At 42.9% G+C, this 115,343-nt stretch carries 106 protein-coding genes, 1 tRNA gene and 1 pseudogene (1 of these 108 running past the window's edge); 49 read left to right on the top strand and 59 right to left on the bottom strand.

The window, feature by feature from the left end; genetic code table 11:
• From ACW6NC_RS06740 to ACW6NC_RS06790, 11 genes and pseudogenes are all read right to left on the bottom strand, one after another.
• Nucleotides 1–89 (bottom strand): annotated as a pseudogene (locus ACW6NC_RS06740) (transketolase); the annotation flags it as partial.
• 3 nt (nt 90–92) lie between these two features.
• Nucleotides 93–749: a fructose-6-phosphate aldolase gene (fsa, locus tag ACW6NC_RS06745; RefSeq protein WP_457864622.1), complete on the bottom strand. Its 657-nt coding sequence runs from the start codon at nt 747–749 to the stop codon at nt 93–95.
• A 61-nt stretch (nt 750–810) separates the two neighbouring features.
• Nucleotides 811–2,187: a sulfatase family protein gene (locus ACW6NC_RS06750; RefSeq protein WP_457864623.1), complete on the bottom strand. Its 1,377-nt coding sequence runs from the start codon at nt 2,185–2,187 to the stop codon at nt 811–813.
• An 83-nt stretch (nt 2,188–2,270) separates the two neighbouring features.
• Nucleotides 2,271–3,368 carry a hypothetical protein gene (locus ACW6NC_RS06755; RefSeq protein ID WP_457864625.1) on the bottom strand — a complete coding sequence of 366 codons (1,098 nt, stop codon included), beginning with the start codon at nt 3,366–3,368 and terminating at the stop codon, nt 2,271–2,273.
• Nucleotides 3,369–3,373: 5 nt separating this feature from the next.
• A complete protein-coding gene (locus tag ACW6NC_RS06760; RefSeq protein WP_457864627.1) occupies nt 3,374–4,522 on the bottom strand; it encodes a glycoside hydrolase family 172 protein in 1,149 nt (382 codons plus the stop codon).
• 29 nt (nt 4,523–4,551) lie between these two features.
• Nucleotides 4,552–6,222, bottom strand: a complete 1,671-nt coding sequence (locus ACW6NC_RS06765) for a ribulokinase (RefSeq protein ID WP_457864629.1) — start codon at nt 6,220–6,222, stop codon at nt 4,552–4,554.
• Nucleotides 6,223–6,246: 24 nt separating this feature from the next.
• Entirely contained in the window at nt 6,247–7,548 is a 1,302-nt protein-coding gene (gene fucP, locus ACW6NC_RS06770) for an L-fucose:H+ symporter permease (protein WP_457864630.1), read from the bottom strand.
• A 13-nt stretch (nt 7,549–7,561) separates the two neighbouring features.
• Nucleotides 7,562–9,331: an L-fucose isomerase gene (locus tag ACW6NC_RS06775; protein WP_457864632.1), complete on the bottom strand. Its 1,770-nt coding sequence runs from the start codon at nt 9,329–9,331 to the stop codon at nt 7,562–7,564.
• A 17-nt stretch (nt 9,332–9,348) separates the two neighbouring features.
• Nucleotides 9,349–10,578: a DUF6786 family protein gene (locus ACW6NC_RS06780; protein WP_457864634.1), complete on the bottom strand. Its 1,230-nt coding sequence runs from the start codon at nt 10,576–10,578 to the stop codon at nt 9,349–9,351.
• Nucleotides 10,579–10,594: 16 nt separating this feature from the next.
• Nucleotides 10,595–11,737 carry a glycoside hydrolase family 172 protein gene (locus tag ACW6NC_RS06785; protein ID WP_457864636.1) on the bottom strand — a complete coding sequence of 381 codons (1,143 nt, stop codon included), beginning with the start codon at nt 11,735–11,737 and terminating at the stop codon, nt 10,595–10,597.
• A gap of 142 nt (nt 11,738–11,879) precedes the next feature.
• Nucleotides 11,880–12,902, bottom strand: a complete 1,023-nt coding sequence (locus tag ACW6NC_RS06790) for a LacI family DNA-binding transcriptional regulator (RefSeq protein ID WP_457864637.1) — start codon at nt 12,900–12,902, stop codon at nt 11,880–11,882.
• 322 nt (nt 12,903–13,224) lie between these two features.
• Here ACW6NC_RS06790 and ACW6NC_RS06795 point away from each other — a divergent pair, with 322 nt between their 5' ends.
• Nucleotides 13,225–13,671 (top strand): universal stress protein, encoded by a 447-nt coding sequence (locus ACW6NC_RS06795; protein ID WP_457864639.1) that lies wholly within the window; start codon nt 13,225–13,227, stop codon nt 13,669–13,671.
• 466 nt (nt 13,672–14,137) lie between these two features.
• The gene (locus ACW6NC_RS06800) at nt 14,138–14,632 is read left to right on the top strand and encodes a hypothetical protein (protein ID WP_457864641.1); all 495 of its coding nucleotides are present in this window, start codon (nt 14,138–14,140) and stop codon (nt 14,630–14,632) included.
• A gap of 219 nt (nt 14,633–14,851) precedes the next feature.
• Here ACW6NC_RS06800 and ACW6NC_RS06805 read toward each other — a convergent pair whose 3' ends face one another.
• Both ACW6NC_RS06805 and ACW6NC_RS06810 read right to left on the bottom strand, forming a co-directional pair.
• Nucleotides 14,852–15,415 carry a DUF4494 domain-containing protein gene (locus tag ACW6NC_RS06805; protein ID WP_457864643.1) on the bottom strand — a complete coding sequence of 188 codons (564 nt, stop codon included), beginning with the start codon at nt 15,413–15,415 and terminating at the stop codon, nt 14,852–14,854.
• Between the two features lie 233 nt (nt 15,416–15,648).
• Nucleotides 15,649–16,209, bottom strand: a complete 561-nt coding sequence (locus ACW6NC_RS06810; protein ID WP_457864645.1) for a hypothetical protein — start codon at nt 16,207–16,209, stop codon at nt 15,649–15,651.
• 370 nt (nt 16,210–16,579) lie between these two features.
• Between ACW6NC_RS06810 and ACW6NC_RS06815 the strand changes: the two genes are divergently transcribed.
• Together ACW6NC_RS06815 and ACW6NC_RS06820 are read left to right on the top strand one after the other, a co-directional pair.
• Nucleotides 16,580–17,428 carry an aldo/keto reductase gene (locus ACW6NC_RS06815; protein ID WP_457864646.1) on the top strand — a complete coding sequence of 283 codons (849 nt, stop codon included), beginning with the start codon at nt 16,580–16,582 and terminating at the stop codon, nt 17,426–17,428.
• A 219-nt stretch (nt 17,429–17,647) separates the two neighbouring features.
• Entirely contained in the window at nt 17,648–19,393 is a 1,746-nt protein-coding gene (locus tag ACW6NC_RS06820) for a trypsin-like peptidase domain-containing protein (RefSeq protein ID WP_457864648.1), read from the top strand.
• 94 nt (nt 19,394–19,487) lie between these two features.
• Here ACW6NC_RS06820 and ACW6NC_RS06825 read toward each other — a convergent pair whose 3' ends face one another.
• Complete coding sequence (locus tag ACW6NC_RS06825; protein WP_457864650.1) at nt 19,488–20,069, bottom strand: YdeI/OmpD-associated family protein; 582 nt, start codon at nt 20,067–20,069, stop codon at nt 19,488–19,490.
• A 187-nt stretch (nt 20,070–20,256) separates the two neighbouring features.
• Between ACW6NC_RS06825 and ACW6NC_RS06830 the strand changes: the two genes are divergently transcribed.
• The 3 genes from ACW6NC_RS06830 (at nt 20,257) to ACW6NC_RS06840 (ending at nt 23,892) form a co-directional block, all read left to right on the top strand.
• On the top strand, nt 20,257–21,258 hold the full coding sequence (locus ACW6NC_RS06830; protein ID WP_457864652.1) for a lipoate--protein ligase: 1,002 nt from the start codon (nt 20,257–20,259) through the stop codon (nt 21,256–21,258).
• 180 nt (nt 21,259–21,438) lie between these two features.
• The gene (locus ACW6NC_RS06835; RefSeq protein ID WP_457864653.1) at nt 21,439–21,978 is read left to right on the top strand and encodes a hemerythrin domain-containing protein; all 540 of its coding nucleotides are present in this window, start codon (nt 21,439–21,441) and stop codon (nt 21,976–21,978) included.
• A gap of 417 nt (nt 21,979–22,395) precedes the next feature.
• Complete coding sequence (locus ACW6NC_RS06840; protein WP_457864655.1) at nt 22,396–23,892, top strand: S41 family peptidase; 1,497 nt, start codon at nt 22,396–22,398, stop codon at nt 23,890–23,892.
• A 105-nt stretch (nt 23,893–23,997) separates the two neighbouring features.
• Here the strand turns inward: ACW6NC_RS06840 and ACW6NC_RS06845 are convergent, their stop codons facing one another.
• The 10 genes from ACW6NC_RS06845 to ACW6NC_RS06890 form a co-directional block, all read right to left on the bottom strand.
• Complete coding sequence (locus ACW6NC_RS06845; protein WP_457865231.1) at nt 23,998–24,507, bottom strand: gamma carbonic anhydrase family protein; 510 nt, start codon at nt 24,505–24,507, stop codon at nt 23,998–24,000.
• A 69-nt stretch (nt 24,508–24,576) separates the two neighbouring features.
• Nucleotides 24,577–26,076: a flavin monoamine oxidase family protein gene (locus ACW6NC_RS06850; RefSeq protein WP_457864657.1), complete on the bottom strand. Its 1,500-nt coding sequence runs from the start codon at nt 26,074–26,076 to the stop codon at nt 24,577–24,579.
• Between the two features lie 271 nt (nt 26,077–26,347).
• Nucleotides 26,348–26,824 (bottom strand): DinB family protein, encoded by a 477-nt coding sequence (locus ACW6NC_RS06855; protein ID WP_457864659.1) that lies wholly within the window; start codon nt 26,822–26,824, stop codon nt 26,348–26,350.
• Nucleotides 26,825–26,992: 168 nt separating this feature from the next.
• A complete protein-coding gene (gene phoU / locus ACW6NC_RS06860; protein WP_457864661.1) occupies nt 26,993–27,676 on the bottom strand; it encodes a phosphate signaling complex protein PhoU in 684 nt (227 codons plus the stop codon).
• A 13-nt stretch (nt 27,677–27,689) separates the two neighbouring features.
• Nucleotides 27,690–28,490, bottom strand: coding sequence for a phosphate ABC transporter ATP-binding protein PstB (gene pstB / locus ACW6NC_RS06865; RefSeq protein WP_457864663.1), 801 nt, complete (start codon nt 28,488–28,490; stop codon nt 27,690–27,692).
• A complete protein-coding gene (gene pstA / locus ACW6NC_RS06870; protein ID WP_457864665.1) occupies nt 28,491–29,345 on the bottom strand; it encodes a phosphate ABC transporter permease PstA in 855 nt (284 codons plus the stop codon).
• Nucleotides 29,338–30,216, bottom strand: a complete 879-nt coding sequence (gene pstC / locus ACW6NC_RS06875; protein WP_457864667.1) for a phosphate ABC transporter permease subunit PstC — start codon at nt 30,214–30,216, stop codon at nt 29,338–29,340. The genes pstA and pstC overlap by 8 nt, the downstream gene beginning before the upstream one ends.
• A 63-nt stretch (nt 30,217–30,279) precedes the next feature.
• Entirely contained in the window at nt 30,280–31,215 is a 936-nt protein-coding gene (locus ACW6NC_RS06880; RefSeq protein WP_457864669.1) for a PstS family phosphate ABC transporter substrate-binding protein, read from the bottom strand.
• A 13-nt stretch (nt 31,216–31,228) separates the two neighbouring features.
• Complete coding sequence (locus ACW6NC_RS06885; RefSeq protein WP_457864671.1) at nt 31,229–32,434, bottom strand: porin; 1,206 nt, start codon at nt 32,432–32,434, stop codon at nt 31,229–31,231.
• A gap of 294 nt (nt 32,435–32,728) precedes the next feature.
• Nucleotides 32,729–33,793 carry a transporter substrate-binding domain-containing protein gene (locus tag ACW6NC_RS06890; RefSeq protein WP_457864673.1) on the bottom strand — a complete coding sequence of 355 codons (1,065 nt, stop codon included), beginning with the start codon at nt 33,791–33,793 and terminating at the stop codon, nt 32,729–32,731.
• Between the two features lie 123 nt (nt 33,794–33,916).
• Between ACW6NC_RS06890 and ACW6NC_RS06895 the strand changes: the two genes are divergently transcribed.
• Entirely contained in the window at nt 33,917–34,534 is a 618-nt protein-coding gene (locus ACW6NC_RS06895; RefSeq protein ID WP_457864675.1) for an SOS response-associated peptidase, read from the top strand.
• Between the two features lie 5 nt (nt 34,535–34,539).
• On the opposite strand, the gene ACW6NC_RS06900 is transcribed toward ACW6NC_RS06895, so the two are convergent.
• Nucleotides 34,540–35,229, bottom strand: coding sequence for an arylesterase (locus ACW6NC_RS06900; RefSeq protein WP_457864677.1), 690 nt, complete (start codon nt 35,227–35,229; stop codon nt 34,540–34,542).
• Nucleotides 35,230–35,296: 67 nt separating this feature from the next.
• Here ACW6NC_RS06900 and ACW6NC_RS06905 point away from each other — a divergent pair, with 67 nt between their 5' ends.
• From ACW6NC_RS06905 to ACW6NC_RS06920, 4 genes are all read left to right on the top strand, one after another.
• Nucleotides 35,297–35,983, top strand: coding sequence for an ABC transporter ATP-binding protein (locus ACW6NC_RS06905; RefSeq protein ID WP_457864678.1), 687 nt, complete (start codon nt 35,297–35,299; stop codon nt 35,981–35,983).
• Nucleotides 35,980–38,538: an ABC transporter permease gene (locus ACW6NC_RS06910; RefSeq protein ID WP_457864680.1), complete on the top strand. Its 2,559-nt coding sequence runs from the start codon at nt 35,980–35,982 to the stop codon at nt 38,536–38,538. The genes ACW6NC_RS06905 and ACW6NC_RS06910 overlap by 4 nt, the downstream gene beginning before the upstream one ends.
• Before the next feature lie 250 nt (nt 38,539–38,788).
• A complete protein-coding gene (locus ACW6NC_RS06915) occupies nt 38,789–39,247 on the top strand; it encodes a hypothetical protein (RefSeq protein ID WP_457864682.1) in 459 nt (152 codons plus the stop codon).
• A gap of 460 nt (nt 39,248–39,707) precedes the next feature.
• Nucleotides 39,708–40,949: an APC family permease gene (locus ACW6NC_RS06920; RefSeq protein WP_457864684.1), complete on the top strand. Its 1,242-nt coding sequence runs from the start codon at nt 39,708–39,710 to the stop codon at nt 40,947–40,949.
• Between the two features lie 76 nt (nt 40,950–41,025).
• Here the strand turns inward: ACW6NC_RS06920 and ACW6NC_RS06925 are convergent, their stop codons facing one another.
• On the bottom strand, nt 41,026–42,348 hold the full coding sequence (locus tag ACW6NC_RS06925) for an OmpP1/FadL family transporter (protein WP_457864686.1): 1,323 nt from the start codon (nt 42,346–42,348) through the stop codon (nt 41,026–41,028).
• A gap of 413 nt (nt 42,349–42,761) precedes the next feature.
• Between ACW6NC_RS06925 and ACW6NC_RS06930 the strand changes: the two genes are divergently transcribed.
• On the top strand, nt 42,762–45,416 hold the full coding sequence (locus ACW6NC_RS06930; protein WP_457864687.1) for a cation-translocating P-type ATPase: 2,655 nt from the start codon (nt 42,762–42,764) through the stop codon (nt 45,414–45,416).
• 369 nt (nt 45,417–45,785) lie between these two features.
• Nucleotides 45,786–46,346 (top strand): hypothetical protein, encoded by a 561-nt coding sequence (locus ACW6NC_RS06935; protein ID WP_457864688.1) that lies wholly within the window; start codon nt 45,786–45,788, stop codon nt 46,344–46,346.
• A 75-nt stretch (nt 46,347–46,421) separates the two neighbouring features.
• On the opposite strand, the gene ACW6NC_RS06940 is transcribed toward ACW6NC_RS06935, so the two are convergent.
• Nucleotides 46,422–47,060: a LuxR C-terminal-related transcriptional regulator gene (locus ACW6NC_RS06940; RefSeq protein ID WP_457864689.1), complete on the bottom strand. Its 639-nt coding sequence runs from the start codon at nt 47,058–47,060 to the stop codon at nt 46,422–46,424.
• Between the two features lie 15 nt (nt 47,061–47,075).
• Nucleotides 47,076–47,327, bottom strand: coding sequence for a hypothetical protein (locus ACW6NC_RS06945; RefSeq protein WP_457864691.1), 252 nt, complete (start codon nt 47,325–47,327; stop codon nt 47,076–47,078).
• A gap of 241 nt (nt 47,328–47,568) precedes the next feature.
• Between ACW6NC_RS06945 and ACW6NC_RS06950 the strand changes: the two genes are divergently transcribed.
• Complete coding sequence (locus tag ACW6NC_RS06950; protein ID WP_457864693.1) at nt 47,569–47,841, top strand: DUF4242 domain-containing protein; 273 nt, start codon at nt 47,569–47,571, stop codon at nt 47,839–47,841.
• Nucleotides 47,842–47,859: 18 nt separating this feature from the next.
• On the opposite strand, the gene ACW6NC_RS06955 is transcribed toward ACW6NC_RS06950, so the two are convergent.
• Nucleotides 47,860–48,090: a ferredoxin gene (locus ACW6NC_RS06955; protein WP_457864695.1), complete on the bottom strand. Its 231-nt coding sequence runs from the start codon at nt 48,088–48,090 to the stop codon at nt 47,860–47,862.
• Nucleotides 48,090–49,325 carry a peptidase U32 family protein gene (locus ACW6NC_RS06960; RefSeq protein WP_457864697.1) on the bottom strand — a complete coding sequence of 412 codons (1,236 nt, stop codon included), beginning with the start codon at nt 49,323–49,325 and terminating at the stop codon, nt 48,090–48,092. Before ACW6NC_RS06960 ends, ACW6NC_RS06955 begins: the two co-directional genes overlap by 1 nt.
• 171 nt (nt 49,326–49,496) lie before the next feature.
• Between ACW6NC_RS06960 and ACW6NC_RS06965 the strand changes: the two genes are divergently transcribed.
• Complete coding sequence (locus ACW6NC_RS06965) at nt 49,497–50,465, top strand: DUF438 domain-containing protein (RefSeq protein ID WP_457864698.1); 969 nt, start codon at nt 49,497–49,499, stop codon at nt 50,463–50,465.
• Between the two features lie 70 nt (nt 50,466–50,535).
• On the opposite strand, the gene ACW6NC_RS06970 is transcribed toward ACW6NC_RS06965, so the two are convergent.
• On the bottom strand, nt 50,536–51,366 hold the full coding sequence (locus ACW6NC_RS06970; RefSeq protein WP_457864699.1) for a DUF4382 domain-containing protein: 831 nt from the start codon (nt 51,364–51,366) through the stop codon (nt 50,536–50,538).
• 292 nt (nt 51,367–51,658) lie between these two features.
• Here ACW6NC_RS06970 and ACW6NC_RS06975 point away from each other — a divergent pair, with 292 nt between their 5' ends.
• The gene (locus tag ACW6NC_RS06975) at nt 51,659–52,255 is read left to right on the top strand and encodes a hypothetical protein (RefSeq protein WP_457864701.1); all 597 of its coding nucleotides are present in this window, start codon (nt 51,659–51,661) and stop codon (nt 52,253–52,255) included.
• 68 nt (nt 52,256–52,323) lie between these two features.
• Here ACW6NC_RS06975 and ACW6NC_RS06980 read toward each other — a convergent pair whose 3' ends face one another.
• Both ACW6NC_RS06980 and ACW6NC_RS06985 read right to left on the bottom strand, forming a co-directional pair.
• Nucleotides 52,324–53,700 (bottom strand): MATE family efflux transporter, encoded by a 1,377-nt coding sequence (locus ACW6NC_RS06980; RefSeq protein WP_457864703.1) that lies wholly within the window; start codon nt 53,698–53,700, stop codon nt 52,324–52,326.
• Between the two features lie 254 nt (nt 53,701–53,954).
• A complete protein-coding gene (locus ACW6NC_RS06985; protein ID WP_457864704.1) occupies nt 53,955–54,203 on the bottom strand; it encodes a DUF7218 family protein in 249 nt (82 codons plus the stop codon).
• Nucleotides 54,204–54,421: 218 nt separating this feature from the next.
• Between ACW6NC_RS06985 and ACW6NC_RS06990 the strand changes: the two genes are divergently transcribed.
• Nucleotides 54,422–54,853 (top strand): hypothetical protein, encoded by a 432-nt coding sequence (locus ACW6NC_RS06990; RefSeq protein ID WP_457864706.1) that lies wholly within the window; start codon nt 54,422–54,424, stop codon nt 54,851–54,853.
• Nucleotides 54,854–54,869: 16 nt separating this feature from the next.
• On the opposite strand, the gene ACW6NC_RS06995 is transcribed toward ACW6NC_RS06990, so the two are convergent.
• From ACW6NC_RS06995 to ACW6NC_RS07010, 4 genes are all read right to left on the bottom strand, one after another.
• Entirely contained in the window at nt 54,870–55,301 is a 432-nt protein-coding gene (locus tag ACW6NC_RS06995) for a hypothetical protein (RefSeq protein WP_457864707.1), read from the bottom strand.
• A gap of 356 nt (nt 55,302–55,657) precedes the next feature.
• A tRNA-His gene (locus tag ACW6NC_RS07000) sits at nt 55,658–55,733 on the bottom strand.
• Between the two features lie 76 nt (nt 55,734–55,809).
• Nucleotides 55,810–56,526 carry a bacillithiol biosynthesis deacetylase BshB1 gene (gene bshB1, locus ACW6NC_RS07005; protein WP_457864709.1) on the bottom strand — a complete coding sequence of 239 codons (717 nt, stop codon included), beginning with the start codon at nt 56,524–56,526 and terminating at the stop codon, nt 55,810–55,812.
• A 57-nt stretch (nt 56,527–56,583) separates the two neighbouring features.
• Nucleotides 56,584–57,738, bottom strand: coding sequence for a trans-sulfuration enzyme family protein (locus ACW6NC_RS07010; protein ID WP_457864711.1), 1,155 nt, complete (start codon nt 57,736–57,738; stop codon nt 56,584–56,586).
• 124 nt (nt 57,739–57,862) lie between these two features.
• Here ACW6NC_RS07010 and hutI point away from each other — a divergent pair, with 124 nt between their 5' ends.
• From hutI to ACW6NC_RS07025, 3 genes are read left to right on the top strand one after another with little or no spacing between them, the layout of a single operon-like run.
• Nucleotides 57,863–59,098, top strand: a complete 1,236-nt coding sequence (gene hutI / locus ACW6NC_RS07015) for an imidazolonepropionase (protein WP_457864713.1) — start codon at nt 57,863–57,865, stop codon at nt 59,096–59,098.
• Nucleotides 59,099–59,100: 2 nt separating this feature from the next.
• Nucleotides 59,101–60,111, top strand: a complete 1,011-nt coding sequence (locus ACW6NC_RS07020) for an arginase family protein (RefSeq protein WP_457864714.1) — start codon at nt 59,101–59,103, stop codon at nt 60,109–60,111.
• Nucleotides 60,101–60,466, top strand: coding sequence for a DUF1622 domain-containing protein (locus tag ACW6NC_RS07025; RefSeq protein ID WP_457864716.1), 366 nt, complete (start codon nt 60,101–60,103; stop codon nt 60,464–60,466). The genes ACW6NC_RS07020 and ACW6NC_RS07025 overlap by 11 nt, the downstream gene beginning before the upstream one ends.
• A 26-nt stretch (nt 60,467–60,492) precedes the next feature.
• Here the strand turns inward: ACW6NC_RS07025 and treF are convergent, their stop codons facing one another.
• Complete coding sequence (gene treF / locus ACW6NC_RS07030; RefSeq protein ID WP_457864717.1) at nt 60,493–62,127, bottom strand: alpha,alpha-trehalase TreF; 1,635 nt, start codon at nt 62,125–62,127, stop codon at nt 60,493–60,495.
• Between the two features lie 132 nt (nt 62,128–62,259).
• Between treF and ACW6NC_RS07035 the strand changes: the two genes are divergently transcribed.
• Together ACW6NC_RS07035 and ACW6NC_RS07040 are read left to right on the top strand one after the other, a co-directional pair.
• Nucleotides 62,260–62,718, top strand: coding sequence for a GNAT family N-acetyltransferase (locus tag ACW6NC_RS07035; RefSeq protein WP_457864719.1), 459 nt, complete (start codon nt 62,260–62,262; stop codon nt 62,716–62,718).
• Between the two features lie 93 nt (nt 62,719–62,811).
• Complete coding sequence (locus ACW6NC_RS07040) at nt 62,812–63,618, top strand: MBL fold metallo-hydrolase (RefSeq protein WP_457864721.1); 807 nt, start codon at nt 62,812–62,814, stop codon at nt 63,616–63,618.
• Nucleotides 63,619–63,702: 84 nt separating this feature from the next.
• Here the strand turns inward: ACW6NC_RS07040 and ACW6NC_RS07045 are convergent, their stop codons facing one another.
• A complete protein-coding gene (locus ACW6NC_RS07045) occupies nt 63,703–64,035 on the bottom strand; it encodes a hypothetical protein (protein WP_457864723.1) in 333 nt (110 codons plus the stop codon).
• A gap of 269 nt (nt 64,036–64,304) precedes the next feature.
• Nucleotides 64,305–65,498, bottom strand: coding sequence for an ADP-forming succinate--CoA ligase subunit beta (gene sucC / locus ACW6NC_RS07050; protein ID WP_457864725.1), 1,194 nt, complete (start codon nt 65,496–65,498; stop codon nt 64,305–64,307).
• A 274-nt stretch (nt 65,499–65,772) separates the two neighbouring features.
• On the opposite strand from sucC, the gene lysA reads away from it, so the two are divergent.
• From lysA to ACW6NC_RS07070, 4 genes are all read left to right on the top strand, one after another.
• Nucleotides 65,773–66,996, top strand: coding sequence for a diaminopimelate decarboxylase (gene lysA / locus ACW6NC_RS07055; RefSeq protein ID WP_457864727.1), 1,224 nt, complete (start codon nt 65,773–65,775; stop codon nt 66,994–66,996).
• Nucleotides 66,997–67,074: 78 nt separating this feature from the next.
• Nucleotides 67,075–67,620 (top strand): 2'-5' RNA ligase family protein, encoded by a 546-nt coding sequence (locus ACW6NC_RS07060; protein WP_457864729.1) that lies wholly within the window; start codon nt 67,075–67,077, stop codon nt 67,618–67,620.
• Nucleotides 67,621–67,823: 203 nt separating this feature from the next.
• Nucleotides 67,824–68,477 carry a fasciclin domain-containing protein gene (locus tag ACW6NC_RS07065; protein ID WP_457864731.1) on the top strand — a complete coding sequence of 218 codons (654 nt, stop codon included), beginning with the start codon at nt 67,824–67,826 and terminating at the stop codon, nt 68,475–68,477.
• 143 nt (nt 68,478–68,620) lie between these two features.
• The gene (locus ACW6NC_RS07070; RefSeq protein ID WP_457864733.1) at nt 68,621–69,913 is read left to right on the top strand and encodes a hypothetical protein; all 1,293 of its coding nucleotides are present in this window, start codon (nt 68,621–68,623) and stop codon (nt 69,911–69,913) included.
• A gap of 147 nt (nt 69,914–70,060) precedes the next feature.
• Here the strand turns inward: ACW6NC_RS07070 and ACW6NC_RS07075 are convergent, their stop codons facing one another.
• Both ACW6NC_RS07075 and ACW6NC_RS07080 read right to left on the bottom strand, forming a co-directional pair.
• Nucleotides 70,061–70,822: a PepSY-like domain-containing protein gene (locus tag ACW6NC_RS07075; RefSeq protein WP_457864735.1), complete on the bottom strand. Its 762-nt coding sequence runs from the start codon at nt 70,820–70,822 to the stop codon at nt 70,061–70,063.
• Nucleotides 70,823–71,009: 187 nt separating this feature from the next.
• Entirely contained in the window at nt 71,010–71,450 is a 441-nt protein-coding gene (locus tag ACW6NC_RS07080) for a VOC family protein (RefSeq protein WP_457864737.1), read from the bottom strand.
• 134 nt (nt 71,451–71,584) lie between these two features.
• Between ACW6NC_RS07080 and ACW6NC_RS07085 the strand changes: the two genes are divergently transcribed.
• From ACW6NC_RS07085 to ACW6NC_RS07105, 5 genes are all read left to right on the top strand, one after another.
• Nucleotides 71,585–73,450 (top strand): DUF389 domain-containing protein, encoded by a 1,866-nt coding sequence (locus tag ACW6NC_RS07085; protein ID WP_457864739.1) that lies wholly within the window; start codon nt 71,585–71,587, stop codon nt 73,448–73,450.
• 131 nt (nt 73,451–73,581) lie between these two features.
• Entirely contained in the window at nt 73,582–74,067 is a 486-nt protein-coding gene (locus ACW6NC_RS07090) for a DUF4168 domain-containing protein (protein ID WP_457864741.1), read from the top strand.
• A 193-nt stretch (nt 74,068–74,260) separates the two neighbouring features.
• Complete coding sequence (locus ACW6NC_RS07095) at nt 74,261–74,452, top strand: cold-shock protein (RefSeq protein WP_081212097.1); 192 nt, start codon at nt 74,261–74,263, stop codon at nt 74,450–74,452.
• 222 nt (nt 74,453–74,674) lie between these two features.
• Nucleotides 74,675–75,241 carry a hypothetical protein gene (locus tag ACW6NC_RS07100; RefSeq protein WP_457864743.1) on the top strand — a complete coding sequence of 189 codons (567 nt, stop codon included), beginning with the start codon at nt 74,675–74,677 and terminating at the stop codon, nt 75,239–75,241.
• 9 nt (nt 75,242–75,250) lie between these two features.
• On the top strand, nt 75,251–75,937 hold the full coding sequence (locus ACW6NC_RS07105; protein WP_457864745.1) for an MBL fold metallo-hydrolase: 687 nt from the start codon (nt 75,251–75,253) through the stop codon (nt 75,935–75,937).
• Here ACW6NC_RS07105 and ACW6NC_RS07110 read toward each other — a convergent pair.
• The 4 genes from ACW6NC_RS07110 to ACW6NC_RS07125 all read right to left on the bottom strand — a co-directional run bounded on the left by ACW6NC_RS07110 (nt 75,934) and on the right by ACW6NC_RS07125 (nt 80,686).
• A complete protein-coding gene (locus tag ACW6NC_RS07110; RefSeq protein ID WP_457864747.1) occupies nt 75,934–76,659 on the bottom strand; it encodes a DUF72 domain-containing protein in 726 nt (241 codons plus the stop codon). The two genes, ACW6NC_RS07105 and ACW6NC_RS07110, sit on opposite strands and share 4 nt — an antisense overlap.
• A complete protein-coding gene (locus ACW6NC_RS07115; RefSeq protein ID WP_457864749.1) occupies nt 76,656–77,441 on the bottom strand; it encodes an Fpg/Nei family DNA glycosylase in 786 nt (261 codons plus the stop codon). Before ACW6NC_RS07115 ends, ACW6NC_RS07110 begins: the two co-directional genes overlap by 4 nt.
• Nucleotides 77,442–77,472: 31 nt before the next feature.
• The gene (locus ACW6NC_RS07120; RefSeq protein ID WP_457864751.1) at nt 77,473–79,008 is read right to left on the bottom strand and encodes a GH3 family domain-containing protein; all 1,536 of its coding nucleotides are present in this window, start codon (nt 79,006–79,008) and stop codon (nt 77,473–77,475) included.
• A 121-nt stretch (nt 79,009–79,129) separates the two neighbouring features.
• Nucleotides 79,130–80,686 (bottom strand): NAD(P)/FAD-dependent oxidoreductase, encoded by a 1,557-nt coding sequence (locus tag ACW6NC_RS07125; protein ID WP_457864753.1) that lies wholly within the window; start codon nt 80,684–80,686, stop codon nt 79,130–79,132.
• A gap of 181 nt (nt 80,687–80,867) precedes the next feature.
• Here ACW6NC_RS07125 and ACW6NC_RS07130 point away from each other — a divergent pair, with 181 nt between their 5' ends.
• The 3 genes from ACW6NC_RS07130 to yidC all read left to right on the top strand — a co-directional run bounded on the left by ACW6NC_RS07130 (nt 80,868) and on the right by yidC (nt 84,743).
• The gene (locus ACW6NC_RS07130) at nt 80,868–81,080 is read left to right on the top strand and encodes a DUF3820 family protein (RefSeq protein ID WP_457864755.1); all 213 of its coding nucleotides are present in this window, start codon (nt 80,868–80,870) and stop codon (nt 81,078–81,080) included.
• 108 nt (nt 81,081–81,188) lie between these two features.
• Nucleotides 81,189–82,832 (top strand): CTP synthase, encoded by a 1,644-nt coding sequence (locus tag ACW6NC_RS07135; protein WP_457864757.1) that lies wholly within the window; start codon nt 81,189–81,191, stop codon nt 82,830–82,832.
• Between the two features lie 45 nt (nt 82,833–82,877).
• On the top strand, nt 82,878–84,743 hold the full coding sequence (yidC, locus tag ACW6NC_RS07140) for a membrane protein insertase YidC (protein WP_457864759.1): 1,866 nt from the start codon (nt 82,878–82,880) through the stop codon (nt 84,741–84,743).
• A gap of 80 nt (nt 84,744–84,823) precedes the next feature.
• On the opposite strand, the gene ACW6NC_RS07145 is transcribed toward yidC, so the two are convergent.
• Nucleotides 84,824–85,789, bottom strand: a complete 966-nt coding sequence (locus tag ACW6NC_RS07145; protein WP_457864761.1) for a fasciclin domain-containing protein — start codon at nt 85,787–85,789, stop codon at nt 84,824–84,826.
• A gap of 77 nt (nt 85,790–85,866) precedes the next feature.
• Here ACW6NC_RS07145 and ACW6NC_RS07150 point away from each other — a divergent pair, with 77 nt between their 5' ends.
• From ACW6NC_RS07150 to ACW6NC_RS07165, 4 genes are all read left to right on the top strand, one after another.
• Nucleotides 85,867–86,532: a toxin-antitoxin system YwqK family antitoxin gene (locus ACW6NC_RS07150; RefSeq protein WP_457864763.1), complete on the top strand. Its 666-nt coding sequence runs from the start codon at nt 85,867–85,869 to the stop codon at nt 86,530–86,532.
• A gap of 42 nt (nt 86,533–86,574) precedes the next feature.
• Complete coding sequence (locus tag ACW6NC_RS07155; RefSeq protein ID WP_457864765.1) at nt 86,575–86,973, top strand: lipocalin family protein; 399 nt, start codon at nt 86,575–86,577, stop codon at nt 86,971–86,973.
• A gap of 108 nt (nt 86,974–87,081) precedes the next feature.
• On the top strand, nt 87,082–88,323 hold the full coding sequence (gene mnmA, locus ACW6NC_RS07160; protein WP_457864767.1) for a tRNA 2-thiouridine(34) synthase MnmA: 1,242 nt from the start codon (nt 87,082–87,084) through the stop codon (nt 88,321–88,323).
• Between the two features lie 19 nt (nt 88,324–88,342).
• Nucleotides 88,343–89,287 (top strand): NAD(P)H-dependent flavin oxidoreductase, encoded by a 945-nt coding sequence (locus ACW6NC_RS07165; protein ID WP_457864769.1) that lies wholly within the window; start codon nt 88,343–88,345, stop codon nt 89,285–89,287.
• Here ACW6NC_RS07165 and ACW6NC_RS07170 read toward each other — a convergent pair.
• The 7 genes from ACW6NC_RS07170 to bshC form a co-directional block, all read right to left on the bottom strand.
• Entirely contained in the window at nt 89,284–89,763 is a 480-nt protein-coding gene (locus ACW6NC_RS07170; RefSeq protein WP_457864771.1) for a DUF922 domain-containing protein, read from the bottom strand. The two genes, ACW6NC_RS07165 and ACW6NC_RS07170, sit on opposite strands and share 4 nt — an antisense overlap.
• Before the next feature lie 62 nt (nt 89,764–89,825).
• Nucleotides 89,826–90,227 (bottom strand): OsmC family protein, encoded by a 402-nt coding sequence (locus ACW6NC_RS07175; RefSeq protein ID WP_457864773.1) that lies wholly within the window; start codon nt 90,225–90,227, stop codon nt 89,826–89,828.
• The gene (locus ACW6NC_RS07180; RefSeq protein ID WP_457864775.1) at nt 90,227–92,200 is read right to left on the bottom strand and encodes a LysM peptidoglycan-binding domain-containing protein; all 1,974 of its coding nucleotides are present in this window, start codon (nt 92,198–92,200) and stop codon (nt 90,227–90,229) included. Before ACW6NC_RS07180 ends, ACW6NC_RS07175 begins: the two co-directional genes overlap by 1 nt.
• Nucleotides 92,201–92,227: 27 nt before the next feature.
• Nucleotides 92,228–93,760, bottom strand: coding sequence for a glutamine-hydrolyzing GMP synthase (gene guaA / locus ACW6NC_RS07185; RefSeq protein WP_457864777.1), 1,533 nt, complete (start codon nt 93,758–93,760; stop codon nt 92,228–92,230).
• A 339-nt stretch (nt 93,761–94,099) separates the two neighbouring features.
• Nucleotides 94,100–94,552: a YybH family protein gene (locus ACW6NC_RS07190; RefSeq protein ID WP_457864779.1), complete on the bottom strand. Its 453-nt coding sequence runs from the start codon at nt 94,550–94,552 to the stop codon at nt 94,100–94,102.
• A gap of 153 nt (nt 94,553–94,705) precedes the next feature.
• Nucleotides 94,706–96,070, bottom strand: coding sequence for a pyridoxal phosphate-dependent decarboxylase family protein (locus ACW6NC_RS07195; RefSeq protein ID WP_457865232.1), 1,365 nt, complete (start codon nt 96,068–96,070; stop codon nt 94,706–94,708).
• Between the two features lie 4 nt (nt 96,071–96,074).
• The gene (gene bshC / locus ACW6NC_RS07200) at nt 96,075–97,685 is read right to left on the bottom strand and encodes a bacillithiol biosynthesis cysteine-adding enzyme BshC (protein ID WP_457864781.1); all 1,611 of its coding nucleotides are present in this window, start codon (nt 97,683–97,685) and stop codon (nt 96,075–96,077) included.
• Between the two features lie 116 nt (nt 97,686–97,801).
• On the opposite strand from bshC, the gene ACW6NC_RS07205 reads away from it, so the two are divergent.
• The 9 genes from ACW6NC_RS07205 (at nt 97,802) to ACW6NC_RS07245 (ending at nt 109,404) form a co-directional block, all read left to right on the top strand.
• Nucleotides 97,802–100,258: a M14 metallopeptidase family protein gene (locus tag ACW6NC_RS07205; protein WP_457864783.1), complete on the top strand. Its 2,457-nt coding sequence runs from the start codon at nt 97,802–97,804 to the stop codon at nt 100,256–100,258.
• A 140-nt stretch (nt 100,259–100,398) separates the two neighbouring features.
• Nucleotides 100,399–103,224: a M16 family metallopeptidase gene (locus ACW6NC_RS07210; RefSeq protein ID WP_457864785.1), complete on the top strand. Its 2,826-nt coding sequence runs from the start codon at nt 100,399–100,401 to the stop codon at nt 103,222–103,224.
• A complete protein-coding gene (locus tag ACW6NC_RS07215) occupies nt 103,221–104,183 on the top strand; it encodes a calcium/sodium antiporter (protein ID WP_457864788.1) in 963 nt (320 codons plus the stop codon). The genes ACW6NC_RS07210 and ACW6NC_RS07215 overlap by 4 nt, the downstream gene beginning before the upstream one ends.
• A gap of 44 nt (nt 104,184–104,227) precedes the next feature.
• Nucleotides 104,228–104,662 (top strand): hypothetical protein, encoded by a 435-nt coding sequence (locus ACW6NC_RS07220; RefSeq protein ID WP_457864790.1) that lies wholly within the window; start codon nt 104,228–104,230, stop codon nt 104,660–104,662.
• A gap of 11 nt (nt 104,663–104,673) precedes the next feature.
• Nucleotides 104,674–105,351 (top strand): TVP38/TMEM64 family protein, encoded by a 678-nt coding sequence (locus ACW6NC_RS07225; protein WP_457864792.1) that lies wholly within the window; start codon nt 104,674–104,676, stop codon nt 105,349–105,351.
• 108 nt (nt 105,352–105,459) lie between these two features.
• Nucleotides 105,460–106,128, top strand: coding sequence for a TIGR02117 family protein (locus tag ACW6NC_RS07230; RefSeq protein ID WP_457864794.1), 669 nt, complete (start codon nt 105,460–105,462; stop codon nt 106,126–106,128).
• A 64-nt stretch (nt 106,129–106,192) separates the two neighbouring features.
• Nucleotides 106,193–106,891 (top strand): TVP38/TMEM64 family protein, encoded by a 699-nt coding sequence (locus ACW6NC_RS07235; RefSeq protein ID WP_457864796.1) that lies wholly within the window; start codon nt 106,193–106,195, stop codon nt 106,889–106,891.
• Between the two features lie 123 nt (nt 106,892–107,014).
• Nucleotides 107,015–108,316 (top strand): erythromycin esterase family protein, encoded by a 1,302-nt coding sequence (locus ACW6NC_RS07240; protein ID WP_457864797.1) that lies wholly within the window; start codon nt 107,015–107,017, stop codon nt 108,314–108,316.
• A gap of 29 nt (nt 108,317–108,345) precedes the next feature.
• A complete protein-coding gene (locus tag ACW6NC_RS07245) occupies nt 108,346–109,404 on the top strand; it encodes a class I fructose-bisphosphate aldolase (RefSeq protein WP_457864799.1) in 1,059 nt (352 codons plus the stop codon).
• Between the two features lie 115 nt (nt 109,405–109,519).
• Here ACW6NC_RS07245 and rimO read toward each other — a convergent pair whose 3' ends face one another.
• The gene (gene rimO / locus ACW6NC_RS07250) at nt 109,520–110,872 is read right to left on the bottom strand and encodes a 30S ribosomal protein S12 methylthiotransferase RimO (protein WP_457864801.1); all 1,353 of its coding nucleotides are present in this window, start codon (nt 110,870–110,872) and stop codon (nt 109,520–109,522) included.
• 141 nt (nt 110,873–111,013) lie between these two features.
• On the opposite strand from rimO, the gene ACW6NC_RS07255 reads away from it, so the two are divergent.
• Nucleotides 111,014–112,144 (top strand): DmpA family aminopeptidase, encoded by a 1,131-nt coding sequence (locus tag ACW6NC_RS07255; protein WP_457864803.1) that lies wholly within the window; start codon nt 111,014–111,016, stop codon nt 112,142–112,144.
• A gap of 8 nt (nt 112,145–112,152) precedes the next feature.
• Here the strand turns inward: ACW6NC_RS07255 and ACW6NC_RS07260 are convergent, their stop codons facing one another.
• From ACW6NC_RS07260 to ftsY, 4 genes are all read right to left on the bottom strand, one after another.
• On the bottom strand, nt 112,153–113,013 hold the full coding sequence (locus ACW6NC_RS07260) for an aminotransferase class IV (RefSeq protein ID WP_457864805.1): 861 nt from the start codon (nt 113,011–113,013) through the stop codon (nt 112,153–112,155).
• A gap of 158 nt (nt 113,014–113,171) precedes the next feature.
• Entirely contained in the window at nt 113,172–113,450 is a 279-nt protein-coding gene (locus tag ACW6NC_RS07265) for a hypothetical protein (protein WP_457864807.1), read from the bottom strand.
• Entirely contained in the window at nt 113,450–115,081 is a 1,632-nt protein-coding gene (locus ACW6NC_RS07270; RefSeq protein ID WP_457864809.1) for an amidase family protein, read from the bottom strand. Before ACW6NC_RS07270 ends, ACW6NC_RS07265 begins: the two co-directional genes overlap by 1 nt.
• 11 nt (nt 115,082–115,092) lie before the next feature.
• On the bottom strand, nt 115,093–115,343 hold the 3' end of the coding sequence (gene ftsY, locus ACW6NC_RS07275; RefSeq protein WP_457864811.1) for a signal recognition particle-docking protein FtsY. 703 nt of this gene lie beyond the right edge of the window; 251 of the gene's 954 nt are visible here — the last part of the coding sequence; its start codon lies beyond the right edge, outside the window — the gene reads right to left on this strand; its stop codon occupies nt 115,093–115,095.

Here is a 115,343-nt window from a genome sequence, read left to right on the forward strand (position 1 = left end):
CCGGGGTGTCCCGAATTAACCTTGTGTACCTGTCTTAAAATATCCCTGCGCACCTGCGTGGCAAAGTCTTTTAATTCTTTGAGTTCCATATATCAGTCATTAAAGGATTTGGCATCCGCTAAAAATTTAGCAAGACCACTGTCTGTAAGGGGATGTCTCAATAAACCATCTATAGAAGAAAGCGGGCCAGTCATTACATCAGCGCCTAATTTCGCGCAATTCACAACGTGCATGGTATGCCGTATGGAAGCGGCAAGAATTTCAGTCTCAAAACCATAGTTATCAAAAATTAGTCGGGTCTCTGCTATGAGATTTAACCCATCTGTAGAAATATCATCCAGCCTACCTAAAAATGGTGAAACGTAATTAGCCCCGGCTTTTGCGGCCAAAAGCGCCTGTCCGGCTGAGAATACCAAGGTGCAATTGGTCTTTATTCCTTTATCTGAAAAATATTTTATGGCCTTTACACCTTCCTTAATCATAGGAACTTTTACAATAATTTGGTCATCCAGTTTTGCGAGTTCTTCTCCTTCGCGTACAATACCATCAAAATCTGTGGCTACAACTTCTGCAGAGACATCGCCGTCTACTATTTTGCAAATATCCAGGTAATGCTGAAGAATTTTATCCTTCCCGGTAATTCCTTCCTTTGCCATTAAGGATGGATTAGTGGTGACGCCATCTAAAACGCCCAGATCCTGAGCTTCCTTTATCTGATCTAAATTTGCTGTATCAATAAAAAACTTCATTATATTATTTTTAATTAGAACCTATTTTTTTAAAAGGAAAAAAAGTTGGGCTGTCCCTTCTTTAATCCTTGAACCTCTTTCTAACTCCTTCAATTTTAAAGTCGAGCATTTTTTGTTTCAATTCTGCCACGATTTCAGGAAACTCTGATGCACGGTTATAATGTTCCGAAGGATCTAAACTGAGGTTATATAATTCATATGAAGGCTCATTTCTTACCTTTTTTCCCTGAGCCTGAATTTTAAATGGTGCAATCCGTAATTTCCAGTCACCAGACCTTATAGCTTCCATAAACTCTCCTTCGAAATAATAGAAATCCTTCTTCTTTTTAAAAGCAGTATCTCCAAGAAAGATCGGTAGAATATTTTCTCCGTCAATTTGCCGGTCTTGTGGCACCTCACCTCCTGCTAGTTGTATCAACGTACTAAAAAGATCCAGACTTGTAGCCAATTGTAATGATACTTTGTTTGCAGGTATTTTTTCAGGCCACCTGATTACAAATGGAACCCTGAGCCCACCTTCATATGTATTTGTTTTTCCTCCTTTAAGTAATCCAGAAGAGCCACCATCCCAAGGCTTAACAATATCATCTACAAAGATTCTATCTGGAAGATCCCAAGGTCCATTATCACTTGTAAAAATCACGATAGTATTCTCATCCAAATCATTGTCCTCCAGAGCCTTTAATATTTCTCCTACACTCCAATCCAGTTCCTCTATCACATCTCCATACAACCCTCCTGCTGATTTATCCTTAAAATTTTCAGAGGCAAAAAGTGGAACATGAGGCATGTTATGTGGTAAATACAAGAAAAATGGTTCATCTTTAGATTCCTCAATAAATTTTACAGCTTCAGCGGTATAGCGCTTGGTTAGTGTGGTTTGATCCACAGGATATTCCTCAACTGGCTCTTTTCCCCGGTATAAATGCAATGGAACATCAGTATCTACCCATGGGGGTCTCATATCGTTACTGGTAATTAAGCCGTAATATTTATCAAAACCCTGTTCCGTTGGCCAAAACTCCTCTTTGGATTGTCCCAAATGCCATTTTCCCACAGCCATTGTACGGTACCCCGTATTTTTCAGAGCCTCAGCCATTGTGATTTCTGAGGCGGGTAAACCTTTTTCAGATTCTGGGAATATTACATGAGGTAAACCGGTGCGTAAGGGATATCTTCCAGTAAGTAATGCTGCCCTAGAAGGTGTACAGGTTGAAGCAGCAACATAAAAAGAGGTTAATCGCATCCCTTCATCAGCCATCTTATCAATTTTCGGAGTTTGGATAACTGGATGACCATAGGAACTTAAATCTCCATAGCCCAAATCATCGGCGAATATTACTACAATATTAGGCTTCTCTTTTTCTTGAGCCTTGGCAATATTCAGGGCACTAAACAGATACAGCGAACCTAAGAGTAAAAGTAGTTTATAATTCATTTTTTCAAAATTTATTATGGCCTGCTACCTTCAAAGAATAGCATATTAGCCTATTTTAATTTATTAACCTTATCAAGTATTTTTCACTTCAACAAAGATTCACCTGTTTTCCGACTTATCCCGAAATAAAACTTCTGTCCTGATTGATAATTTTCCCTCATTTCAAAATTTTCAAATGCCGGACCTCCTGGAATTGCTATATAGTCTTTTTTATTGTTACTACCTCCAGCCCAGTAAGTAGCTCTCCCATTTACTCGTACCGATAGAGATTCATCAGCATGTTCTGCCTCTTTTCTCCAATATTGAACAAGCTTAAAATAAGGACGATAACGCCAGTTTTTTTGCTCAAAATACTCCGCAGTTTGTGGCCAGGATGCCAGCTGTGTGAAGGATTCATCCGTTTCTGCCACTGCTATAAAATCGCCATTGCTATTGCGTGCAAGCTTTGTTATCGGATACTCCTCTTTTTCTATAAAATGGATATCATTATACCCTTTATATAATTCATTGGAATCTTTGGTTCCATCTTTCAGATGAAGTTTTCGAAGCCGAGCATAGTTACCCATGGTGGCAGTGAGTACACAACGATCCATTTCGGCACTTCCCTTTTGATGGAATATTTCAAAACCAATTTCTTCAGGACGATCACTTCTTATACTTATTTTTAAATATGGATGTGCACCATTTTTAAACTTTTCCATATACACAAACAGGGACAGCTCTTCTACTTCCGGACGCGAAGGGTCTGGATTAGTGATTTTCCCCCTGGTGATAGCTGAAGGAAAGAAAGATCCGGGCCTTTCATCTTCCCCGGCCCACATAAGCTTTCCCCAGGCTCCATCTATCGTTGAGGGCGAGATTTCACTGAATTCCATTTCCCCATCAACAACGGGCTCCACTGCTATATAATTAATATGATATACCTTGCCCTGGATTGAATATCCTATTCGAAATAATCCCCTTGGCCCTCCTGTGCTATTTTTTCCTATTTCAATAGGCGAAGGCCATAAACCTATCACAATGCCCTCTTCTATTCCCCATACCGCTTCATCATACCTGTCATCCGGTCTTATCCATTGATTACCTGTGGTATTCTGGGCATAGGTATTCCCCAAAAAAAAGACTATGCCCAGCCTTAAGACAAGGCATATTCTCTTTTGGTAATTCACAAAGGCTAACATGATTTTTAATTTTTTCCTCTTGTTGGTCCTTCGGTATTCTGAAGCTTTGGTATACGATCTTGTACGGCCGGTAAAGGAGGGAATTCTGCATGAGGTTCTACCTGATACCAGTAACCCACCGTGTAATAGTTGTCAGACCTGTGATTGGCATGACCATGCTCTATGGTCATCTTAATCGATTCATTGAATACTACAGGAGACTCTGAATGGAATCGATACACCATCCATTCTGCTCCGCGGTCATCGCCGCCATTGAGAGGGTTTCCGTATTCTGAATAAGCGAAAGTTGGCTTTTGGTGACCAAATGGATTGATTCCACATCCTCCATAACACCAGGCACCCAGGTAGTAATCTTCGGCTCCTGTACCGTTAATTGTCGGTTCAGCCTCGCCATCGATATAGATCATCTCATCACCTTCTCCCCACCAGTCTCCCTGGTTCTGAATAAGGCTATGGGTAACTCCTATAAAATGGCCTTTGCCTGTTGCTTCCATAATCACATAGTTACCTTCTCCATCGGGATTCGTTTTGGTATTAATTTTTTCTTCCCCGTTGCGATTCCAGTCAGTTGTCCAACCATCTGTGGGCTCGGCCTGGCGATACTGCGCATGAAAATATGCGATATTTTCCGGAAGGGATTCATGCTTTTCCCAATCGATATTATAATAAAAAGCACCAATGGCCTGATTTCCCTCATTGGTTATGGTTACCTTGGCAGATTCTTTAAAAGGCATTGGGAAATTGGCATTTAAAGCCTTTTGGGATCCAACGGATAAATATTTGGATTCATACAAAAAATACTTTCCTAAACCTAAACCGAAAAAATCACCGATAGGAGCTTCTACACTAGGGGAGTCCTCCCCGTCCCAATACATACGAAGCACAATCTTCTTTAAATGGTTGGGTTCACCAGTGGCAATAGTCATCCAGATATGCTTGAAGATACCTGGGCCTTCCACATCACCTATAGTACGCGTTTCTCCAGGTTTAATCTTATTAGCCCAGTTACCATCATCATTGGCACCGGTACGGTCATAACTGGATATTCTCTCAGAAGAATAATTTCTTACTTCATAAATTTCTTTCTCCCCAGGAGTTTGGGCAAGAACACTTGCCGTAAATAAGAGCAAGAAATTCAAAATGACTTTTTTCATAATTGTTAGTTTTAATTTAATTCAGTTTATTAATTGTTATTTTCAATAAAGCCACATAAAGCTTTGTATTTTTCATACCTGTGATTATAAATCTCACTTTTGCTTTTATCAGGGAAATATGCTCTTTCAAATCCCTGTCCCATCTGTTGCATGGCATCATCCACCTTGGGATAGATTCCGGCTACTGTGGCGGCGAACATCGAAGCTCCTAGCGCACAAGTTTGTTCCGATTTATGAACTTTAATCGGCATGCCCAGTATATCAGCCATCATTTGCATCACAAATGGTGACTTTTTGGCCACTCCGCCTACTCCGATGATTCCTTCCACCCTGACCCCTTCTTCTTTAAAACGTTCGATGATTCTTCGTGAGCCAAAACAGGTTGATTCCACAAGGCTTCGGAAAATTCGTGGGGCATCACTACCAAGGCTAAGTCCATGAATAGCTCCTTTTAAAAACTGATTGGCATCCGGCGTTCTTCTGCCATTTAACCAGTCTACAGCCAATTCTGAATCCTTTTCCAGGGGAAGCTTATCGGCCTGTTTGCTTAGCTCAGGGATAATTTTTGATCTTAGTTCCTGCAAAAGCTTCTCGGAGGCAGTCCCATCAATTACTGTTGAATCAGCTAATATATTTTTAAGGGGCCAGGATAAGATATCCCTGAACCAGGCATAAATATCGCCGAAGGCAGACTGCCCGGCTTCCATTCCCAACATTCCGGGTATAATTGAGCCTTCCACCTGGCCGGAAATACCTTTTACCAAATGTCCTTTCATCTCATCGGACGGAGCCACTAACATATCACAGGTTGATGTTCCCATGACTTTACTCATGTAATATGGTACTATTTGGCCTCCCACGGCGCCTATATGAGCATCAAGGGCACCAATGCCCACCATAACCTCGGTAGATAGTCCCAGCTTTTTAGCCCACTGCGTACTTATAGTACCTGCTGCCTTATCGGATGTAAAAGTCCTGTCAGGTAATTGGGTTCTGAAGCCTTCTAGCACCGGATCCAGCCCTGAGAAAAATTCTTCCGGTGGATATCCTCCAAATTCTTCTGCCCAGAGTGCTTTATGTCCGGCCGCACAAACATTTCTTTTCATCTTGGAAATATCTTCTTCCCCAGTGAGTAAGAAGGGAATCCAGTCACAATGCTCTACCCAGGAATGACAGGCATTTCGTATGGCATCATCGGTTCGTAGAACATACAGCAATTTGGCCCAATACCATTCAGAAGAATAGATGCCTCCTGAATATTTTAAGTAATTAGTTTCAAAATCAAGTGCATGGGTATTGATTTCCTCAGCTTCCTTAACAGCAGAGTGATCTTTCCATAGAAAGAACATCGCATTGGGATTTTCCTCAAATCCAGGTTTTAATGAAAGAGGAATTCCCTTTTCATCTACGGGAATCGGAGTAGAACCCGTGGTATCGACCGAGAGCGCTCGAATATTATTCCTTACTTCCTGATCGACTTGTGTCAGCATATCCTTCACTACGTATTCCAGGCCTTCGATATGATCCAGGGGGTGCTGGCGAAATTGGTTTTCAGAAGGTTCACAGAACCTTCCCTCCCTCCATCTAGGATAGAGAAATTCTGAGGCGGCCAACTCTTGCCCTGAATGTGCATCCATAATCAAGGAACGAACCGACCCGGTACCAAAATCCACCCCAATTACAAAATCTTTATTTTTCATATAATGCTATCTTATTTAAACTAACTAACCTGCCACCGCAGAATTTTTTAGACTGGTAGGTTGAATCTTTTTTTGGATAAGTGCATAGAAAGCAACTACGGCAAAACAGAAAAGGGGAACATAGAAAGACAAATGCACACTCCCCGTTAAATCGGAAACCTGCCCCTGCACAGCAGTTAAAACTGCTCCTCCCAGGATGGCCATTATCAATCCGGACCCCCCTATTTTAGTATCTTTACCCAATCTGCGCATTCCTAGCCCATAAATGGTTGGAAACATCAGCGACATAAACCCGGAGATCACTACCAAGGCAATGACGCCAGCATACCCATTTCCATAAATAACCAGAAGAGTACTTATTCCTCCACCAATGGCACTAATTAAAAGTAAATGCCTGGCACTAAAAAATTTCATTAATCCGGTGAAGATAAACCTGGATACTGAAAACAGGACGAGCGATCCCAGGTAATAGCTGGAAGCATTATCTTCATTCAGACCCAGCTCGAGCATGACATATCGTATACTATAGGACCAAACTCCTATCTGGGCTCCCATGTAAAAGAATTGCGCTATTACCGCCCATCGGTAATTCGTATTCTTCACTAGTCTTCTAATACTGGGCAGCAACTCCATTTTACTATAGGGTTCAGAGGCTTTGGGCATTTTGCTGAATTTCACCAGAAGCCAGATTATCAGCAAAACTCCTGCTATCCCTACATATGTTCCCATCACTGAAGAAAGTTCTTCCGATTGAATGGACTGTAATGCCTCTGGGGACATTCCTGCACGTTCTTCGGCACTGGAAAGATTTAAATTAGAAAGAATAAAGATCTTGCTTAATAAAACCCCCGTTATAGAACCTATCGGGTTAAAGGATTGTGCTAAATTCAATCTACGTGTGCCCGATTCATCGGGCCCCATCGCAATGATATAAGGATTTGCTGCGGTTTCTAAAATAGATAGGCCACCGGCCAGAATAAAAAGGGCTGCTAAAAAGTGCCCATAGACCATGGTAACACTTGCCGGATAAAAAAGCAAAGCACCAATAATAAACAACCCTAATCCGACCAACACTCCAGATTTATAAGTGTATCGCTTTATAAGCATAGCTGCTGGTAGTGCCAGCAGGAAATACGATCCATAAAAGGCTAACTGAATCCAGGAGGTTTGAAAGTCCGACATACTCATAATACGCTTAAATGCGGCTAACAGAGTATCAGTCATATTATTGGCTAATCCCCACAAAAAGAATAGACTGGTAACCAAAATAAATGGCCATTTATTTCCCGGTCGTATCAGTGAAACTTTTGATGCTTTACTATTCATTGGTTATTGGTTTCTATTTGTATAATGCTCCATAATTCTCGCATGCCCTGTAATCAGAGCCTTCTTTATTCATTCCAAAGGAATTCCATGCTGCAGGCCGGAAGATACTACCAGGTTCAACATTATGCATACATACAGGAATTCGGAGCATGGAAGCTAATGTGATAAGGTCTTTGCCGATATGGCCATAACTAATCGCTGCATGATTGGAACCCCAATTATTCATCACCGAGTAAACATCAGAAAAAGCTACATCATCGGTAAACCTAGGGACAAACCATGTCGTAGGCCAGGTCTGATCTGTTCTTTCATTGAGGGTCTGATGAACCTTTCCAGGTAAATCTATTGTCCATCCCTCGGCGATTTGAAGGGTTGGGCCTATTCCTTTCACCAAATTAATTCTACACATAGTTACCGGCATACCGCCTCTTGTTAAAAAGCCCGAGGAATATCCTCCGCCACGAAAATATCCAAGACTTGCAGGATACCAGGTCGTGGCATCCAGAGAATCCTGTACCTCTTTTCCAGTAATTTCCCAATGAGGTTTCATCACTGGCTTCCCTTCTTGCATTTGATTTCCTGTGCCATCAAGGGTGGCAGAACCTGAATTAAGTAAATGAATAAAGCCATTCTCAGCCTGACCCTCCGGTTTCCAGCCAGTGACTCTTTCAACGGCCTCAGGACTCCAGTAAGTCCTAACATCAGCGAATATTTGTGCCGTATTGGTAAGTAAATGATTGAATAACATGGATACCCCATTCAAGGCATCGTTTTCTGTAGCCACCATATATGGAGAACGTATTCCATTCCAATCGAATGAAGAGTTTAAGATAGCTTCGGAAAAATCACCATTTGGCAAGAAATCAGTCCACTGTCTTTGTCCCTGAAAACCTGATACTATGGCTTCATGCCCCTGGGCTTCCTCTCCATACCCCATATCTTCGAGTTTGGGATTTCCCTGCATCAGATCACGTATAATAAGGGTCATCTTCACAACGAATTCCCAATCTTTATCTTTTTGTGCTCTGGAGCGCTGCTTTTCCTTTTCATTAAAATCGGTGCCCTCCTTGCAGTTTTCCTTGGTCCAGGCTAAAGCTTTTTCAAATTCATCTTTATCATAAATACCTTGTTCTATTCTTCTGAGCACTTCGGTAGAATCCACATATTCATTACGCATACCTAGAAATTCCTGGAAAAAATCAGGATCAACTGCTGAACCCGCAATCCCCATAGATACACTCCCGATAGCCAAATAAGACTGACCACGCATTAAAGCTACGGCCATTCCAGCTTTAGCAAATCCCAGTAGTTTATCCTTCACATCCCCGGTGATACTATCATCATCGAGGTCTTGCACATCATGGCCATAAATGCTAAATACAGGAAGTCCTTTCTGGTTATGAGCCGCCAGGGTTGCCATTAGATAAACTCCACCAGGTCTCTCTGTACCATTAAATCCCCAAATGGCTTTAGGAATATGCGGATCGAAATCCATGGTTTCGGTACCATAAGCCCAGCAAGGAGTTACAGAAAGGGATACCCCAACATTCTCTGATTTAAATTTCTCATCGCAATCCAAAGCTTCCTTCACGCCACCAATACAGGAGTCGGCTATAACACATTCATAAGAATGTCCATCGGGATACTTAAGTTCCTTTTGAAATAACTCAGCCACCGTTTTGGCCATTTTCATTGTTTTTTCTTCCAAAGACTCGCGTACCCCGCCAAGTCTACCGTCTATAATGGGCCGAATCCCAATTTTCGGATATTTTTTAATTACCATACTTTGTTTATTTTCTATTAATTATTAAAGGCAGTTTTAATGGTATTCAGGCTTACTCCTAAAACCTTTTCTGATATCTTTTCCAGCTCCTTTTCCTCTCCTGTAAAATGAAACACATTATGCTTATGGGTTAGTTCTTCTCCCGGTTCAAGGAATGCCGCAGGGGAAACACTTTCGATTTCATAGAAAGGCCCCATTTGTGAGCCATCCTCAAGCGGCCCATCATTATAAGCGTTTACCGCATCTCCTTTAAGTGGATCTTTATCGGTGGACCATTCCTGATTAAGGTAAATAGCCTTGTTATCCACCGAAAAGGTAGTAATAGTAAGAATCTTATTAAGTGGATCGTAGCTCCCGGCCACGGTTTCTGCTCGTTGAGGAGGGATTCCGAGTTTACCCCTGGAATTTCCATCGGCCTTAAAGAATAATTGACCATCGGAATAATTTATTCGGTCTTCAGGAATTTCCCCAAAATAATCAGTGGTCACCACCTTTCCTTGAGCATTTTCCTTATAAGGTATATAAATTACCGTTTCCTCTGATGGTGTGAACATATCCAGTATCCAAATGCAGGGTGCACCGGTCTCTTTTGTCCAGGCAAAATCTCCAGTATTTGAAATAGTATTATGGGTCTTAAAACCTACCGTTTTCACCGTTGCTGAATTCACTCCTAAAAGGGAGTCAATTTGCTGTTTATCCAAAATTTCAATTTCCCGGAATGCTTTCATATTTAACTGGGTACCAGCGTAGTTAAGCAAGGACATGTCTTTATGCATGCTAACTTTCTTATCAGTTGTATCGCCTACTTCCCAGGCCTCGGTATCGATAGGAGCTGGAGTTTTCCAATTCTCAAAGACCATTTCTGTTTCGGGCTTAAAAAAGAGTGAAAACTCATTTCCTTCCGGCCCCAGCCAGAACCTGTTCTCCCCTCCATAAGCATTCATATGCGGATCTTCTTCGCCATCAAAGGCCTGATAATTAATCCACCCAAAACTCCTTCCTTTTTCACCAGCGGCAGAAGAAGTAAAAACCTTTGCCTGATATTTTGGTGAGACAATAACACGACTTTCCCCCTGTTCCAGGACGATAAGCTTTTCATCTTTCTCTTTTAAAAATTCGGCATCAAAACCAAAACTTCCCTTCTCGAAGGTTTCTTTTTCCATTGTTTTATTTTCCCTTTTGTTTTGCTGGCCGCATGCGATAATCGAAATCGTTATAGCCAAAAAAATTATTGATTGAAATTTCATAATCACTTTAGTTTTCTTAATTGACTTCTAAATCATTTTTAGAAGGGAGAGCCGGAAAAGGAGCATGAGGTTCAAGCTGATACCAATATACTACAGAACTAATATCCGATTTTTGTTGTAAATACCGATGACCGCTTCTCCAACCCAAATCCTGAATAGTCACTTTTAAGTCCTCTTCAAATCTAATAGGGTCCTGAATGTGCCAACGGTATAATCCAAAGCGTTGCTGAGAATTATACAAGCCATCCGGTTTGATAATTTGATGTAAACCAGCAAATGGTGTAGAATATCTTTCGTACTCCCGCTTTTTTTTGTTTTCAAAATTATAAGAACCCAGGAAGTAGTCTTCAGTCCCTGTTCCTGCTATAGTAGGGAATTGGTCATCACCATCCATATAAAATTTTATTTCTCCTTCACCCCACCAGCCCCGGTTGTTTACCTGCCAAGCCATATAAGTTCCCACATAATGTCCTTTTCCTTTAATTCCATCAACTAAGGTGTGGATCGCCCCTTCCGTAGGGTTACTTCTACGAAACTGCGCATGGAAATAAGCCGCATCAGAAGGGACCTCGGTTAGCGCATAATCAATTTGATAATATAAAGTCATTTCTCGTGCGCTTATGTTCTCCATGGTAATTTTGAACTTTTTTCTAAATGGCATTGGCCAAAAAGAATTGAAAGCACTTCCCGGATTAACCGTTATCGGTTGTGAATTTAAAGGAGCATACTCTCCCCAGCCCATCCCGAAAAAATCTCCGACAGGCACTTCCACTGAGGGCTCCTCTTCACCATCCCAATATATACGTAAAATAGTATGTCGCCAGTTTCCTGTAGGTGTCATCCACATATGTTGGATTACTCCCTGATCCGAAACCTCTGCCATTGTATAGGTCTCCCCTGGCTGGATTTTTACCGATGGGCTTACTTTCCAACCTTGGCCAAGTTCCCTGGCTGCATGACTTCCGGTACCCTCCTTGGCCATCGCTGCTTTTCCAGGTTCCCCAGTGAAGTTCTCAGGACTAATCGAACGTGTTTCTGCATCAGAAACGCGAAAGATATTACCTAAATTAAGATTTACACCATTGAACTTTTCCTCCTGACTATAACCCGACAAGGAAAGAATAGAAAATAAAAAAGAATATAATAAGGATTTACTCATGATTAATTTTTAATCGATTAAACTACAAAATTATGTTAATTCAAATATATGTTTAATCGATTAAATAAAAAAGAAAATCATAGAAATTTTGTTTTTTATTAGGTAAACCTAACTTACTATCATAAAAAAATCCCAGTTTAAACTACTCCCTATTACAAGATTTCCGGATTACTAGTTCCTCGTCCAGACAAATCTCCTCATGAGGCATATCAGGTTCATCTATATTTTTAATAAGCAGTTTTACAGCTTTTTCCCCCATCTCTTTTAAAGGTTGCTTAATATGAGAAAGCGGACAATAATAAAAATCAAAGGCTTCACCTTCGTCAAAACTTATAATGGCAACATCTTTAGGTACTTTATAATTTAGTTCATCAATATATTTCAAACCTTGTACAGCCAGGGTATTGGTGGCAAAGAAAATAGCCTTAACCCTTTCCCGTCCCATTAGCATTTCATTAATTGCAGAAGTCACCTGGTCTTTTGCTTGAGAAAAATCTATCTCCTTAATCCATTTCTCATTGATAGGGATACCCTGGTCCTCTAAAGCACCTCTATATCCAGCAACCCGCTGTTTCATGTGATTTAATGAAGTTGAATAGGCGAGAATTCCTATTTTTTCGTTACCCGAATTTATCAATTGGGTAACTGCCCTATGAGCTGCTTTATAATTGTTTATCCCAACAAAATTAGAAGGGATTGAAGGAAAGTTTCTATCAATTAAAACAAATGGAATATTGTGTTCTTTCAAATAATTAATCTGTTCCTCAGAACCCTCTGTAGGAGCAATTATAAAACCATCCACTTGTCGGTTGGATAAAAAACGCATCAATTGCAATGATTTTTCAGCTCTTTCATCAGAACTCCCAAAAATGACCGTATAATCAAGCTTAGCAGCCTCGTCCTCGATAATTCTGGCTATATGGGCAAAAAACGGGTTGGAAATATCAGCCACTATAAGGCCAATAGTAAATGTTTTCCCCATTTTAAGGCTTTTTGCTATCTGATTAGGTTGATAATTAAGTTCTTTTGCTGCTTTTTTTACTTTTTCAGAAACCGCCTCACTGATTTTACTGCTTTTATCCTTGGATAGTACATAAGATACCGTGGCAGTCGAAACCCCTACTTTTTTAGCAATATCTTTAAGAGAAACGTTGCTTTTCTTCATAATTAATCGTTTAAACAAGTGAAATAACCCTGCAATTTCGAAAAAAAATCTTTATCAACCATCCTAAAAATGATTTAAACTATAGGATTTTATGATCTTGTCAAAAAAATTGCCTCGAAAAAAGAACATCTTTATAAAGAGGCGATATTTATTATTGATTAAATAAATTCCCAACTTCGATTCACAATGCTTTTCTTGGAATTACTCTCGTGCCACCAGAATGGATGATCCCCTGGACTAAAAACTTAATTTCCCCTTTGTGCAAGAGCTTAAGAAAGTCTATTATTTTTTATAAGTTTAAGTTTCATTAAACCAATGCTTTATGAAAAATATACTAGTGGCCATTGACCGGAAGAAAGAAGCAGGACAATTAATAGATCAAGCAGTGCAGATAGCAAAGCTTTCGAAAGCTAAGCTCTGGATCATCCATGTAACACAACCCGATCCGGATGATTTTCTTGCCAGGGAAGCCGGTCCCCAGTATATTTATGACAAGAGATCAAAAAAGCGCAAAGAAGAAGCTGCGACTATCCAAGAGTGGGTGGATGATCTTACTAAAGAAAATGAGGTGGAAGCAGAAGGATTATTAATCGAAGGACCGGTCATCAAATCTCTTCGCAATATAACACAAACACATAATATCGACCTTGTTGTGGCCGGTCACAGGAAAAAGAATTTTCTTTACAGCCTGTTTACTGCCAATAAAAAGAAGGACCTTGTCGATGAACTAAATATTCCTTTACTGGCTGTACCTTTAACTAAAGCCTAAAAGTTCACTATGAAGGGATATTAGGTTATTAGAAAACTAAGCCCCAGAAAGTTTCTATGACATCTGATACCCCAAAAGAAACGGCTCCATATTGGAAGCTAAGCTCATTCCACTCAAAAGCCCCTGCATAATTTTCTGGTCACCCTCATCTTTTGAAGCTGGATGTGAATCATTCTTGTTTTAACCTGATTCCCTATCGGAATACAAAATTATCCAGAACTTTTCTTGCTTGAATACTTTTTAGCCTATCTGGTCTACAGATCAAAGGCCTCCAGCTTTGGCTGTTTTTTTAATTCCTATCGCAAAACTCTTAAAATTTTAAGAAAATTTTATAGCTTTACCTAAGCTCTGGTTTAGTCTTCATCCCATATCTCGGATCTTATGCTACACGAGCCTTTTAGTAATTATATTACAATTTAATGAGGAAGAAAACATTCAAAGTTCATAAGCTAAAAAGTCTGTAATTATGAATAGCATTTCCTTATTAAATAAACTTTCTAAGAAAGGTCCACATAAACTTAGAGTGGTCACCTTATACAACCTTATAAGTTTTTGGTTGACTTTGTTTTTTGGGTTAGCCGGAATGTTAATCGGGGTTTATTTTTTGCCCTTAGATCAATTGGAATTAATATCGGTAAGCCTGATAATTCTGATTCCGATCATTCTCATTGCAACAAGTTATTTAATGCTTGAAGTAAATTTGAGATTATTAAAGGGGTCTCTGAAAGCTTATTGGATTTTACTGATATTCTTTGCCCTGCAATGCGTAGGAATTGGCATAGCCGGGACCAAGTTTAATTTTGACTTAGGCGGTATCCCTATCACTTTCACCTTTACGGTAGATCAGTTCTTTTTAAAAATAAATTTTGCAGCAATTTTCCTTACCCTATATCTTCTTAGCTTTAAAAAGGAATTACCTCAGTTATTGCAAACTTTAAAAGAAAGAAATAATGGTAATTAGGCCCAATACATTGGCCTATAACCCAGAAAGGTGTAAAACCTGCGAGGAATAGGGTATAAAAACGAATTTTGGAGTTTTTAAATTAGAAAATGATCATTTCATTTAGCCGGATCAGATTACCAGGCCTGCTCCAAAATAAGACTAGGGCATATAAAAGGGTTCAACGATAAAAGTCGAACCCTTAAATTAAAAATCACTTCCTTTAGCGATACTAAATACCTATGCATTGAGATTTGCAGGTTCCTCGGTCTGCTGCTCTTCTGAAGAATCGGATTCCTTTGTTTGCTCTTCTCCTTCTTCTGAAGCGTCAGGTTCATCCAGGACATTGAATTTCTCCAGTTGTTCTTCTTCCCCGGTGAAATATGGGAATACATCCAAAATCGGGGATTCTGTAATAGAAGGAATCGTATAATCTCCCATGGTGTCTTCCATGGCTTTAGTGGTATGCTCAAAAGCCTCTTTCACATCATTGGCCTGAACCAGTAAATAAATATTAGTCTTTTTTTCTTTCCCGCTCTCCTCATCAAGGGCTACCAAAGAAACCTTTGATTTAAACCACCGGTCCGAATTTTCAAAGGGATGAACTTCTGAAAAATTGGCCACCTTTATATTCATGATTCGGAAATCTTCACTGGTATAAGCAGTCATCTCTTCAGTGATCCTTGCTTCCGCCTCTGTAAAGGATACTGCATCCAGCAAATAGGTGTCAGTGCTTACTTTTTGCTCTCCTGTTTCGTGTGTTTTTTTGTATTTCACCTTACATTCATACCAAGTTACGCTCATATTATTTTTTTTAGGGGGTCAAAAATAGAATTAATAACAGGCCTTGCAGAGAAATTGACCAAAGAGATATTCACAAATTTCATCCCCCCATTTTTACCATTATTTTCTATAGCAAAAAACATATGAGTAAGATTTTCCAATCCGGAAAATCCGGTTAAAGCGGTGTAATAAAAATCCCCGGAATTAAATGTTCCGGGGATATTCCTCATTAAATTATTCTCAAGAAGGCCTCGTTAATTCTTATCCCTCTTTCTTTCCATCTCCATCATTTTCTTTTCGCGTTCAGCGGCTTTTTGAGCCCGCTCCCGGTGCCACTCGGCCTCTTTTTGAGCATACTCCCTGTCAAACTCAAAGTCAGCTTTCATCATCTCCCTTTCACGTTCTGCAGCTTCTTTCTCACGTTCCCGGAACCACTGGGCCTCCTCTTTGGCTAATTCCCGGTAATATTCATTTTCCGACTTTCTCATTTCCCTTTCATATTCCGCTGCTTCTTTGGCTCTTTCGCGATAGAATTCTCGTTCTGCTTTGGCCATTTCCCGCATGCGCTCGGCATCTGCCTTGGCTAGTTCCCGGTCGAATTCTTCCATTTCTTTCATTCGCTCCCGGTGCCACTCCGCTTCAGCCTTAGCCTGCTGCCTGAAATATTTCTCCCTGGCTTTTTCTGCTTTTTTAGCCTCTTTAGCCATTTCCTTTTCAGCTTTGTTTTCCCATTTCTTAGACTTGTCCTGGGCGTATACGGAGGTACTTAATATCCCCAGCACCGCTATCCATATGATTAATCTCAAATTCTTCATGATATAATAGTTTTTAATAAGTATACCTATCACTGTACCGCGATAAAACTTTTATTCCTCGTTTTATATGCGGGGTAGCTTTTGGCTTACGATTAATAGGCTAAGTTGGAAAGAATTCCTGCTAAAGATTGCTAAGGGAAGCATAAACTTTTCTCAAACTTTAGCCTGGAAAATATCTTTACCATGGGAGTCGGGACTGATATGTGATAAGCCCTGGGGGACCCAGGACCAGAAATCAACCCGGTGGGGTTTCTTCAGTATAATTTGGCCATTTTATAAATATTCCCCCAATAGATAATAAAATTTTTATAGATTCAAGGCCTTATACTTTGAACAATAGGAGTTCATGGGACATAATGCAATAACACCTATGAAAGAAATTATTTTAAATAATGGGACACACTTACCGTTAATTGGTTTCGGAACCTATAAAGCTACCGGGAAAGAAGGAGTAGAATCAGTTTCCTGCGCTATTGCTAATGGCTACCGTCTCATTGATACCGCGGCAAAATATGGCAACGAAGATGCGGTGGGAAAAGGAATCGCAGCCAGCGGAATTCCCAGGGAAGATATTTTTTTAAGCACGAAATTATGGCGTGAAGATCTGGGGTATGAATCTACTAAAGCGGAATTTGAAAAGTCTCTCAAGAGGCTTAAGGTGGATTATATTGACCTGTATTTAATCCATTGGCCCGCTAACGCTAAAAATTACGACAACTGGCAAAAAACCAATGCCCAGACCTGGAAGGCCATGGAAGAATTACAGGCTGAAGGCAAAATAAGAGCTATAGGAGTAAGTAATTTTTTCCAGAAACATTTAGAGGCTTTATTTCAAACAGCCCATGTGATGCCGGCAATCAATCAAATAGAATTTCATCCGGGATACTGGCAAAAGGAGTTAACCGAATTTTGTAAGAGCCATCACATAGTGCTTGAGTCCTGGTCTCCCCTGGCAAGAGGAAAAGTTTTTGGCAATGAAGTTTTACGTAAAATCGCACAAAATCACCAGCGATCCGTTGCCCAGGTCTGCCTGAGATGGATTACCCAACATGGGGTCATTGCCATTCCCAAATCCACCAATCCTACAAGAATTAAAGAGAATATCGATCTATTTGATTTTGAATTGACCAATAAAGAAATGCACCTCATCGATAAGCTTCCACAAATGGGCTTTAGTGGCGAATTGCCTGACCTTTGGCCAGACAGGCTTGAAGCTTGAGATCATCTTCAGAAAAAAACCATTTGAAGCCCTAAAAATCTCCGAAATGCCATTTTCTTTCCTGGTATTTAAATATCCTTATATGGATTAGAAAGCCAATATTAACCAGGTATATCTTCCCCTGCTATAGCTGACAAATCTTAATAAAACCTTAAAATTTTTTACTAACTTTACCTGATTATATCAGGATATTCCCAAATCCACCTACGGTAACTTAGAATGAAAAATAATTTATTACTGCTGTGCTCCCTTTTACTTATTACAGGAACTGTAATAGGGCAAAACCAGGAAAAGATCTATTATGACAACCAGTGGATTGGCAGCTCGGCCTCCAGGGCAGCGTTTTTCAGGATTGTAAACTACGACAGCCAGGATAAGCCAGTGGGAGAAGTCCGGGATTATTTCATTACCGGGGAATTGCAATCCGTAATAGACGGGGCCCTATATATCGATAAAGCTGACGATTCAAAATCTGTATTTACCGGGTATAGCCGGGGCTTTTTTAAAAATGGCATTAAACAATTTGAAAGCCTGTATGATCAATCGGGAAGTCTGTTAAGTCATAAGACCTATTTTGAAAATGGGAATTTAAAGACCGAAGCCCAATATAAAAACGGGGAATATCATGGAGATTATAACCTATATTACGAGTCAGGTAAGCTCTATCGCAATTTCTCCTTTTCAAATGGTGTAATGAATGGAAAATTCTTCACCGAATGCGATGAATTTGAGAATTGCCAGAAGGTATTTTATGACACATTTTATACTGCTGAAAATGAAAACGGCTGGAACCTTAATACCAGTGGCAAGGAGTATAATAGCCGGATAATCGAAGGCAGCGGATTAAAAATGACCAGTTCCGGCACCACCTTTCAGCAAACTGTCAACGTTCCGCTCTCCCTGTCAGAAAACTTTTCTATTGAAACGATCGTGGATTTTAAATCAGGTGATAAAAACAACAGCCATGGACTGCTTTGGGGATTTAAGGATTGGGATAATTATTATTACTTTACCATTACTGCAACGGGTTATTTCAGGATAGGAGGCGAAACCAAGGGAATTAATCTGGAACTTGCGGACTGGACCGAATCTGAGAAAATAAATAAGGGCTCTGAAAGAAATCTATTAAAGATCTTAAAAGTAGAGGATAAGATTTATTACTCCATCAATGGCGATGTGGTGTTTTCTGATGATTTTTATTCATTCCGTGGCAATAATACAGGATTTATTAGCACCGGTAATAAAGAGGTATTATTTGAAAACCTGATCGTGAGACAGGACATCCCGAAAGCCCAGGTATCCAATACACAACCTGTTTCAAGTACCCCGGGATGGAAAGGAAACGGCACCGGGTTCTTTGTCAGTAAGGATGGTTATCTGGCCACCAACTATCATGTCATTAAAGAAGCTTCAGAAATAGAAATTGAATTTATTAGAAATGGGCAGAAGGTTCGATATGAAGCCCAGGTCGTACAAAGCGACAGACAAAACGATCTCGCGATCTTAAAGATCAAAGACGGTTCCTTTACCCCTTTTAATGAGCTTCCTTATATCTTTGGAACTGAATTATCGGATATCGGTACCAATGTATTTGCCCTGGGTTATCCTATGGCCCTGTCAGTTATGGGTACGGAAATAAAATTCACCGATGGTAAAATAAGTTCCAAAACCGGTTTTCAGGGGGACATTGCCACTTATCAAATGACTACTCCTATCCAGCCCGGAAACAGCGGGGGGCCATTATTTGACTATGACGGAAAATTAATTGGCATAAATTCAGCGATCATCAGGCCCGATCTTGCCGATAATGTATCTTACGCGATAAAATCGAGTTACCTGAAAAATCTCATAGATGTGCTTCCTGCTTCACTGGTTTTACCTGATGATCATACCATCACCACCAAAACCCTAACAGAAAAAATCAGGCTCCTCTCGGATTATGTGGTGCTGATTAAAACGAAATAAAGATTTGTATAAGCCTTTATTAGTGAAGGTAATCCATAGGTTCTTCCCGTAAAATCTTTTGCGAAAACCGCTTTTAAAAAAAGGCCTCTGGAGGTCACTGCTCATTCCAGCCTTTTCCGGCAAAAATCTTTTGCACTGATTTTTCAATTCTCGCGATCCGGGTCTTAGACTGTTTGGCCTGGGAAAAATGAAGGAGATATCCTCGTTGACGACCGGGGGTTAATTTGTGGAAAGCTTCTTTTAATTCGGCATCCTCTTCCATTTTCTTTTGAAATTCTTCAGGGACGCTGTAGTCCTTCGTCTTTTTAAGAGGCACTTTAAGACCTGCTTTCTCGACTTCAATGGCCTGGTGAATATAAGCTTTAATCTCGGCGGCATTTTTTTGAATTTCCTCAATACCCGTAAACCGGAGCTGTCTTGCAGCCTGGACATTTTCTGTTTGCTGAACCAGCATGCCATCCGTATCCTTCAGAAGAGCACCTTTATGGAATAAAAGGGCACAATAGTCCTTAAAACCATGTATTAAAACAATATTCTTATCCCGGTAAGTATAACAAGGCACTCCCCATTTTAATTCTTCGGTCAGCCCACAATCCAGCACGAGCTCCCTGAGTCTCAAGTACTCTTTTTGCCATTTTCCCGGTTTTTCAAAGAAAAAACCAACTTTTGGGTTCATAATTGAATAAAGGTCTTTGTTTTAAGAATAAAAATAAGGAATTTCAAGAAAGTAAGGAAGGTGAGAAAAATCCATAGATGCAGGTTTTTGTTTCAGGCTTGCTCCGGAGCTTTAACCTGGCCTTTTCCAACCCCTGAGGCATTTGGGCCTGCTGGAATTAATTATATTTGTGTAAAATCCAGATACCATGATTTTCATCGAAAACGAGGGAGTGACCAATCCGAGGCTGAATTTGGCTTTGGAAGAATATGCCTTGAGAAATTTTAGTGCTCACACTGATTATTTACTATTCTATATCAATGCGCCTTCCATTATCATAGGACGCAATCAAAACACCCTGGAGGAAATTAATCAGGGGTATGTCGAGCAAAACAACATTCATGTGGTTCGCCGGGTCTCTGGCGGGGGTGCTGTTTATCATGACTTCGGGAACCTCAATTTCAGTTTTATTACCAATCATGACGTTAAAAGCCTGAACAACTTTAAGAAATTCACCGCGCCGGTGATCAATGTTCTAAAAAGCATGGGTCTTGATGCTGAGCTTAAAGGTCGCAATGATATCCAGGTGGAAGAAAAGAAAATTTCAGGAACTGCCCAGTTCTCTACGGGGAAACGTATGATAAGCCACGGCACATTACTGCTCGATACCGAACTAGGGGAAGTTGCAAATGCCCTGAATGTAAAGATGAGCAAGATACAGTCCAAAGGACATAAATCAGTGCGCAGCCGGGTAGCCAATATCTCTGAATTCCTGAATAGTCCGATGAAGATCGATGATTTCAGGAGTAGACTTCTCAAGGGCCTGTATGAGGAAAGCGCAGATTTTGAGCGCTATTACCTTAGCCCCGAAGAATGGAAAGCCGTTCATCAGTTAAAAGAAGAAAAATACGATACCTGGGATTGGAATTACGGGCGCTCCCCTAAGTTCAATATTCAGCGAAGCAAGCGTTTCCCGATTGGAGAGGTCGATCTGCGAATCTTTGTGAAAAAAGGCCATATCAGGGATTTTAAAATCTTCGGGGATTTCTTTGGGAAAGAACCAGTGGAAAAATTGGAATCCCTCCTTGTGGGGGCCCGGTACGAAAAAGAGGATATTTCAGCCCTTCTCAAGGATATCCAGTTAAAGGAATATTTCGGGGAGATCCCTCACCTGGAATTTGTGGAATTGGTTTATGGGGAAGATGAGTGATTGCTTATCAAAGCTGCCCCTGGCAATATTAGACCAGGCAAACCAAAGCTAATTACGACCAGGGATTTTTTTGTGATCGGAGCGATTAAATAAATAGCAAACAGGTTCAGATGATCAGGTGGCTCTAATGACCTTTATCATTTTAACGGCGCTTGATGGTCCTTATCTTTACAAAAAAACTTGAAGCCTTATCTGCATATCATCCTTGCCCTTTTCCTGCTCTTGGGTTGTGGAAAGAATAAGGATTCGGAAATTCCGCGGTTTAAGGTCCCACCTGAAACCCCGGCCCTGATCCTACAGGATCATCATGATTTTCTTGAAAGACTACAACCGATTATTTCGTACGAGGATAGTACAGGGATAGCCGCAAGAGAATTATATCAAATTATGGAGTTTCATTTTAAGGAAGAAGAGAAATATGTATTACCTCCCCTTGGGGTCCTGCCCCTACTGGCTAAGGGGAAGCTTCCTGAAGAAGCTGGAAAGATCATCAGGCTTACAGAAAAATTCAGGGAAAACCAGGACGTAATGCTGGCGGAGCACCAGATGATCCAACATTTCCTGGCCACCATGATGGCTGCTGCCAAAAAGGAAAACCACCCGGAACTCTCAGGCTTTGATAAAGCCCTCGAAAAGCATTCCTTGCTGGAAGAAGAGATCCTGTTTCCAGGTGTAATAATTATAGGGGAATATTTAAAACTCAAAAAGCCTGAGCATTGACAGGAAAAAAAGAACAGGAGGTGCAGTCCTCCTGTTCTTATAAAAGCATTAATTACTATTAACCAAAAAAGTAACCTGATTGGTCGGGCCGCCTGGTGGCTCGACCGGTAATCTGACCGTATTCCAGGCAAGAGCTAAATTAGGAATTAGAGCAAACCCAAAATATGAGCAGGCTCATATTTTTGAAAGTTAAGGGTCCTTTATAGGCTACACCAAAAGCGACCATAGCCTTCTGTAACCCTTAATTCAAGCTGAGTTCTTCCATAGAAAACCAAATTTAAAATTGGCAAAACCCTCCGCTAAACAAGCCTTAAATACTCATAATCAGAATACTCTGGCATAATTGCTGCATTATTTATGGCGCAGTTAATTTTGATGATATTCAGGTTACTGCTATTTCAACATTAAATCAAATTCATGAGATACCAATCCATAATTATTTTAAGTTTTTTAAGTATTTTCTTTTTTTCCTGCGAAAAAGAAGAAGAAGCGCTTATCAATGAACTGACGGAGACCAAAATAGAATCAGAAAACTCAAGCACAAATACCGGAGAATTAGAAGTGGAGCAATTCGTCTACCGGGGAATGAAGGATATTTATTTATATAAAGCCCAAGTGCCCAGCCTTGGTAATGAATATTTCGAATCAAACTATGAAAGGGATGACTACCTGCAAAACTTCAGTAGCCCGGAAGATCTATTTGATGCCCTGACCTATTCCCAGGACCGGTTTAGTTTTATTACCGATGATTACCAGGCACTGGAAGACCGCTTCGATGGGGTGAGCAGCAGTACTGCTGGAATGGATTTTGGCCTGGGTAGGATTGGCACTTCCAATAAGGTCTTTGGTTATATTCGCTATGTAATACCGGGAACCTCTGCCGAGGCTGAAAATCTCAGGCGAGGAATGGTCTTTACCGAAGTAAACGGCCAGGAACTTAATCTTAATAATTTTAATGCCCTGCTGGAGGACGACAACCTGAAAATCAATATCGGCAAAATAGAAGAGGGAACGATCATTATGAGCGATAAAACCGCTCAGCTATCACGAAATCAGTACACGGAAAACCCCGTCCATAATCATAAAGTTTTTGATAATGATGGTCAAAAGATCGCTTACCTGATGTATAATAGTTTTACCGGGAATTTCGATGCTGAGCTCAATGCTGTTTTTGCTGAATTTAAAGCGGAAGCGGTCAATGATCTGGTCCTTGACCTGCGCTATAATGGCGGTGGTTCGGTGGAATCGGCTCTTGACCTGGCCAGTATGATCACCGGACAGTTCAAGGGAGAGATTTTCTTAAAGGAGCAATGGAACAAGGAATACCAGGAAAGTTTTCAGGCCAACGATCCGGAGCGATTACTGAATCGTTTTGATGCTAAAATCAGAACCGGAGAAGCCATTAACAGCCTGAATCTTTCAAAGGTGTATGTCCTGACAACCCGAAGCACAGCCTCAGCAAGTGAATTAATCATCAACGGACTTGAACCCTATATTGATGTGATACAAATTGGAGATCACACCACAGGAAAGTTCCAGGCCTCTGTAACCCTTTATGATAGTCCTGACTATGGCAAATCCAATGCCAGTGATAATCATTCCTACGCGATCCAGCCGCTGGTTTTTAAATCTGCTAATGCCAATGGCAAAACCGATTATATCGATGGCCTTGAGCCGGACATCCAGTATATAGAAAGTCCCGGAAATTTGGGTGCACTGGGGGATCCAGAGGAACCCTTACTGGCCACTGCCTTGAATCAAATTTTAGGAAAATCCCAGATGAAGCGACCGGAAGATCAAAGAAAGACCCTGGAAAAGTTCAAAACCATAGGGGAAAGCGGGATGAACGATATTGGCTTCCAAAGAATGTACATCGACGGTCTATCGAAGCTTCCCGCTAAGACTACAGAATAATAATAGCTTTGGAAATCTTAAAAAAGGGAATAGCTCCTCGGAGCAGTTCCCTTTTCCTGCTTATATCGCTTTTATCCGCTCTCCCGATTTCAGGGAATTAAGGGCCTATTTGAACCAACTGCTGTACATGATATAATTACGGGCCGTTTGCTCCAGGTTCTTTATTTGGTCCGGGCTAAGGGATTTCACCTTCCGGGCGGGAGTGCCGGCATAGATATGTCCGGGTTCACAAATAGTGTTTTCCAGAACCACAGCTCCGGCTGCAATTATACAATGCTCCCCTACTACTGCTTTATCCATCACAATAGCCCCCATACCTATCAGGGCATGATCTTTTACCTGGCAGCCATGTACGATGGCATTATGCCCGATGGAAACATCATTCCCGATCCTGGTATCGGCTTTTTCAAAAGTGCAATGGATCACGGCTCCATCCTGGATATTGGTCCGGTCTCCTATTCGAATCGCATTGACGTCTCCTCGAATGACAGCATTGAACCATACCGAGCATTTTGTGCCCATCACCACATCCCCAACAATGGTCGCATTTTCAGCAACAAAACAATCTTTCCCCCATTCAGGGCTCTTTTCTTTTACAGGTAAAATAAGCGGCATCATCTGATTTTTGCCGGAAAGTTAGGCAATTTTCTCCAGGAACAATCCTGCAAGGCCTCCATCAAAATCTTAACCACTGATCTGGTTGACCTCCCTTGCCGCATCCACTCCTGACCGAAGTGCTCCCTCCATAGTGCTTCTCAAAATACTGGTATATTCCCCGGCAAAATGAAAACGTCCATGTGGCCGCTGCAAGGCCTTTAAATACTTGCTCACATCTCCTGGGGCTGGAAAACTCGGGCCGCCAAGAGCAAAAGGATCTTCTCCCCAGGCCTTTATATAGGTTTGGGTATGATGGGTTGCCATCTCGGGAAAAACCTTTTCCATCTGTGGAAGCAGCTTATCCTCCAGGGCCTGTTTTTCCAGTTGTCCCAGAGCCTTTGCTTCCTTCCCCATGGCATAGCTCTCGAGTATGCCCGGGTTTTCAGCAGGATTCCTGTCCATAGTATAGGGAGTAATCTGTTTTACCGGCAGGTCGGTATAAGCTGCTCCGGAGAGATCTTTGCTCAGCCAAAAGGCCTTATCGGTTTGGAAGAAGCTGCGGGTCACATCAAGGACCGGTAATTCCTGCAGGGCCTCTGCTTTAAGGGATGGTAAAGCAGGTTCAAACGGGATTTTTGCAAGCACAGCGGCCGGGATGGTACAGATCACGTAATCCGCCTGGTACTGAGATTTTCCTTCACTATTTTCTACCTCAACAATTGCCTTATTTCCCGACTCGTGAAGTTTGGTCACCCTGCTGTTATATTCGATCTTATCTGCAAGTTTGTTTGCCATGGCCCTGGGCAGCTGATCATTACCGTTTTTTAACTGAAAAAAAGAGGTCCCGCTCATAAAGAGTCCGAAATCAGAAACCGCCATGGAAAGCCCGGAGGTCTCCCGGGGTTCCGCGGCAAACCACTGGGTGTTTTGTATGAGTTTGATAGCCCCCTCGCTGGCACCCTGTTGTTTCATATACTGGTAGAGCGAAATCTTATCAAGATCAATAAGTGGTGGTTGGTCCCAGGCCTCAGGATTGGTGTTTTCTTCTGGCAGAGGCTCCATAATATATTTAATGACCAGTCCAAACGGATCCAGTTTCTTTTCTTCTTCGGTTAGCTCGTAAGGCCAATCGGCCGGTTCTCCGGGCTTGACTTCCAATCTTTTACCATTAAAATAGTAAACCACTGCTTTTTCAGGCATGGGAAAAGGAATACGGTCCAGGCCTAGGGCATCAATATATTTCAGGGATTGGGTGTAGGTAGAAGAAAACCCAAGAGCACCTTCTTCAGCATATAATCCTTCCGGGAAAGGTTCCCGAATGGTAGAGACACGGCCCCCTGGACGGTTTCGGGCTTCCAGAATGCGGACCTTATGCCCGGCTTTGTTTAGTTCCCAGCCCGCAGCCAATCCTGCCAGGCCAGCGCCAAGCACCAGAATATCCCTGGGGTTATTGGTTCGGGTTAAATCCTTCTCATTAGCCATAAGTGGAATTGAAAAAAACATGCTGGCACTTAAGGCGCCCATTCCAAGACTAAATTGTTCCAGGAATTCTCTTCTGCTGATCTGTGTTACATCTTTTGGTTTCATAATTATAAAGCTTGGTTAGTTTGATTTATAACCACAAAAAAAGCAGGGAAGGATTCAATAGAAAAGGGGGGTAATAAGCGAAATTTGCCGTAAAGCCATTTAGGCCACCTGTCTAAGATATTGAAATTTAGTTAAATACAAAAACAATCTTTTAGGTCCAGGTGTAAATTCCGGACCTAAAATCAAGGTAAGAATGTTTTTTAACCGCTCTTTAGGGTTTCCTGGCAGCCAGGGAGAACCTGCAATAGAATAATATTTCCAGGCTATTAGATTATTCGTGCTCTCCCTGGAGGAACTTAAGGTAAGCAGACAATTGTCCGCGATGATAGGCCTCGTGTTCGAGGAGTTTTTGCATGATAAACCACCAAAGATTACTTTGTTCCCCAAGTTCCCCGGTTACTTTTTCATCCAGGACCTTTTCATCGATGGATTGAATCAAGGCGTGACGATCCTTCTGTAGGCTTTTAAGACGCTCCTTAACTTCTTTAAATTCAGATTCCTCTACCTGGTAATGGGGCTCCTTAGAACCCATCTGCCATTTATAGGTTTTTTCCCCGGCCTGCATCATCCTCAGAAAGAGCTCATCGACATGCACCAGATGCTTAGCAATATGGACAAAACTCATCGTATTATTATTCAACCGCCAGTTTATAAAACCTTCAGGAATTCTTTCCAGGATCTCAAGGCTCTTATCCCTGATCTCCCAGGAGAATTCAGCCAATTGATTTGCGTAAGCATTGCATTCCATAATTTCTTTCTTTAATATGAATCCTTACAAATTAAAAAGATTCCTTATGGATTAAAATGATAATTGTCAGGAACACGCCCCTTGTCAATGGAGAAGGGTATTTAGAAATAAAAAACCGATAGGTTTTCCCATCGGTTTTCATTATAAGTGATCCTAAAAACTATTTTATCAGTTCTTTCCGCGTCTTACTTTTTTCTTCTTGCGATGTTTCATTACCTCGGCTTCACTGTAAAAGATAATCTCCTCAGCGATATTGGTAATGAGATCTCCAATGCGTTCGAGTTTTTTGATCACCGAAAAGAGCAAGAGAAACTGGTTGATGAGTTTTGGATCTTTTTGAACTTCTTCCGATATGATCCCGAAAGACTGCATATTGATCTTGTTCAGGGTTTTATCCTTTTTAAAGACCTTTCTGGCCATTTTAGTATCTACTTCTTCATAAGAATCCGTAATATCTTCCAACATGGAAAGTGCAGCGCTAAACATCTCCTCGACCCTCATCATTTCCAGGAGCTTCTTGTCTATCGGCGTGTCGAGTTCCACGATATATTTAGAGATGCCGTAGGCATGGTCACCCACCCTTTCCAGGTCAAAATTGATCTTTCGCAGGGCAAGAACAAACCTCAGGTCACTGGCTACCGGATTATGAAGCGCGATGAAACGCTCACAATCCCTGTCTATTCTAAGATCAAGGGCATTGACCCTATTTTCAGTGTGAACAACCTCTTCTGCTAAATCGCTGTCGTGGGCAAAGAAGGCATCCCGGGCGTTTATCAGCTGTTTGTGACAAAGATGAAGCATTTCAAGACCTGCCTGGTTTAATGCTTCTTTGTGTTGGTCTAAACTTATCATAATACTGTGTTTTTTATCCGAACCTACCTGTAATATAATTCTCTGTTTGCTGTTTTTCCGGGTTGGTAAAGAGTTTTTTCGATTTATCGTACTCGATTAATTCACCAAGATAGAAAAAGGCAGTGTAATCACTGATCCTACCAGCTTGTTGCATATTGTGTGTGACGATCACAATAGTGTATTTCTGTTTAAGCTCGTAAATGAGCTCCTCGATCTTGGCCGTTGAAAGCGGATCCAGGGCGGAAGTAGGTTCATCCATTAAGATAATGGAAGGCTCCACCGCCAGGGTACGTGCAATACAAAGCCTTTGCTGCTGGCCACCGGAAAGGGCCATTGCCGATTTATTGAGATCATCCTTTACCTCATCCCAGAGCGCCACTTGCTTTAAGGACTCCTCTACTTTTTCCTTCAGGAATTTTTTATCCTTGATACCCTGTATCTTTAATCCATAGGCCACATTCTCATAAATAGATTTAGGAAAGGGATTGGGTTTTTGAAAAACCATGCCTACCTGCTTGCGCAGCTGTTCGACGTTCACCTTCTTCTTATAGATATTCTGCCCATCTATGAGAATTTCTCCTTCCATTCTGAATCCATCCACATAATCGTTCATCCGGTCAAATAGTCGGAGAAAAGTAGATTTACCACAACCGGAAGGCCCAATAAAGGCAGTTACCTTATTGGCTTTAATCTGCATATCTATCCCTTTGATAGCCTCAAAGTCGTCATAAAAGACCTTCACTCCTTTGGCTTCGAGTTTGTGCACTCGTTTAATGGATTTATCTACTATATTTTCGTTCACTTGTTGCTTCATTTATCCTAATTTTTTCTGCCATTTATTTCTGAAGAAAACAGCAATCCCATTCATCAGGAAAGTTATTAATAATAAAATGATTATCGCGGCAGCGGCATTCACCTCAAAGCCTTGTTGTGGTCTGGAAATCCAGTTAAATATCTGAATAGGCAAGACCGAAAATTCATCCATCGGAGACTCCGGGGCAAAGGGTACATAAGTTAGGGCACCGATCACGATCAGTGGGGCGGTCTCCCCTACAGCCCGGGAAAGCGCCAGGATAACCCCGGTTAAAATTCCCCCGAAAGAGGCCGGTAGTAACTGGCGGGACACGGTTTGCCACCTGGAGGCTCCCAAAGCGAAAGAAGCATCTCTCACAGACTGGGGCACTGCTTTTATAGCCTCTCTGGTAGAGACTATGACAATAGGTAAAATAAGCAAGGCCAGGGTAAAACTTCCTGCCAGAACACTGGATCCCATTTCCGCTATGCGCACGAATATCTCAAGACCCAGCAAACCATAAATAATGGAAGGCACTCCTGCGAGGTTGGAAATATTAACCTCGAGCAGCGATGATAGCCGGCCTTTTTTGGCGTACTCTTCAAGATAGATCGCAGCAGCGATTCCCAGTGGCAGTGCAATTAAGGTGGTTAGTACCAAAACCCAGACACTGCCCATAAGGGCGGTATAAATTCCGGCTCTTTCCGCCTTACGCGAGGGCAGGCTGGTAATAAAATCCCAATCAATTCGCTGCAGTCCGTCAATTAAAATGGACCCTATAAAGATGGCCAGTAGGACTAATCCCAGGAGCGTACAGGCAATTCCCCAGAATTTAAAGAGCTGGTCCTTGAGTCGGTTGGCTTTTATATTATTCATATTTTTCCCTGAATTTTTTCCTGATCTTGTAACTAAAAGTATTGAGCAGGAAGGTAAAAATGAAAAGCGTTATCCCTGCGGCAAAGATGGTTCGATACTCCAGGCTACCGTGTTCCACATCCCCCAGGCTAACCTGCACAATATAGGCAGTAATGGTTTCCACCGGGACGGTTGGGTCCATCGTTAATCGCGGTTGTTGTCCGGCTGCAATGGCCACGATCATCGTCTCCCCGATGGCCCTGGAAATAGCCAGGATCACAGAAACAATGATTCCTGATGATGCTGCAGGCACCAGGACCCTGAAGGAATTTTGTAATTTAGTTGACCCCATTCCGTAAGCGGCTTCCCTTAAAGAATTCGGAACTGCATGCAAAGCATCCTCACTCAGGGAAGAAACAAAAGGAATGATCATAATTCCCATTACCAAACCTGCTGATAGGGAATTAAAACCGGCAAGACCCGGGATAAAACCCTGCAAAAATGGGGTGACTACCGTCAGGGCAAAAAAACCATATACCACCGTGGGCACTGCAGCCAGTAATTCAAGGGCCGGTTTTATAGTTCTTCTAAAGCTCCTGGGTGCATATTCACTGATATAAATACTTATGCTCAGCCCGATAGGTACCGCAAAGGCAATGGCAATAAAGGAGGTAAGCAAAGTACCGGAAAGCAGGGGCATAATCCCAAAATGCTTATCGGTAAACAATGGCGTCCATTGCCTGTCGGTAAGGAAATCGATTATAGAGACTTCCCTGAAAAAGTTCACGGCTTCCAGGGAAAGCACCAGGATAATACCCAGGGTCACCAGGATGGTGATCAGGGCACTGGTTAGCAGGCTCTTTTCGATTAAAACCTCTTTTATTTTCCGCATATAAAAAGATAATATGGAAAATCCCGGACCCGGTTAAGGCCCGGAAATTCCCTTATAGATTATTTACTCCGCCTTGTTTTGCGCGACAAAATCACTAAACTTCTTTCTTTCCCTCTTATACTCTTCTTCTGTTAATGGCACATAACCCACATCTTCTAGCAAGGAGGAAACTTCTTCAAGGTAAAACTCCATAAAGTCTATTACCTTAGGATTATTTTGAACCGAAGAGCTGTTGACATATACAAACAAAGGCCTGGATAGCGGGGCGTAAGTACCGTTACTCACGGTCTCCACACTGGGCTCAACGCAGCCTTCTCCTCCATCAACTCCCACTAATTTAAGCTTGTCACTGTTTTCTCCATAATAGGCAAGACCAAAGAAACCTAGACCATATTTATCACCAGAAACACCCTGGACCAATACGTTATCATCCTCACTGGCCGTATAGTCCCCACGACTACTCCCACTTTCTCCATTGATGGCTTCGGTAAAATAATCGAAGGTACCCGAAGCGACACCAGGACCATAGAGATGGATTTCTTCATCCGGCCATTCAGCCCTGATCTGGTTCCAACGTTTGATCTTTCCCTGAGCGGCAGGTTCCCAGATCATTTTAAGTTCTTCCACGGTGATACAGTCTAACCAGTCGTTTTCCGGATGCGCTATTACCGCAAGGCCATCATAGGCCACTTCAAGTTCAATGAAGTTGATATTATTCTCCTCTGCTATAGCTTTTTCATCTTCTTTTATAGATCTCGAAGCATTGGCGATATCCACATCACCGCGGCCGAATTTCTGAAAACCGCCGCCGGTCCCTGATACACCAATGGTTACATTTAATTTTGGATCTTCATTTCTGTATTCTTCGGCTACGGCTTCAGTTACGGGGTATACCGTACTGGAACCATCGATAGCGATACCTGATCCATCATCTTTTTTATTGTTACCGCAGGCAAACATCAAGAATGCCAGGGCGCTTGTAAATAGAATCTTTTTCATTGTTTCTTAGTTATTAAAAGTGAAAATCAATTTGGAATCTAAACATTAAACTATTGTCGATATCATCCTCATAATTATTGAGGCTAAGGTCAGTTTGAACTTTTAATTTATGGCCCACGATATACTTGGAAAGTCCTAAGGTATACTGGTCCTGGATCCCAAGACCACTTATCGCCCCTACTTTATCCAGGCTGGTATATCGTCCAGTAAGTTGAAAGTTATTCTTGAACACATATCCTGTTTGCAGGTTAAAACCTTCCCCGACACTGACCAGGTCCCCGGTTAGGCTGCCGTCAGAATTCACCGCTACCACCTCATCGGCAGTTCGTTTGGCATATTCGGCCATCACCGACCAGCCGCGGTATTTAAACATAGCATCGAGAAAAAAGGTTTTGATATCAGTTTGAAATAATCCAGCATCGGTTTCCATATAAGTCCCGGAATTGGACCTGGTCCGAACGGCATCATCATTATAATCATAAGTCATTCCCACTCCCAGTTTGGGTTCGGGTTCCCTTTTAAGGTCGGCTCCTTTGTAGTCATCGAAGTCTCCAAAAGGAAGAGCTTCCAATCTCCCGGTGTACTGGAATCCCCCTTCATTTCCGGTAGTGACATTGCGGCCTTCCCCTTGCGAAAATGCCAGGGCTTCCTTAATGATAAAGTCATTCCCCAGGTCAATAAAATGGTGGAGTTGCACTCCCATTGCCCTATCGATGTTAAAACGACTGTTCACCAGGGAGCGGTCTACCGTTTCAAGGTTGCCCGAAGAGATTACCCTTTCGCGGTTCCCCGGAAGCTTGGTTTGTCCTGCCCAGAGTTCGAAGTTTTCATAGAAATTCCACTTTAGCACCGCATCGAGAATATAACGAGGTGTATTTCCAGTGTATTTTGAACCACCCGAGAGATCGCGGTTTGACAGTCCTAATTCAATTTTATACTCAAGCTTTGGCGTTAACGCGAAGCCCCCGAATTTTAAACGAGCGCGCCTGATAAGAAGATTGGATTTTCCGGTTTCGAATTCCTCGAAATGTGGATACTCCCACTCGGAAGTGTACAAGGACTGGAATCTGGCAGCAAAATTCATACTATAGGAGCTGTCTTTTGCTACAATGTTAATAAGACCTTTCCCGAAGGTATTTTCTGTAAGGTCCTGTGATTGCATATTCAATGATGCCAGTAATAGAATTGTTAAGGCGGTAAACCCTTTTCTGAAATCCATAATTTTTCTTTGTTTTTGTCACTGCAAATAACGAGCATCAATGTTAACTCTAAGTTAAGTAGAAATTATCCTTCAGTAAAAAGAAAATCGCTCAAATTAAAAAAAGGTTGCCTGGCCGGGGCAACCCTCATACATCTGAATCGACAAAAACAAAGATGATATGAATTCCTGTATGCATAACAGCATTACAAATATGCTTTAAGTCCAGCAATAGTGTGTAAAGCCAAGGTTATCTAAAATTTAACTTTAGGCTTTACCCCCATCCTGGCCTTTGGTTTTGATCATTAAAGGATGTTAATAACCTTCCAGAAGGTTGTTCCATTCCAGAGTCTTCAAGGTGCCCACCAGAATGGGATCTATTTCCTTTAGCAGCGGAGAGCCTTTGGGAAAGCTGTACCCATAATAATCCCGTTTAAGGGTCTTCTGCAAGACTTCCAGTTCGTCTCCCAGCTCCCTACGGGCTATCTCATATTTTAAAATAGGCTGATCATAGACAAAAAGGCTTGATTTTCCATCCAAAATATCCTGGATGCCCTCTCGCTGGTCAGCCACCGTTTTGCTTTTAACCGCATATTGGTCCAGTAATTCCTGGGCACTTGACCCCTTTACCGTAAGCACATCAAAGCGTTTAAGATCCTCTACCGAAGTGATCTCATCGCCAATACTCTGTACGGTAAGAGAAGAAGCGATACCGGCGGTAAGCCCGGAGATCATCACAATGGCCATAAACATCCAGATAAGCCCGATAAGCCTCCCGCCAAAAGTCCGGGGCGCTTTATCTCCATAGCCCACCGTGGTCATCGTTACGGCGCTCCACCAAAACCCCTGAAGAATTCCGCGTGTTCCAGGGCCGAATTCCTCCTTGTTCCTTTTATGTTCAAAGATCCAAACCAGGAAACCAAATAATAAGATAACCCCTAAAAGAACGAGAATACCTTTGATAAAATTCCAACTAAAAATATTGGCCAGGTAACTCCAGATCATGGTTTCACTCTTTTTGGCCACCCCGGTATAGGAAATAAAATAAGGCTGGGAAAAATCCATTCGCTGCATCCGCAGATCAGTCACCGTCACCGGGTTGATGCTAAAATCCACCTCGCCTTGTGCTACAGCGTCTAAGAGTGCTATCAAAGAAGGATAGACCTTATATTGATATTCCGCGCCCAGTTTCTCATTGACCAGTTCCCAGGAGGAAATGCTAAGTCCGGAATACTCCCCGTTTTCCTCTACCACAAAGGGAGGGGTTTGGGTAATCCCAATTTGAAGTATTCTATCGTTGGAAACCAGGGTATCCTGGGCATAAGATGTGGCTGAAAAAAATAAAGCCGTAAGGAGAATGAGATTCACATATTTAAACATAAGAGGAAGGTATTTAAAACAAAATAAAGAAAATTTTTCTGACAAGCCGGAGGAATCATGTTTATCCCGTGGTGAGGCATAAATTCCGGATAAATTGTACCTTAGAATGAAATAATTGCCATTATGTGTTACCGTACTAAATTAAATGCCAAACTCAGTGAAATAGAACGCGCCTTTGATGCCAGATTTCTCGAGCCTGAAGCTTATAAACCCATGGAGGAAATCAATGCTTTTAGCTTTATAAAAACCCCGGTGGTCACCGATGAAAACCAGGGGGAGATTGCAATGTTCAACTGGGGCTTGATCCCGTTTTGGGCTAAAGATGATAAGATCAAGAAAATGACGTTAAATGCCAGGATCGAAAGCATCAGTGAAAAGCCCGCTTTTAGAAATTCGGTAGCCAACAGATGCCTGGTGATTGCCAATGGATATTACGAATGGCAATGGAAAGACGCTAAGGGCAAGGAAAAAAAGAAATTCCTGATCACCCCGGAGGATCAGGAGGTTTTTGCCTTTGCCGGGATCTATTCCAGCTGGACCAATCCTAAAACAAATGCGAGGGTAAACTCTTACTCCATCATAACGACCAGGGCTAATGAGCTGATGAGTGAGATTCACAATAACAAACAACGCATGCCCGTGGTCTTAAAAAAAGAAGACCGCCAGAGCTACTTATCGGGCCGGGCCATTGTAGACTTTGCTTTTCCCTATGAGGTCAAACTGGCTGCAAGACCAGTATAGACGGCTTATTCCTCCAGCTCGGGTTCCAGGACCTCCCAGACATTTTCAGCGATTATTTTTTGACCCTCAGCGGTAGGATGAATGCCATCGGCCTGGTTCAGGTCAGGATTACCGGCTACCCCCTCCAGGAGAAAAGGTATTAATTCCAGGTTATACTCCCGGGCAAGTTCCGGGAAGATATTTCTGAAAGCACTCGTATAATCCTCGCCCATATTTGGCGGGATCTGCATACCGGCAAGGATGATCCGGGTATCCGGATTTTTCTCCATCACCAGCCTTATTATCTCCCGCAGGTTTTTCCGGGTTTCTTCCAGGGGTAAGCCCCTCAGACCATCATTGGCACCGAGTTCCAGTACAAAAACATCCACATTCTGGTTGAGTACCCAGTTAAGTCTATTTTTTCCACTAGCGGTGGTCTCCCCACTTAACCCGGCATTGATCACCTCATAATCCATCCCAAGGGAATCCAGCCTTTGCTCAATAAGGGCTGGATAAGCCAGCTCCGGGTCCAACCCCAACCCGGCAGTGAGACTGGTGCCATAGAAAACAATGGTTTTTCCCACTTCATTTTCGCTATTAAGATCGGGCTTAGCAGTTTCTTCTATACTTTCTTTTTCTTCTTTTTTTGAGGATTCTCCACAGGAGCTAAGAAGTAAAAAAGATAAAAAAATAAAAAGGATTGGGATGTTTCTCATAACAGCGGTATTAAAATCGAAATCATTTCTTTATTTTGTGAGATCAGTCTAAATAGTATGACCTAAGATGGCAAAGATATTAAACGTACACCAGCTGGAGAAAAGCTATTCCAGCGGATCAAAAAAATTAAAGGTTTTACAGGATATCAGTTTCGATATCGAAGAACGGGAAAGCTTTGCCATTGTTGGGCCCTCCGGAAGTGGAAAGACTACCTTGCTGGGCTTATGCGCAGGGCTGGACCAGGCTGATTCAGGCAGGATCACCCTTTGCGGTACAGCACTCAATGAATTAAACGAAGATCAAAGGGCTGTGTTGAGGAATCGCAATGTCGGCTTTGTATTTCAGGACTTTCAATTGCTGCCCACCCTGACTGCGCTTGAAAATGTAGCGGTACCCCTGGAATTACAGGGAGCTAAAGATGCGGTAAGGACAGGAAAAGAACTCCTTGAAAAAGTTGGATTAAAGGAACGAATAAATCATTATCCGTCCCAACTTTCCGGGGGAGAGCAACAAAGAGTTGCTCTGGCACGGGCCTTTTCCACAAAACCATCCATTTTGTTCGCCGATGAGCCCACCGGCAACCTCGATGCGGAAACCGGGGAAAAGGTCGTCAAACTTCTCTTTGAACTAAACAAAGAGGCAGGCACTACCCTGGTCATTGTGACCCACGACCTGGAACTTGCCCAGAAAACCCAACGAATTCTTAGATTAAAAGGCGGAAGGATAATCTCAAAAGAGCCTTCTGCATCATGAAAAAACCACAGTATAATAGCCCGGGAAAAGCAGATTTCGGATGGCTTTTAAAGATGGCCTGGCGGGACGGTAAAGCCAGTGGACGCAAGCTTATCCTGTTTATGGCCTCCATCGTTTTGGGGATTGCTGCTGTAGTGAGCATCCAGTCTTTTGGGGTGAACCTTAAAGATAATATCCAATTACAGTCAAAGGCTTTAATGGGTGCCGATTTTAAGATTGACAGTAATAATCCTCCAAATCAAAAGGTCCTTGAAATAATGGATTCCCTTGGCGGAGCCGATGGCAGGGAGATCAAATTCCCTTCCATGGTCGCCTTTGAAAAAAATAAGGCTACCAGGCTCATGCAGGTCAGAGGTATCGATGGGGATTTTCCGCTCTATGGAGCCTTGGAGACCAGCCCAACCCGGGCCGCACTGCAATTCCAGGAGCAAGGTGCTGCACTGGTGGATGCTACCTTGATGCTACAGCTCGGCATAGAAACCGGGGACAGTATTAAAATAGGCCAACTTCGTTTTCCTGTAGCCGGTGCCCTGCATTCAGTACCGGGCAGTGCCGCAATCTTTAGTTCGGTAGCACCCCCTGTAGTCATCCCATACCGGTTTATAGAGGAAACCGGACTGATACAAACCGGGAGCCGAATAGATTACGAGTTTTATTTTAAAGCTAATCCGGCAACTAACCTGGAGAAAATGGACAAGAACCTCGGGCCTGTGCTGGACCAGGAAAATGCCGATCTCGACACCCATACCTCCACCAGTGACAGGCTGGGCAGGCGCTATGAAAATTTCGGAAAATTCCTAAACCTGGTTGCCTTTATAGCGCTTCTGTTGGGTTGTGTGGGCATTGCCAGTGCTATCAATATCTATATAAAGGAAAAACTTCGTGCGGTAGCTGTGCTCAAGTGCCTTGGTGCCACCCGCAGACAAAGCTTTCTGATCTTTTTGATACAGGTAGCCATAATGGGATTTGCAGGAGGTATTATAGGTACCGGGGTGGGATTGCTCTTACAACAGGTATTCCCACTCCTGCTTCAGGATTTATTACCAGTGGAGGTCCAGGTGAGCCTGGTACCCCAGGCCGTGCTGATGGGCATTCTACTTGGAATATTTATGTCGGTACTCTTTGCCCTGTATCCTTTGATGGGTACCCTATACATTTCCCCGCTACAGGCCCTTAGGGTCCAGGAAAAGGAAACCTCAAGATCCCGCCGGGCGATTATAATAGTCTCCGTGGGTATTTTAATCTTCATATTTCTATTCGCTTTCTGGCTACTTCGAAACTGGCAGTATTCCCTTGCCTTTGTAGGTGGTATCCTTGTTAGCTTTTCTATTTTGGCGGGAATTGCCGCTTTATTTATGAAGGCCATAAAAAAGTATTTCCCCCACAGCTGGGGTTTTCCGGCCAGGCAGAGCCTGTTAAACCTGTTCAGACCCCAAAACCAGACCCTTATCCTCATTCTGGCCATCGGGGTTGGAAGTTTTCTTATCAGCACGCTTTATTTTAGCAAAGACCTCTTGCTGGCCCAGGCCTCCCTGGAGACCGAAGCCGATAGCCCGAACATAATCCTGCTGGATGTCCAATCAAATCAACAGGAGGACGTAATGAATACCCTGAGAGAAAACAAGGCCCCCTTACTTGATAATATTCCCATTGTTACCATGCGGGTAGAGCGCATAAAAGGAAGGTCGGTTAACCAAATAAAACAGGACACCAGCTCAGGGATAAACCGATGGGTATTGAACCATGAGTTTCGGGTCACCTACCGGGATTCGCTTATCTCCTCAGAAATTATCGAACAGGGGCAGTGGATATCCTCCACCGACAAGCAGGATGATATTCCCATAAGCATCAGTAATAATTTTGCCGAAGATGCAAAGGTCGGGCTTGGAGACCAGCTTAGCTTTAATGTCCAGGGAGTGGTCCTTGAAACCCGGGTAAGTAGTATTAGAAGTGTTGACTGGAGCAGGATGCAGCCCAATTTTTCACTGGTCTTTCCTGTGGGCATACTGGAACAGGCACCACAATTCAGGGTGATCACAACCAAGGTTACCGATGAGAGTTCTTCGGCTGCCCTGCAGCAGCAACTGGTACAGCATTTCCCGAATGTTTCCATTATAGATCTTAGGCAGGTTTTAAGTGTCATTGAGTCCTTACTGAGCAAAATATCCTGGATCATCAATTTCATGGCCTTCTTTAGTATATTGACGGGGATCATCGTGCTGATTGGTGCGGTGAGAACCAGTAAATACCAACGGCTCAGGGAGAGCGTCCTTTTAAGGACCATTGGTGCCAGAGGCAATCAGATCCTGAAGATCGCAGCCCTGGAGTATGTTTATTTGGGCGTTTTAGGAAGTCTCTCTGGTATTATATTATCCCTGCTGAGCAGTCAGTTACTGGCGTGGTGGGTCTTCGAATCCAGTTTTATCCCCTCCTGGGTTCCCTTTCTCATTCTTTTCCCAGGTATCGTGTTATTGGTGGTAAGTATAGGCCTGTCCAACAGTACAGGGGTTATCGGCAAACCACCCCTTGAGGTTTTACGCAAACAGGGCAGGTAGCGCTCAGGGAAAATAAAAGCTTATCTGTAATTCCACGGCCTGGATATTCTAAAAAATAAAAAAGCATTAAGGTTAGTGCAGATAAGACTGGAAAGTTAACAAAAACCTAAGGCTATTCATTAGTTCGCTAATACTTCGTACCTTCATTGTTATCAATTGTTTATGCTGAATTATCAGCAATCTAAGAGGCTTTTATTAATGGCCGATTAAACCGAACAATGAAAATATTAATTAACCAAAAATGAATATTATGAGAAGTTTAAAAGCAAGATTAAGCAGCGCATTGAGTTTGTTATTAATGCTGACTTTATTTATTTCCTGCGAAACCGACAGGAGGGTTGACCTGACTGAAAATCAGGAGCAGCGGGAAGAAGTCTACGAGCAGATCCTAAATGATGAAGAACTCTTCAATGAGTTTATGGAAGAAATGAGGGACAATCGGGCATCTATGGACCTTATGCGTCAAAATCGCCCCATGATGCGTAATATGTATGGCCGACAACAGATGCAACATATGATGAAGAATAATCCTGAGATGATGGATTCCATGAGAATGAATATGATGAACATGATAGAACAGGATACTACCATGCAACTCACCGAACAAAAAAGAGAACGAATGGCCCAGCACATGGTCCGAATGATGGAAAGAGACAGCGCACTACAGGCCAGGGTAAAAGATAGAATGGAGGATATGGAAAATAATTAATAAGATCCGGTTTTGAATTTAAGAAAGGGGGAGTATTCTCCCTTTTTTATTTTTTAAGACTTTAAAGCCACAAGTTAATCCAGAAATCCAAAAAACCAGGCTCCGATCCACAAAAGTAATACCGCCAGGCCCACAGCGATCAAAAATAGAAACCGGTAGGGATGATTTTGCAGCAGCCGATGGGAAGCAAATGGCTTGTAAAAAAAATTGAGGCTTTGGTAAATGCCAATTTTCAGTTTAAAAATCAATCTATTCATCTTCCCTTTACGACAACAACTTAAAGTTTTCTTAATTCAAAAGGCAAATATAATCAAATTTTCACATAATATTAAGAAAAAGGGTTTTCTCCTCCGGCAAAGGTTTTGAGTATTCGGAGATTCGCAATTTAAGTTTTGTTAAAGTAGTAGGCATTGTTGTTTCATTGCTAAATTTTAAAAAGATTTGGAAGCAAATTTCATAAATGAGTAAAAAGGAATTAAAAAGATCCCTGGGATTATGGGATGTCCTGATGTTTGGAATCGGAGGCATTGTCGGTGCAGGGATTTATGCCATTATCGGTCAGGCAGCAGATCTAGGCGGAAATATGTTATGGCTCAGCTTTGTGATCGCTGCGTTGGTTGCCTTACTTACAGGCCTGAGCTATGCCGAATTTGTGAGCAGGTTTCCGGATGCCGGGGGCAGCTTCGAGTATATAAAACAAGGCCTGGGGCATAAAACCGCTCTTTTTATGTCCATCTTTATGAGCTTCACTGGGGTGGTCGCTGCCGGGGCTATAGCGATAAGTTTTGCCGAGTACCTGGGCCGGTTAATGGATCTCTCTTCCAGTCTTGCCGTTATCCTGATCATCCTGCTTATGGCCTTTTTTAATATCATCGGCTCTAAATACAGTTCTTATTATAACAGTTTTGCCACTATTGTCACCCTCCTGGGCCTTGGTCTGGTCATAGGGGTGTCCATTCCTGAATTTGGTCAGGTAAATCTCATGGAAACCACCGAGCAGGGCTGGATTGGAGTTGTGGCCGGTGGGGCCTTAATATTCTTTAGTTATATAGGTTTTGAGGACCTGGTAAAGATGGCAGAAGAAACCAAATCTCCAAGAAAGAACATGCCGCTGGCGGTAATGATAAGTGGATTAAGTGTCCTGGTGCTCTATGTGCTTATCGCAATAAGTTCGGTAAGTGTTTTGAATTGGGAAAACCTCTCAGAATCAAATGGTCCACTGGCCGCGGTCATCGAAAGTCAACTAGGGAATATTGGCGCTACTATCCTTGTGATTGTAGCCTTGTTTGCCACCAGTAAATCCATATTGAGTAATATCCTGGGGACTTCCCGGCTACTTTACGATGTAGCCCGGGATAGTGATATTACCTGGTTAAAAAAGTTTACCACCATCTCTGGTATTGGCAACGCCCCAAATTATGCCATCATCGCAGTAGCCATAGTTGCTATGGCCTTTGGATTGATCGGGAATCTCAAGACCGTTGCCAGTATCAGTAATATCTTTATCTTCCTGGTCTTTGGCATGGTAAATATCGCCCTGATCAACTTCCGAAGGAATCATAAGGACACTCAGGAAGAAAAGCCATATTTTTTTATTCCGCTAAATATTAAAAATATTCCGATTCCGACCGTATTGGCACTTTTCAGCCTATTGATACTCCTGGGCTTCAACATCTACAACCTGGTACAGGGAAAAATGTAAAAAGTAAGGCCCAGGCGGATGATCCGGCTGAGCCTTACAGGCATTAGCGAAACTTAAATTCAAAACCACCGGCTATTTATTGCTGTGTCCGGCTTTTAAATTTATAACTGATCCCAAGCATCACCAGGTCGGTAGTCATCTCGTAAGCCACCTCACTTCCCGGGATAGCACCATTGGGAGGATAATTCTGTGCGAACATCGGATTCAGTAAGGGTCCAGCAGTACGACCGTCACTGGCACCATGATGGTAGACCGCATCCAGATTAAAGTTAGGATTAATCTCATAGCTTATTCCAAACTGGTAAGCATTTTTAATAATTGCTGTAGCCGGGATATTGAAAAACGCAATTTCTTCCGGAATAGGATTCGAACTATAGGTATATCCCAGGCGTAATGGCAACCTGTTGATTCCTTTATACTGAATTCCCGCAGAGACCACATCCATATTTTCCCAGCCAAAACCCCTGACCGAAGCATTTTGGGTCCACCCGGTTTGAGAAAAACCATCGGTATTTTCATAATCGACCATGCGGTAATCCAGGGCCAGGTCAAAATCGCCGGCGGAATACCCCAAGCCCAGGGAAAGGATTGCTGGGTAGTCCATTCTAAACTCATTGGTAGCTGTGGTATTATCCAGGTAGGTGTTCTCAAATTCAAAATCACTGAAGTATTGGTTGGTCTTATAAGAAACCCCTGCCTTAAAGCCCATAGCTGAATCATAGAAAAGCCCGATCTGTCCGCCCAGGCCTATGGCAGAGGCCTTATCAGTTCCTGGATATCCTGCCATACTTGGTTGCGCTGTGGGATTTGGCAATAATTCAAGCCCTGCATAGTTGATCGTTGGATTAATTCCTATTGAAAAATGATCAGAAAGCTCATAAGCATAGGTCACCCCACCTTGAAGCAACATGTAATCGGATTCGATATGACCAAAACCACCCATGTTTTGAGGCATGCTAATCGGGTTATTCATATTTTCAGGAAAGTCCACTCCAAAACCACTTATTCCGAAAAGAAAGGCACCAAAAGTATGCCGGCTATCTTCATTCCCCCATACCATGGCTAAAGCCGGCATAGGAGAAGCTCCACGATCATCCTGGGTTTGTCCGCTATAAAAATTTCCGGTGGGCTGCCCCTGGTCATCGAATTCAGGTACCGTAGAATAAAGTTCCGGGGAAGAATAAAATAAGCCCAGATCGAATTTGATTACCTTTTGATCAAAGGTAGAAATTGCTGCCGGGTTCCAATGCAGGGCCCCGGAAATATCAAGGGGCTGCCCTGTTGCAGCTCCCCCCATGGACATGTTTACCGCACCCATGCCCTGCATGATGTGCCCGGCCTGAGAAAAGGCAAAAACCGAGAAGAGTAAAAAGCTCAGATTAAGAATATTTTTGATCATAGTTGAAAAGTTAGATGGAAGAGGATTTTTTTACCACACCCGAAAAGCCTGAAACCCCCTATAAAAATCAGTGTTCGGGCAATTAAAAGTACTTATAAGCAAACTATAGAAGTATGATTATCATCAGTTTTTGGTAAGTTAAAAAGGCTTTTATTTGGATGTAAAATCTTTTATCCTTTCAGTATCATAGGAGGCTGCCAGATCATTTTTTTTTTCGTATATGTCTGTAAAATTATCCTTTTACTCCTGTTCATTGCGCTTGTTAATTTCGTATTTTAGAGCTGCCAGAACCCTGATCTTCAAGCAAGCCTGAAATCGGGTTCTTCCCCTACTTACCTACTACTGAATAAACATTTTGTGATGAATCAAATCATCACGATAAGCATTTACCTGGTATACCTAAATTTAATAAGATGGAAGCATTTGCCTGGCATTACCATAGCCCAGAGAAGGCTCTGAAGGAGCACGAAGTAACATTGGCCGGGCTATCTTCAGAAGAAATTCCCGAGAGAATGGAAAGGTATGGCCGCAATACCCTTCCCTCGGCTAAAAAACTCACCTTATTCAAAATCATTCTCAACCAGTTCTTAAGCCCGCTAATCTATGTATTGCTTGTAGCGGCCATAGTTTCCATAATGCTCAATGAATATTCCGATGCTGGTTTTATTATTATCGTCCTTCTTATCAATGCCATCATAGGCGCTTTCCAGGAATGGAAAGCGGAAGAAAAAGCTTCCGCCCTGGAACAGATGATTAAACTTAAAGTTCGGGTTAAACGCGATGGAAGAAGTTTTGTCATTGATGGAGAAGAGCTGGTCCCTGGCGATATTGTCATCCTGGAATCGGGAAATAAGGTTCCGGCTGATATCAGGATCATCCGGGAGAATAATCTTACTGCGGAGGAAGCCATTCTTACCGGGGAATCCCTGGCTATTGATAAGCAAAGCGAAGCCCTGGATAAGAAAGATATTCCGGTGGCCGAGCGATTCAACATGTTATTTGCAGGAACTAACATCAGCACGGGAAGAGGTCTCGGCCTGGTGACTGCAACAGGAAAAGAAACGGAGATCGGCAAAATAGCCTCTTCCCTGAAATCCCTTAGCACAGGGAAAGCCCCCCTGGTAAAACGAATGGAAACCTTCACCAGACGAATAAGTATCATCGTGCTTATTGCTGTTGTCCTACTTGGGATTGCAGGGTATTACAGCGGGATTCCGATCAGGGAACTATTCTTTTTCGCCGTCGCTGTGGCTGTCTCGGCAATCCCAGAAGGCCTTCCTATTGCCATGACCGTGGCGCTATCCATAGGCGCTTCCAGGATGGCCAAACGCAATGTTATCATCAGGAAACTAACCGCTGTGGAAGGGCTGGGCAGCTGCACTTTTATCGCTACCGATAAAACAGGAACCTTAACGGTGGACCAGCAAACCGCCAGGGCGATTGTTCTTCCGAACCAGCAGGTTTTTAATCTAACTGGGGAAGGGTATAACGGAGAGGGTAAAATCATCGATATAAAGGAGGCCCAGGTAGGTGTCGATGCTTCAGAAGATCTCAGACGTTTAATAACCTGTATCACCATTTGCAACGAAGCTGAGCTATTTAAAAACAATAATGACTGGAGTTATTCCGGAGATCCTATTGATGTGGCTTTGTTGAGTATTTCCTACAAGGGGAAAGCTTCTCCACAGGAGTTACTCCGGGATAAAGAAAAAATCAGCGAAATACCCTTTGAATCAGAAAGACAATATGCAGCGGTCTATTATAAGGAAAACGAGCAATTAAAGATCGCTTTTAAGGGAGCCGTAGAAAAGTTACGTGCCAGGATTGACCAGGACAAATATCAGGGGCTCCTCGAAGAAACAGTTCGTTATGCCAGGGAAGGTTACAGAATTATCGCCGTTGGAGGTGGTGATGTAGCCGAAGTAAGGCCGGTAGATGAATTACCGGAAATGGATTTTTTGGGATTTATCGCGCTTATCGATCCTTTAAGAAGTGAGGCAAAACAAGCGGTGGAGGACTGCTATAAAGCAGGGGTGCAAGTAGCTATGATCACCGGCGACCACCCAGCAACAGCCCTGGCTATCGCCAAAGAGATTGGTATCGCAAAGGGACCAGAAGAGCTGATAAGCGGAAAAGAGCTGGAAGAGATTATCGCTGGAGGAGAAGAAAAGTTCCAGCAGACCTTAAGAACAAAACATGTGTATTCAAGGGTTTCCCCACATCAGAAACAACTGATCGTAAAGGCCTTACGGGAACTGGGTCATTTTATCGCCGTAACCGGGGATGGGGTAAATGACGCCCCGGCTTTAAAAACAGCCAATATCGGCGTAGCCATGGGCTATGGTACCGATGTTGCCAAGGATACAGCCTCCATTATTCTTAGCGATAATAATTTTGCCTCTATCGCAGCCGGAATAGAAGAAGGTCGCTTTACCTATGCTAACCTCAGGAAAATCATTTATTTATTGATTTCTACGGGAGCCGCTGAACTTCTATCTATTGGAATGGCGCTTATGGCCGGTCTGCCTCTACCCTTTTTACCTGTGCAACTACTCTGGCTCAACCTTGTTACTAACGGGATCCAGGACGTGGCCATCGCCTTTGAGGCCGGGGAAAAAAAGGTAATGACGCAGCCCCCACGTAAACCTGATGAAAGTATTTTTGACCCCCTGATGATCAAACAGACTTTGGTTTCGGCCTCAGTGATCAGTATACTCGCATTTGGTCTTTGGTATCATTTAATCAATAATTTAAATTATGAGGAAAGTACAGCCCGCAACCTGATTCTGCTTTTAATGGTATTACTACAAAACTTCCATGCCCTCAATGCCCGTTCCGAAACCCGGTCTGCCTTCAGAATTCCTTTTAGCAATAATTATTTTCTCATTATTGGAATCCTTGCAGCCCAGGGTCTTCATATCCTTGCCATGCACATTCCTTTTATGCAGGAGCTACTCGCACTGAATCCGGTTTCCCCAGGGGAATGGATCAAATTGTTTTTCACTGCCACTTTAATTCTGGTTAGTATGGAAATCTTTAAAGGCTTTCAGCGCAGCAAAAAAGAATGATCCAGGGCAGGGTAAATTCCCTTGCGTTTTTTAATTAAATTCAACAGCCTCCCCCTTTAAGAGGGGGGATATATCCCCTTTTTAAGGTAGTTTTTGAATTTATAAGCCTTTTAGCTAATAAGACCCTATAAAATTTCACCCTAAAAAGGGATTGCGGACAGTAGGCTGATCACCTACTTTTACATCTAAGAAATTACAAGTATAGAGAAGCTCCACCCTTGAGCACTCACTAGAGAAATTATCCGGTATCCTATCCTCTCCGGATTTACTCAGAAGACCTGGAATCCCTAATTCAACAGTCGGAAGTTTTCCCCATAACACGTATTTGACGATTAAAAACGTAATTATTAATCACTAAATATTATTGTTATGAAAAATTTAATTTTTTATTCGTTACTGGTTTGTTTTATCGCAACTGCACAATCGCAGGAAATTACTGAACTAGAAGAAGCCAGGGTATTATTGAACCCTGTTTCCGAAAAACTCTCTGGAAATACCGATGAATTTACCTTCTCGGTAAAGGAGCAATACACCGGAGAGTTCATGAAAAATCCCATTGAATTTATGATGAATAACTTCAATGTCCTTAGTTTAATCGATCACATCGATAAGGATTATGATACTTACCTTGTAAGTTTCAGAACTTCCCAGGGCGCTTTGAATGCTCAGTTCGATGAGCAGGGGTCTTTAAAAAGGCACCACCAGTCCTTCAAGGATGTGGTACTCCCCCGAAAGATAATGGCCGATTTATACCGGGACCATAAAGGTTGGGCAGCCGTAGGGAATAAATATAAGGCCCGTGGCTCTGGAGACCAGATCAGCAAGGCTTTTTATAAAATAAAGCTGGTCAGGGGCAACCAAAGCCAGACAGTCAGAATTGAACAGCAGACCGATGATCAAAGGCTCGCTGGGCTAGAAAAAGAAGAATGATCGAAAAAAGGGAGCTAAAAACTCCCTTTTTTTTATTCCTTTCTGTCCCATTTTTATAAAACCTGGCAGCAGGTACTATTTCAAGTTTATTTTATCTGAAAAGACCTTGGCAATGGCCTCCTTACCACAATGCACATTTAACTTTTGATAAATATTTCTAAGATGAGACCGGGAGGTCTCGAAAGCCATATGCAACTCACCGGCAATTCTTTTCACGCTATGGCCTTTAATGAGAAGCTTTAAGACCTCTGCCTCTCTCTGGGTAAGATTGTAATTTTCCTTATTGCTCTGCCTTGGTTTTCTAAAGGATTCCAACACAATTTTGGCCACTGCTGCAGACATGGGCGCTCCCCCATTTCTCAGTTCATTAACTCCCTGGTAGACTTCAATAAGGGAGACATTTTTAAGCAGAAAGCCATTGGCCCCCTGACAAAAGCATTTGAATAGTTTTTCCTCGTCTAAAATACTGGTATAAATAAGAATAAGGGATAGCGGCCTTATTTTTTTAATTTGAGAAATCGCAGGAATCCCTTCGGGGATTTTGACATCCAGAATAACCAGGTCCGGTTTCTCCTTCCTTAGGATCATTTCGATATCGGCTACATTATCATAATTTCCTGAAACCACGTACTCTCCCCCGCTCTCCAAAACCGCTTTTAGCGATTCCCGAAGCTTTTGATCCTTATCAAACAACAAAAGTCTGGATGGCATCATTAAAACTTTTTAAATCTACTTTACTAGGGTATTGGGATCCTGGTTAAAATGCATTAACAACTGAAAATATTCACCAGAGCGATGGATTGTTTTCTCACATTCCCTGGCCTTAAACACCTTTAAATACAAGATCAGGCTTATCTCTTGGGCTATCTGGAATAAAATCGCAATGGGTTCGTAACGAAAATTGACCGGATAGCCAGATACTCTTCTTATCAACCCCGGTATAATTCCGAATAGCCTATATTCGAGCAGCCACTTTTCCATTGGTCAAAGGTTAATACGTTCCGGGGAGAAAAAATCGGTAGGGCTATAAAATTAATGATTTATTTATCCTTGATAAAGTTTTTAACATATTGATTTACAACAATATATAAGGGTTTTCCCGGGGTTTAAGCTCTAAGAGATCACAGGGAAAGAAAAATTTATAAAAACGAAATTCGGGGAAATACCCGCTACCATTTTAAAGGAGTAATGTCTTATTTTTAAGGAACTAAAAATCTTAATTATGCCTAAATTTGTCATTGAAAGGGAGGTGCCGGGTGCAGGCAAACTAAGCGCAAGTGAATTAAAAGCCATCTCTGAGACCTCCTGTAAGGTATTGCGAAACATGGAACCTGATATCCAGTGGGTACAAAGTTATGTAACTACTGATAAGATCTACTGCATATACAACGCACCAAATGAAGAAATGATCCTGGCCCATGCAGAACAAGGTGGTTTTCCGGCCAACGTGGTTAGCAAGGTTGCAAGCATTATAGATCCCGTCACCGCCGAATAAACCAAGGCGGAATCGATTTCAGGTGGCCTTAACCTTGATGATCTTTACCGGGCAGGCTGTCGCAGCCGCCTGAGCTTGTTCCAGGATTGTATGATCAGGAGATTTCAGGGTATGAAAACCTTTATTGTCTTTGGCGCCAAGGAGCACTGATTTCCCATCCTTTTTAGACATCTGGAACTGGGCCGGGGCCAGCTCTACACAATAATTACAGCCGATACACTTGTTGCGTTGCAAGGTAATTATTACCATCAGACGGCTACTATTTTATAGAGTTTATCGGAAAGTCTCACCCTGAACGGGATTTTTATGGTGCAGGAATCCCCTTTTGTAGCTTTTGTCGTACTGGTTTCATTGACAAACAATTCCTCCAGGTCAATTTCCTGAGCGCCGGTGCTGGGTCCGGTAATCAGTAACCTATCACCCTTTTTAATATCGTAGGCTTCTATTTTGAATTCAGCCACCCCTGCTTTAGGAAAATAATGTACCCCTTTTCCAACATATACTTTTTTACGTGTAGCCTGGGAACCGGAAGTCTTACTCCATTCTCCGAGTTTCTGTCCAAGATAATAACCGCTCCAGAACCCACGATTATAAACCCTGGCCAGTCGTTCCATCCATGCTTCTACTTTTTCGGGAGTAAAAGTACCTTCATCAAGGGAATCAATGGCTTCCCGGTATACCCGGGTGACCGTGGCGACATACTCCGGGGCTCGGCCCCGGCCTTCTATTTTGAGAATCTGTATCCCGGCATCCCTCACCTGGTCTAAAAAATCAAGGGTACACAGATCTTTTGGTGACATCATGTACTCATTATCGATCTCGATCTCAAAACCGGTTTCCTGGTCGATGACGGTATATTTCTTTCTGCAATTCTGTTTACAGGCACCACGGTTTGCTGAAGAGTTATCGGAGTGGAGACTTAAATAACATTTCCCGGATACGGCCATGCATAAAGCACCATGTCCAAATATCTCCACCTTCACAAGTTCCCCCGAGGGTCCTTTTATCTGTTCCTTTTCGATCTGCTCGGTGATCTTTTTTACCTGACGTAGGCTTAACTCCCGGGATAGTACCATAGTCTGGGCAAATAAGCTGTAAAATTTTACCGTTTCGATATTGGTGATGTTCAGCTGGGTGGAAATATGTACGACCATTCCTATTTCTCTAGCCGATGCAATCACCGCCTGATCCGAAGCGATCACAGCGGTAATTCCGGCCTGCTTTGCCTTAGCCAGCAGGGTCTTAATCAGGGAAAGATCGTGATCATAGATAATGGTATTAAGGGTAAGATAGGTTCTCACTTTCTTTTTGTCACACCTGCGCGTGATCTCCGGCAGGTCTTCCATGGTAAAATTTATTGAAGCCCTTGCCCTCATATTGAGCTGGTCTACTCCAAAATAAACTGAGTCTGCGCCATTATCCAGAGCTGCCTGCAGGGATTCAAAATTTCCCGCAGGTGCCATTAGTTCCATCTTTGTCTTCATTTAAAGGCTGTTTAGTGATAAATTTAAGTCCTGATTGAGATCCTGTTCTGCCTCTCAAATCCTTTGTACATAAAACCAATGCAAAAAAAATAAAAATCCCATTTTCTTATTGTGATCAGGGTCATATCCCATCACATTTCTCTGCCTTTTCTTTGTCTTAAAATAGAGATCATGAATGCAAGCTTAGATATTAGTACCCTGCCGGAAGGACATCCGGTGAAAATTTACTTTAAAGAAAAAGAGCTCATCCTAACATTGCTGGGTGAACTGGAAGAAACCGATCCCGCAGCAGAGGACCAGAAGTATTTTAATATATTTAACCAATTACAGAGTATTGAAAGGAGGTTTGAACGCAAAGAGAACCAGCTATTCCCTTTTCTGGAGCAAAAAGGATGGAACGGACCCAGCCAGGGGATGTGGTCATTTCATGATAACCTAAGGGAACAATTCCGATTACTTCGCAAAAAAATTACTAAAAGAGAATTCAAAAATGTTTCTGCTGATGCCCGGTTTTTAACCAGTGGAATTCATCGACTGCTTCTTATTGAAGAGGATGTACTCTTTCCAAATGCCCTGGAAATTCTTTCGGAAGAAGACTGGATTGCCGTTAGGAAAGGAGAAGAGGAAATCGGATGGATGCTGCCAGAAACTCCCGTAGCCTTTCCAGGGCAAGAGCAATATATTCATCCAAGCCAGGACAATACTAAAAGGAACCTAAGCTTTAACCTTGAAAATACTTCGCATTACGACGAAGGCTATATGAGCGTAGAACAGGTTAACCTGTTATTAAAAACCATGCCCCTGGATCTCACCTATGTTGATGAAAATGATAAGGTTATCTTCTATAACCGTGGAGAAGAAAGGGTATTTCCCCGAAGTGCTGGAATAATAGGAAGAGAGGTAAGATTCTGTCATCCGCCAAAAAGTGTGGGTACTGTCTTGAAAATCCTTGAGGAGTTTAAAAAAGGTACCAAAAATGAAGCCTCCTTCTGGATCAACTTCAAAGGCCGACTTATTTATATACGCTATTTTGCAGTAAGGGATGCCGAGAAAAAGTACCGCGGGGTAATCGAAATGTCTCAGGACATCACCGATATCAAAAAGATCGAGGGTGAAAATCGCCTACTGAACTGGGATTAGAAAAAGTTACTGTTTTATTATAAAAGCACCATCCTTGAATTTGAAAAGGATGGTGCCTTATATAGGACTATCACTCATAACTCAGTGGACCAATGGCCGTGATCTCTCCTGCTTTGACCGAAACCTTAGGAACGATCAGCTCCTTAAGTCCTGAACCCTCCCTAAAACTAAAAGTGATATCGTGGCTTCCCACCGGAAGTCCCCACAACATGAATTCTCCATAATAGGTTTGGGTTTGTATGGTATCTGCATCGGCAGTCACAAAGATCAAAGCCGGGCTATCTTTTAAGGCCTCGGCCAGATAACCATAAATATGACCGGTTTTATCCTCATCGGTAAGTCTTAAAACAGGAACAAGGGAATAGCTTTGATCAGACTCTAAAATTATAGAGGCATCAATATTAAAGTCGAGAACGAGATTGAGGGTGTCCCCGGAATGGAGTTGTTCATCCAGAGCAACCTCCAGCCCATCTTGCTTATCGGCAGGGCTACCAAGGTTAAGGCGGCTTTGATCCAATAACACCAGTTCGTTATCACCTCCCAACACCAGTTCCAGTGCTAAAAGATTTCCGGCAGGTATCGGGTAGGCATAGACCAGGTTTTCATAACCTCCACCGGTAAACTCCAGCAGATCATGTACCCCTCCATGAATTAATTCCAGTGGCAAAACGCTTTGATCCATTAGAATTTCCAGTCTTTGCAGATCAATATTTACCTGTTGATAATCTCCGGGAGCATCTACCAGCTTTACGGATAAGTATGCCACAGCCTGCTCCTCCTCTAATAATTTCTCCTGTGGTGTAGTTTCTTCAACCTCCACAGGTGCATTATCGCTGGAGCACCCTGCGGTGATTACTCCAGAAAAAACAACCCCAAACATAACCCTAAAAATAAGTTTCATAATATTCATATTAAATTAAACCCGTTAAGCAGTCTGCCTTACAGGTACTTTACATATTATTGTTTAGGGACTTCTTAAAAAGGGGAATGAAAAACACCGCCAGGGAACGATGTAAGCTAAGTATCTTAAATTACTGAAAAGGTACATTTTTAATTCCTAATTAACTGGTTTACAATACTTAATTGTGAAAATATTCTGAAATAAGCAGCAAAGCGGGGCGTGATCATCTAAAATTCTTATCTTTAGCTTAATAGGAATGCTGAAGAAATTTTCAGAAATAAAATCAATCTTTATGAGAACAATGATAGTTGCCGGACTTTTAAGCTTTATGAGCTTAGGCCTTACTGCCCAGAACCCAGAGATTCTTCCCAGGGAGATCCAGATCAAAACAGCGACACTTGCCGCACCGGAAGAAGACAGGGAAGCGGCTATGGTTTATGGTTATGATGAGGCTGGAAAAATGATTGTGCTAAGAGAAGGAACCAATAACCTGGTTTGTCTTGCCGATGATCCTAACCGGGATGGAATAAACGTTTCCTGTTACTCCAAAGACCTGGACCCCTTTATGGCCATGGGAAGGGAATTAAAGGCAGAAGGAAAGGAAATGATGGAAATAAGAGAAGCCCGCAGGAAAGATGCGGAATCAGGTAAATTAAAGCTTCCTGATGCTCCCAGTATGACCTATATCCTCAGTGGAGATGAGGAAAATTACGATAAGGAAACCGGGGAATTAAAGAAGTCGCATATGCGTTATGTCATATATATACCCTATGCGACCACCGAACAGACCGGACTTCCCGACAAACCACATCTTCCGGGTATGCCCTGGCTTATGGACCCAGGCACCCACAGGGCGCACATTATGATCACTCCGCCTAAAGATCAGTAAAACATAAATCGGATCCCGAAACCTAAAAAGCTTCGGGATTCTTTTTTTAGGCTAATCTTTCCTGGTAGTTACTTTCTGTGCCGGTAGCGGATGGTTCTTAATTTCCAGTAACCCATTTTGTAATAGATAAAGGCTACAATTGCTGCCAGAAAATTAGATATGGGAAAGGCCCACCAGATACCTTCAAAGCTGAGCCCGGTATTACTGGAAAGTACATAGGCTGTCGGGAATCTTACCATCCACAGAGCAAAAACAGAAATAAGCAGGGATGCCTTGGTAAAGCCAGCCCCATTAAACACGCCGTTTAACACCTGCTGGACTCCCAGCAATCCAAAACTCGGTGCCATGATTTTAATAAAAAGGGATCCATCTCGTATGACCTTAGGATCATCCGGGACAAAAAAGGCGGTAACTGGCTCGGCAAAGGCAAAGAGCAGCAAGCCCACCGCTGTAAGGCCAAAAAAGGCAATTTTAGTACTCAGGTCTCCGATTTGCTCTGCCCGTTTTATCTTACCGGCTCCTATATTCTGTCCTACCAGGGTCGTGGTAGCCATAGCAAAACCAAGGGCGGGAACCACGATTAAACTCAGAATACGGCTGCCTATTCCGTAGGCTGCAACCACCTCGCTTCCAAAACTTGTAACCAGCATGATCAGTACCGTCATACCTGCTGCCCGGGTAGACATTTCCATACTGGAGGGAATCCCTATGTTAAACATTCGCCTGGTCCAGGGAAAATCAAATTTCATCTGATTGAAACTAATCTTAATCCCCATTTTTCCGCGAAACAGAATTAAGAGCCCTGTAAGGGCCGAGAGGCCCTGGGTCACAATACTCGCCACTGCCGCTCCTGCTACCCCGAAGCCAGGGATTGGGCCATAACCGAAAATAAATAAAGGATCCAGCACCAGGTTCAGAAAAACAGTGGCCAGTACTACGTACATCGGCAGGAGTACATTGCCAATGCCCCGCATTAAGGACTGGAACACATAAAACATAAAGAGAAAAATGAAGCCCCAGGAGGAGACCTGAAAATAACTTACCGAATCCTCCAGGATCTCAGGGCCGGCGCCAACGAGTTTCATCAGGGGTGCTGCAGCAAAATACCCTATAATGGCCAGCAGTACAGAGATAAAAAAGATCACCAGAACGGTCTGGGAACTGCTGTAATTGACCTGCCCCTGGTCCTCGGCTCCCTTATACTGGGAAACGATCACCGTCCCGGCCAGGGTTAAACCGGCACCCAAACTCAGAATAAGAAAAAGAATAGGAAAACTGATACTTACCGCGGCCACTGCATCAGCCCCTAAACGCCCCAGCCAAAAAGTATCGATAAGCTGATAGGCAGTTTGCAGGATGTTAGCAAGAATGATAGGCCAGGCCAGTCCTGCCAGAGAATGGAGAATTTTACCTTCGGTGAATTTCACCTGTCTTTTCTTAGCCACGGGAATTAAAATAATTTGAAGCTGCAAGTAAGGAAAATATCAATAAAGCGAGGTGCGACTTTCCTGAGAAAAGAACAATTTAAGTTTAATTTAATAAGTCACCACTTTCGTCTGGTCAATAACAGCGCAATTAAAAAAGCCTCCATACTTTTTTAAAAAGTATAGAGGCTCCCTTAATTCCGAAGACCTTTTGGGGGGCTACGGAAATCGGGTAAACTAAATTAATGAATTTTCCTACAATTTTAAAATTGTAGCTACGAATTTCTCAAAGCCTTGATGAGTTCTTCCTTGCTCATATCACTACGACCTTCTATGCCCACCTTTTTGGCCTGCTCGTAGAGTTCTTCTTTGGTGCGCTCCTCATATTCCTGCGCCTTCCCTCCTTTTTTACCCGATTTTGGGTCGTTAGCGATCCTGGCAGCCTTTTTCTTGCTCATTCCTTCTTCTCGAAGGTCTTCATACTGCTGGTCATTTTTAATACTGGGTCCATGATCTTTAGCCATAACTTATATTTTTTAATTATTTCCAGGATCAAGGTAAAGAAAAAGGCTAGCAGGGAAGGTTAAAATTTTCACAGGATTTTCTAAATAATACCTTTATTAACAGTCTTTTATAAATCCTATAAGCCTGTAAGAAATACGTTAAAACCCACTGTTTTCCAGGAGATTTTCGTTATCTTATAAGAGTTATCCCCAACTATTCTAAAACCATTCTAAGTCTTATGAAATCAAATACGAAAGAATCCGTGAGGAGGTTAAAGGATCTTTATATATTAAATAAAAATCTCGAAGTTTTTTACCGTAAAATCTGGGAGCGAGAGAAAAGACTTTTTTTAAAGAGCCTTTTGTCCCGCTTGATCCGGCAAAAGAAAAGCTTTACCCATGATCTCAAGCGACATATTATTCGTTATGAACGAAAGGATCCTGCCATTGAGGGAAACCCCCTGGCAACCTCAAGCAGATTCCTGCCGGAAGCCGGTAAAGAAAAAATAGAAGCGGTTTGTCTTAAGATGGAACTGACCTCATATAAGCTTTGCCAGGAAGCCCTTGCAAAAACCACGGTAGGCGAAATAAGGGCCACCCTGTTGGAGCACCGCCAGCAAATGAGAGAATTGCTGGACAATTTAAAAACCATGAATAAATATTTTATCTAGGATTAAACAGGTAAGATTACCGGCGGTGCCATTTGGTTTGAAATATCCTCACGGCTATTTGCAGAAAGATGGTCAGGATCGCTGCGAAAGCCAGATGTTGAATCGCGGTAAAAACCCCAAGGGTATATGAATCACTAAATCGAGGACCATTTTCGAAGATATCGAGTGCATGTTGGGTGAAGTAACCAAAGGCGCCAAAGGCTAAAACCAGAAAAAAATAGCTCAATTTAAAAAAGAAGTTATCTTTTTGAAGCCATTTAAAATATACCGAGATCGCCATCATACCTACCCAACTTAGCCAAATGCTCAATTGAAATTGCGTGATAGCTGCTCTAATCTCCCCGGGATTCTCTACCGTGGAAAATAAGCCTGTCACCATAATAGCCTGATATACAGGATATAGAATAAGAAGAATAAAAATGAAAAGTAGGAGTCGTTTTTTCTTCATCCTTAAAAATAATTATAAAATTTTAAAGTAAAAGAAAAAATCCCGGGCCAGATAGCCTCCTACGGGCCCGGGAATTATGATTGGTTAGAAAATTAAGAAGTTAATTCCTTTATATGATTTTTGATCCTACCTGAGAAAAAGCAATTTTTTGTATGAACAAAAATAGAACTAACCCCTTATTTTTAAATCACTTACTCTATAAATTTAATTTTTAAGCTAGGAGAATTCAATGATTTTAACATTTTTAACGCTGAAACATCAACTTATTAGGATTTACAAACCTTCATCGATAAAAAATACATTTTATCCAAAAAAGGCCACAAAAAAACCTCTTAGTTTCCTAAGAGGTTAAAAAGGGGTGGAAGACCGGTTTCGAACCGGCGACCTCCGGAACCACAATCCGGCGCTCTAACCAGCTGAGCTACAACCACCATTTTAATTGCGGTTGCAAATGTAATTTATTTCTACTATTTCCCAAAGAAAAAAATCACTTTCAGAAGGAAAAAATTTAGATCAAATCGAAAACCGAATCCACGGCTACGTGACGTTCTGCTGTAAACCCCTCAGCGTGTTCAGTATTGATCAATCGCCCTAGGTCTCTTGCCCTGTAGGTTATACTGTCTAAAAAATTGGCACTGGAAATCGGAGTTTGGGGTTCTTTGGAGTTCTGGTCGAAAAACTGGGTCCTGTAGGCCAGTACGGATTCCAGCTTTTTATCCATATACCCGGTAATATCGACCACGAAATCAGGCTCGATATTTTTCCACTGGATATAATGGTAAACATGCTTTGGCCTCCATTCCTTCTGGCTCTTTCCCTCATGGATAGTTTCTATTTTACGCAAGCCGCTGAGAAAACAGGCATCACTGACCAGTTTAGCGCCTTTCCCATGGTCTATATGCCGGTCGTCAATGGCATTGCAAAGGACGATCTCCGGACGGTATTTTCTTAACACCTTGATGATCTCCAACTGGTGCGAGGTATTATTTTGAAAAAAACCGTCGCTGAATTCCAGGTTTCGTCGCATTACCACCCCCAGTATATCTGCTGCAGCCCTGGCTTCTTCATCTCGTGTTTCAGCGGTACCCCTGGTGCCCATTTCTCCCCGGGTAAGATCCAGGATACCCACTTTCTTCCCACGGTCTACTTCTTTGGCGATCGTACCTGAACAGCTTAATTCCACATCGTCGGGATGCGACCCAACAGCTAATATATCTAACTTCATAATTAATTTTCCTCTGGTTTTCTTTTCCTGCCTTGGACAGGAAAGTTTAGCATTTGGCTATTTTTGAACTTCCTCAAGAGCATTTTCCAGGTCGGCCATCAGGTCTTCCTTTTGCTCTATACCCACGGAGAATCTCAGGAGGCCATCACGGATCCCCTGCTTTTCCCTTTCTTCCTCAGAAAGTAGGCCATGACTGGTCTTTGATGGGGAAAGAATAGTGGATTCCACCCCGGCAAGGCTCATCGAAGATTTAATAAGGGTCAATTTCTTCTGAAAAAGGTCGGCATCAAGACCCTCCCGAAGTTCAAAAGACATCATTCCTCCAAAACCAAGCATTTGTTTTCTTGCAATATCATAATCAGGATGAGACTCAAGACCGGGATAATAAACACGGGCCACATCATCGTGATTTTCCAGAAATTTTGCCAGTTCCAGCGCATTCTCATTCTGGGCTCTCACCCGGATTCCCATAGTTTTGAGGCTGCGTTCGAGAAGCCAGACCGTATAGTCGCTCAGGCTGCCACCAAAGTTTTTGGCAAGCTGAAAAACGGTATCGATTTTTTCTGCTGAGGAAATCACTGTTCCGGCTAGAATATCACTATGGCCTCCCATATATTTTGTGGCCGAATGGATCACTATATCAATCCCGAGATCAATGGGATTCTGATTGACCGGAGAGGCAAAAGTATTATCGATCATACTGACCAGACCGTGTGCTTTGGCTACCTCGGCCACTGCTTTGATATCGGTAACAGTGAGTAAGGGATTGGAGGGGGTTTCGATATAAATAACCTTGGTATTGGGTTTGATCTCCACCTCAAAGGAAGAAGGGCTGGAATCCTGGGTAAAGGAGTAGGCTATTCCAAATTTATCAAACTCTTCGGTTACCAGGTTGCTGGTTCCCCCGTATAGCGTATTTTGTAAAACCACGTGATCTCCTTTATGCAAAAAGGCCATAAGGGCTGTGCTTACCGCAGCCATTCCACTGCCAAAGATCAGGGCTGCTTCACCATGTTCCAGGGCAGCCATTTTTTTGGCCAGTGCCACCTGGTTCGGAGTGTTAAAATATCGTGGGTAACGTTTAACCTCAACCTCCTCAAAGGCATAAGAAGTAGCCATATACAAGGGTGAAACTGCTCCTTTAAATTCTTTATCTTCCAGTTCTCCGGCGTGAATACAATTGGTATTTATTCCGTGGGTTGATTTTGCCATATACTATTGCTCAGTTAAATTTTTCAAAATTTCCTCTAAAATAAACATTAGGCTATAGTTTGCCAGCATTTCCTTTATTTTTCTTCCCTGTTTTATATCTTTATCTGGCAAAACACCTAAGAAAATGAAATTACTCTTTACCCATATAAAAGAACTACTGCAGGTACGGGAAACTCCTGTCGAAAAACTCTCCGGAGCCCAGATGAAAGAGTTGCCTACTATTAAAAATGCCTGGTTGCTCATAGAAAATGATAGCATAGCTGATTTCGGAAAAATGGAAGAGCTTTCCCAAATTAAAGCGGACAAGACCATTAATGCCGCGGGAAAAATGATTCTCCCTGCATGGTGCGATTCCCATACTCATATCGTTTACGCGGGAAATCGGGAACAGGAATTCGTAGACCGCATCAATGGTTTGAGCTATGAGGAAATTGCTAAACGAGGCGGAGGCATCCTCAATTCGGCTAAAACCCTGCAGGAGACCCCGGAGGAGGAAGTCTATCGGCAATCAGCAGAGCGCCTGGAAGAGGTCATGAGCCTGGGTACCGGAGCTGTAGAGATCAAATCCGGTTACGGTCTTACCAAAGAAGGGGAGCTCAAAATGCTTCGGGTGATCAGAAAACTCAAAGAACATTACAGCATCCCCATTAAGGCTACTTTCCTTGGGGCTCATGCCCTTCCCATGGAATATAAGGGTAACACCACGGCCTATATCGATAAGGTAATCAATGAGATCCTGCCAGAGGTGGCCAGGGAAAACCTGGCTCAATACATTGATATTTTCTGTGAGCAGGGATATTTTACACTTGAGGATACCGACCGGCTTTTATCAGCAGCCAGGCAATACGGGATGAAACCCAAGATACATGTCAATCAATTCCATGCCATAGGTGGTGTTCAGAGTGGGATCAAACATCAGGCCCTAAGTGTAGACCACCTGGAGGTAATGCGCCCGGAGGATATCGATAGCCTGAAAGGGACCTCTACCATGCCGGTAGCACTGCCCACCTGTTCACTGTATTTGAGTATTCCTTATACCCCGGCTCGCAAGATGCTGGATGCCGGACTTCCCCTGGCCCTGGCTACTGATTTCAATCCCGGGAGTACCCCCAGCGGCAATATGAACCTGGTGGTTTCCCTGGCCTGTATTAAAATGAAAATGACCCCGGAAGAGGCCATTAACGCAGCGACCATCAACGGGGCTTACGCGATGGAACTCAGTCAGAGCCACGGCAGCATCAGTAGAGGAAAAAAGGCGAATTTTATTTTGACCAAAGAAATTCCTTCCTATGCATACCTTCCCTATGCCTTTGGCAGCAATTCCATCGAATCCGTATTTATTAATGGTCAAAAAGTATAATCATGGAAGGCCTCAAGCGCTATAATTTCAATACCGTAGAAAAGCTGATCTCCTTGCGAAAGGGCGAGGTGAAATTTGGTGAAAAGATCGCCTTTATCAACGAATTGGATGATCTAGAAAAGCACCCAGCCAAGTTTGTGATCTTTGGAATCCCGGAGGACATCGGAGTCCGTGCCAATCATGGAAAACCCGGGGCTTCCCATGCCTGGGAAGCCTGCCTAAATTCCTTACTAAACATCCAGGTCAATGAATATACCAATGCGGAAAATCTGATATTGCTGGGCCATATTGACCCGGCTTCGGAAATGAAAAAGGCAGCCAATATCGATGTGTCCGATCCCAATTATTTTCCCAAACTAGGAGACCTGACCATCCTGATAGATCAAAAGGTGGGTTCTCTGGTGGAGTACATTGTTGGTGCAGGAAAGATCCCAATTATCATCGGGGGTGGTCATAACAACTCCTATGGCAACATTAAAGGAAGTTCCAGGGCATTAGGACAAGCCCTGAATGTTCTTAATATCGATGCCCATAGCGATCTTCGCAAGCTGGAACATCGCCACAGTGGAAACGGCTTCAGTTTTGCCAGGGAGGAAGGTTTTTTAGGCCGCTATACAATCTTTGGTCTGGCCAGAAATTATACCCCACAATATATTTTCGAGCAAATGAAGACTTCGGAAGATATCGAATTCAGATTATTTGAAGAGGTTTTGGCCCTTGGTACTCCAGCGCTTAATTCAGCTTTTCTGGACAGCCTGGAATTCATCCGGGATGAAGCTTTTGGCCTGGAAATAGACTGCGATGTGATAAAGAATTTTCCTGCCAGTGCCCAAACCCCATCTGGATTGAGCATCGAAGCGATCCGGCATTTTATCAGCCTTGCTGCACGTCTGCCAGAATGTACATACCTGCACCTTTGTGAAGCGGCCCCTGGCCCTGGAGAGACGGGAGCAGTAGGTAAAGCCTTATCCTTTTTGATCACTGATTTTCTTAGCGCGGCCCATGGAAGATAAAGTAAAAGAACTCATTGAAATCACTGCCCTGGTTATAGAAGGAATTGGGATCCTTGTCATGGTCATCGGCATCTTTATCGCCCTTGGCCGCTATGCCTTTAAGCGTCAGGGCGTAAAAATCAGGAGTTTTCAGAAGATTCGCGAAGAATTAGGACGTGCCATCCTCCTGGGCCTGGAGATCCTCATCGCCGCCGATATTATTGCCACGGTGGTCCACGATGCCAAAATTGGGCAAATTCTAAACCTCGGGCTCATCATCCTGATTCGAACTTTCCTGAGTTTTACCCTGGAGGTAGAAATAGAAGGGAAATGGCCCTGGAAACAAAATAGAAGCAAAACCACAGGCAAAAAGTAGCAGCTTAGGAAATTTTAAATTCTCTCTTAATCCTGCCCGGAGAGTTTCTGATAGACCCCATTGGTCCAGCCAAAGCCATCCTGGGTCGGGTATTCCCCTCCCCCGCTTTCCTTACTTAGGTCTTCCACATTATATTTTTCCAGCAATTTATAGGTCTTCGAATAGACCTTCTGGTTAAGGTCTAACCAGCGCTTTTTGATTTCCAGGGCAAGTTGGTCCTTATCATAATTGCGAAGGCCTTCAATACTCATATATTGAAGCGGTGCCCATCCATTGGGCGCATCCCATTGTTGTCCGGTATGGTGTGGGGTACTTACCAGGCCTCCAGGCCGAAGAAAAACCTGTTTAATGGTCTGGGCTACTTTCTGAGCCTGTGCTTCCTTGGATATCTCGAAAAATAGTGGATATACCCCCGCCAGGGAATAGATCCCGGTGGTATTAGCATCTTTAAAATTATAATCGAAATAAAAACCCGATTGTTCCTCCCAGAGATATTTCTCCATAGCGGTTTTTCGGTTTTCTGCTTTTTTTCGAAATTCCTGTGCCTTCTCAGGTGCTGCACCCAGTTCATAGGCCCGGGCCAGGCTCTGCTCTAAATTATAAAGCAGGCTATTGAGGTCTACCGGAATAATTTGTGTGGTATGGATGCTGTAAAGGTTGAAATCACCATTCCCATTTATACTGAGCCATCGGCTGGAAAAATCCCATCCTGATTCGGCAGCAGCCCTTAGGTCCCTGTAGACTTCTTTTCTGGTACGGTCTGGATTTTGAGCTATAGCTTTTTCAGCGGTTTCCACATCCTCCCGGTAACTTTCCGGTCTTGGGGAGTTTTTATCATCCCAATACCGATTTAGCAGTTCCCCATCTGGAAGTCTTACCACTCTTCTGTAGGCCCCTGCTTCTTGGTCTTGGCTTCCGGCCATCCAGAAATCATATTCCTTTTGCAGGGCAGGCAAGTATTTCTTATAAACCTCTTTTCCCTTGATTTCGGCCAATAGCCCTACCATCAATGCAAAGAATGGAGGCTGGGACCGGCTTAAATAATACGTCCGGTTTCCATTGGGAATAAAGCCGTAAGTATCGATGAGCCAGGCAAAATTATCAAGCATATTCTCAATGCTTTGAGTTTCGCCATCTTCCTGCAAACCCAGCATCGTAAAATAACTATCCCAGTAATAGATCTCACGAAATCTACCGCCTGGAACTATATAAGGATTGGGTAAGGGAATTAATGTTCCCGATACCTGCTTATCAGAAGGGCGTTTAAGCACATCCCACAATTTTTTGATGTGCAGGTTTATTGATGAAGAATCCGTTTGATAATTGCTTCGATTTGTCGGGATGACGAAGTTCTCCTCTAGAAAATCCTCCATTTCAGCATGGGTCTTTGGAGGGTTTTCTATATAGCTTTCTCGAATATCCTCCGGGGCAATTCGGGGTACGGCATCCACAAAAGTTTTGCTGTCGGAAAATAAGGAGTCATTGTGTTGGACCTCATAGAACAATTCCCCGTAGAGGGCTTCGGGAGGAAGAATACTTACCTGTTTCTGATCGGTCTTTTGCTGCTCGGTTTTTTTTTCTTCGGTTATTACCCCGGTAGCACAGGCATTCAATAGTAGAAAAGAACATACAAAAAGAAAATGGACTGAAAGCTTTTTCATATCAGGGTGTTTTTTTTTGGTCAGGCAGGGGTGAAAGTAAAAAATAATTTCTAATTAAGGGGCTAAGGTTTAAGACCAAAACTTTTAAAGCACTTAATTTTCTATTTTAGCCAAAAATTTCAACATCGTATCATGGAAATAATCTCATACGAGCCTCAATACGCCGAGGATTTTAAGCAACTTAATATCGCCTGGCTGGAAAAATACTTTTGGGTAGAGCCACACGATAAAGAGGTACTGGGTCATCCTGAGAAATACATCACGCAACCGGGTGGAACTATTTTCCTGGTCAAGGAAGATGACCGGATCATAGGTTGTGTGGCCCTGATGAAAATGGACAAGGGCGTTTTCGAACTTACAAAAATGGCTATTACCCCAGGTTACCAGGGAAAAAAGATCGGTCAGCAATTAATGGAACATAGTATTAAATTCGCTAAAGCACAAGGCTGGAACCAACTGATCATCTATTCCAACCGCAAGTTGGAAAACGCGATTCATATCTACAAAAAATACGGGTTCAGGGAAATACCTATTGGGGAGAACAACCCCTATTCCCGTGGAGATATAAAGTTGCGCTTAGCCCTTTCTTAAATCTTTATTAAAGCTCCGGATCATCTGTTTTGTGTTGGTTAACTTTATAACATCCTCTATATCAGTAAAGGATTCAATCTAAAACCAAAAACTATGAGACACTTATTTGCCATCCTGGCATTTGGACTATTTCTTACCGGGTGTAAAAACGAAAAACGGGAAGCCCCTCAGGAGGGGAAAACTGAACTAAAGCAAACCTCTGATAGTGATCAAAAAGACCAGGCTCAGGAAGACATCAATATTCAACCCATATCGCATGCTACGGCAGTGATCACCTGGGATCAGAAAGTTTTCTACCTCGACCCGGTGGGAGGAGCCGAGGCATTTGAGGACATGGAGGAGCCCGGTCTTGTATTAATTACCGATAATCATGGAGATCACCTCAATGCGGAAACCCTGCTTGGACTGAATCTTGAGAATGTGCAAATTATCGCTCCCCAGGCTGTAAAGGATGAACTACCCCAGGAGCTGCATGACAAGGTCCTGGTAATGGCTAACGGGCAAACCAAGGAGGTTATGGGATTTTCCATCGAAGCCATTGCTATGTATAATCTCCCCCAGGACGATCCTGAATCACGACATAAAAAAGGTCGGGGCAATGGTTATGTTATTGAAAAAAATGGTCAGCGATTATATATATCGGGAGATACGGAAGGAGTTCCAGAAATGAGAGCATTAGAAGGTATTGATATCGCGCTAGTCTCCATGAATCTTCCTTATACCATGTCTGTAGATCAGGCAGCCGATGCCGTTCTGGAATTCCAGCCCAAAAAAGTGTACCCTTACCATTACAGAGGCCAGGACGGCCTGGCTGATGTAGATAAATTTAAAAACCTTGTTAATCAGGCCAATGAGGATATCAAGGTGGTCCAACTGCAATGGTATCCAGATATGGAATGAATTTTAGACCAGAGTCCCCAGGAAGAGCAAAAAAAACCCGGTGATGAGCCGGGTTATTTAATTCGTTACATTTTTTGATCGATCTTAAGCTTTGAGCCTGATAGGTAATTTGTACTCTTTAATAGCACTGTCTAGATGTGAAGCCACTTTTTTATAGTTCAAACGTTTCTTAATCACACTTTCCACATAGGGATCATCACAATCTACGGTCAATACCACGATCTCGTTATTTTTGTTGAAAGTAATGGTCAGGTTGATTACTTTCTCTTCCTCCTCAAGTTCTATAGGTAGATCCTCAAGGAGCTTTTCCACTTCATTTTTGAAAGCAGAGGTTGGGTCGATGGGCAGTTCGGCTGCCTGAAGTGCTGAACCAAAAGAAATGGCCATCACTAAAAAAAGCATTTTTAAATTTTTCATAATAAATAAATTATTAGGTTATACATTAAAAAAGACTGGGAAAAACATAAAATGTTACAGGTAACCAATTAAATTTTATAATTATTCCCAAGCATTAAGAAGACCAGACCCTCAAATCAAGGCTCGGGTAATTTATCTGATAAGGAGAAAAGGCCTGTATTTCTAGGTAGCAATCGGGAAGAACTATGTAACCGCCCAGGAGCAGATTATGGATCATAAAAAAACCGCCATGACTGGCGGTTTTAAAAAATAAGGTATGATTCAGGCCGTTAGCTAAGTACTTCCTGTACTTTATCTGCTGCTTCCTGGAATTCAACGGCAGAGTGAATTTTCAATCCGCTGTTATCTATGAGTTCTTTAGCAATATCGGCATTGGTACCCTGAAGACGAACGATGATAGGTACATTTACCTTGTCTCCCAGGTTTTTATAGGCATCCACAATTCCTTGAGCTACCCTGTCACAACGAACAATACCTCCAAAGATATTGACAAGAATAGCTTCAACTTTTTCGTCCTTAAGGATAATTCGGAAAGCCTCTTCTACTCTTTTGGCATCTGCAGTACCTCCAACATCCAAAAAGTTTGCAGGTTCTCCTCCTGCCTGTTTGATAAGGTCCATCGTAGCCATTGCCAGTCCGGCCCCGTTGACCATACAACCAACATTCCCATCAAGATCTACATAATTAAGACCAACCTCCTTGGCTTCGACTTCTGTTGGATTCTCTTCGCGGATATCACGCATTTCCACATAATCTTTATGACGGAAAAGCGCATTATCGTCAAGGGTTACCTTTGCATCTACAGCAAGGATTTTATCATCGCTTGTTTTAAGTACCGGATTGATCTCAAAGAGTGAAGAATCCGATTTTTCAAAGGCGGTATAAAGCGCAGTCACGAATTTCACCATTTCTTTAAAGGCTGTTCCGCTAAGGCCTAAGTTAAAGGCTACGCGACGTGCCTGGAAGGGAAGCAATCCTACAGAAGGATCGATCTCTTCGGTAAAGATAAGATGAGGGGTTTTTTCGGCAACGCTCTCAATATCCACTCCACCTTCGGTAGAATACATGATCATATTTCTTCCGGTAGCTCGATTAAGCAATACCGACATATATATCTCTTCAGTCTCGCTGTCCCCTGGATAATAAACATCCTCGGCAACAAGAACCTGGTGTACTTTTTTTCCTTCGGCTGAAGTTTGTGGAGTTACCAGGTTCATCCCGATAATATCTCCTGCAATTTCCTCAACCTCTTTGAGATTCTTAGCAAGTTTTACCCCGCCACCTTTACCACGGCCTCCGGCATGCACCTGGGCCTTAATAACGTGCCAACCGGTTCCGGTTTGTTCGGTTAATTCCTTGGCAGCATTTACAGCCTCGGTAGCATTATGAGCTACAATCCCGCGCTGAATGCGCACGCCAAAACTATTTAAAATCTCTTTTCCTTGATATTCGTGTATGTTCATAATCAGGTATTTCTTCAGATTTAATTACGGTAGACAAAAGTAACAAAACCAAAAGTATTGTACCAATCTTTTTTCCTTTAATAATGGAGGTTTCCCCGGGAAGCAGTTAATTGATTTTGCGGGATATAATCCTTTGCAATAAGGCCGTGAAGCACTCCTGTAAATTCCCTGGCACATTTCAAAGAAAACAATTTAAATGAATTCGTTATTTTTGGGACCTGTGCTTGCGGGAGTTCTATTTTCTCCTGTATTTTGCGCCTAAATTTTTCCAGATATGACCAACCAAGACCTCCTTGCCATTGCCAAAGAGTTTGACAGCCCTGTGTATGTTTATGATGCTGAGAAAATTGCTTTTCAGTATAACCGATTGAAAGATGCTTTCAGCCAGGTAAAGGATCTGCGTATACATTATGCGGTTAAAGCCCTTTCCAATATTTCCATTCTTAAATACCTCAATACTATGGGATGTGGTCTGGATACCGTCTCGGTTCAGGAGGTGATGCTTGGACTTAAGGCAGGAGTCGATGCCAAGGACATCATCTATACCCCTAATGGAGTTTCCCTGGAGGAGATCGAAGAAGTAGTAGCCCTGGGGGCACAGATCAATATTGATAATCTGTCCATTCTCGAACAATTCGGTGCCAAGCATCCTGAGGTACCGGTCTGTATTCGAATAAATCCGCATATTCTTGCCGGGGGGAATGCCAAGATCTCCGTAGGCCATGTGGATTCGAAGTTTGGTATATCCATTCACCAGATGCCACTTTTACTGCGCATTGTAGAAAATACCGGGATGAACATCAATGGTATCCACATGCATACCGGCAGTGATATCCTGGATATTGAGGTTTTCCTTCGCGCTTCGGAAATTTTATTTGATGCCGCAAAGAACTTTAAAAACCTTGAGTTTCTGGATTTCGGGAGTGGCTTTAAGGTCCCCTATACAGCCGGAGACATAGAGACTGATATCGAAGAACTGGGAGAAAAACTCACCCAAAGATTTAAGACTTTCTGCCAGGAATACGGTCGGGAACTCACCCTGGTATTTGAACCCGGAAAATTCCTGGTCAGTGAAGCTGGAAAATTCCTGACCAAGGTTAACGTGATCAAGCAGACCACCTCAACGGTATTTGCGGGGGTAGACACCGGTTTTAATCATCTTATCCGTCCTATGTTCTACGGGTCTCACCACGATATTCACAATATTTCTAATCCTGAAGGAAAACAACGCTTCTACTCGGTGGTGGGCTATATTTGCGAGACCGATACCTTTGCCAACAACCGGCGTATTGCAGAGATCACAGAAGGAGATATCCTGGCCTTCAGCAATGCCGGAGCCTACAGTTTCTCCATGGCCAGTAATTTTAATTCCAGGTATCGACCTGCCGAGGTGCTTTGGTATCATGGTAAGGCTCATCTTATTAGAGAAAGAGAAACATTCGAAGACCTGTTGAGACACCAGGTGATGATCGATCTGGAATCCCCGGATGGCCAGTAGCTTCCACTTGAAATTAAAATCCGGAAGCAGAGTTTAGCCTGTGTTGAACATCTAAGGCTTTGGAAAAATTACTGCCAGATGAACCTGTATTTTATCGCCATTGTCCCCTCCCCGCCTCTGAGCCGACGCATCAGGGAGCTGAAACTGGAACTTGCCGAAAAATACAAGACCAAACACGCGCTAAAACTGCCGGCACACCTCACCCTGGCGATTCCTTTCAGGATAAGTAGCACCAGGGAAGAAAAACTCCAGCATACCCTGGAGCATTTTGCCGGAAAGCAGGAAACCTTTACCATAGAGGCTTCGGGTTTTGACCGGTTTTCTCAAAAAGTGCTGTTTATAAACATCACCGAAAATCCAGTACTTTTTGAGCTCAGGAAACAGCTACATAAATGTCTGGAGCGAGACCTGGGGCTAAAAAGGAATCTAAAGGAGCACCACTTCCATCCACACATCACTTTAGCAACCCGGGACCTCAACAAAGTCAATTTTGAAGAGGCCTGGAAAGCCCTTAAAGACCGTAGGTTCCAGGATTCATTTGCTGCCAAAAGCCTTGTACTCTTTAGGCATACTGGAAGCTTATGGGAAAGCATTGGTGAATTTTCATTTAAGAAAATCCATTAAAAGCCCGGGTGCCTGAAGTTCGGCTGTCTTCCTTTTGACCTCCTGGCGGAAATACAATTCACTTAATCCTTTCCCGGAAAATCCCTGGAAATATTTCTCTTACAAAATATAGTTTTTGTCTAAACATTTAGTTAAAAGATTAAACAATATTATTTTATTCGATATATTTACAGCAGTATTAATAAACTGTAAATTAAAATGTTATGAAAAATTACGCCGTGCCGATCGCTTACAGAAGAATTTCTATAACGGTCCTTTTTATTGTTTTTTTATCTCTTTTTCTGGTATCCTGTGAAAAAGAAGATGTGGAAATTCAAACCGAATCTTACCAGATGAGTGTTTATGACGTACTGGAACAAAATAGTACCAAAAAAGCAGATCCCGCTAAGAAAAAAGCGGCCCCGGCACCAGGGGAGGATGCCATTGCCACCATCGCAATAGAAGGAGGTTTTAATGAATTGGTTGACGCCCTGCTATATGTGGATGAAGAACTAGATGCCGGTTTGGTTAACCTTTTCTTAACCGGTACAGATCAGTATACCGTTTTCGCCCCAACAGATCAGGCCTTTGAAGGTCTTTATACAGCTCTGGGTATTGACAATATACGGGATCTTCCCGCTGACCTTGTCTTACAGGTGCTTTTATACCACGTTACCGAGGGGCGTCGTGCTGCCAACAGTGTAGTACCCCCAAAAAATTACCGTACTATCGAAACTTTACTGGGAGAAAGTTTTAAAGTCAATGCGCAAAAAGAAATTACCGCCATTGGGAACACCGCCAATATCGTCGCCGAAGATGTTTCTGCATCCAATGGGATTATTCATGTGATCGATGGGGTGATCTTGCCGCTAGAGTAAGCTTAGCGATAGTTTTGTTTGAATTGGAAAGGCCGTCTGAAAGATGGCCTTTTGCTATTGTGCTTCCCGACAAAAAATCCTTGGGAATTCGTCTTTATTTTCCTTCTAAAATCATAGTTTTATTCCCATAAAGTTTGCTTACCATGAAAAAGACGCTCTGGATCCTCCTACTAGTGCTCCTGGTTTTAATTAGCCTGGTTTATATCTCTGTATCGAGTAGTGATAAGGAATTTGACACAGTAAATATCAAAGAATTCAATGACCTGGAGCATATAGATTTCAGCAAACATGATTCGGTAGTAGTGGCTGCAAGTAGTTTATATGAGGGAAATATATTAAAAAGCTTTATCCAGGGTGAAAATTACCGTCAGGCCTGGTCCGCGCCGGTGAAGGTTCCGGTTGTATTTCTGGATACCCTTTTTGGCGGGATGAAGATCGTCAAAGAAGGCGGTGGGAGCCAAACCCACTCCCTGCGCCTGGAAGGGCCGGACGGAGTTCTTTATTCCTTGCGCAGTGTAAATAAAGATCCGGCCTCCCACGTCCCGGACTTTGCCCGTAGCCTGGGTCTTGAAAATATCGTCATAGATGCTATTTCGGCCTCCCATCCCTATGGTGCCATTCTCTCGGCTTCCCTATCCGAGGCGGCCGGTGTGCTTCACACCCACCCCTGGCTGGTTTTTGTTCCCAGACAGGATTTTTTAGGTGAAGCCTACAACCAGCAATACGGCAACAGGTTGTTTTTACTGGAATACGAAACCGAAGGAAAAAAGAACTGGACCAAAGTAGAGCAGGTGGTGGAAATACTGGATACCAAAACACTGCAGCAATGGAAGGAGAAATTCGGTGCAGCTATAAGAATTGACGAAAGTGCACTGGTCAGGGCCAGACTATTTGATCTGCTTATCGGGGACTGGGACCGGCATGCCAAGCAATGGGGTTGGGTTATTCAGGAAAAAGCCAACCGCTTTACCGCTTATCCCCTGGCGGGGGACAGGGACAATGCTTTTTTCAATATTGATGGGGTAATTCCTGAAATTATTTCCAATAAAAATATAGAACCTATGGTCAGGCCTTTTGAGCAGGAGATCGATTACCTACCCGGACTGGTTTATCCGCATGATGTATATTTTCTCCGGTACACCCCGGAACATATTTTTAGTCAGGAAGCAAAGCGACTTCAAAAACTTCTCAATGATAAGGTCTTGGATAGTGCCTTTACGGTGTGGCCCGATAATATATATGAGCTGGATGGCAAGGAGATTAAAACCAAGATAAAGGGTCGTCGGGCCCACCTGGTAGAGACCGCCAGGGAATTTCACAGCATTATCTCGGAACGAGAGCTACTTAGCGAACCCCTTAAGGGATCTGAAGACCTGCAAATAAGTCCGCAACTTTTACAGTGTTTTGAGTGTGCCCAACACCTGGAAAACAATTGAGGTATAGGTGGAATTCTTCAAAAAAAATGCCCCCTTTGGAAGATTAATTTTTCCTGTTAAGACCAGGGAATATATTCCTATAAAAAAGGCTGCCTAAAAAATGAAATTAAGCAGCCTTTTTAAGTTTGAAAAGAATTTTAAATTCTTTTAGTCATCTTCATTTTCGTCCTGGTCATCATCATCTTCGTCCTCACCATTGTGATCCTCAGCACTCACAAAGTTACCCTCTAAATCAAATTCGAGTTCTACTCCGTTATTTAGGGTCACCTCATAGCCTTCATCTTCTTTCTCGGCTTCAATGATGGTTTGTTCTGGATAATTTTCAGAGATATAATCCAAGACAATCTGGGGAAGCTCATCAGGATCTAAGTCCTCATCCCTGTCATCATAATCCTCATCCTCATCTTTTCCCTGGCCTAAAAATTCACCATCGGAATTAAAGATAAGTTCTACATCATTGTCCAGTTCCACTTCATAATTACCGTTATTTTCGCGCTCAGCTTCATCGATTCCCACCCCTGGAAAATATTGGGCAATGAAATCCTGGATGTTCTGTGGAAGCTCAGTCGGAGCTATATCTTCATCACCGAAATCATCATCCTCATCCTTATCTATGCCGATGAAAACCCCCTGCATATCAAAGATCAGCTCAGTTTCATCACTAAGGGTTATTTCATAGGTATCATCGTCTTCAATTTCGGCCTTTTTAATCGTGAGATCGGGATAGGTAGTAGATACATAATCCAGGATGGGTTGAGGCAAACTGGAAGTTTGCACATGAGCATCCGCTTTTATTGCTGTGGCATTAAGATCTACTTCAGTACCCACCTCATTGTCGTCATCAGAACTGCAGGAAAAGCCTATAAAGGCAGTCAGCAATGTAATTCCTAAATACTTAATTTTCATCATACTTCTTTTTTAATTATTCTTAAAATATTCTAGAGCCTGGCTTGGGCCGAGACCCCGTAGCAAAATAAAACGTACATCAGCAGAAGTCATTGCAAAGGGATATCATAAATCCTTCTTAAAATTCATTACCCGATAGACCGGAAAGATCAATCGCGTATTCTGCTCTTTCAGATCCGTCAAAACCTCCTTAATGTCTGCCATCATTGACTTCAATCCAGTAACCATCGGGATCCTGGAAATATATTTGTCTTATACCGTCTGGCCTGGTGTTGGAGGTACCTGCTTCTCCTTTCCAGGTTTCAAAATGGATATTCCTGGATTTAAGATGATCCATAAAAGCATCCAGTAGATCCGTTCTCATAGCCATATGTACCCCTTTATATTTCTCAATGACTTCCTGGCTCTCCACAAGGTGTAGCTGTACCCTGTCATTGAGCTGAAACCACTTGATATGATCGCCAAGGCCTCCATTGTGAATTTCTTCCAGACCAAGGATATCTCTATAAAAATCAGCAGATTCTTTTAGATCTCTTACCCGGATGGTGTCGTGGTCCTTTCTCAGGTTGTATTTATTGACTTCTGAAGTGGCAGCGAATAGAAATATCGCCGGTACATTTTGTATGGGCATAACCTCTGTGTTTTTTAGTTCATTAGCACTTTACAAGATAATTGAATTGCCTGTGTTAACTGTAAAACTGAGGTTAAAACTTGTATTTTGGGTGTCAAAAAGTCTTAACTTGCAGGATAAAGCTTAATCATCCTATGGTTTATATCCTTTACCACCCCGATGATGAATCGGAAGTGAAAGAAGAACTGATTACACTCTTAGATGGAAAGGAGTATGAATTAATTGAATATCCCAACCCGGAGTTCAAACCCGAAAATGATAGTGTATTAATCACTTATTTAAGCGATGAATATCTTAGGGAATTCCTTCCCAGGGCGGCAAACCGGGGTTGGCCCGTAGGCATTCTTCCCCACCGGGATAATGTGTATACTTCCAAAGGTCTGGGCATTTCTTCCAAACTGGATGAAGCCGTAGAGGAGATCCTCGAGGCTGAAGAAAGCCATAAATTAGACCTTTTATTTTGTAACGGGAAGCCTGTCTTCCAGGCGGTAAACCTGGGAAATGCTTTTATCTTTTCAGAAGAACATAAAGAGAATAGTTTCTTTTTCGAGGTAAAGACCTTTATTAAAAATATACGCCGGCTCTCTTCCCTCTCCCACCATTCCTATCTTTTAAAAGCTGATGGGGAGAAAATAATTCATACCTCGGCCCTGGGTATCATCGTGGTTGAGCATCCCTTGAGTTCCGTGGTGGCCAGAAGGCTTGTTTCGGAAAGTGCCATGAATGACGGTATGTTCAACGTGCTGATTCTTTCACCCCAAAACCTTTTTGAATTATTACTGTTCCTCTTGCGTAGTTTAATCCCTATCAGGAAAAAACTTGGTAAACTCCCCGCTTTCATCGGCCAGATCAAAATCTCCAACCTGGAAATACAAAACACTTCCAAAATTGAATACACCGTCGACGGACAAACAGATTCTGCCGAAAGTATTTCTCTGGAAGTACAGCCCGAAGCCCTTGTTTTAAAACAGGTCAGCATGTACTGCACCGAAAAAAGAGGGCCTGATGTTAAAAAAAGCTTCAAGATAGACAAGCTGCCCACAGGACAGAAAAGAGAGGAACTTACCAAACGTCCCCTTCCTATTCTGCCCAGGGCCACTGCGGAAGAATTTGAAGATCTTTTCAAGGTATTGCGGGAAAAAGCGATGACGACCTCGCCGTATGTCATTATGATGATCCTCTCCACACTTATCGCGACCTTTGGGCTTTTTGGGAATTCTTCCCCGGTCATTATTGGAGCCATGATCCTTGCTCCCATTATCGCCCCCATCGTCTCTTTTTCCATGGGCATGGTCCGCTATGACACCCAAATGCTCAAAACAGGTTTTATTACCATCCTGATAGGGACTGGGGTTTCGTTATTATTTGCTGCCGGAGTTAGCCTTATTATCCCCCTTAAGGTACTCACCTCCGAGATTGATGCCCGGCTCTCTCCCACCCTTTTGGATATGGGGATCGCTGTAGCTTCCGGGATTGCGGCAGCTTACGCTCATGCCGAAGAAGGGATTGCCAAAAGCCTGGCCGGGGTGGCCATTGCCGTGGCCCTGGTGCCCCCGCTTGCCGTAGCCGGTATTGGTATTGGTTGGTGGGATTGGGAGGTGTTTTCCGGAGCCTTTTTGCTTTACCTTACCAATATGGCAGGAATTATTATGTTTGCTGGAATCACTTTCCTGGTCTTAGGTTTCGCGCCCTTTAAAAGAGCAAAAATGGGGCTTGTTTATACCTTCATCATCATAGCCATGATCCTGATCCCGCTATCGCTTTCCTTTAATCGTATTCAACAGGAAGCCAACATTACCAGGCAGCTGGAAGGAACCACTTTTAATGAGGTGATTCTCCGGGATGTAAAGGTGCGTTTTGGCACACCATTGAAAGTAAGTCTAACCCTGGTAGGTACCGAAAACCTTGAAAAGGAGGATATGGTGGATATTAAAAGGCAAATCGAGGAAAGCATTGCCCAACCTATACAGCTGGAAGTAATATCAGCCCGGCAATTTTAAACCCCGAATCTTTTCGGTATCAAATGTTAAGATTTTTCCAACTGGCTGGTTTTTTTTCCTAAATTATTTTGCAACCCGATATATTTCAATAGATTCGGCGCTGATTATTAAAATAAATAAACATAAAGATTATGCTTAGATTGAAAAGAATTGCAACTTCCCTATTATTTACCGCTGTTATAGGTTCCTTTACAGCTGTGGCCCAAACGCCGCAACCAATGGCACCGCAGCAACAGCAACAAGTGGAAGTTAATGATGAAGAGCTTACTAAGTTTGCCAAAGCCTACCAGGGAATTACCCTTATAAACCAACAAGCCCAGCAAAAAATGGTAAAGGCCGTTGAAGATAGTGGTTTTGAAGTCAAGCGTTTTAATGAAATTCACCAGGCTTCTCTTGACCCTAACAAAGAGGTGGAAGTAAGCAGTGAGGAAGAGGCCAAGCATAAGGCTGTAGTTACAGAGATAGAGAATATGCAAGGTGATTTCCAAAAGGATATGGAAAATGTCATTAAAGAGCAGGGACTAAGCGTTGAGCGTTATGAGCAACTGGCTATGGCTTTGCAACAAGATACCAAGCTCCAACAAAGACTGCAAAAGTTAATGCAGGGACAGGGATAATTTAAATTCTTGTATAAAATTTTTAAGCGGCAGAAGAGATTCCTGCCGCTTTTTTTATTCCTAGGCTTGGTCGCACATGGAAAATTTTCAATAAAACAATCCTCTGTTTAAAAATTTTAAAATAAAATCTATTTTTTTATGCAAACTATTTAAATTTTACGTATATTTGCAGTCAATATAAATAATAGTTACAATGAACAGAGGAACAGTTAAATTCTTTAACGACTCAAAAGGATTCGGTTTTATTACCGAAGAAGAATCAAACAAGGAGTATTTTGTACACGCAAACGGTCTTATTGACGAAATCAGAGAGAATGATGAAGTTGTGTTTGATCTTGAAGAAGGAAGAAAAGGTTTAAATGCGGTAAATGTAAAACAGGCTTAGGCTTTTTTTAAATTACCAGTTTATAAAGATTTTCAGGCCCTGCATTAATTTGCAGGGCTTTTTTTATGGATTTTTTATAATGCTAAGTTTGTTGCATTTCTTTGATATTCCATATTTTAGGAACCTAAGGAAAGTATAATTATTTTGAAATCATCGGTATTCAGGATTATCATGTTTGCGGTCCTCGCAACAGGACTGTTATGCCCCGGTTATGCACAATCTATGAAACAAAAAGATAGCTTAAAATTCAATAATAAAATAGTTCCTGATAATATATGGCGGGAAGCCTATATTGCCCTGGCCCACTACCCGGAGTTAAAAAATACACCTATAGAATTCAAATTCAAGAAAAATATCCAGAAGTCATTTATGCAGGCTCAGCCCAGGATCACCGGGATTTTTAAAAATAAAAAAAAGCGGTCCTATTTCGTGATGATCAGTGAGAAAATAGTCATTGAAAATGAAGTCTTTGATGTGACCAGTGTGCCTTCCGATGTGCTTATTGGATGGCTGGGCCATGAACTGGGACATATTATGGATTACCGGGAACGAAGCGGGCTTAATATGCTCTGGTTTGGGTTGAAATACTTTACCTCTAAAACCTATATTCAGGAAGCTGAAAGAGTGGCAGATACCTACGCGGTGAACCACGGGATGGGAAAATATATCATCGCTACCAAAAATTTTATCCTGAACCACGCCCATCTCTCCGATGTCTATAAAACACGAATAAAGAACCTCTACCTTTCCCAGGAAGAGATCATGATGCTGATCGATGAATTAGAATAAAACGCAATTATGGAAATCGAGATCCTTGGATGCAGAGCTAAGATAAAAGCATCAGCACCAAAATATGAAAATCACAGTGGAATTCTTATTGACGGAAAACTTCTGATTGACCTGGGCCAGGAAGAATTCCTTAACCGAAACCCTGAGGCTATTCTCTTTACCCATTTTCATCCGGATCATGCCTATTTTGTTTTTAAAGAGCAAAGCTTCTGTTCTGACATTCCTCATTACGGTCCTCAACCCCATCCACTGCTTCCGAACCTGCAGCTTATTACTTCGGGAAAAGAACTTTCGGGTTTGAGGATTACCACCGTGCCTGTACTCCACGCCAAAAATCTAAAATCTTTTGGGTACCTTTTGGAAAAGCAAGGAAAACGGGTGTTTATCACCGGCGATGTTGCCTGGATCGAAAAAGCCGAGCTCAGCAAAATAGGTCAGGTCGACCTTGTTATTACCGAGGCGACCTTAATTCAAAAAGGGGGTCGGATAAACCGGAGTGGAGATACCATCTATGGTCATACTGGGATACCTGACCTGGTTCGTATTTTAAGTCCGCTGAGTTCGAAACTGGTTTTCACCCATTACGGGGACTGGTTTTATCGGGACATCGAAGAGGCTAAGGAAAAACTTCATGCCCTGGAACCCCAGGGAACTAAAATAATACCCGCTTTTGATGGTTTTAAAATCAAGGTCTAATTTTCCTTTTCAAAGAATGACCTTAGCATGCGGGCATTTTCCGGGGCACTGGCCCCAAGATCGTTGTTGAAATAGGCATAGACCTCATCGATATCTGAATGTATGATCTTCTTATACCAACTGAGGAGTTCTTCCCGGGAGTAATCATAATCGTACCACTTTTTGCCTTTTCCATGAAACCGGATATAGGCAATCTTTCCTGTCACTATCAACTCTTCCGGGAAAACCGGGCTGGAGATCGCACAAAAGACCAGGTTGTATTTGGAAAGGAGCCGGTAAACCTGATGATCAAACCAGGAGTGATGTCGAAATTCAATGACATTGGTAAAATCCGGATTAAGTAATTTACAAAAGGACTCCAGTTTTTCATCATTGCGATGAAGCCCCGGGGGTAATTGCCACAGGATACAACTTTTCTTATCCCCCAACAGGTAAGCGGCATTATAAAATTTCTCCAGGCTCTGCTCTACATCATGCAGTTTTTTCATGTGGGTAATATACCGGCTGCCCTTCAAGGTGATTTTAAAGGCATCGGGTACCGTTTCTTTCCATTTTATTAGGGTGGAATCCCGGGGAAACCGGTAAAAAGTGCTGTTGATCTCCACAGTATTAAAGATACCCGAATAATATTGCAGCCATTGTTTTTGTGGCAGCTGTTCCGGATAAAATTGTCCTTTCCATCCGCGATAATTCCAGCCTGAACAACCGATATGAACTTTCATTTTTGTTCTTTTTGACATGAAGGGCAAAAATAGGTACTCCTGCCAGAGACCTTGATCATGGCTATTTTCCCTGAGCATTTAGGGCACTGCACCCCTTCTTCGCGTGACCGGCTCAGGTAATGCGAAGGAAATTCCGATCGATCTCCTTCTTTTTTAATAGCGGTATTTAACACCTCTTTTAATGCTTTATAAAGCTTTTTTATTTCCTTTTCCGATAGTCTGGCCAGGCGGGTTTTGGGATGAATCTCCGCCTGGAAAAGCATCTCATCGGCATATACATTACCTATACCCGAAATCAGGTGCTGGTCAGTAATGGCTGATTTCACTCCGCCTTTTTTCTGGCCAAGCAATTTTTTAAATTCCTCCTCATCCAGGTCCAGGGCGTGGTTACCCAAAGAATTTTCTTTTTGAAATTCCGCTTTTCCTTCGACCAGATAAATCTTACCGAGTTTTCTAACGCATACAAAAGCTAGATGAGAGCCATCCTTAAAAGTAATCAGTAAATGGGTGTGCTGGGGAATTTCATCATGGCGGAAGTACTCGAATTTACCGGTCATCCCAAAATGAAACCCAAGACTCTTATGCTTATTAATTTCCAGGAAAAGATATTTCCCCAGTTGGCGGGCTGCCCTGAATTCCTGATGGAGAAGGGCTTTTTTAAAATCGCTGGTTGACCCCTGTAATAATTTAGTGTCGGGAAATCCCAGTTCAACGATTTCCTTATGCAGCACAGTTTCTTCCAAAAAACTTTTAAAATTGGCTATTTCAGGTAATTCAGGCATATCAAAAGGATTTAAATTATAAGCTGTTTATTTATGAAAAATTTCCATTGTTTTCATTTACAAAACGCTCCCATTGGGCAAATTTTTCTTCATTCATAACCTTTTCCATTTTCACCTGGCCTCCTTTTTTCTTATTTGCTGCATTCCATTCAGGGAACATTTCAGGATGCACCTTGCTAACCTTCACTCCTTTTAGAGCCTTGGAACGCGCTACCCGGTAATTTTTATTGGCATCTTTGAGAAATTCATCAAGGGCATCTGCAAGTTTTTCTTCGGGAATATCCGATTGAGTGCCCAGGTACCAGTGATGATGGAATTCCCCGTCAATACGAACGGCCGCCAGGGTGAATTCGGGAATTTTAATATCGAATTTGTTTTCCAGTTCCTGCACCCCGTCATTCATCTTATTAACCGATAACTGGGAGCCTACCACGTTGAGGAAGAATTTGGTTCTACCGGTAATCCTGATCTCATGACGGGAAACATCTGTGAATTTTATGGTATCCCCGATAAGATAGCGCCAGGCACCTGAAACAGTACTGATCAGTAGCACATAATCCTCATCCTCCTGGACCTCGGCCAGGGAGATCACAGGAGCCCCCTCCACCAGGGATCCGTCCTGGTTGATATATTCGGGCTTGAAAGGAACAAATTCAAAATAGATCCCATTATCCAGAATAAGCTTCATGGCATGGGTCTGAGGTCGCTCCTGGATGGCCAGAAAGCCTTCTGAAGCAAGGTAAGTATCGATCACTGTGATGGGATGAGCTAAAAGCGCATTAAAGCTTTTCTCATAGGGCTCAAAAGCTACTCCCCCGGAAGCATACACCTGGAGATTAGGCCATATATCATGGATAGTTTCCAGCTTGTTGTATTCGATGACCTTTTTCATCATCAGCTCCAGCCAGGAGGGAATTCCGCTGAGGGCCCCGATATCCCAGTGCTTAGCATTTTCTGCAATACGCTGTACCCGTTCATCCCACTGTTCAATACTGGCGATATCCTCTCCTGGTTTATAATACCCCCTGAACCAGAAAGGTATATTACTGGCACTGATACCACTTATTTCTCCTTCCTGGTGATCTCCTTCTTTCTGAAGGTCTGTAGAACTTCCCAGCATCATAATTTCCTTCTCGAAGAAATCGGGAGGCAGGTCAAAATTACTTAGGGCACTTACCTGTTTTATCCCGGCTTTCCTGATGGATTCCACCATCTCTGTGGTAACCGGAATTCTTTTACTGGACTTCCCGGTGGTCCCTGAGCTTAAAGCAAAATAGGGAGGTCTTCCAGGCCATGTGATATTTTCCGACCCCTGGTGTATTTTGTGCCACCACTCTTTTTCAAGTTTATGATAATCGAAAAAGGGGACATTTTCAGCGAATGTCTTTTTAATATCGTCAGAATCCAAAATAGCCTGGAAATTGTAATGTTTCCCGAATTCTGTATTCTTTGCCGTTTTCAATAATTTCTGAAGCACGTCCCTTTGCGCTTTTTCAGCATCAGGTTCTGGAACTAGATTATCCCTCAGATCAATAAGACTCTTAATTATAGAACCTACTATGGCCATATTGCATTAATTTACATTTGGTTAATTCTCCAAATTTCAAGATAGAAAAAAGCAAAATCAAGATTCAAAATGTTGTGGCAATTATCAATAATTTAACCTTTAATGCTGATTGAACTTCCCCCTATGCCTTTATATTTTCTGCACATTTTTCCGCGCATTTCTCCCCATCGATGGCCGCAGAGATTATTCCCCCAGCATAACCTGCCCCCTCACCACAGGGATACAAGCCTTTTATCTGTAAATGCTCGAAGGTGTAAGGATCCCTGGGAATCCTCACCGGGGATGAAGTACGCGACTCGGGGGCATGCACCACAGCCTCATTAGTCAAAAAACCCTTCATACTCTTATCGAATTCCCTGAATCCTGCCTGCAGGATTTTATGGATAAAATCCGGGAACACGGTTTCTAATGCTACGGAAGTCACTCCCGGCCTGTAAGAGGTCACCGGTAAATCCTGCGATAATTTACCCGTGGTAAAATCCCATAATCTTTGTGCTGGAACACGCTGGGTTTTCCCGGCTTCCACCCAGGCTTTTTGTTCAATCTTTCTCTGGAATTCCATAGCGGCCAGTGGATTCCTGAAGTAACCTGGAAAGTCCGAAGGTCTTAACTCAACGACAATTCCGGAATTGGCGGTAGGCTGATCCCTCTTGCTTGGTGACCAACCGTTAGTGACCACTTCCCCTGGTGCAGTCGCGCAAGGTGCAATAATTCCTCCCGGGCACATACAAAAGGAATACATCCCCCGGCCATTGACCTGTTTTACGATGCTGTAAGGGGAGGGTGGCAAAAATTCCCCTCTGGTTTCACATTTATACTGGATTTTATCGATTAGTTCCTGTGGATGTTCCACCCTTACCCCCAGGGCAAATGGTTTCAATTCTATGTTGATGTTTTTCGAATGAAGGAGCTCAAAAACATCCCTGGCAGAATGTCCGGTTGCCAGGATCAATTTTCTTGCTTTAATGCTTTCTCCACAAAGGGTTTTAATCCCAGTCACTTCATTATTGACAATAAGGATGTCGGTGAGTCTTTTATTGAAAAGCACCTCCCCGCCACAGGAAATGATTTTTTCCCTTATCCGGGCTATTATAGCAGGAAGTTTATTGGTTCCGATATGCGGATGAGCCTCGACCATAATCTCGGGAGTTGCTCCGAAGGCGACAAGCAGTTTCAGGATGCGATCCACGTCCCCCCGTTTTTTGGAACGCGTATATAATTTCCCGTCGCTATAAGTACCTGCTCCTCCTTCTCCAAAGCAATAATTTGAATCCTCATTGACAATATGGTCAATATTGAGTGTTTTCAGGTCCCTTCTTCTGCTTCTCACGTCTTTTCCCCGCTCGACAATCACAGGCTTAAGACCGGCCTCAATACATTTTAAACCAGCGAATAATCCGGCAGGACCGGCGCCAACAATGACTACCTCTTCCTTATCCCTTACATCTGGATAATCCGGTAATTCTACCTTCTCTTCCCTGTAATCTTCCCCGACAAAGACCTCCAGTTTCAAATTGACCTTAATGGCTCTCTGGCGTGCATCTATGGAACGTTTTAAGGTATGAATGTAGGAAAGCCTATCCAATGGGATTCCCATCTTATTAGCAACCACTTTCCCTAACACTTCTTTTTGGCCTGCCTGCTCAGGACTTACCTGGAGTTCGATTTGATATCTCATGCTTTATAATCTCCTGTAAAATTACACTTTAAAGCATTACCAAACAGGTCTGCGTAAAAGGCTATAAAGCAAGGGGAAAAATTGATCAAAATAGCATAGGCTATGGTAGAAATAGCTAATTTAGCCCCTTTAAACCCGGTTAAAGATAAAAAGACTGAAGCCTCAAACCTCTCAAAAAGCATTGATTGACCTGGCTCATGCCAAAATGCATTTCGGCAAATACAAAGGTTTTTACCTGAGTGATATTCCGGAATATTATCTGGTTTGGTACAGACAAAAAGGTTTTCCACAGGGAAAAACAGGAGAACAGATGCAACAGGTTTATGAATTAAAGCTAAATGGGATGGAAGGAATTCTAAGACAAATAAGAAAAAGCTATCCCAGAGGAAGATAAATTCCCGCCTGGAAGACCCTAAATATTAGGTTTAAAATTCCACGCTTTTTCTATTCTTCTTTGTATTTTAGCGCCCTGAATAAAACAACGCAACAAACACTTCACAAAATGGCCGAAACCAAGTATATTTTTGTCACTGGCGGCGTTTCTTCTTCATTGGGAAAAGGGATTATCGCAGCTTCACTGGCTAAATTACTGCAAGCGCGTGGATTTAAAACCACTATTCAGAAACTCGATCCCTACATCAATGTGGATCCGGGAACTCTTAATCCCTACGAACATGGGGAATGTTATGTTACAGAAGATGGAGCGGAAACCGATCTCGATCTAGGTCATTATGAACGTTTTTTGAATGTCAATACTTCCCAGGCCAATAATGTAACCACAGGAAGAATTTACCAAAGTGTTATCGAAAAAGAACGCCGTGGGGAATTTCTTGGAAAAACAGTACAGGTAGTACCGCATATTACCAATGAGATTAAAGAACGCATTCAATTACTGGGAAATAACGGCGATTACGATATCGTCATCACTGAAATAGGTGGTACCGTTGGTGATATTGAGTCTTTGCCTTATATCGAAGCGGTAAGACAGTTAAAATGGGAGCTTGGCGATGAAAATGCCCTGGTTATTCATCTGACCCTGGTCCCTTACCTGGCCGCAGCGGGAGAACTTAAAACAAAGCCCACCCAACACAGCGTGAAAACGCTCATGGAAAGCGGAATAAAAGCAGATATTTTGGTGTGTCGTACAGAACATGAACTCTCTGATGACATTCGTCGCAAATTGGCTATTTTCTGTAATGTGCGGCAGGAAGCTGTTATTCAGAGCATCGATGCCGATACCATATATGATGTCCCCAATATGATGTTAAAGGAGGGACTCGATACAGTCACCCTTAAAAAATTAGGACTCCCCGATGATACAACGCCTCAATTAGAACGTTGGAATGAATTTCTTAAACGTCATAAAAACCCAAAGGCAGAAGTAAATATAGGGCTCATCGGGAAATATGTAGAACTTCAGGATTCTTATAAATCCATTCTCGAAGCTTTTATCCATGCCGGAGCAGAAAATGAAGTGAAGGTCAATGTGGAAAGTATCCATTCAGAATTTATCAATGAAAATACCATTCATCATAAAATTGCTCATTTAGATGGTGTATTGGTAGCGCCGGGCTTTGGAGAACGCGGAATAGAAGGTAAAATAGACGCGGTGCGTTTTGCCCGGGAAAATAAAATTCCTTTTCTGGGAATCTGCCTGGGTATGCAAATGGCTGTCATTGAATTTGCTCGCAATGTCTTAAAATTAAAAGGCGCCAATTCTACTGAAATGGATCCTGAAACACAGCATCCGGTCATAGACATTATGGAAGAGCAGAAGGATCTGACCCATAAAGGAGGTACCATGCGCCTTGGGGCATGGGATTGTCATCTCACTGATGGTTCTCTGATCTTTCGAATCTATGGCAAAGCGGACATTAAGGAAAGACACAGGCATCGTTTCGAATATAATAATAAATACAAAGAACACCTGGAAAAGGCCGGAATGCTAAGTACCGGTATTAACCCAGACACCGGACTGGTGGAGGTGGTTGAACTAGAAGATCACCCCTGGTTTATAGGGGTGCAGTATCACCCGGAATATAAGAGCACTGTGGCAAGCCCACACCCTTTATTTGTGGATTTTATAAAAGCAGCTCACACCTATTCTAAAAAGAAAAATTCTGCCAGCCTGGCACCTAATCAATAAATGGTCAGTTTTTTGACCTAAGGCAAGTTACAGTTAAAGAAAAACATGGAAGAAAAAAAGTTTGACGTTCAATCCTTAATCGGATTTTTACTCATTGGTGGTATTTTACTGTGGATGTTGTACAACAACACCCCTACCGAAGAAGAATTAGAAGCCGAACAAAATACCGAACAGGTTGAGATCCCCGGGAATACCGATGCCAATAAACCTGAGACCCAAACCCAACCCGCAGAAATTCAGGACTCTACTGCTATGGCCCAGGCCAGGGAACAGTTGGGAGCTTTCGGATATTCGGCAGGTTTAGCCTCCGCCAGTGATCAAAGTACTACCTTCGCTAACGATGTCCTGGAGTTAAAGATAGACAACAAAGGAGGAAGTATATCCCAGGCCCGAATCCTCGATTTCAAAACCTATGATTCCATCCCGGTATACCTGATAAAAGATGGTAATGCCTCCTTCAATCTTAATTTTACCACTACAGATGGCAGGGTGCTGGACACTCAGAATCTTTATTTTGAACCTGAGGTAAGCCAAAATGGAGACAATAAAGTCCTTTCTATGAAACTTAAGGTTTCAGAGGACGAATACCTGGAATATCGTTATGTACTGAAACCCGGGGAATATATGCTGGATTTCAGCATAAGATCCCAGGGACTCAATCGCGTCTTTAATCCTAACCAGGAGATCGCCCTGGACTGGAAACTAAAAGGCTATCGACATGCCAAGAGTATATCTTACGAAAACCGGTATACCGAATTGATCTATGAGTATGATGATGGGGACGATGATTATCTGGGACAGGGAGATTTCACCGATGATCAGGAAGAAAATATCACTTATGTAGCCTTCAAACAACATTTCTTCACTTCTATCCTGCTTACCGACACCCCATTTAAGCGCGGGAATTTCACCTCGGAAAACCTGGTACAGGATGAGGAAGTAGATACCGTATTTACCAAGGCCTTTACCGCCAGTATGCCTCTTGAACTTAACGGGGGAGAGCTTAATTATAATATGAACTGGTATTACGGGCCATCCGATTATAAGATCCTAAATAACTACGATCGCAATCTTGATGAAATCGTACCTCTGGGATGGGGAATTTTTGGCTGGATAAACCAGTATATTTTCATCCCGTTTTTCAGCTTTCTAAGCGGGGTATTGCCAAGTTACGGAATTGCGATTATCGTAATGACCATTGTGGTGAGGATAGTACTTTCTCCGGTGACTTATAAATCATACCTATCTCAGGCAAAGATGAAGGTATTACGACCAGAGATCAACGAGCTTAATGAGAAGTACAAGGATAATCCGATGAAAAAGCAGCAGGAAACCATGAAGCTGTACAGCAAGGCCGGGGCCAGTCCCATGAGTGGTTGTTTGCCAGCATTGATGCAGATCCCGGTTTTCTATGCCTTGTTCCAGTTTTTCCCCAGCGCATTTCAACTTAGGCATAAAGGGTTCCTCTGGGCTGATGATCTTTCCAGTTATGACACCATAGCTCAGTTGCCTTTTACCATTCCGTTTTATGGGGATCACGTTAGTTTATTTCCAATTCTGGCCTCCATCGCGATCTTCATCTATATGATGATGACCACCGGTCAGAGTATGGCGCAAACCCAGCAGCCTGGAATGCCTAATATGAAGTTCATTATGTATCTGTCTCCGTTGCTGATGTTGTTCTTTTTTAATAACTATGCCAGTGGCCTTTCGCTATACTACTTCACCTCTAACTTAATTACCATTGGAATTATGTTGGTGATCAAATACGTGATCATAGATGAAGATAAGATCCATGCCAAGATTCAGGAGAACAAAAAGAAGCCTAAAAAGCAAAACAGGTTTACCAGAAAAATGCAGGAGATGATGGAGCAGGCTGAACAACAACAAAAACAAAAAGGGAAAAAGTAATTAAGAATTTTTCCTCTTAAAAATACAAGCCCCTGCCAATGGCAGGGGCTTTTCATTTTAAAAAAAGATAGCAATTCCAGTTATGGTAGGATGACAGTATCCAGAACATGAATAACACCATTATTTGCCTGGACATCGGCAGTTACTACAGTGGAAATCCTATCCCTGGCGTCGGTAAGGGTAACGGCATCCCCAAGGTTCACTGTAAAGGATTCCCCGTTTAAGGTCTCTACCACCATCCCGTCAGTAAGATCTCCAGAGCGCACATTGCTTTCTGTCACCACATGATAGGTCAATACCGCGGATAAGGTTTCCGTTGGTATATCTTCTAAACTATCCATTTCCAATTCATCCAACAGGGCCACAAAGGCATCATTGGTAGGGGCAAAAACGGTGAAGGGTGCCGGGGCCTCGGTCATATTCAAAGTCTCGACAAAAGTGAATTCTTCCTCCCGGGTAAGAGCCTGAACAAGAATTTCAAACTTAGGATCGGCTGTTGCGAAATCGACCACATCGGGCAAACCAATCACGGCATTGACAGCATGAATAACACCATTATCTACTTCAATATCGGCATTGGTCACCTCAGCCATTCCGTTGATCACTACCCCATCCTCGGTATTGATGTACATACTCAGGGCTTCTTCCGAAGCCATCCCGGTGGCCATACTGCTTATATAACCAGTAGAAAGATCAGAGGAGGTTATTACTCCAGCCTGTACATGGTTTAGAAGGACCTCTCTTAACAGGTCCTCGGGTACCTCATCCAGACTTTCAAAACCATTGGCTGATAAAAAAGCATTAAAGGCAGCATTATTAGGTGCAAAAACCGTGTAATTGTCAGACCCGCTCAGGGTTGCGGTCAGACCTGCAACATCCAAGGCAGCAGCAAGAGAGGAATAACTATCGTTACCCGCTACAAAATCGGCAATACTGTTGGAGGGGGCGATAATATCTCCTGCCTCATCATCATCACTGCACGATACAAACCCCGTCACCAAAAAGGCGATAAGAGCAAATTTTGAAATTTTTGAAATAAAAGTCATCTTTTTATGTTTAAGTTTAATTTATAAGGTAAAAGTACGGCAGAACAGAACATTGTCTTGTTTAATATTTGTTAATTATGTTTAAACACAAGTTAAAGTATTTATTATTAGTGATTTTCCTTCAGGGCTATGCCCAGGAGAAGATAAATCAGACCGATCAACAGGGTCGACGCCACGGCCTCTGGAAGGTCAATTTTGAAGGGACTGATCAGCTAAAATTTAAGGGAACTTTTGAGCACGGAAAAGAAACCGGAAAATTTAAGTTCTACAAAAAAGGAATTCAGAACCATCCCACGGCAATTATGGAATTCCAAAATGGCTCCACAGCTCAAGCTACCTATTATACCCAGGAGGGAAAACCGATAAGCAAGGGCCGCCTAATTAACAGGAAAAGAGCGGGAACCTGGGTGTATTTCCACAATAGATCAGAGGATACCATGATGGTGGAAACCTATGCTGAAGGCCGGTTGAATGGTCTCCAGATTACGTATTTCCCTAATGGGGTCATCGCCGAAAAGACCGAATATAAAAACGGGAAAAAGCATGGTGAAAGTTTGATCTATGGCAAAAATGGACAGCCCCTTCAGCATTTAAATTATGAAAATGGCGAGCTCCACGGTAAGGCAATCTACTACAATGCAACCGGGGACACCCTTATTAAAGGCCAATACAAGAAAGATCAAAAAACGGGGAATTGGCGCTATTTTAAAGAGGGAAATTTCGAAGACGAAAAAACCCATTGATCTCAAAAAATCCTATATTTATACAACTAAACTCAAAATGTTATGAAAAAATTAATTGCTTTATTAAGTGTTTTTATCCTGATAACTGCCTGTAGCAGTGATGATGACAACAACAATGGAGAGGACCCGATCCTGGGCACCTGGTATGTGATAGAATTGGAGAACTCTTTTAGCGACGATGAATTAAGTGAATGTAATCTTAATTCCAATATCACTTTCCATGCAGACCAAACAGCAGACTCTGAATTCTACGAGAATGTAGATGGGGAATGTGTCATGGAGGCTGATACGGCAGGATGGGAAAGAAATTCCGACGGCCAGTACACTTTCGAGTTACCATTCTTTGGAAGACAAACAGGAGATGTGGAATTTATAGGAAGTACCCAGTTCAAATTCTCTGTACCTTCCATGCCGGGAGTGAGCCTTACCTTTGAAAAATAATTCTGCAATATTGATCTTAAAGGGTGGTACAGACCACCCTTTTTTTTTGATCATACAATTGGAAAGCTTTATTCTTACCCTATTCTTTATAGCTAATATTTCGTAATTTTGCAGCCTGCTTTCCGACTTTTTCTTCGGAAAGAAACCAAAACGAGTTTAATGAAAAAGAAAGTTGTAGTCGGATTATCCGGAGGAGTGGATTCCAGTGTTGCCGCATACCTTTTGCAACAGCAGGGCTATGAGGTAATCGGGCTTTTTATGAAGAACTGGCACGATGATACGGTCACCATTTCCGATGAGTGCCCCTGGCTGGACGACAGCAACGATGCGATGATGGTCGCTGAGAAACTGGGGCTCCCTTTCCAAACAGTTGATCTTAGCCAGGAGTATAAAGAGCGTATCGTTGATTATATGTTTAACGAATACGAAAAAGGACGTACTCCCAATCCCGATGTACTTTGTAACCGAGAGATTAAGTTTGACGTCTTTATGAAAATTGCCCTCTCCCTGGGTGCCGATTATGTGGCTACCGGACATTACTGTCGTAAAGGAGAAATAAAAAAAGAGGGGAATACCATCTATCAATTACTCTCAGGTAGGGACGCTAATAAAGACCAGTCTTATTTTCTTTGCCAGCTTACCCAGGAGCAACTTTCCAAAACGCTTTTCCCGATCGGGGAGTTACAGAAATCTGAAGTGCGAAAGATTGCTGCAGATCAGGACCTGATAACCGCCAATAAAAAGGATTCGCAGGGTCTGTGTTTTATAGGAAAAGTTCGCCTTCCGGAATTCTTACAACAGAAGCTTCAGCCCAAAGAGGGGGTAATCGTGGAAATAGAGGCGGATAAGGAGTTATATAACATTGACACTCCGGAATTTTCCAACAAACAGGAAGAGTTAGATTTCCTTTCCCGAAAGTATGAATATACCTCCAGTGATGGAAAGGTCGTTGGTAAACACCAGGGTGCTCACTATTTCACCAAAGGTCAGCGAAAAGGTCTTGCCGTAGGCGGGACTCCGGAACCTCTCTTTGTGATAGACACTGATGTTGACAACAACGTGATCTATACCGGGCAGGGCAAAAATCATCCCGGGATATACAGGAAAGCCTTATTTATAAACAATGATGAGATTCATTGGGTGCGGAAGGATCTTACTCTAAATCCCGATCAAAGCCTGCAGGTCATGGCAAGAATACGTTACCGTCAGCCCCTGCAGCAAGCAAGGCTTTATCAGACCGAAAACGGAATGTATGTAGTTTTCCAGGAGCCCCAGGCTTCCATTACGGAAGGTCAATTTGTGGCCTGGTATAATGAGGATGAATTATTAGGTTCCGGGGTTATTTCTTAAATTCGGGGAAAATTAAGCAATGCCTGAAAACAAAATTACCTCGCTTTTCAATATTAAATACCCGCTTATTCAGGCGGGAATGATTTGGGCTAGCGGCTGGCGTCTTGCCAGCGCTGTAAGCAATGCAGGAGGTCTTGGTATCATTGGCTCGGGATCCATGTATCCCGAAGTGTTAAGGGAACACATTGAGAAATGTAAAAAAGCCACCGATAAACCTTTTGCAGTCAATGTCCCTATGCTCTATCCCGACATCGAAAAACTCATGGAGATTATCGTTGAAGGAGGTGTAGAAATTGTCTTTACTTCTGCCGGTAACCCGAAAGTTTGGACTAAACATTTACAGGAAAATAACATTAAGGTGGTTCATGTGGTGAGTAGCGTTAAATTCGCCCTGAAATCGGAAGAGGCTGGTGTGGACGCTGTAGTTGCCGAAGGTTTTGAAGCTGGAGGGCATAACGGTCGGGATGAGACTACTACCTTTACACTGATCCCCATGGTAAAGGAAAAATTAAAGATCCCCATTATCGCCGCGGGTGGTATCGGTACGGGAAGGGGAATGTTGGCAGCCATGGTTCTTGGTGCTGACGCCGTGCAGGTTGGAAGTCGTTTTGTGGCCTCCCATGAAGCTTCTTCCCATCCCAACTTTAAGGACATGGTGGTAAAAGCTGGTGAAGGCGATACCATTTTAACCCTCAAGGAACTTGCACCTGTAAGACTGCTGAAGAACAAATTCTATCAGGACATCGAACGAATGTACCGAAGTTCCCCCAGCAAAGAAGATCTAATCAGCTTGCTGGGCAGAGCCAGGGCAAAAAAAGGAATGTTTGAAGGTGACCTGGAAGAAGGGGAATTGGAAATAGGCCAGGTAGCTGGACTTATACATGAGATACAACCTGCGGCGGAGATTGTAAGGACCATGATTGAAGAATTTGAATCAGCCAAAGCGCAGGTTGCACAGCTTTAATCCCGGTAAGCTTTTAGTTTATTCAATTCTTCTTTTACCAAAATTCTCCAATGGGCTTCCGCCTTTTTATTGGTGCTGTGGTTGGTTTGGGTATCAAAGAGCTCCTGCATCCTTTGCCGGTCTTTTTCGATTCTTTCATATAGCCGATTCAAATCCCGTCTGATATTTCTCCCAATTGCATACTCCTCTATGGCTTTGCGTAGTTTGCGGGCGTGGAGCTCCGATATGTCAAAATGAAGCTGCTCATGCCCCAGAAGATCTTCCTTCTTTTCATTAGCTTTTACCCAGGAAAGCCCAGGAAAAAAATTAGTAACCACCTCATATTCCAAAACGGGCTGCCCCTGATTGGTGCTATAACTCCAGGAAAAAGAAATTCCGGAATTGGTATTGGCCTGGTAGGCCAGAGCTTGCTCTGGAATACCTTTAAAATCCGTCCAGACAAGTTTTCGCCCTTCTTCCCATTGAATCTTTTCCATCTCTTGTGAAGATGAATTAACAAAGATCAGCATAAAAAAAAGGAAGCATATGGCCCTCATAACTAGGGATGATAAAACGAAATGATCTTTTCAATTTCCGGGTGGAGACTTTGTAAAACCGGACAAGTTCTGGCAGTATGTTCCAGTATCTTAGTTTGTTTTTCAGTATAAATTGCTGGAAAATAAAGATCCACCGCTATCTTAGCGATGCGTCTTGGGTTTTCAGCCATGGTCTTTGTGACCTCTGCCCTGGTTCCTTCAAGATCGATCTCCATGGCTTCAGCCTTAATACCCATCACAGTGATCATACAGGTGGCAAGGGCAGTAGCTACGGTATCGGTAGGAGAAAAGGCTTCTCCTTTCCCATGATTATCCACCGGAGCATCAGTAATGATCCTGGACCCGCTTTGTAAATGTTCCGCCTGAGTTCTAAGCTTGCCCTTATAAACTACTTTTGAAGTCATTATTCTACTGTACTTAGGGTTAGGTCTTCATTTAACCTCATAATATAAACAGCCTGATTGTGATATCCTCCTCTAGCACCTTTGGTATAATAGAACTTATTTTCATTGTATTCGGTATAGCCCTGGTGATCTACGAAAGAGGCATACAAATTTTCAGCCGATGCCAGTCTAAGTAGAATATCCAGGGTAAGGTCATAGCCTCTGACAGCATATTGGTTTGGTTCTACCCCATATTTCTCGGTATATTCTTCAATAAATTCCTTGGAGACCTCCCTGTTGTATTCTCTGTCTACCGAAGGATAATGAAATTTCAATCGCGCCAGGTGGTTGTTGGAAACATTGAAATTATCGTAGGTACTATTCTTATCTGTGGTTAACAAGGTTATTTCCCTGTCTCTGGCCAGGCGATTTAAAGCTGAAGTGGCACTGCTTACAACGCCTACACTGGCAGATTCAAGAATCACCCAATTCTCCCGACCTTTTACCAGAGATTCATCCAGGTTCTCAGCAGTTATATTTCCATTTGAAGGCGTTATGACCCGCGCTGTGGGAAAAATACTTCTCAATCGTTCTTTAATCTGATAGGCCTGTCCATCAGCGATGATTACAATATTTCGGTTTTCGGCATTCTCTTTTAGATATTCCAGCATGGCATCGCGAAGCATATCATCGGTAGGCCTGCTTTGAAACAGGTTATCAAATGGTCTCATGGCCCGGTTGGATAATGGATTTATCACCGGTATCCCTCTGGATTCCAATCTGGCAGCTGCAGCCTCAGTAGTACTTTGCAATAAGGGTCCGATAACTGCATCAACATTATCAAAGTTATTGGTATTTATAATACTGACTACTTCTCCAGCATTCTGACGGGTATCATAGGTGCGCAGCCTGGAGGAGATTCCGAGTTCCTTTGCCTCTTCCACAGCCATTAAAGCGCCACCATAAAAATCCAGGGAAAGCCGAAGAATTCTTTCGTTCTCAATAGCCCTTTTAAAATCATGGATAGAATCTGACTCTATCTTTTGCAGATTAAACGGCAACATCAGGGAAATTTCTTTGGTCTTATAGTTACGAATCTCCTCTTCCAGGTCAAGTTTTTCAGAGGCCAGATCCTCTTCTTCAAGGCGATCCGGATCATTTAAGGATTCGGTTTCAGATGCGGCAAGATTTCCAAAACCCTGGCCTTTATTGGGCACTTTTAAAACCATCCCTGTTTTAAGTCCGTCCTCCAAGGCGGGATTCAAAGCGATCAGGGAATCCTGTTCCACCTCAAATCGCTTAGAAAGGCTATAAAGGGTTTCTTTAGGCTGAACTTCGTAAAATTCAAAATTATCGTCGGTAAGGATCACTGGTTGATCCAGCACCTTGGTTCCCACTCGTAGCATAATTCCCGGTTGCAATACCTCGACTTTGGGGTTTAGGGCTTCAAGTTCTTTAACCGTAAGGCCGTATTTACGAGCAATGCCATACTTGGTTTCCTTTGGGAGGACCACATGTTCACGCGTTTTGGTAACCTGGTTTTGAATTTCTGAACGGGTCCTGCTTTGAGAAACCGCCTGGGAAATTTGTTTTTTTCCTGCCACCGGAATTTGTATCTCCTCCCCCGAACGTAATTCCGAGGAATATAAATGGGGATTATAGCGCTTGATCTGGTCTATAGTTACCTCATATTTTTTAGACAGGCTATAAAGGGTTTCCTTTCTTGCTACCTTATGGGTTTTAAATTCCACATCCTCTGAGGCCTCTGGAGAAGTCTTAGTCTCGCTTATTGGTATGACCAGCTTGGATGAAACCCCTATTCCGTTCCTGGCATCCGGATTGTATTTATATATGGCTTCCTCACTAATATTATAGGATTTCGCTATGCTATAAACTGTCTCCCCGGGCTTTACAGAGTGATATTTATACTCCTGACTATAAACAGAAGAAGTACACAACTGAAAAGCAAAGAACAAAACAAAAAGGTATTTCATATCCATTATTTTAATCTGAATCAAAGTCTATTCCCATTCAATAGTCGCTGGAGGTTTAGAACTTATATCATACACTACTCTATTAACGCCTTTAACCCGATTTATTATAGAATTAGACGTTTTTTGTAAAAACTCATAAGGAAGATTGACCCAATCGGCAGTCATGCCATCGGTAGATTCCACCGCTCTAAGGGCAACCACTTTCTCATAGGTTCGTTCATCGCCCATAACTCCTACCGAACTCACAGGCAACAACATCGCACCTGCTTGCCACACTTTATCATAAAGCATCCAGTCTCTTAATCCCTGAATGAAAATATGGTCTACCTCCTGCAAGATACGTACCTTTTCTGCAGTAATATCTCCAAGAATCCTTATGGCCAGGCCTGGACCGGGAAAGGGATGTCTACCAAGTAATTCCTTATCGATTCCAAGCTCTGCTCCCACTCGCCTTACCTCATCTTTAAAAAGCATTTTAAGAGGCTCCACGATCTTGAGTTTCATAAAATCCGGCAGACCTCCCACATTGTGATGAGACTTTATAGTTGCAGACGGACCTCCGCTTACCGAAATCGATTCAATGACATCGGGGTAAATAGTACCTTGTGCCAGGTAGGTCACATCCTTTATTTCATGGGCTTCATCATCAAATACTTCGATAAAAGTATTCCCAATGGCCTTTCGTTTGGCTTCAGGGTCACTAATCCCTTCCAGAGCCTTCAGAAATCGTGCCGAAGCATCAACTCCTTTTACATTGAGCCCCATATCCTTATATTGGTGGAGTACGCTTTCAAATTCATTCTTGCGAAGCAGACCATTATTGACGAAGATGCAATAAAGGTTTTTTCCTATGGCTTTATGCAAAAGCACTGCAGCTACACTGGAGTCCACTCCCCCACTAAGACCAAGTACAACTTTATCGTCTCCGATTTTATCTTTTAATTCAGAAACCGTCAGATCCACAAATTTTCCAGGAGTCCATGTCTGGGCTACTCCAGCGATTCTCACAAGAAAATTCTCCAGGAGTTGTTTGCCATCGGTAGAGTGGTATACCTCCGGATGAAACTGGATCGCGAAAGTTTCCTCACCTTCAATACGGTACGCGGCATTCAGTACATCAGTAGTACTGGCCAGGCGAATGCTGTTTTGGGGTAACGCTTTAATGGTATCACTATGGCTCATCCATACTTGTGAATTTTCCATGATATCCTCAAACAAGGGTTCAGCATCTTTAATCACAGAAAGATTAGCACGGCCATATTCCCGGGTCTCGGAAGGTTCCACTTTTCCGCCATTAAACTGGGCCAGATACTGGGCTCCATAACACACGGCCAGCATTGGTTTCTTTCCGCGAATTTGGGAGAGATCCGGATGCGGGGCATTTTCTGCTCTTACAGAGAAAGGGCTGCCAGAAAGGATAACCGCTTTAAATTCTGATAAATCTTTTGGGATTTTGTTGTAAGGATGAATTTCGCAGTAAATATTTAGTTCTCTAACGCGCCTTGCAATAAGCTGCGTATACTGCGAACCGAAGTCTAAAATAAGTACGTTTTGTTGCATAGGCAAAAGTAATAATTTGAGGCAAAAATAAAATAACCAGCGACTTTATTTTCTATCTTTATTCAAAACATCTTTTTCAGCTAAATAAAAGATAGATACACAGTAATTTTGCTTTGGCCATAGTAATAGCCTCTCGGTTTTCAGTAGGTCCTATGGAGCCGGGCTACTCCCACTGGAGTCATATCAGAAACAACCTGCTAAAGCGAAAATTACACCTCAGATCTTATTATATGGGAAGGTAGTTTTTGCCGAATGAACCCAAACCTGGAACAGGCCTGGGAAAAACTGAATAAAGACAAGAAAAGCTTACGCTTGGATGATCAACTCAGATAATTGGGTTTAGTCTCCCGAACTACTGCTTATAATATCCCGGTAAATCTGCCAGGTCCCATCGGTATTCTTCCACAAGGTCATAAAGTGTCCATGGTCCGCTTCCTGCCCCTGAGGAGTGAAAATTTTATACCTGCCCGTTTCCGTGGCATAGTCTCCATAATGAAAAATCTCATGGCTTTCAATCTCCAGCTGCATATGGTTTTCCGTCATTGGCTGGTGTGCCTGGGCAATTGCTTTTCTACCTTCAAAAGGCGCGGTGCCTGTGAGTTTCATCATGGCATCTTTAGCAAAAAAAGAAGCGAATTTCTCGTGGTCTCCTCCATTGATGGCCTCAACCATCATATGCGTTTTTTGATCAATGACCTCCTCGACCTCGGAAGAAGTTGCCCCTGGGCTTTGTGAGTGGCCTTTAAAGCCTAAAATCAGGAATAGCATGGACAACATAATTAAATTTTTCATAGAAGTGATTTTAAGGTTTTTTACATCCCGTTAGACACTGTAAAATACAGTCAGATCCACTTGAGTGGACCTGACTAAATATACAAAAAAACGGCTAAAAAACTGTATTATAGCTTTTTAACCGTTTATCAATAGAATAATTTATGGGCTGACCTATTTCAGGGTGTCCAGGATCATATCAATATCTTTTTCAGTCGTATCGGGATTTATGAAACAAAAGCGCACCACGGTTTCTCCGTTCCAGGTAGTAGGTGTTACCAGGGCAAAGCCTTCCCTGTGATTCTTATAAGTCCAATCCCGGTACATTTCAGGGGTCCAGCCTTTCCTTTTAAATAAGACCACCGAAAGGCTTGAGGGCCGTACCAGTTCAAAATCCTGATCTTCCTTCACTTTCTCTTCTGCGATCTTGGCCAGTTCGATACCTCTTTCTATGGCCTTACGATATTTATTGGTCCCATGCATAGCCAGGGAGAACCAAAGAGGCATCCCCCTTACTCTCCTGGTGAGTTGGATTTGATAATCCGCAGGATTGAAGCCCTGGGCTCCCTCATCCTTAAATATTTCCAGATAGGCCCCCTTCTGGGAATGAGCATTTTTTGCCAATTCCATATCCTTATAAATCACCGCACCACAATCATAGGGTGAAAAAAGCCATTTATGAGGATCAATGGTAATACTGTCAGCTCGTTCAATGCCTTTAAATAAATGTCTTACCGATAAAGCAGCCAATGCGCCACCACCATAGGCACAGTCCACGTGCAGCCATATATTTTCTTTTTCGCATACCTGGGCAATGGTTTCCAGATCATCTATAATACCGGCATTGGTCGTACCTCCGGTCGCCACCACTGCAAAGAGGCGTTTGCGATCTTCCTTACTAAGAGCATCCACGGCCTCCTGAAGTTCAGGCCCGGTAAGATGCTCATCCTCACAATCGGCTAATATCACCTCAGCATCCATTACCTTTGCCATAGCCTTAATGGAACTATGGGCACCACTTGAGGTGATAAGCAGGGCCTTAAGTCCTTCATTTTCTGAATCCCTGCTGCGCCATTCTTCCCGGGCTGTGACCAGAGCCGATAAGTTTGCAGCAGTACCCCCACTGGTGAAGACGCCAAAGGATTCATCGGGAAGGCCAGTGAGCGAGACCAACCATTTCATGGCCTGGTTCTCACAGAAAATTCCTCCTGCACCTTCCATCCAGTAAGCCCCGTGAATACTAGAGGCGGATGTCACTAAATCGAACATGATGGCCGCTCTTGTAGGTGCCGCCGGCACGAAAGCCAGGTGTCTCGGGTGATCAATAGGGACAGTGGCTTTGACCAGCACATCCCTGAATAGCTGGAAAGCGGTTTCCCCACCAATCCCTTCTGGAGTGATGGTTTGCCCAACAATCCGGAATAAATCTTCTTCTTTTTTAGGGGCCCCCATTTCAGGGGTCACGTTAGAGATACGATCTATGGTATATTTCATGACATCCAGGGTCATCTCTACCAGATCCATATCTATGGTATGCATTCTGTTATTTTCCAAAAGTCAATATTTTAAATTCAGCCTCTAAAGGGTTTAGTTCTTTTAATAAGGTTAAAATCAGTTCTTCTCCATATTGCACATAGAGTTCAGAGAAATTGGTTTGCCTTTCCTGCAGGCTTTCATTTGGAAACAAATCATTCTGTAATTCTGCAATGCGGTGCACATGATCTTCCAGCTTGCGTTTCTGAGCTTTGAGAAGCCGTTTTTCCAAATGATCAAGCCCTTTTAGCTGTTTTACCTCCTGGGCTTTCACCGCGCCGAGGAAGGATTTATCAGTCTGCTCAGCAAGTTCATATAGATCCTTAAATTGTTTTACTAAATGTGCTTTCTGGGGAGAAAAATCGATATCTATATTGGAGATCTGTCTTACTTTTCTGTTGATAAGTTCGTGCGGTTTTAAAAATAGTTCCCGAACCGATATATTTAGCTTTTCTCGTTTTTCATTGATCTTTTCATTTTGGATCAAGGCGGAATTTCGCAGCAAAAGGACAGGAAAGCAAACTTTTTCCGCATCAAAATAATCCTTTAACTCCAGCCAGTAAGCCAGTTCTCCCCCACCACCTATATAACAAAGATTGGGAAGGATCACTTCCTGATAAAGCGGTCTAAGCATTACATTAGGACTAAAGCGTTCCGGATGCTGCTTCAATTCCTTTAGGATCTCTTCTTTGGTCCACGTTATTTCAGTTTCATGGACAAAATACCGGCCTTCCTTCTCGATAATCCGTTCCCGGTATTGGTTATGAAGGTAAAAAAGGTTGATTTCTCTGGGGTTTACCTGGACATTATAATCCAGCTCATCCAGCTTTTCCGTAGCAGGAACGGTAGTTTTGAAAGCAAGTTTCTCGGTAAGTTCTCTTTGAGCATATGGAATAAAAAGTTCCTTTAATTCCTTATGCTGTCCATCCAGAATCACCAGCCCCTGTTCCTTGAATAGCTCATTGGCAATATATCTTGTAGCCTCCGTAAGGTTTTCGTGCTGCAGATAGGCCGTTTGGAATAAGTTTTTGAGGAACTCGGCATTAGTTCCCCCACCAATTTCTGCTGAAAAAAGCCGATAGACTTCATCCAGGCCGGTGGTAGCAAGATTTCCTACGGCATCCCTTCCTGCGCTTTCTTCAGGTTTCGCCCACTTGAATTTTTTCCCGTGAAGGTTGAAAAAAGCGATCTCTTCAAAATCATGATCTTCGGTAGCCATCCAGTAAACGGGGACAAAATCATACTCCGGATATTTTTCCTTTAAACTTTTTGTGAGGTTAATCGTAGAAACGATCTTATATAAAAAATAGAGGGGACCCGTAAATAGATTCAACTGGTGTCCTGTGACCACTGTGAAGGTAGTTCTTTGAGCCAATAAGTCGATATTGCCGGCTGTAGCCGATGAAATTGTGGTATTGGCGTACTGCTTTTTCAGGCTTTGCACCAGGATCTCCCTGTTTTCAACTGAAAATGAAGCCTTCTCTTCGATTTGGGCTTTAAAATTTTCAATTTCAGGAAACCTGTTATAAAATGGCCTGAGGCTTTCCTTCTGGGCCAGGTAATCTAAAATAAGATCAGAAAAATAATTTGTTTCTTTATACGGGATACACTCGGTTGGCATTAGCAATTCTTTGGTGATGTAAAGATACCCAGATTAGGTATTTTTTTGCCAGTTTTTTAGTTAATTTGGCTTCAAATACGATCTTTACTACGGTTTGTAATCCTCAAAATTAATAAATGAAAACAATTCTACTTCCTTTCCTTCTGCTATTTTTCGTCTTACAGGGTTTTGCCCAACTACAAAGTCCTGAGGATTTCCTCGGATATCAGCTCGGCACAGCATTCAGCAATCATCACGATGTGGTGAAATATTTTGAACATGTCGCTGAAAATTCTCCAAGGGTAAGCTATCACAATTACGGGCAGACCTATGAACGCAGGCCCCTTACCTATGCTATTGTTTCCTCTGAGGAAAACATCAGAAACCTCGAACAGATAAGGACCAGCCACCTGGCCAATACCCAAGGGGTTGGCCAGGCAGAAATAGCCATTGTTTGGCTTAGCTATAATGTGCACGGCAATGAAGCCTCCAGTACAGAAGCTTCCATGAAAACCCTCTACGCATTGATCACAGAAAAAAGTGATTACCTGGAGAACACGGTGGTCATCATAGACCCCACGGTAAATCCCGATGGTCGGGATCGCTATGTCAACTGGTATAACCAGGTCAAGGCAACACCATACAATACTTCTCAGGCTGCCATTGAACATAACGAGCCATGGCCGGGGGGAAGGCCCAACCATTATCTTTTTGATTTAAACCGTGACTGGGCCTGGGCTACCCAAATTGAAACCCGGGAAAGGTTAAAGGTTTATAATCAATGGTTACCTCATATCCACGTCGATTTCCATGAGCAGGGAATGAACGAACCCTATTACTTCGCACCCGCTGCCAAGCCCTTTCATGAAATAATCACGCCGTTTCAGCGTGAATTTCAGACCGAGATCGGTAAAAACCATGCCCAGTATTTTGATCAAAACGCTTGGTTATATTTTACCAAGGAGCGTTTTGACCTTCTATATCCAAGTTATGGGGATACCTACCCCACTTATATGGGAGCTATAGGGATGACCTATGAACAGGCCGGCCATGTAGGCCTTGGAGTTCGCACCGATGAGGGTTACAAGCTAACCTTAAAAGACAGGGTAGCCCATCATCACACCACCGGGTTGTCTACCGTTGAGATCGCCTCCAAAAATGCCAAACGACTTAATAGGGAATTTAGAAACTTTTTTGACAACAGCCAGCTCAAAACCAAATCCTATGTATTAAAAGGAAATGCGGATAAAATCGAAGCTTTAAAAGACCTTCTGGATAAGCACCAGATCCAGTACGGTCAACCAAATGCAGATCGCATCCCTGGTTTTGTCTATGGGAAGGCTAAATCCGAAAACTTTATTGCTGATCAAAACAGCCTGGTAGTAAAGACTAACCAGCTAAAAGGAAAGATGGTGGACGTTTTATTTGAACCTTCAACCACACTGGTGGATTCGTTAACCTATGATATAACCGCCTGGAGCCTTCCTTACGCCTATGGCCTGGAGGCTGTTGCCAGTCAAAGAGAGGTATCCTCTCATCCTTACCCTGATAGCCCTGAGACCAAAAACACCCCATCACCCGCTGCTGCAGGTTATATCACCAAATGGAATTCCATGCAGGATGCACAGTTTCTAGCAGCTTTACTTAAAGAAGATATAAAGGTGAGGTTCAGTGAGAAACCATTTGAGAATGGTGGAAAAAAGTTTGACAGGGGAAGTCTTTTGATCACCAGAAGTGACAACAGAAAACAGGAAGATTTTGATAATAAGCTTATCAGGCTGGCCAATGAACACCAAAGAGAACTGCTTGCTGCTGAAACCAGTTTTGCCACAAGCGGACCTGATTTCGGTTCTCCAGGGATCAAGATCATCAATGCTCCTAAAATTGCCGTTTTACAAGGTAAGGGAACCTCCTCACTTAATTACGGTGAAATTTGGTATTTCTTCGAGCAGGAACTGCAGTATCCGATCACCTCCATCGGAACCGATTATTTCTCAGGGGTAAACCTGGCCCAGTTTGATGTGCTGGTGATGCCGGAAGGGAATTACCAGGATATCCTTAACAATGGTGAACTGGAAAACCTGCTATCCTGGATCCAAGGCGGAGGAAAAGTAATCGCCATTGGCAGGGCCGTAAGCGATTTTGCCGGCAACAAATCCCTGAGCCTGAAAGAAAACATAAGCCCAAAGGATACCGTGTCTCCGAATCTCATTCCATACGCTCAACGGGAACGCGAAAGCGCTAAAGATCTCATCACCGGGAGTATCCTCAAGACCGAAATAGATAAAACCCATCCCATGGCCTTTGGGTATGGCGATACCTATTTCAGCCTGAAACTCAGTAATCGGAGTTTTTCAATATTAAACGAAGGGTACAATGTAGGTTATCTGGAAGAACCGGAGATCATTGCCGGTTTTGCCGGCAGCCAGGCCGTCAAAAATCTTGAGAATTCGTTGATATTCGGAGAAGAACGCCTGGGAAAAGGAAGTATTGTTTATATGGTGGATAATCCTCTTTTCAGAGGTTTCTGGCAAAATGGCAAACTCTTTTTTGTGAACTCCATTTTCTTTGTGAACAATAGTGAACTCAAGTGATGAGTTTGTTTTTTAAAAAAGTGTATTTTAACCCGGCTCCTTCCGGGTTTTTTATTTTTTCTTCTAAGGCCACCACACAAAATTTCTATTTTGGATAGAAAAATAAACCTTAATTTTGGTAAGCTCAAACAGCATACACTATGAAATTCCTAAGACTGCTATTTCTTACTTCTTTCTTATTTATTTCCGGTAAGTCTTTTACTCAGGATAAAGGCCCGGATTTCAACGTAGATTTTCAAACTTTCACCCTGGAAAACGGGCTTAATGTCATTTTCCATGTGGATAAATCAGATCCTGTGGTGGCGGTAGCCTTAACAGCTCACGTTGGCTCGGCCAGGGAAAAAGAAGGTCGCACCGGATTTGCACATCTTTTTGAACATCTTTTATTTCTGGAGTCTGAAAACCTTGGGAAAGGGGGACTTGATAAGATGAGTGCTCGTATCGGGGGCTCTGGAGCCAACGGTTCCACTAGCCGGGACCGAACAAACTATTTTCAAACCGTTCCTAATGACGCCTTGGAGAAAATGATCTGGGCGGAGGCCGATAAACTTGGATTCTTTATTAATACCGTGACCGAACCTGTATTGGCCAAGGAAAAAGAGGTCGTAAAAAACGAGAAACGCCAAAGAGTAGACAACAGTCCTTACGGGCACACCTTTGCTGTGATCGATAAGAATTTATACCCAGAAGATCATCCCTATAACTGGCAGGTCATCGGTTCCCTTGAAGACTTGCAAAACGCTACCCTTGAAGATGTAAAAGAGTTTTACAATAAATGGTATGTTCCCAATAATGTGACCTTAACTATAGCTGGTGATTTCGATACCCAGCAGGCCAAGGAATGGGTTCATAAGTATTTCGATGAGATTCCCGCCGGGGAAGAGATCGAAAGACAGGAGAAGCAACCTGTTAAGCTCAAAGAAATCAAAAGCCTGTATTATGAGGACAATTTTGCACACTTACCCGAGCTTACCATAGCATGGCCTGGGGTTTATTCCTATCATGAAGATTCTTATGCCCTGGAGGTCTTGGCCGATTACCTGTCCCGGGGAAAAAATGCTCCCCTGTATAAAACGCTGGTGGAAGAAAAGCAACTAACCGACCAGGTACAAATGTTTAATTACACCTCAGAACTTGCCGGACAAATAATGCTCCAGGTAAGAGCCTACCAAGGCAAGGATCTGGATTCTGTCCACCAGGCCATAGAAGAAACTTTTACTGAATTCGCAAAAAACGGTATCTCAGAAAAAGATCTAAAACGCATCAAGGCAGGACAGGAAACCAGGTTTTACAACAGTCTCTCGAGTGTCCTGGGCAAAGGTTTCCAATTGGCACAATACCAGATTTTCGCTAACGATCCCAATTACATTAACAGAGATGTCGAAAAAATCCTGGCCGTCACCACTGATGATGTTCAAAGGGTATTTGAGAAGTATCTCTACAATAAAAATTATGTAGCTACCTCTTTTATTCCTAAAAACCAGAAAGACCTGGCTCTGGAAGGGGCCACTATGGCAGATATCACCGAGGAAGAAATAAAGGAGGACCCGGAGATTATGGTCGATCCAAATGCAGAGACTACCTACGAAAAGACCCCCTCGAGTTTTAATAGAAGTTTGGAACCTCCATACAGTGCTGCTCCGGAGTTAAATGTCCCGGAAATATGGAAAAGCAGGATGCCATCAGGGCTGGAGATCCTGGGGATAACCAATTCGGAAGTGCCCCTTGTTAAATTCAGCCTGGAAATTACTGGTGGATTAATGCTTGAAGAGCATGAAAAAACAGGGGTTTCGAACCTTCTGGCTAATTTAATGACTAAGGGGACTAAAAACAAGAACCCAGAGGAACTGGAGGAAGCCATAGAACTACTGGGAGCCGACATTCGGGTAAGAGCAGGAGAAGAAAAGATAAGCCTTAGCGGGAGTACCCTGGCAAGAAATTTTTCGGAAACCATGCAACTGGTGGAGGAAATCCTTCTGGAACCCCGCTGGGATCAAGCGGAGTTTAACCTGGTAAAACAACAGGCCCTGAGCCAGATTAAACAACAGGATGCTAACCCTAACGCCATTGCCAACCGGGAATTTAAAAAACTCATCTATGGCGAAGATCATATTTTATCCAACCCGGTGATCGGAACGGATCAGAGCCTCGAAAAGATCAGCCTTCAGGACCTCAAAAATTATTACCGGCAACATTTATCTCCTGTTGTGTCTACATTTCATATTGTAGGAGACATAAAAAAAGAAGAAGCCCTGGAAGCCGTAAAAAGTATTTCGGCCAACTGGCCACCTCAGCAGGTTAGAATACCTGAGCTTCCAAAGACTCAAAGACCGGAAGAGGCTAAGATCTACTTCTATGATGTCCCCGGTGCCAAACAATCGGTATTGCGATTTGGAGCCCCGGCCCTATCTGCAACCGATGAGGATTTTTACCCGGCCCAGGTGATGAATTACAGGCTTGGGGGTGGTGGTTTTGCCTCACAGCTCACTCAGCAGCTTCGGGAAGGAAAAGGCTACACCTATAATATCCGTTCGGGATTCTACGGCGAAAAAAATACCGGTCCTTTCATGATCAGCAGTGGGGTTAGAACCAATATCACCTTCGATGCCGTTAAACTCATCAAGGAAATTCTGGAAAATTATCCGCTGAATTATGATCAGCAGGACCTGGAAATCACTAAGGGTTTTATGATCAAAAGCGCGGCCAGAAAATTTGAGACCTTAGATTCCAAACTAGGAATGCTAAGCGAAATCAGCAACTATAAGCTGGATGAAAATTATATCCAACAAAGGGAAGAACTGGTCAACAATATCTCAGTACTTGAAATCCAGGAACTGGCGGAAAAATATATCAATCCGGAAAAAATGTACTTTTTAATCGTAGGTGATGCCCAAACCCAGTTAGAAAAGCTGGAAGCCCTTGGCCTGGGAGAAGTTGTATTATTAAATAAAAAGGCCCAACAATGATATTACCGTCAATTTTACTGGTCTTAGGATTATTGGTGCTCATTTTCGGTGCAAATTACCTGGTGGAAGGAGCCTCTGCCCTGGCCAGGAAATTTAAAGTCTCTGATCTGGCCATAGGACTGACCATAGTTGCCTTCGGAACTTCGGCCCCGGAATTGGTGGTCAACAGTATTGCCTCCATGGAAGGGCACCAGGATATCGTTTTTGGGAATGTCATAGGCAGTAATAACTTTAACCTGTTCATTATTCTGGGGCTCACAGGACTTATCACCCCCCTGGCAGTACAATCCAGTACTGCGTGGAAAGAGATTCCCATTTCATTGGTTGCCGTTATAATTTTGTTCATGATGGTCAATGACGGGGCACTGCTATCCGGTGCTGAAAATATCCTGGGGAGGTGGGAAGGTATTATTTTACTTTTCGGGTTTTTGGGTTTTTTATATTACGTCTATAAACAACTTACCTTAGAAAAAAGCATAGGAACTAGTCCTGAGAAAAAGTTATCGAATCTCAAGATGAGTCTGTTTATCATCGGGGGTCTGGCTGGGTTGGTCCTTGGGGGACAACTGGTGGTAAACAATGCCATTGAGATAGCAGAAAACTTAGGAATTAGTGAAAAAGTTATCGGTCTTACCGTTATTGCTGCCGGAACTTCCCTACCTGAACTGGCTACTTCTATGGTGGCGGCAATAAAGAAAAATGCTGATATCGCCGTGGGAAATATCATCGGTTCAAATATTTTTAATTTCCTGCTTATCCTGGGCACGGCTTCTTTGATTAGTCCCGCCAGTTATAACCTTTCCTTTAATACCGATCTCTACATTCTTGCAGGAGGGACACTTTTTCTGATGCTGGCCATGTTTACCGGTAAACGAAAAATGTTAGACCGGTGGGAGGCCGGTGTCTTGTTTGTATTTTATTTAGCCTATACCATTTACCTGGTGGCTCGGGAATTATAAGAATTTTAACGAAAGAGAATAAAATTCAGTTTAATTTTATACTGATGAAAAAGCTATTACTCATTATTGGTATGGCCCTGTTACAGGCTTGTAACAATGAAGCCCAGGAACAAAAGACCCAGTTGAAGCTCGATGAGCTACGTGCCCAGGTCGATGTCCTAAGGGTTCAAAATGATTCTTTACAAAAAGAATTATTGGTGTTGAAAAATCGCAACCCGAAAGTTTTTTCAAAAGCTTTTGATACCATTTCCAATCCTGAAACCTTTGTCAAGGATGCTTTAAAAAGTAATCCTGAACTAATTCCGGAAGCAGGTGTCCTTGGAGGCAAAATGCATTTTGTCAATACTGAAATTCTTAATGATCGGTTTATCTGGGCTGAATTTGAAGACGGACATATTAACGGACAGGCCATTTATCAGTACCGACTTTCAAAAGAAGGAAAACCTCAGTTCAGACTAATTTCCAAAATCCCTCAATAAAAAAAGTTAGTTTGACCAAAAAGATATCTTACTTTGTAACTGCAGCTATTATCCTGGGGCTTATCATCGCCTACTTTACCTATCCTCCATTTGGAGATTTTATCAACCAAACCTGGGACATCCTATTAAGCAAGGATGAAGAAAGGATCCGAGATCACTTTAAAGGATTTGGTTTTTGGGGACCTGCAGCCATAGTCATTTTAATGATTCTCCAGATCTTCTTGGTCATTTTCCCCAGTTGGTTACCGATGATCGTGGCGGTACTGGCTTATGGTTTTATCGGCGGGGTACTTATTTCCATAGTTGGGGTCTTTTTAGCCTCCAGCCTGGGTTACGCCATAGGAAAACTATTGGGGGAAGGCAATTTGGCTAAAATCCTTGGAAAAGATAAAAATAGGAAAGTAAATGACATGGTGGAGGATTATGGTTTCTGGGCGATAGCCCTATTTAGGGTTTCTCCTTTTCTTTCCAACGATGCCATAAGTATTATCGCTGGTATGCTCACCATGGGATATCGAAAGTTCATCCTGGCAACCCTTACCGGGATCACTCCCCTTGCTATTTCCATAGGTTACTTTGCCGAAGATCCTGACACTTTGAAAAATGGTCTCTACTGGATAGGTGGTGCTGGATTTGTGCTATACGGACTCTATATCTATATCGACCGGCGAAAACAAGGCAAAAAGTAAATGATAAGCTCGTTTATGATCCTGGCGCTGTTGCCAGCATAAAGAATGTTGTTGTAGGTAAGAAGGATATATTGCTTTCCCAGTTTGGAAATTTAACCTACCTTATTAATGATGAAAGCTGCCCTGAAAATAGTTGTTTTGCTGATCCTTCTTCCGCCAGTGATCTATCTCTTTGCTGCCATTACAGGAATGCTTATTCCGGTAAATTCGGATTTTCAGCCCTCAGAAAACGGGGTTACCATCTATCTCCAGACCTCAAGGCTACACACCGATATCGTGGTTCCCTTACATCATGAATTAAAGGACTGGCAGGATAATATTTCACTCGGACATAGCCTCTCGGATGCCCCCGAAACAAGATTTATCGCTTTTGGTTGGGGTGACCTTGAGTTTTACCGCAATACCCCCCAATGGAAGGACCTGAGCTTAAAGACCGGTTTTCGGGCTTTGTTTTTAAAGACTCCTGCAGCCCTGCACCTGGAATTTTTGAAAAATCCTCCTTCTTCCGAAAAAACGATCAGCTTAAAGATAAGCCGCAATCAATACCTCAAGCTCACCGAATTTCTCGAAAAAAGCTTTGAGACTGACAGAAAAGGAAAGGTGCACCTAATTAACGGGTTGCATTATAGCTCACGAGATGCATTCTATAAGGCCAGGGGTTCGCTGAGTCTTTTTAAAACCTGTAACACCTGGTCAAATAATGCCCTGAAGGCATCGGGATTAAAGGCTTGTCTATGGACGCCTTTTACAGAAGGAATCCTTTATACTTATAGATAAAGCTCGTAAATTTCAGTGTTTATCAGTGGCGATATTTTGTAATTTTATATAGGACCTGTAGCGCGTGAAAAAGATTATAAAAGCTAAACATACCTCCTTTATAATTTCCGGAAGCATTCTGGGGGTGTCTGTATTAGCCTATTTTGCCCTACCCTCGTTTGGACAGTTCATAGACACTACTGTAAATATCCTGATCAATGGTAATGAAGAGTATACCAAAGAATATTTCAAAGATTTTGGAATCTGGGGACCATTGGCCATAATAGTATTTATCATTTTGCAGATGTTCCTAATTGTTTTCCCTTCCTGGCTTCCTATTATCATAGCGGTGAGAGCCTATGGATTTTGGTGGGGGATTCTCATCGCCCTCACAGGAGTGGTTCTGGCTTCCTGCATAGGTTATTATATCGGCAAAAGCTTCAAAGGAGCTTTTCTTACCAAAGTCATCGGAAAAAAGAGGATGGAAAAAATGGATTTCTGGATCACCAATTATTCTTTCGGATCGGTGGTCCTTTTTCGAATCTCACCTTTTCTTTCCAATGATGCTATAAGTTTTATTGCAGGTATGCTTCAGATGAAGTTCAAAAAATTCATGCTTGCGACCCTCACTGGAATGGTCCCCCTGTCCATCGCTATAGGAATTTTTTCTGATGACATTTCCGAGCTGAAAAGTGGACTATACTGGGTAGGAGGGCTCGGACTGATCGCCTATGTCATCTACATCTATATCGATTATACCAAAAGAAGAAGTAAAAAAGTCTGACTTTCGGGCCAAATTAAGTCTGGCCTCTATCTTAACGTATTTTATATTTTTTTTATAACCACCTGGAATAAAGGTTTGTATTGAAATACTTACCTTAAAGCTATGAATCTAAACCCTGGTACTATGTGGTCAGAAAAAGAGGTAAGCCCCAGGATGGATAAATTTTATCACCGTCTCGAAAATTCCCAGGATCTCGATCCTTTAATGGACAGGATCGGGGACTCCAAATACGTCCTGCTGGGCGAGGCCAGTCATGGCACCCATGAATACTATACATGGCGCGCACGATTATCCAAAAGATTGATTAAAGAGAAAGGCTTTTCCTTTATCGCGGTGGAGGGTGACTGGCCCGATTGTTATCATATTAATTCCTGGATTAAAAACTATGAGCAATCCCCGAGGGATATCTTAGAGGTGCTGAGGCAATTCCGACGCTGGCCCACATGGATGTGGGCTAACTGGGAGGTCGCTGCTTTTGCCACCTGGTTACGGGACCATAATGAGGGCCTGGCCTTAAAAGAAAAAACAGGCTTCTATGGCCTGGATGTGTATAGCCTGTGGGAATCCATGGAGGCCATTATGGGTTATCTGGAAAAAGAGGATCCGGAAACAGCCAGGCTGGCCCGTGAGGCCGTGCAGTGCTTTGAACCTTTTAAAGCCAGGGATTCTTATGCCTCGGTCTTCTCCTCTTCCCATTCGGACTGCAAAAGAGAAGTAGTGGACCTTTTGAAAGAAGTCAGAAAAAAAGCCCACAGTTATGACCGGCAGGAAGAAGCGGGATTAAATGCAGAGTTGAATGCTCTTGTCATGGCTAATGCTGAAAAATATTATAAAGCCATGGCAGGCTTTGGGGAGGATTCCTGGAATATCCGGGATAGGCATATGGCCGAAACCCTGGACCGGCTTATGAAACATCATGGTAAAGATGCCAAGGTTATCGTATGGGAACACAACACCCATATCGGAGATGCCCGGGCAACTGATATGGCTGCCGATGGTCTGATCAACCTGGGGCAACTGGTAAGAGAACGATACCGGGAAGACCAGGTGTGCCTGGTAGGATTTGGATCGTATAAAGGATCAGTAATAGCCGGAAAAAGATGGGGTGCACCCATGGAGCGTATGAAGGTTCCTAAGGCCATCCGGGGAAGCGTGGAATTCCTTCTGCACCAGGAAAGTCCCCAGAATAAGCTTATTATTTTCGATGAAGATCAATCTTTAAAGGAACAATTCACACAAGAAATGGGGCACCGGGCGATAGGAGTGGTTTATCATCCCGATCATGAAAGGGGGAACTATGTGCCTTCCCGGCTTTCTGACCGCTATGATGCTTTTTTATTTATCGACAGAACTAGGGCCCTGCATCCTTTAAAGTTGCATCCCAATCCTGAACTAACTCCTGAAACATATCCCTTTGGGATTTAAAGAATTTTCAATTAAAAAAATAAAATACTATGAGAACTTTAGATGAAATCACAGAAATCCTGGGCCAGGAGGCCTCCTACTATCTGGAACACGTGAGTAAAAAAATTTCCAAAGACCGGCTCACCGTTCCCGGACCCAGAACCATTGAGAATTTTATAGAAAGTGACCGAAATCCCCAGGTTCTCAAAAGCCTTTCTCAGTTATACAATCACGGCAACCTGGCAGGAACGGGTTACTTGAATATTCTCCCCATCGATCAGGGGATTGAACATTCTGCAGCTTTTTCCTTTTACAAGAACCAGGATTATTTCGATCCAGAAAACATCATAAAACTAGCCATGGAAGCAGGTTGCAACGGGGTAGCCACAACATTTGGGGCCCTGGGATTACATGCCCGAAAGTATGCCCATAAAATTCCTTTTGTGGTGAAATTAAATCATAATGAACTACTGACCTATCCCAATAAATATGACCAGATCTCCTATGGAACGGTAAAGGAAGCCTGGAACCTCGGAGCTACTGCCGTGGGGGCTACCATTTATTTCGGTTCCGAAGAAAGCAATAGGCAAATTCAGGAAATCGCCGCGGCTTTTGAGCAGGCGCATCAGCTGGGAATGGCCACCATTCTTTGGTGCTACACCAGAAACAATGCATTCAAAACAAAAAAAGAGGATTTCCATACCGCTGCCGATCTTACCGGCCAGGCTAATCATCTCGGGGTAACCATTAAGGCTGATATTATCAAACAAAAGTTACCGGAGACCGATCGGGGCTTTAAAAACATCGATTTTGGAAAATATGATGAGGCGATGTATGAAGAGCTCACCACAGACCATCCGATAGATCGCTGCAGGCTCCAGGTGGCCAATTGTTATATGGGCAAGATCGGATTGATTAATTCCGGGGGGGGTTCCAAGGGTGAATCAGATATCAAGGAAGCAGTACGCACGGCCATTGTCAATAAACGCGCGGGGGGATCAGGTCTTATTATGGGCCGAAAAGCCTTCCAACGTCCCATGGCTGAAGGGGTAGATATCTTAAGAAGAGTACAGGATGTATACCTGGAACCCCAGGTAACCATTGCCTGATAACTCTCATGGGCGAGTCCAGCAAGCAGCAGTGAATATAAACCAAACTGCTCTAATCCTAAGAGCCTGCTCCATCAGATGCAGGCTTTTCCTTTAAATTATATTTTCGGACTTGTTAAACCGATCTGACTTTGATTTCCCTTCTGCCAGGTATTTTAGCTTCCACATTGACCGGTTCCCCGTAGAGATCAAAATCTGCGGCATCATTGATCTTAACCTGGTAGAATTCGCCGGTCTTTAAATAGATGGAAGTGGCGTCAATCAGCACCTCATTATCCACATCAGGAGAGTCGAATTCGGTACGACCTATAAAGTAGTTTCCTTCCTTTCGGTCAATTACCACCTTAAAGGTCTGCCCTATTTTCTGCTGGTTCAATTCCCAGGAGATCTGGCTTTGAATTTCCATAATCTCATTGGCTCGCTGCTGTTTTATCTCCTGAGGCACATCGTCCTGGAGGTTATAAGCATGGGTGTTTTCTTCGTGTGAATAGGTAAAACAGCCCAATCGCTCAAAACGCATCTCCTTAACCCATTGCTTGAGTTCCTGAAAATGAGCCTCTGTTTCTCCGGGATATCCCACAATTAGCGTAGTCCTGATAGCCATCTCCGGCACGATCCTTCTGAAATCCTTCAACAGGTTTGTGGTCTTTTCATGTGTGGTTCCGCGACGCATGGATTTCAGTAAATCTGTAGAAATATGCTGCAAAGGAATATCCAGGTAATTACATACCTTGGGTTCGCGTTTTATCACCTCCAGCACATCCATAGGAAAGCCGGTAGGAAAAGCATAATGCAACCTGATCCACTCGATCCCTTCTACCTTTACCAGGTTTTCCAATAATTCGGCTAAATTTCGTTTTTTATACAGATCAAGGCCATAATAGGTAAGGTCCTGCGCGATAAGGATAAGTTCCTTCACCCCATTTTTTGCCAGGTTTTTAGCCTCTTTCACCAGGTCTTCAATGGGCGTGGATTTATGGCCGCCTCGCATAAGGGGAATGGCGCAGAATGAACAAGGCCTGTCACAACCTTCAGCGATTTTAAGGTAAGCATAGTTCCTTGGGGTTGTGGTAAGGCGTTCGCCCAAAAGCTCATGTTTATAATCTGCTTCCAGTGCTTTAAGCAAACCAGGAAGTTCAGTAGTCCCAAAATACTGGTCCACATCGGGAATCTCTTTTTGAAGATCGGGTTTATAGCGCTCACTAAGGCATCCCGTCACAAAAACTTTATCAACCTCCCCTTCTTCCTTTTGTTTTACATATTCCAGGATGGTATTTACCGATTCTTCCTTGGCATTATCAATAAAGCCACAGGTGTTGATGACCACGATATTCCCATCCTGCTGGTGAACCACATCTTTTTTATTGGCCCGTAACTGTCCCATTAACACCTCGCTATCGTAAACGTTCTTACTACAGCCCAGGGTTACCACATTGATCCTGTTCTTTTTAATCGTCTTGGTCCTCATAGAATTCTGTTTTTCCTGCCTTGCTCAAAGCGGGTGCAAAGATACGATCTAAAATGAGAACTTCCACCTGATTCGTAAAAATGGAGGCATTCACCATAAATGAACGGAATTTGGTATCTTCAAAACTTAAAATATGAAGTCATGAAAAAGCCTTTGGTTGCCCTGTTTTTACTCCTTTTCATCAGCCAGCATATATTTTCTCAACAGCGCCTGCGCGAGCTGGGTATTGAGATTGGGGTGCTGCCCACCGGTGCCTTAAATGCCATCACAGATGTCAAAGGCGTCAAAGTCGGTCATAAGAGTTTGATTAAAGGAGATTCGGTGCGTACCGGGGTGACCGCTATCCTGCCCCACGGAGGAAATATTTTTCAGCAAAAAGTCCCGGCAGCGATCTATATCGGGAATGGCTTTGGAAAACTTGCCGGCAGCAGCCAGGTGCAGGAACTTGGTAACCTTGAAACTCCGGTGATCCTTACCAATACCCTTAATGTGGGCACTGCAATGGATGCGGTTATACAATACAGCCTGGAGCAGCAGGGCAATGAAAATATCCGTTCGGTCAATGCGGTGGTGGGAGAAACCAACGACGGATTTCTCAACGATATACGAGGCCAGCATATTCGTACCGAGGATGTACGCTACGCCATAGAAAAGGCTACCACTACCAATACCGAAGAAGGCAGTCTGGGGGCCGGAACGGGGACCGTAGCCTTTGGCCTGAAAGGCGGAATCGGAACGGCCTCCCGAAAACTCCCGGAAAGCATGGGCGGATACACTTTGGGTGTGTTGGTACAAAGTAATTTTGGCGGGGTCCTGCAGATCGCAGGAGCGCCTGTGGGAAAAACACTACAGAAATTCAGTTTTAGTGATAAGCTGATGAGCAATACGGATGGCTCATGCATGATCGTGGTGGCCACTGATGCCCCATTGGGAAGCCGCAACCTGGAACGCCTTGCAAAACGTGCTTTCCTGGGCATAGCCAAAACCGGGGGAATTGTCTCCAATGGCAGTGGTGATTATGTGATCGCTTTTTCCACCTCTGAAAAAGTACGGGTTCCTTATAAGGTGGAAAACGACACCCAAAGTATGGAAGTAGTCCCTAACGATTTGATGTCCCCATTGTTTATGGCCGCTATCGAAGCTACGGAAGAGGCTATTTTAAATTCTCTTTTTATGGCCCAAAGCACCAAAGGCCATCGAGGCAGTATTCAGGCTATTCCAATGGAGAAGGTTTTACCGGTATTAAGGGAATATAGGGTGATAAAGGATTAATTTGATCTTTAAGGCCTGGTCCGCTCTATAAAAACCTGTTGTAACTTCCGGGTTATATCCTCTTTTTTAGTGGTAAAGACCTCCTTGTCCTTATAGAAGATTGAATGTACTTTCATGATCTGGGTGGTCGTACCAGTTACAAAAACCTCCTCTACCTCTACCAGTTCATCCAGGTGTACTTTAGCTTCTTTCACCTTCAGTCCAAGGTCCTGGGCAAGATCCAGCACTACATCCCGGGTAACTCCTGAAAGGATGTCCGGTCCCTTAGGGTGGGTAAAAAGACTGCCTTGTTTCACAAAGAAAATACTGGTATGGGAGCCTTCGGTAAACCAACCATTTCGTATTAGCAAGGTCTCATCGAAACCTGTGGTGATCGCTTCTTCATTGGCCATAACATTGGCCAGCAGGGAAATGGATTTGATATCACAACGATGCCATCGACGGTCTTTGGTCACACTTACCTTCCAGCTTTTTTTATCGAAACCCTCCAGGGTTACCGGGAAGGCATACAACAAAACTGTCGGTCTGGCTTTCTCCGGATAATAATGGGTTCTGGGAGCTACCCCCCGGGTGACCTGCATATATACCGCACAATCCTGTGTGGAAAGTTCGGCCCGGGTTATAGCTTTATAGATTATCTTCTCCAGGCTAAAAGCATCGAACTCCAGGCTAATCTGATCCAGGCAATATTGCAGCCGTTGCAGGTGTTCCCTGAGTTTAAAGCCTTTACCCTTATAGAACGGGCTCACCTCATAGATTCCATCGCCAAGCATAAAACCCCGGTCAAAGACAGAGACCTGAGCCTTATCAGGACTAAGCCAGCTACCGTTGAGATACACTTCATTGGGATAGGATTTTTTAGGTTTCACAGAAAAAGTTTTTAATGGGTGAGGTAAAAATCGGAAAATACCATGGAAATGAACTAAAAAACCAATATTTTTTCCTCTTGGCTCCTTCCTGGCCATGAATAATGGAACTGGGAATCCTTGTGTAGCCATGGAAAGACTCCAGACATTAATTGTGAGGGTCAAGCACCAAAATAACTTTCAATAGCGATCATCCAGTCCTGTTCAAAATACCTCACCAGGCTGATAAGGACCACTCCTGCGATCACATAAGCCCAGTGGTAGCTGCTTTTTTTCACCATTCGCCAGCCAATAACTGCAAAAACAAGATATGGCAAGGCCAGGATGAGATTGGCATAAGGAGCATTTCCCCCCAGGGCGGCAATGATTTTCATCACTACATAAAAGATGCTGTAAAAGAAAATGATCTTAGAGATGAGGGAAAGATAATTACTGCGCATTAGTCGGTATAATTTTCAGGAGCTTTACGTCTTTTTGATTGTTCTTCATAAACCCGGGCCCAATTAAGCAGATCCTGCTCCCCATTGGGGATAGTCACAATAGTGAGTCCTTTTGGAGCTCCCTCCCCGGTAAAGCCCATTGGTACAGTAATAGCCGGATATTTGGCTACCGCTGCGAAACCAGCGTGATAATTATTAATGGAAAGCACTGCGTCCAGGTCATGTTCTTTCATAGGTACATCAAAGAATTGCTTTCCGTTTCGGTTTAGGGTGTCTTTAATGGCAGCAAAATCCTCCCTTGAAGCGGAATCCTGCAAGATTCCTTCAAACAAAGCCTGACCGTAAGGCATTCTTAAGCTCGAATCTTCTATATTAAATTTTACCAGGTCCTCCACTGAAGAAAAACCGGTATTTCCACCGTATTTTTCAAAATATTCCGGAAGGTCCTTCTTCATATCCAGGTTCAAAAGCCTCACAAAATTTGGAAGCTGAACATCCTGAGCTTCAAATTCTACCACCTCTGCCCCTGCTTTTCTAAGATCTTCCAGGGCCTGAACGTAAAGCGAATCTTCCATAAGGCCTTTTATAGCTCCAAATCGTTTCCCGTCTATACTTGCCTTTTCCAAAGGAGTATAGTAATCCTGAACAGGATCAGAAAAATCTTCAGAGGCTGGATCATCCTCATCCTTGCCGGCCATTGCCGATAACAAGATTGCATTATCTACCACTGATTTGGTGATAGGCCCCGGGGTGTCCAGGGTTCCTGAAATCGGAACAATTCCTCCCCTGCTTAGCAGTCCTATGGTAGGTTTAAGCCCCACCAAAGCGTTCTGGCTCGACGGGGATAAAATAGAACCTGAGGTTTCAGATCCTACAGCTACAGGAGCTAAATTTGCGGCCACGGCTACAGCACTTCCAGAGCTGGAACCACCGGTATCAAAGATCTTTCTCCCGTAAGGGTTAAGGGTTTGTCCCCCAATGGCGGAATATCCGCTGGGACACTCCCCGCAAAAGAAATAGGCCCACTCACTTAAGTTGGCTTTACCCAGGATAAGGGCGCCGTTATTTTTGAGCTGCTTCACAATATAAGCATCCTCGGTTTGATTATCCCGAAGGGCAACCGACCCTGCTGTGGTGGAGGCCATCTTTGCATTGATATTGTCTTTTAAAAGCACTGGTATTCCAAAGATAGGATGATGTTCGCCGCCCTCTTTGAGCAACTTATCCTTTTCCCGGGCTTGTTGTAGAATATCTTTATTCAGAGAAATAACTGAGTTTAGGGAAAGCGCATTCTCCCTATCATATCTTTTGATGCGATAAAGGTAAAACAAGACTAGTTCCTCGTAGCTGAGTTCCCCGTTCCTTATCTGTTCCTGGATTTCCGGGATATCGGCTTCCAGGAGCCCCTCTCTCAAAGCTACATAACGGTCTTCTGCAAAAGCCTGGAGATCCTGCTCAAAAGGTGCCCATAAAGAATCCAGGACAATAAATTCCGAATCCAGGACCTTATACTCCATTTCTTCCGGTTGAGTAACGCTGTCCCTGGCATTCCCCTGGACTTCTTTATCAGCCTCTTTATCTCCACAGGAAATAAATAGCGCAAGACAAGACAGGAGGATAAGTTTGTTCATAAAAGCAATTTTTATTGTTTAAAGAAAGAGTCTACAAATTCGTATTTATTGAATACCTGAAGATCTTCAACACCTTCTCCCACCCCAATGTATTTTACAGGAATCTTAAACTGGTCACTGATACCGATGACCACACCCCCTTTTGCCGTACCGTCAAGTTTGGTTACCGCAAGAGAGGTTACCTCGGTAGCGGCCGTGAACTGTTTAGCCTGTTCGAAGGCATTCTGGCCTGTGGAACCATCCAACACAAGGAGTACTTCAT

It is taken from the genome of Salegentibacter profundi, assembly GCF_054121475.1.

Coding starts and splice junctions, on each gene's coding strand:
- fsa (WP_457864622.1), bottom strand. CDS start 749: ATGAAGTTTTTTATTGATACAGCAAATTTAGATCAGATAAAGGAAGCT.
- ACW6NC_RS06750 (WP_457864623.1), bottom strand. CDS start 2,187: ATGAATTATAAACTACTTTTACTCTTAGGTTCGCTGTATCTGTTTAGT.
- ACW6NC_RS06755 (WP_457864625.1), bottom strand. CDS start 3,368: ATGTTAGCCTTTGTGAATTACCAAAAGAGAATATGCCTTGTCTTAAGG.
- ACW6NC_RS06760 (WP_457864627.1), bottom strand. CDS start 4,522: ATGAAAAAAGTCATTTTGAATTTCTTGCTCTTATTTACGGCAAGTGTT.
- ACW6NC_RS06765 (WP_457864629.1), bottom strand. CDS start 6,222: ATGAAAAATAAAGATTTTGTAATTGGGGTGGATTTTGGTACCGGGTCG.
- fucP (WP_457864630.1), bottom strand. CDS start 7,548: ATGAATAGTAAAGCATCAAAAGTTTCACTGATACGACCGGGAAATAAA.
- ACW6NC_RS06775 (WP_457864632.1), bottom strand. CDS start 9,331: ATGGTAATTAAAAAATATCCGAAAATTGGGATTCGGCCCATTATAGAC.
- ACW6NC_RS06780 (WP_457864634.1), bottom strand. CDS start 10,578: ATGAAATTTCAATCAATAATTTTTTTGGCTATAACGATTTCGATTATC.
- ACW6NC_RS06785 (WP_457864636.1), bottom strand. CDS start 11,737: ATGAGTAAATCCTTATTATATTCTTTTTTATTTTCTATTCTTTCCTTG.
- ACW6NC_RS06790 (WP_457864637.1), bottom strand. CDS start 12,902: ATGAAGAAAAGCAACGTTTCTCTTAAAGATATTGCTAAAAAAGTAGGG.
- ACW6NC_RS06795 (WP_457864639.1), top strand. CDS start 13,225: ATGAAAAATATACTAGTGGCCATTGACCGGAAGAAAGAAGCAGGACAA.
- ACW6NC_RS06800 (WP_457864641.1), top strand. CDS start 14,138: ATGAATAGCATTTCCTTATTAAATAAACTTTCTAAGAAAGGTCCACAT.
- ACW6NC_RS06805 (WP_457864643.1), bottom strand. CDS start 15,415: ATGAGCGTAACTTGGTATGAATGTAAGGTGAAATACAAAAAAACACAC.
- ACW6NC_RS06810 (WP_457864645.1), bottom strand. CDS start 16,209: ATGAAGAATTTGAGATTAATCATATGGATAGCGGTGCTGGGGATATTA.
- ACW6NC_RS06815 (WP_457864646.1), top strand. CDS start 16,580: ATGAAAGAAATTATTTTAAATAATGGGACACACTTACCGTTAATTGGT.
- ACW6NC_RS06820 (WP_457864648.1), top strand. CDS start 17,648: ATGAAAAATAATTTATTACTGCTGTGCTCCCTTTTACTTATTACAGGA.
- ACW6NC_RS06825 (WP_457864650.1), bottom strand. CDS start 20,069: ATGAACCCAAAAGTTGGTTTTTTCTTTGAAAAACCGGGAAAATGGCAA.
- ACW6NC_RS06830 (WP_457864652.1), top strand. CDS start 20,257: ATGATTTTCATCGAAAACGAGGGAGTGACCAATCCGAGGCTGAATTTG.
- ACW6NC_RS06840 (WP_457864655.1), top strand. CDS start 22,396: ATGAGATACCAATCCATAATTATTTTAAGTTTTTTAAGTATTTTCTTT.
- ACW6NC_RS06845 (WP_457865231.1), bottom strand. CDS start 24,507: ATGCCGCTTATTTTACCTGTAAAAGAAAAGAGCCCTGAATGGGGGAAA.
- ACW6NC_RS06850 (WP_457864657.1), bottom strand. CDS start 26,076: ATGAAACCAAAAGATGTAACACAGATCAGCAGAAGAGAATTCCTGGAA.
- ACW6NC_RS06855 (WP_457864659.1), bottom strand. CDS start 26,824: ATGGAATGCAATGCTTACGCAAATCAATTGGCTGAATTCTCCTGGGAG.
- phoU (WP_457864661.1), bottom strand. CDS start 27,676: ATGATAAGTTTAGACCAACACAAAGAAGCATTAAACCAGGCAGGTCTT.
- pstB (WP_457864663.1), bottom strand. CDS start 28,490: ATGAAGCAACAAGTGAACGAAAATATAGTAGATAAATCCATTAAACGA.
- pstA (WP_457864665.1), bottom strand. CDS start 29,345: ATGAATAATATAAAAGCCAACCGACTCAAGGACCAGCTCTTTAAATTC.
- pstC (WP_457864667.1), bottom strand. CDS start 30,216: ATGCGGAAAATAAAAGAGGTTTTAATCGAAAAGAGCCTGCTAACCAGT.
- ACW6NC_RS06880 (WP_457864669.1), bottom strand. CDS start 31,215: ATGAAAAAGATTCTATTTACAAGCGCCCTGGCATTCTTGATGTTTGCC.
- ACW6NC_RS06885 (WP_457864671.1), bottom strand. CDS start 32,434: ATGGATTTCAGAAAAGGGTTTACCGCCTTAACAATTCTATTACTGGCA.
- ACW6NC_RS06890 (WP_457864673.1), bottom strand. CDS start 33,793: ATGTTTAAATATGTGAATCTCATTCTCCTTACGGCTTTATTTTTTTCA.
- ACW6NC_RS06895 (WP_457864675.1), top strand. CDS start 33,917: ATGTGTTACCGTACTAAATTAAATGCCAAACTCAGTGAAATAGAACGC.
- ACW6NC_RS06900 (WP_457864677.1), bottom strand. CDS start 35,229: ATGAGAAACATCCCAATCCTTTTTATTTTTTTATCTTTTTTACTTCTT.
- ACW6NC_RS06905 (WP_457864678.1), top strand. CDS start 35,297: ATGGCAAAGATATTAAACGTACACCAGCTGGAGAAAAGCTATTCCAGC.
- ACW6NC_RS06910 (WP_457864680.1), top strand. CDS start 35,980: ATGAAAAAACCACAGTATAATAGCCCGGGAAAAGCAGATTTCGGATGG.
- ACW6NC_RS06915 (WP_457864682.1), top strand. CDS start 38,789: ATGAGAAGTTTAAAAGCAAGATTAAGCAGCGCATTGAGTTTGTTATTA.
- ACW6NC_RS06920 (WP_457864684.1), top strand. CDS start 39,708: ATGAGTAAAAAGGAATTAAAAAGATCCCTGGGATTATGGGATGTCCTG.
- ACW6NC_RS06925 (WP_457864686.1), bottom strand. CDS start 42,348: ATGATCAAAAATATTCTTAATCTGAGCTTTTTACTCTTCTCGGTTTTT.
- ACW6NC_RS06930 (WP_457864687.1), top strand. CDS start 42,762: ATGGAAGCATTTGCCTGGCATTACCATAGCCCAGAGAAGGCTCTGAAG.
- ACW6NC_RS06935 (WP_457864688.1), top strand. CDS start 45,786: ATGAAAAATTTAATTTTTTATTCGTTACTGGTTTGTTTTATCGCAACT.
- ACW6NC_RS06940 (WP_457864689.1), bottom strand. CDS start 47,060: ATGATGCCATCCAGACTTTTGTTGTTTGATAAGGATCAAAAGCTTCGG.
- ACW6NC_RS06945 (WP_457864691.1), bottom strand. CDS start 47,327: ATGGAAAAGTGGCTGCTCGAATATAGGCTATTCGGAATTATACCGGGG.
- ACW6NC_RS06950 (WP_457864693.1), top strand. CDS start 47,569: ATGCCTAAATTTGTCATTGAAAGGGAGGTGCCGGGTGCAGGCAAACTA.
- ACW6NC_RS06955 (WP_457864695.1), bottom strand. CDS start 48,090: ATGGTAATAATTACCTTGCAACGCAACAAGTGTATCGGCTGTAATTAT.
- ACW6NC_RS06960 (WP_457864697.1), bottom strand. CDS start 49,325: ATGAAGACAAAGATGGAACTAATGGCACCTGCGGGAAATTTTGAATCC.
- ACW6NC_RS06965 (WP_457864698.1), top strand. CDS start 49,497: ATGAATGCAAGCTTAGATATTAGTACCCTGCCGGAAGGACATCCGGTG.
- ACW6NC_RS06970 (WP_457864699.1), bottom strand. CDS start 51,366: ATGAAACTTATTTTTAGGGTTATGTTTGGGGTTGTTTTTTCTGGAGTA.
- ACW6NC_RS06975 (WP_457864701.1), top strand. CDS start 51,659: ATGAGAACAATGATAGTTGCCGGACTTTTAAGCTTTATGAGCTTAGGC.
- ACW6NC_RS06985 (WP_457864704.1), bottom strand. CDS start 54,203: ATGGCTAAAGATCATGGACCCAGTATTAAAAATGACCAGCAGTATGAA.
- ACW6NC_RS06990 (WP_457864706.1), top strand. CDS start 54,422: ATGAAATCAAATACGAAAGAATCCGTGAGGAGGTTAAAGGATCTTTAT.
- ACW6NC_RS06995 (WP_457864707.1), bottom strand. CDS start 55,301: ATGAAGAAAAAACGACTCCTACTTTTCATTTTTATTCTTCTTATTCTA.
- bshB1 (WP_457864709.1), bottom strand. CDS start 56,526: ATGAAGTTAGATATATTAGCTGTTGGGTCGCATCCCGACGATGTGGAA.
- ACW6NC_RS07010 (WP_457864711.1), bottom strand. CDS start 57,738: ATGGCAAAATCAACCCACGGAATAAATACCAATTGTATTCACGCCGGA.
- hutI (WP_457864713.1), top strand. CDS start 57,863: ATGAAATTACTCTTTACCCATATAAAAGAACTACTGCAGGTACGGGAA.
- ACW6NC_RS07020 (WP_457864714.1), top strand. CDS start 59,101: ATGGAAGGCCTCAAGCGCTATAATTTCAATACCGTAGAAAAGCTGATC.
- ACW6NC_RS07025 (WP_457864716.1), top strand. CDS start 60,101: ATGGAAGATAAAGTAAAAGAACTCATTGAAATCACTGCCCTGGTTATA.
- treF (WP_457864717.1), bottom strand. CDS start 62,127: ATGAAAAAGCTTTCAGTCCATTTTCTTTTTGTATGTTCTTTTCTACTA.
- ACW6NC_RS07035 (WP_457864719.1), top strand. CDS start 62,260: ATGGAAATAATCTCATACGAGCCTCAATACGCCGAGGATTTTAAGCAA.
- ACW6NC_RS07040 (WP_457864721.1), top strand. CDS start 62,812: ATGAGACACTTATTTGCCATCCTGGCATTTGGACTATTTCTTACCGGG.
- ACW6NC_RS07045 (WP_457864723.1), bottom strand. CDS start 64,035: ATGAAAAATTTAAAAATGCTTTTTTTAGTGATGGCCATTTCTTTTGGT.
- sucC (WP_457864725.1), bottom strand. CDS start 65,498: ATGAACATACACGAATATCAAGGAAAAGAGATTTTAAATAGTTTTGGC.
- lysA (WP_457864727.1), top strand. CDS start 65,773: ATGACCAACCAAGACCTCCTTGCCATTGCCAAAGAGTTTGACAGCCCT.
- ACW6NC_RS07060 (WP_457864729.1), top strand. CDS start 67,075: ATGAACCTGTATTTTATCGCCATTGTCCCCTCCCCGCCTCTGAGCCGA.
- ACW6NC_RS07065 (WP_457864731.1), top strand. CDS start 67,824: ATGAAAAATTACGCCGTGCCGATCGCTTACAGAAGAATTTCTATAACG.
- ACW6NC_RS07070 (WP_457864733.1), top strand. CDS start 68,621: ATGAAAAAGACGCTCTGGATCCTCCTACTAGTGCTCCTGGTTTTAATT.
- ACW6NC_RS07075 (WP_457864735.1), bottom strand. CDS start 70,822: ATGATGAAAATTAAGTATTTAGGAATTACATTGCTGACTGCCTTTATA.
- ACW6NC_RS07080 (WP_457864737.1), bottom strand. CDS start 71,450: ATGCCCATACAAAATGTACCGGCGATATTTCTATTCGCTGCCACTTCA.
- ACW6NC_RS07085 (WP_457864739.1), top strand. CDS start 71,585: ATGGTTTATATCCTTTACCACCCCGATGATGAATCGGAAGTGAAAGAA.
- ACW6NC_RS07090 (WP_457864741.1), top strand. CDS start 73,582: ATGCTTAGATTGAAAAGAATTGCAACTTCCCTATTATTTACCGCTGTT.
- ACW6NC_RS07095 (WP_081212097.1), top strand. CDS start 74,261: ATGAACAGAGGAACAGTTAAATTCTTTAACGACTCAAAAGGATTCGGT.
- ACW6NC_RS07100 (WP_457864743.1), top strand. CDS start 74,675: ATGAAACAAAAAGATAGCTTAAAATTCAATAATAAAATAGTTCCTGAT.
- ACW6NC_RS07105 (WP_457864745.1), top strand. CDS start 75,251: ATGGAAATCGAGATCCTTGGATGCAGAGCTAAGATAAAAGCATCAGCA.
- ACW6NC_RS07110 (WP_457864747.1), bottom strand. CDS start 76,659: ATGAAAGTTCATATCGGTTGTTCAGGCTGGAATTATCGCGGATGGAAA.
- ACW6NC_RS07115 (WP_457864749.1), bottom strand. CDS start 77,441: ATGCCTGAATTACCTGAAATAGCCAATTTTAAAAGTTTTTTGGAAGAA.
- ACW6NC_RS07120 (WP_457864751.1), bottom strand. CDS start 79,008: ATGGCCATAGTAGGTTCTATAATTAAGAGTCTTATTGATCTGAGGGAT.
- ACW6NC_RS07125 (WP_457864753.1), bottom strand. CDS start 80,686: ATGAGATATCAAATCGAACTCCAGGTAAGTCCTGAGCAGGCAGGCCAA.
- ACW6NC_RS07135 (WP_457864757.1), top strand. CDS start 81,189: ATGGCCGAAACCAAGTATATTTTTGTCACTGGCGGCGTTTCTTCTTCA.
- yidC (WP_457864759.1), top strand. CDS start 82,878: ATGGAAGAAAAAAAGTTTGACGTTCAATCCTTAATCGGATTTTTACTC.
- ACW6NC_RS07145 (WP_457864761.1), bottom strand. CDS start 85,789: ATGACTTTTATTTCAAAAATTTCAAAATTTGCTCTTATCGCCTTTTTG.
- ACW6NC_RS07150 (WP_457864763.1), top strand. CDS start 85,867: ATGTTTAAACACAAGTTAAAGTATTTATTATTAGTGATTTTCCTTCAG.
- ACW6NC_RS07155 (WP_457864765.1), top strand. CDS start 86,575: ATGAAAAAATTAATTGCTTTATTAAGTGTTTTTATCCTGATAACTGCC.
- ACW6NC_RS07165 (WP_457864769.1), top strand. CDS start 88,343: ATGCCTGAAAACAAAATTACCTCGCTTTTCAATATTAAATACCCGCTT.
- ACW6NC_RS07170 (WP_457864771.1), bottom strand. CDS start 89,763: ATGGAAAAGATTCAATGGGAAGAAGGGCGAAAACTTGTCTGGACGGAT.
- ACW6NC_RS07175 (WP_457864773.1), bottom strand. CDS start 90,227: ATGACTTCAAAAGTAGTTTATAAGGGCAAGCTTAGAACTCAGGCGGAA.
- ACW6NC_RS07180 (WP_457864775.1), bottom strand. CDS start 92,200: ATGAAATACCTTTTTGTTTTGTTCTTTGCTTTTCAGTTGTGTACTTCT.
- guaA (WP_457864777.1), bottom strand. CDS start 93,760: ATGCAACAAAACGTACTTATTTTAGACTTCGGTTCGCAGTATACGCAG.
- ACW6NC_RS07190 (WP_457864779.1), bottom strand. CDS start 94,552: ATGAAAAATTTAATTATGTTGTCCATGCTATTCCTGATTTTAGGCTTT.
- ACW6NC_RS07195 (WP_457865232.1), bottom strand. CDS start 96,070: ATGCATACCATAGATATGGATCTGGTAGAGATGACCCTGGATGTCATG.
- bshC (WP_457864781.1), bottom strand. CDS start 97,685: ATGCCAACCGAGTGTATCCCGTATAAAGAAACAAATTATTTTTCTGAT.
- ACW6NC_RS07205 (WP_457864783.1), top strand. CDS start 97,802: ATGAAAACAATTCTACTTCCTTTCCTTCTGCTATTTTTCGTCTTACAG.
- ACW6NC_RS07210 (WP_457864785.1), top strand. CDS start 100,399: ATGAAATTCCTAAGACTGCTATTTCTTACTTCTTTCTTATTTATTTCC.
- ACW6NC_RS07215 (WP_457864788.1), top strand. CDS start 103,221: ATGATATTACCGTCAATTTTACTGGTCTTAGGATTATTGGTGCTCATT.
- ACW6NC_RS07220 (WP_457864790.1), top strand. CDS start 104,228: ATGAAAAAGCTATTACTCATTATTGGTATGGCCCTGTTACAGGCTTGT.
- ACW6NC_RS07230 (WP_457864794.1), top strand. CDS start 105,460: ATGATGAAAGCTGCCCTGAAAATAGTTGTTTTGCTGATCCTTCTTCCG.
- ACW6NC_RS07240 (WP_457864797.1), top strand. CDS start 107,015: ATGTGGTCAGAAAAAGAGGTAAGCCCCAGGATGGATAAATTTTATCAC.
- ACW6NC_RS07245 (WP_457864799.1), top strand. CDS start 108,346: ATGAGAACTTTAGATGAAATCACAGAAATCCTGGGCCAGGAGGCCTCC.
- rimO (WP_457864801.1), bottom strand. CDS start 110,872: ATGAGGACCAAGACGATTAAAAAGAACAGGATCAATGTGGTAACCCTG.
- ACW6NC_RS07255 (WP_457864803.1), top strand. CDS start 111,014: ATGAAAAAGCCTTTGGTTGCCCTGTTTTTACTCCTTTTCATCAGCCAG.
- ACW6NC_RS07265 (WP_457864807.1), bottom strand. CDS start 113,450: ATGCGCAGTAATTATCTTTCCCTCATCTCTAAGATCATTTTCTTTTAC.
- ACW6NC_RS07270 (WP_457864809.1), bottom strand. CDS start 115,081: ATGAACAAACTTATCCTCCTGTCTTGTCTTGCGCTATTTATTTCCTGT.